Origin of the sequence: Pediococcus sp. M21F004, assembly GCF_051122535.1 — a bacterium.
GTDB lineage: Bacteria > Bacillota > Bacilli > Lactobacillales > Lactobacillaceae > Pediococcus > Pediococcus inopinatus.
Map to the genome: position 1 here is coordinate 1,553,472 of NZ_CP177314.1, position 115,343 is coordinate 1,668,814.

The following is a 115,343-nucleotide window of genomic DNA, read 5'->3' on the forward strand; positions in this document are numbered from 1 at the left end:
AGTTGATGTGGGTTTCTTACCACCCGATGCTTACGTATTGGCACACAAAGAATATAACGCAAAGGTTTTACTCCAAGCCGAACGTTACAGCTACACAGAACCGGACGACAAAGTCACCAATAAACTCGTGAAATACTACAAAGCACAAATTCTTGTTAAAAAAGGCAGTGGCATCAAATCAATTAAAGATTTGAAAGGTAAGAAGATTGCTGTTCAAGATACAACTTCTTCGGCCGGCTGGATTTATCCTGCTGTTGAACTCTATAAACATGGGATTAATGTAGAAAAAGATGGGATTAAAACTGTTGTGGTCAAGGGCCATGATCAAGGTGTTATGGCCGTTTACAATGGTACCGCAGATGCAGCCTTTGTCTTCCAAGGTGCACGAACATTAGTCCAAAATGATGCAAAAGATGTCATGAGCAAAGTTGTGCCAATTTACACAACTAAGGGAATTCCAAACGATACAATTACCACCCGTGGTGATATGAGCAAAAAATGGCAAAAGAAGATTTCAAAAGCCTTCAAGACCATTGCCAAGACCAAAAAAGGTCACGAAATTATTTCGTCCGTATATTCTCATGAAGGTTATGTAACAGCTAAAGATAGCGATTATAATGCGATCCGTACTTATGACAAAACGGCTAAAAAGTTAGATAAATAGTACGTTTAATCATGAATAAATGTTTAGGAAGAGGGGGACGCTGAGGGCGTACTCCCTTTTCTTGCAATCGGTTATGAAAGGAATCAGTGCTATGACAGAAAAACCAGTGATTGAATTTAAACAGGTTTCTAAAAAGTATCCAAACGGGACCGTTGGATTGAAGAATATTAATTTGAAGATACCCCAAGGCGAATTCCTAGTGATTGTGGGTCTTTCCGGTGCTGGAAAGAGTACTCTGATGCGAACAATTAATCGAATGCATGATATTTCCTCCGGTGACATCTTAATTGATGGAGAATCAATTGTGAATCTCAAAGGCAAAGGATTACGTCAATTACGGAGAAAAATTGGCATGATTTTTCAAAATTTTAACCTAGTGAATCGTTCAAGCGTGCAGCGCAACGTGCTTTCTGGGCGTGTAGGCTACTATTCTACCTGGAGAAGTATGCTGGGTCTGTTTTCAAAAGCTGACAAACAAAAAGCGGTGGAAGCCTTGCAGCGGGTCGGTTTAGGTGAAAAGCTTTATACAAGAGCAGATCAGCTTTCTGGTGGGCAACAACAACGAGTAGCAATCGCACGGGCCTTCATGCAGGATCCTAAAATTGTGTTGGCCGATGAGCCAATTGCATCGCTAGACCCTTTAACGACCGATTCTGTAATGAATGATTTGAAGCGGCTCAACGAAGAATTTCACATTACCGTGATTGTGAACCTGCATTCTGTTCCCCTTGCGCGAAAGTATGCGGATCGAATTATTGGTTTACGAGGCGGTGAGCTTATATACGATGAACCAATTGAAAAAGTTACTGAGGCTGATCTGGATGCAATTTATGAGCCAGCAGTAGAAACAAAAACGGTAAAATCGGCTGAAGGAACTCCTTCAGAGGTGATTTCATGAATGTTGTCCCAACGCGAACTTTCGCCCAGAAACATCATTTAAAAACGGTTGCCTGGCTCACGTTGTTTGTGCTGTTAATTATTTGGACCGCCCAAGAAACAGGCGTTGATTTTGTGATGTTTTTCGCTAATTTTGGCCAGTTTATGGTAATCCTGGAAAAGATGGCGGCACCCGCTTGGTCATACACAAACATTGTGATTCAACCAATTTTGGAAACTATTCAAATGGCCTTAATTGGGACAACGATTGGAACACTGATCGCTATTCCGTTTTCCGTTTTAGCGGCCCGAAATATCGTTAAAAATAAGTTTCTTCGGGGAATTATCAGATTTATTCTAAATCTTGTGCGGACATTACCGGACTTAATGTTAGCGGCCTTGTTTGTGGCAATTGTTGGGATTGGCCCGGTTGCTGGTATTTTTACATTATCGGTATTTTCATTTGGAATGATTTCCAAACTTTTTTATGAAGCTATTGAAACGATTGACGATGGCCCGTTGGAAGCATTACAAGCCGCCGGAGCTAACAAAACTCAGATGGTTATCTTCGCGGTTATCCCTCAAGTTTTTAACTATTTCGTGAGTTACTTTCTTTACACGTTTGAAATTAATGTGCGGGCTTCTACAGTGCTAGGGTATCTTGGTGCCGGCGGGATTGGTGAATTCTTGCAGCGCTCATTAAATCAGTTCGCGTATGATGAAACGGCCGTAATCATTTTAGCAATTTTGGTTGTGGTCCTCATTATTGATGGCATCAGTAATACATTGAGGGAGCGATTACTATGAAGAATTTGACGGCGATAAATAAGGCAACAGTTCATCGGAATCGCTATAAACTTATTTTTGTCCTAATTTTGGTGGCCATCCTTTATATTTGGAGTTTTGCTGGTATTTCGTTTAGTGGTATTCAAGATTCTGCTGGCGAAGTTACGAAATCGATTATTGGAGGCATTTTTCACCCGGACTGGGCATATACGTATGATGGTAGTGGTGAAGATTTAGTTAGTTTAATGCTCCAGACAATCGCGATGGCTTTTTTAGGAACTTTTATCTCTGCCATCTTAAGTGTGCCATTTGCTTTTTGGGCTGCTCGGACAGGTAGTTCTAAATTTCATGTGCGTTCAACGACTGGAAAATTAGTTTTGACTTTGATTCGGACATTTCCCGAAATTGTGCTCGCAATTATGTTCATAAAAGCTGTTGGGCCGGGTTCTTTTGCAGGAGTTTTGGCGGTAAGCATTCACTCGATTGGGATGTTAGGCAAGCTGTTTAGTGAATCTATTGAGAACATGGATTTTGGGCCAAGTGAAGCGTTAATGAGTAGTGGCGGAAATCGGCTTCAAACGTTGACATTTGCGACGCTGCCAACGGTGTTACCAGAATTTTTGTCATATACATTATATCGGTTTGAAATTGCTGTCCGTTCCGCTTCCATTTTAGGAATGGTCGGTGCTGGCGGAATTGGGACGCCGTTGTTATTTGCCATCCAAACTAGACATTGGTCGCGGGTTGGCATTATCCTTGTCGGGATCATTGTCACAGTTACCCTTATTGATTATATTTCAGGTTCTATTCGGAAACGGTTGGTGTAAGGCAATGAAAATAAAAATTCTGTCAACTAGTGATGTTCACGGTTATCTTTACCCGACTAATTACAGTGATCGCAAGGATCACCAAGATTATGGTTTGTTAAAGTGTGCAACCAAAATCAAACAAATTAAAGCGCAGGCCGACCCTGATGAGTGGGTTATTACGATTGAAAATGGTGATTTTATTCAGGGATCACCGTTAACTTACTATACGGCGAAGAAAAATGAAAAATGGCGGTCGATTTATATGCAGATGACCAACGCGATTGGTTATGATGCGGGAGTTTTAGGAAATCATGAGTTCAATTATGGGATGGCTTATTTAAAGCAATGCGAGGCCAAACGTTCATATCCCATTTTGGGCGCCAATTTGCATGAACAAGATGGAATCGTTGATGCACCTTACAAAATTATAGAACGCAACGGCCTTAAAGTTGGTATCATCGGGTTAACGACCCAATTCATTCCGCATTGGGAATTAGCTGAGCATATTAAAAACTGGCAATTTGAATCAGCAGTCAAGGCTGCAAAAAAATGGATTCCAATCATGCGTAAACAGGCGGATGTTGTAATTGCGGCCTATCACGGCGGCTTTGAGTGTGACTTAGCAACAGGTGAGCCAAATGAACAACTTACTGGTGAAAATGAAGGCTACCAACTATTAAAGGAGGTTTCCGGAATTGATGCTTTAGTAACAGGCCATCAGCACCGAGAAATTGCGACCATCTGTCAGGGTGTCCCAACGACCCAACCTGGAGAAAAAGGAAAATTTGTGGGTGAGATTGAGTTACAGTTGGATGCGCATCATAAAATTCAGAAGCGGCAGACCGAGTTACTTTCTGTGGCAGATGTAAAGCCAGATTCAGAACTTGTTGAGTTAACGACTAAGCTGCAAAACGAGGTTGAGGATTGGTTAGATCAACCAATGGGCCAAGTTGAAGGCAAAATGCGAGTTACAGATCCGATGGCGGCTCGCTTAAATGGCCATCCTTATCTTAGCTTTATAAACCAAGTTCAGATGGCGGCTACTGGGGCGGACCTTTCTGCGACAGCGCTGTTTAATAATGATGTTGGTGGTTATAATCCAACGGTAACGATGCGTAATATTGTGAACAGTTATGTTTATCCAAATACACTGGCGGTTTTAAAAATTACGGGTGCAGATCTCAAAGCAGCTTTAGAACGGTGCGGGAGCTTTTTTACTCGTGATGAAAAAGGCAATGTATCAGTGTCGGCCATTTTTCGCGAGCCAAAAATTCAGTACTACAATTATGATGTGTACAGTGGAATTAATTATGCGTTTGATTTAGATAAACTAGTGGGAGAACGCTTAATTGCGCTAAGTTATCATGGAAAATTAGTTGCGGACGATCAAAATTTAGAAATTGTCTTGAATCAGTATCGCGCTATCGGTGGTGGTAGTTATCCAATGTTTGGTGCCGGAAAAATCGTGCGAGAAGTTCAGATCGATATGACGGAGCTGATTAGTGACTATTTTGTCAAACATCCTGTGGTAACGGCAATTAAAGAAGAAAATATCCGGATTAAATAAAGTTGGAATGAAAACGATGGTGATCCATCGCTGATTCCAGCTTTTTTTTGTGTGCTTTTTTATCGCACAAGTGTAAAATTATTTAGTAAACGGGGGACTTAATTATGAATGGAAAATTAGTCAATTATGTCATCAATACGTTAATTGAAGAGAATTTATCAATTACGGCCGCAGAAAGCCTAACTGGAGGATTATTTCAATCAGAAATCACCACCGTTCCCGGAAGTTCAGCAGTTTTTGAAGGTGGATTTGTAACCTATTCTGATGAAGTTAAAACGCAGTTACTAAACGTGCCTCAGGAGCTGATTCAGCGTTATGGCGTGGTTAGCTATGAAGTTGCGGTGGCCATGGCCCAAGGAGCGCAAAAAAATATGCAAACAGATTTCGCAATTTCATTTACCGGAGCAGCGGGCCCTACTGGTTTGGAAGGCGAAGATGCTGGAACAGCATGGATTGGCGTAACTTATCACGGCCAAACTGAAGCGTACAAGCTGCGAAAACCAGAGCTAGAACGCAATGCATTTCGCGAGGCATGCTGCCAATTCGCCTTTCAACAGATTAGTGATCTACTGGATTAGAATGGGATCATTTTTTAAGTTTAATTAACGTCTCAAAGAATAGTTTTTGTCTGAATGCGGTTCATGATAAACTAAACAGGTTGATTAAATGGACGAGTTTAAAAAAAGATTCAAGCATGAGATGAGAAGGGAGCCATTTTTTTGAGAAGACATGTTTATCCTGCCTATCAGCAATTATATTTTGGCGCTTTTTTGGCGGCTATTGCGGGCGGTTTGGATGCTTACACATATTTGGAACATGGTGGAGTTTTTGCGGGGTTGCAAACCGGAAACTTGATCTTGCTTGGTGTTAGTCTGAGCAAAGGCCAATTTGCGAAGGTTGGTTACTATCTGATTGCGATTATTGCGTTTGGACTAGGAACTATTTTTATTCGCCACATGCAGCACTTCTTTAAACAAAACTATTTAAAACGGGCGTATTTTGTATTGATTTATGAATTCGTTTTGATGGTATTGGTAGCAATGATTAGCCAAAACGCGCCTGATGTGATTACCGTGATGTTGTTGGCAATCACTGCTGCAGCGCAATTGCAGGAGTTTCGAAAGTTACAGGATGGTCCATTTACTTCTTTGATGATGACTGGCAACATTCGGACCGCTTCTGAAAATTTATATACCGGTTTTGTGCATCATGATGTCACAGCTCAGCAAAAAGCTGCGGACACGGGTATTGTGATTGGCAGCTTTGCGGCTGGCGCTTTCCTGTCAGGAATCTTTGTTCCTTGGTTAGGAGATGCGGCAATTTTGGTTCCCGCCGTTTTAGTTTTAGGAGCGGTGTTCTATTTGGCACAACATTCTAAATCTGCACCAAAACGAACGGATGAAGCAGACGAGTTTAAAGAAACCGAACAACCAGCGCCAACTCGGACTAGTATGCACCCTCAAACGCCTGAGGATGATCCGGAGAAAAATTCTGAACCGGAGACACGCAGTCGGCGCCGTCGATATAAATCTTAATTAGTAAAAAGCCAAGCAAGCTAGAAATTTTCCAGCAGCTTGGCTTTTTTAGTTTGTTTTAATTAGTGCTAGCCACGTAGGAATCAATTTCGTTTTGGTAACTAGCTTTTTGTTTTTCACTAATCCAAGCTGTGTCAAATGAGTTTTTTGCTAGTTTGACAACTTGGGCTTGCGTTAGATTTGCGGTCTGGGCGATGGCCCAATAATTATCATTGATAAAGCCGCCAAAATAAGCGGGGTCGTCTGAATTAATGCTAATTTTTACGTTGTAATCAAGTAAAGTTTTAACCTCATGATTTTTCATATCTTGGCTTAAAAATTTATTTGAGTTTGGACAAGAGGTTAACCCAATCTTATGTGCACAAGCAAACTTGATTAAATCTGGATTTTCAACGATGTTGGTACCATGATCTAAACGCTCAACACCAATGACTTCTAAAGCTTGTTTGATATGGTCAATGGAATCGATTTGATCCACATCAGCGTGCATTGTAATGTGATAACCTGAGGAAACGGCCTTTTCGAATGGCGTTGAAAATTTTAGAGGCGGATTGTTGTGCTCATCCGAATCGAGCCCAATCCCTAATATTTTTTCATGATACGGTTCAGCAGCTAGCAATGTTTTCCGCGCAGATTCTTTGGAAAAATCACGCAGAAAACACATGACCAGTTGCGCGTCCACGCCAATTTCTTTAGCATCTTTGGCGGCCTTCGATAAACCATTGATGACTGTTTCAAAACTGATGCCACGGCTTGTATGGGCCTGGGGATCAAAAAACATTTCGACGTGGCGAACGTTGTTTTGGCGGGCCTTTTTTAGATAGGTAAATGCCAAATCATAAAAGTCGTCTTCCGTTTGAAGCACGGCCATTGCCGAATAGTAAACTGCGAGAAATGAGGCTAACGTGTCGTATTGATACGTTGCTTTCAAGTTCTCAAGGGAAGTTGTTCCAATGTCAATGTGGTTCTTTTGAGCTAATTTGAGTCTTAGCTCAGGTTCCAGCGTTCCTTCCAAGTGAACGTGCAATTCTGCTTTTGGTAAATTATCAATGAACTCCCGTGAAACTGTGGTTGCCATTTTTAAATCCTCCTAAAATTTGAACGCTGCTAAGTGACATTGAATTGTTAAGAGCATACCACAAGTTTTAGGGAATGTTGCAGATAAAATTGTTAAGATTTTTCGCTTGGTAATTTTAGGTTCTGTTGTTTTGGTGAGATTAGTGGTGGTTCTGCTTGCTTTTAGGACAGTTCCTCAACACAAGCCTGAATAAATAGGAATGCCTACAGGAGGAATCCTCCTGTTTACAGCACTCCTATTTATTCAGGCTTTAACGTTTTGATCCACTCACTATTTTAGGACAGCTCCTCAAAGCAAACCTTAAAATCTAAGTGCGCCTCTGGCAGGATTGCGATCCTACCGCCGTCACCCTTAGATTTTAAGGTTTAATCGCTTTGATCCGCTCACTGCTTTAGGACAGCTCCTCAAAACAAGCCCCCAAAAATAAGTGAACCTCCCAACGGGATGCGATCCCGCCTCCGGTCCTCTTATTTTAGTGGGCTTTAACGTTTTGATCCGCTCACTGCTTTAGGACAGCTCCTCAAAACAAGCCCCCAAAAATAAGTGAACCTCCCAGCGGGATGCGATCCCGCTTCCGATTCCCTTATTTTAGTGGGCCTTAACGTTTTGTTCCGCTCACTATATACTTCACAAATCTTCTTCCCGCCTGGGTCAATTCTCCCTGCGGATACACCAACTGCAATTTATTATAAATTGGCGTTTCGAACGAACGACTCACAAATTGCGCCGTCATAAACGGTTCCGCCGATTTTTCAAACAAGAATGTTACTCGTTCCGACTTTTCAATAATTCCCAATAGGGTTTCAATATGAGTCGTCGTGAACCGAATGTTAGGTGTAAAACCCGCCTGCTGATAGAGTTTACCAACCTGTTCATAAATGCCAGAGCCCGGATTCAGCGACACCACATCAACATCGTGCAAGTCACTCATCGAAATCCTTTTTTGTTTGGCCAGGGGATGCGTAACTGGGAGAATCACTTTGAGTTCATCCTTGTCGATATCGATAAATTGAAATTGCGATTTATTCAATAATTGGGACTGCATATTCCGGAGAACTCCAAGGTCTAACTGTTTTGTTTGCAGCATATCCAAAAGTTCATCGCCTTCAAGTTCTTCGAGGCGAATGTTAATTTGTGGATAATCAGCCATAAACCGGCTTGTTTTTTCCATTAGCCCATATTGTGACATCACGGGAACACTGCCAATGTGCAGCGTTCCTTTTTTTAGTTCGCGATATTCCGCCAGTTCATTAGTGAGCAATTGATATTGTGTCAAAATGGTTTCCGCATATCGAAAAAAGGTTTCGCCACTTTCAGTAATGACCAGGTGGCGTTTATTTTTGGTTGAAATTAGTTTGGCAGACAGTTCATTTTCCATGGCCTGAATGCGTTTAGATAGCGCAGATTGGGTCATCATGAGTTCTACCGCCGCATCTGATACATTCCGGGTTTGATATAAAACGACAAAGTCTTGCAAATCATCAATGGTCATAACAAAGCCTCATTTCTAATATTCCTGTTGGGAATAATGCTAGTCGAAACGCGATTTGTTCGCAAGGATTTGCACTCATATAATGAAATTACGGTGCGTGATCGGAAGATTTATGCATAATTATTTGAAAATTAGGAGGTCATTAATATGGCAAAAAAAGATGTTTATGATTTGCGTAAAGTTCTTGATGAGTTAAAAAAAGAACCTGGCCAATATCATGAAACGGATGTTGAAGTTGATCCCGATGCTGAATTATCAGGTGTTTATCGTTACATTGGTGCAGGTGGGACTGTACAACGTCCAACCCAAGAAGGTCCAGCGATGATGTTTAACAACGTCAAGGGTTTTCCGGATACACGGGTGTTAATGGGCTTAATGGCAAGTCGCAAACGGGTTGGAAAAATGTTTCATCATGACTATCATACTTTAGGTCAATTTTTGAACGACGCGGTTGAAAAACCGGTTGATCCAGTGATGGTTAAAGAAGAAGATGCGCCAGCTCATGACGTTGTGTATAAAGCAACCGATCCAGATTTTGATATTCGTAAATTAGTGGCTGCCCCAACAAACACACCTAAAGATGCTGGTCCATACATCACAGTTGGTGTTGTTTATGGTTCCAATCCTGACAAGACAATGAGCGACGTAACTATTCACCGAATGGTTTTAGAAGATAAGGATAAATTAGGAATTTACATCATGCCTGGTGGACGTCATATCGGCGCATTCGCTAAAGAATATGAAGAAATGAACAAACCAATGCCAATCACCATTAATATTGGTTTGGATCCTGCCATAACCATTGGGGCTACTTTTGAGCCACCGACAACGCCATTAGGCTACAACGAATTAGGTGTTGCAGGTGCCATTCGTCAAGAAGCTGTCCAATTAGTTGATGGATTGACGGTTGATGAAAAAGCTATTGCTCGTTCTGAATACACTTTGGAAGGCTACATTATGCCTAACGAACGGATTCAAGAAGATATCAATACACATACTGGCAAAGCAATGCCTGAATTTCCTGGATACGATGGTGATGCAAATCCTGCATTACAAGTTATCAAAGTTACTGCGGTAACGCATCGAAATGATCCTATTATGCAAAGTGTAATCGGACCTTCTGAGGAACATGTCAGCATGGCCGGAATCCCAACGGAAGCAAGTATCTTATCCTTAACGAACCGGGCAATCCCTGGCAAAGTTTTGAATGTGTACAATCCTCCCGCAGGTGGTGGTAAATTAATGACCATCATGCAAATTCGGAAGGAAAATGAGGCTGATGAGGGTATTCAACGTCAGGCTGCCTTACTCGCATTCTCATCATTTAAAGAATTAAAAACTGTTTTCTTAGTTGATGAAGATGTGGACATTTTTGATATGAATGATGTGGTTTGGACCATTAATACACGTTTCCAAGCTGATCAAGATATTGTGGTCTTGCCAGGAATGCGGAACCATCCATTGGATCCATCAGAACGTCCTGAATATGATCCAAAATCCATTCGGACACGAGGAATGTCATCGAAATTAATCATTGATGGCACGGTACCGTTTGATATGAAGGATCAATTTGAAAGAGCCCAATTTAAAGAAGTTAAAGATTGGAAGAAATATCTAGAATAATTGAATAGGAAAGGCGTGGACATGAAAAAAATTATCGTCGGAATCACTGGTGCGTCGGGCACTGTTTATGCGATTGATTTGTTGGAGAAGTTGCATCAAATGGATGATGTAGAAGTTCATTTGGTAATGAGTCAGTGGGCTAAAAAGAATCTGGAGTTAGAAACGGACTATTCTTTGAAGCAAATTAACGCATTAGCTGATGAGACCTATAACATTAATGATCAAGGGGCAACAATTTCAAGTGGCTCATTTTTAAATGATGGCATGGTGATTGTGCCGGCTAGTATGAAAACGGTGGCGACGATTGCGTATGGAATCGGCGATAATTTGATTACGCGCGCGGCGGATGTCACGATTAAGGAGCAACGAAAGCTAGTTATTGTGCCAAGAGAAACGCCATTGAGTGTGATTCATTTGGAAAATTTGACGAAGCTAGCAAAAATTGGGGCGCAAATTATCCCCCCGATGCCAGAGTTTTATAATCATCCCAAGACAATTGAAGATATCGTGAAGCATCAGACGATGAAGGTGTTGGATGCGTTTGGGATTCCGAATGATGTGGATGAAAGATGGAAGGAATAGTGCGCGAGTGGAGGCGTTAAGCTAGTTAAATATAACCGTGCTGGATGCGGGATCGCAATCCCGCGGGAAGCGTGGTTATATTTAACTAGCTGCCTCCACGAGCGTTCCTAAAGCTCAGCGGAAAATAACAGGCGAAGGCGTGCTGGATGCGAGTTCTTGCGGCTGAATTGTGCCACAAGAATCGACAACGTACGGAATATAAAAGATTTTCGAACCGAAAATCATTCCAATTAGTGACGTAGTGTGGGATCGCAATCCCGCGGGAGTCATAGTTATATTTGACTCACTGCCTCCACGAGCGGTCCTAAAGCTCAGCGGAAAAAAGTATTTTAAAAAAATTTGCAAATTAAATTAACCTATTCAAGGACACGCAGTCAGCTGAAAAGTTCCTGACTGTAAGTGTCCTTGTGTTTTGAAATTATTTATAAATGAATAAAAATGAGTCAAGGAGATGAGTTACAAGCATGGATGAAGAAAAGATTTCACTTAAAACAAAACTAGCGATCGTATCGGCCGGGATGATTTCCTTTATGTGAATTTTAGTTGAAGCTTCGCTTAACGTGACCATGAATACTTTAAGTAACCAATTTAGCGTGAGTGTGGGGACGGTCCAATGGATTACAACTGCCTATCTGCTGTTAGTTACCATTATGATGGCAGCAATGGCGTTTATTATGCGTCGTTTCAAGTTTCGATCGATTTTTATTTTCTCAGCCGCAGCCTTTATTGTGGGATCAATCGTGTGTGCGATTGCAGATACTTTTTGGATTTTACTAATTGGTCGGATGATTCAAGCGATTGCGACAGGATTAGCCACACCATTAATGTTTCAAATTATTAACGTTAAGATTCCTAGTCAGCACGTCGGCACCTATAATGGCGTTGCAAGTATGTTAACTTCTTTATCACCAGCTTTAGGACCGACGTATGGTGGGATCTTGAACACACTGATGAATTGGCGTTGGATTTTCTGGGTGGTTTTACCTCTAAGTGTGATTGTGCTGGTTATGGGAATGATAAATATCGACATTCCGGTCCAACATAAACCAGGTGAAAAATTGTCCTTTGATAGCATTGGCATGGTTTGGCTAAGTTTGGTGCTAATCGGGTTTGTCTGGACCTTTAATGAAGCCGGATTAGCCGGTTGGACATCTGCAGCCTTCTGGATTTCATTAGTGGTTTCAGTTCTACTTTTGGCAAGTTACGCATGGTATAACTCCAAGAGTGCAAAAGAAGTTATTGATTTTAGTTTACTTAAAAAGAAATCAGTTTTTCTCCATTTAATAAATTACTTTGTGTTAGCCTTTGTTAATATTGGTATTTCATGGTTATTGCCGATGGTTGCAGAAGTTAACTTGCATCAAACGTCCATGGTAGCTGGATTATTAGTGCTACCAGGAGCATTGATTGGGGCAATTATTTCACCAAGTACCGGGGCGATTATGGATAAAAAGGGTGCTTTTCTACCATTAATGATTGGTAACATCTGTCTCTTAGCATCCGCTGTCTTGTTCTTCTTCTTGAATAATGTCATGACTTCCATGATCTTATTAGCGTTGTTTGTCGTCCTTAGAATTGGGGTTGCCTTCAGTTTTGGAAACGTAATGGGAGCTGCTAGTCAGCAAGTTATTCCGGAAAAACGGGGCGATATTAACTCATTGTTTAATATGATGCAGCAATATGCTGGTGCGATGGGAACTGTGATTTTGGCTTCCGTCATTAGTGCATTAGAGCTACATGGTGGCTCCACTTTTTCACAAGTTCGGCAAGGTTCAAAGATTGATTACATTATTTTGAGTGTTTTAGCAATCGTGGCTTTAATTACCGTGATTATTAACAAAAGTACTCGGCGTCATGCAACACAAACTAAAGAATAATATCCATAAAGCACACGATCTTTTTAGATCGTGTGCTTTTTATTAGATATGATATTGGAATAAGCCTATAATTATTAAATTAAGGTGTACCTAAATTTAAATCAAACTTATATTTACTTTTTTTTGATTAATAGCCATCTTTTTGTAGAATTTTTAAATAGTAAGTGTTACTATCAATAAGGCGACAGAGTTTAAGAAAGCTTAAAGGAGGTTTGCTATGCAAGTCGATAAGTTAAAAGAACCATTTGCATTTCAGAGAATATTGTTGACGGTGGATGCTGATGATCCCAATTCTTCCACAAGGGCTTTCCGATATGCGGCAACAATGGCTCATGATTATCAAGTCGAGTTATGTATTGTGTCAGTACTAGAAGATGATGATGTCAGCATTTTTGATGTCATGACCCCTGGTAAAGTTGACAAAAAAGAAGATGAAGTTCGTCAGGCCGTTTCAGATTATATGGAAATTGCTGAAGAACTTGGAGTTGAACATCTTACTGGGTTGACAGTTGGCGCAAGCGATGTCGATGATGTCATCTTAGAAAAAGTAATTCCTAGATTTAAACCAGATCTAATTGTGTGTGGATCAGATACAGAAGATTCAAAACATAAAGTTCCAGGAGCAGTAGGATTAAGAATTGCAAAACGGGCACAGGTTTCCGTAATCGTAGTTCGATAATTCAGAGATTGAATTTTGAGAATGATAGAAAAGAGGAAATAGCATGGCAAAGAATAATGACCAAGACAAGATTAAGGAAGTGCCCTCAGCAACAAAAGAAAAGCATCACATTATTTCATCAACAGGTGGCGCAAATAAATCTCTAGATGAAATTAATGGTAGTGTGTCAGTTCCTCAAAACGCAGGAATTTTAAGAACATTTTTAGCTTACCTCGGACCAGGCGTACTAGTTTCCGTAGGGTATATGGATCCTGGTAATTGGATTACTTCAATTTCTGGTGGAGCTCAGTTTAAGTATCGATTACTCAGTGTTATTTTAATTTCGAGTTTAATTGCGATGTTATTACAAGCAATGGCCGCTCGATTAGGAATTGTAACTGGTCGTGATTTGGCGCAACTTACGCGTGAAAAGACTTCCAAATTTGGTGGTATCGTGTTATTTATTATTACCGAACTAGCCATTATGGCCACCGATGTTGCGGAAATTATTGGATCAGCGATTGCGTTGGAATTACTCTTTGGATTCCCACTGATTGTCGGTATTATCATTACAACGTTTGATGTTTTACTGTTAATGTTGTTAATGAAACTAGGATTTCGAAAAATTGAAGCAATTGTGGCAACCTTGGTAGCCGTCATTTTAATTGTTTTCTTGTATGAAGTTATTTTGGCACAACCAAACATGCCAGAAGTATTAAAGGGTTTTGCTCCCGGTAGAGATTTGATTCAAAATAAATCAATGTTATACATCGGATTAGGAATTGTTGGTGCCACGGTTATGCCTCATAACTTGTACCTTGGCTCATCAATTTCTCAAACGCGAGACTTTGATCGTGATGATTCTAAGAGTCTCAAGAGCGCCATTCGATACACAGTAGCTGATTCTAATATGCAGCTGACTGTCGCATTTGTTGTCAACTGTTTACTTTTGATTTTAGGTGCTGCATTATTCTTTGGAACTAATTCAGATTTGGGTCGTTTCGTTGATTTATACAACGCTTTGGGTGATTCAAAGATTGTTGGTGCAATTGCGAGCCCAGTTCTAAGTACATTGTTTGCCGTGGCTCTGTTATCATCAGGTCAAAGTTCAACAATTACCGGAACACTTTCTGGACAAATTATCATGGAAGGGTTCATTCGTTTAAGAATGCCAATGTGGGCACAACGTTTACTTACCCGACTTGTTTCTGTTTTGCCAGTTTTAGCATTTGCCATTTATTATCACGGTAATGAAGCCAAAATTGAAAACTTACTGACATTTTCACAGGTATTCTTGAGTGTCGCGTTACCATTTGCCATGATTCCACTGATTATCTTTACCAGTAGTAAGAAAATCATGGGTGAGTTTGCAAACCGTCCTTGGGTTAAGGTTTGTGCTTGGGTTGCCGCAGTCGTGCTGGTTATACTGAACATTTGGTTAATTATGACCACAGTTTCTGCGCTTTAAAACAAAAAATTTACAAAATCTGGGTTCTTTCACAAGATGGTGAAGGAATGCAGATTATTTATTTAGCATTAATGAGAGCGTTTTCTTTTACTTCAGACCCATTCATGAGATACTATCGCAGTAAGAACACAAAAATGATGATTTCTTGGAAAGAGGGATAACAATGAGTAAAACAATTAATACTAGTGTTGCGATGATGAAGGTTTTGGAAGACTGGGATGTTGAGCAGGTATATGGGATTCCTGGTGGCTCAATTAACAGTACAATGGAGGCCTTGCGACTAGAACAAGACAAGATTGATTACATTCAAGTGCGCCATGAAGAAATTGGGGCTTTTGCTGCAACGGCACATGCAAAATTGACTGGTAAACTTGGGGTTTGTTTTGGGTCAGCTGGCCCTGGGGCAACGCATTTATTTAATGGTTTGTATGATGCTCAAATGGATCACGTTCCCGTATTGGCAATTATTGGTCAGTTGGGAACATCTGATATGAATTGGGACTCTTTCCAAGAATTGAATGAGAATCCCATGTTTGCGGATGTTTCAGTATACAACCGGACCGTTATGACCGCTGCCAGTTTACCTCATGTAATTGATGAGGCAATCCGCCGTGCCTACAAGGAAAATGGGGTAGCCGTGGTAACCATTCCAAATGATCTCGGTACAAAGGAGATTCCAGATGATTTTTGGTCATCAGGTCATAGTTACGTTAAACCTTTGTTGCCAGAACCGGATGACGAAAAATTAAAAGAAGCTTTAAAGCTGATTAGTGAGGCCAATCGGCCAGTTATTTTTGCTGGAATTGGCGTTAAGGGTGCGACACCAGAACTTGTGGCGTTAGCGAAACATCTTAAATTACCAGTTGTGATGTCGGCGATTTCTAAGGGAATTATTCCCGATAGTTTTGAAGGTAATATGGGTTCGGCCTATCGGGTTTCGACGAAGCCAGGTAATGAAACGTTGGAACAAGCCGACTTAATTATGATGATTGGCGCAGATTTCCCATTTGCTCGTACTAAAGGGATGTTTAATCAAGATGCCAAGTTTATTCAAATCGATATTGATTCTTCTAAAATTGGCAAGCGGCATAACGTTGATGTGCCAATTCTAAGCGACTCCAAGAAAGCCATGAAGCAATTAGTCACACTTAGTGATGAAGTGGCTCACCGACGTTTTTACGATGCTTGTGTGGCCAATATGAAGAATTGGCGCGCTTATCTGCAGCAATTAGCTGATAAAACTTCTGATCCTTTAGAAGTAGGCGCAGTTTTCAAGCAGATTAACCGCATCGCTACTGGAAATGACGTGTTTGCCATTGATGTGGGTGATGTCACGATGAACAGTGTCCGATTTTTAAATATGAATGAAAAACAAAAATTCACCACCTCGGCGTTATTTGCCACCATGGGATATGGAATTGGCGCGGCTATTGCGGGTAAACTTACGTACCCAGATCGGCAAGTCTTTAATTTAGCTGGCGATGGTGCATTTGCGATGGTGATGCAGGATTTGTTGACCCAGGTTAAAGAAAAACTGCATATTATCAATGTTGTTTTCTCAAATGAGAGTTTTGATTTTATCAAAGATGAGCAAGAAGACGAAAAGCAGAAATACTTTGGCGTGGATTTACAAGGAGCTGATTTCGCGATGATTGCCCAAGGAATGGGGGCATTGGGGATTACTGTCCATTCTTATAAAGAGCTTGTCGAGGCCTTTGATACCGCAACTCAAGTAGAAGGACCCGTTGTGATTGATGTAAAAATTCATAATAATCGACCACTACCCGCAGAAAAATTGCAGTTAGATCCAGCTACTAATTCGTCTGAAGAAATTGCAGCATTTAAGCAACGCTATGAAGCCGAAAGTTTACAACCATTTAGTGTTTATCTGAATGAATTTGAAGTGGAATAAGATTGCACAGAAGTGAACTGTTAACCCACTTTGAATTTTGGGTTAACAGTTTTTTAGTGAAGTTATTGTAGCCTAAAAAATCTTGGAGGGAATATGATGAAAATAATCGTGATTGGCGCGACCCATGCAGGTACCTTTGCGGCCAAACAAATTTTAACAGAGCATCCTGATTACCAAGTCACAGTGTACGAACGAAATGATAACCTGTCCTTTTTATCTTGTGGAATTGCGTTGTGGGTGGGCGATCATGTTTCAGATCCTAACAAAATGTTTTATTCCTCACCAGAAGAATTGACCAAGTTAGGGGCCACAATGAAAATGCGGCATGATGTCCTTAATGTGGATCCTGAGGAAAAAATTGTTCAGGTGAAGAACTTAGTTTCTGGTGAGTTAAGTCAAGATCACTATGATAAGTTAGTGATGACGACTGGGTCAGCGCCGGTTATTCCTCCGATTAAAGGCGTAGAAAATTCGAAAGTTAAACTTTGTAAGGACTGGAATGATGCGAAAATTCTCCGTGAAGCCACGCCAAATGCAAAATCAGCTGTGATTATTGGTGCGGGTTATATTGGCGCCGAACTTGCCGAACAGTTGGCAGTCACGGGTAAAAAGGTTACGTTAATTGATGGGTTGCCAAACGTGTTGGCCAAAAATTTTGATTCTGAAATTAGTGATTGCGTTGAAAAGGATTATGAACAGCACGGTGTCAAACTTGCCATGAACGAGATGGTCGAGTCTTTTACTGGTAACGAACAGATTACTGTTACAACCAGTAAGAACAGCTATACCGCAGATCTTGCCGTTTTGTGTGCGGGCTTTCGTCCAGCAACAGATTTGTTGAAAAATAAAGTCGATATGCTCAAAAATGGGGCCATCATCACGGATGAATATATGAGTTCATCTGATCCTAATATTTTTGCTGCTGGTGATGCGGCCGTGGTTCATTATAATCCGACTGGTAAAGTTGATTATATTCCTTTGGCGACGAACGCGATTCGACAGGGAATTTTAATCGGGCATAACATTGAAGAGCCAACGATGAAATATATGGGGACTCAAGCATCATCAGCTGTAGCGTTATTTGGCAAAACACTCGCTTCTTCGGGGTTAACAGAAAGTGGGGCTAAGGCGCGTGGCCTTAAGGTGGAAACAGTTACGCTCGAAGAGAATTATCGTCCTGAATTTATGTTGAGTACGACGCCCATTTTAATGCGATTAGTCTGGAATCCAGAAAGTCGAGTTGTTTTGGGTGGGGCGTTTTACAGCACATATGATTGTGCACAGTCGGCCAATGTAATTTCACTTGCCATTCAGAAAAAAATGACTGTTGATGAACTCTCGATGGTGGATATGTTTTTCCAACCGAATTTTGATAATCCTCTAAATTATGTAAATGAATTGGCAATGGCAGCAGTGAATAAAAGTGCCAAAAAGGGTGAATAGTGTTAACTTGAAGTTGGTAAAATAAGGCTAGGTTCGCTGTTTTAAGAATCTCTTAAATAAAACTTGCTGTCCTTACCACGTTTTTTAGGAGTTGTATGATGATTATATAAGATGTAAGTTTTAGGGGAGCAAATCGCGATTAGCATGAAGCGTTAAGAAATAGGATCCTTTTTGGTATAAGAGGGTACTGATAAATAATCATGATTTATGAAAGAGGAAAAGCGATGGCAGATGTATTGATTGTAATAGATATGCAGAATGCATTAAATAAAATGGCCAACTTTAATGACGTAGTTGCCGGTATTAACGAACGAATTGCGCTTTATCGACAGGAAAAAAAGGCGATCTTTTTTGTGCAAACAACTGATAATGAAATTCCAAGTGATACAGAAGAGTTTCAGTTAGCTCCAAATTTGGATTTTGACAAGCAAAAAGATGAATTTATTGTAAAAACGACCCCGGATTCTTTTTACCACACTAATTTAGAAGCCTATTTGAAAACCTATAATACAGAAAGCTTAGAAATTTGTGGGGGACAGGCGGAGTATTGTGTTGACACCACCATTCGAGTAGCACGTCACTTGGATTATCAAGTAGAAGTTAGACGCGATTTGGTTACAACGTTTGATTCTGATCTTTTAGACGCAGCGACAATTGTGAAACATCATGAAAGTATTTGGGATGGCTCTTTTGCAAAGTTAATTTAGGCCAAAATAAAGAAACCCAGACAATTAAATTGTCTGGGTTTTTTATTTTTTAAACCAATAACCTGTATTGATCGTGTTAATCATTTTAACGAGTTGGTTTGTTTCCGTAATATCATGGACGCGCAAAACGTTGCCGCCATGCAAATACATATAAGTTTCCGCAATGAGAGTGACCGATAATCGGTCCTCTTTTTTTAGATTAAATAGTTTAGCACCAAAACCCTTGCGAGAAATGGCAATCATCGTTGGTCGATTAAATTGATTAAACTGATCAATGTTGCGCATCATGGCGTAGTCTTGATAACCATCGGCAACCTTTGCGTAGCCAATACCGGGATCCAAAGCGATTCGTTCTTGAGCAATTCCCGCATTAACTAATTGGGATAGATTTTGTTTGAAAAAGTTTTGCATTTCTTTTGTTAGATTATCATATTCGGTGTCGCGACTGCTGTGCATGGTCAAAAGTCCAATTTTGGTTGGTGCCAGCAATGCTAGTTTTCGGGGATCATCTGTAAAGGCGCGAACATCGTTAATAATGTCAACGTGGCTATTTTTCACCAAAGCCTGCATGACTACATATTTATATGTATCCACCGCTAAAGAAACTTCGGGGTAGTTTTGGTGAATCCAATCGATATAAGGCAAAATTCGGTTAAGCTCTTCTTGAGCAGAGATTTCCGTAAAACCAGGGCGGGTGGTCTGGCCGCCAAGCTCAATGACGTCCACACCAGCCGTTACCATCTCGGCAATGTGATCCTTGATGGCTTGCGGTTCGACATAAGCACCACCATCATAAAAGGAATCCGGGGTAATGTTTAAGATCCCATAAATTAATGGTGATTGAGTTAGATCACGATGAACACTGCCATAATGCCAATAAATCGCATGTTGCTGATAGATCTGCTCAAGTTGGCGACTAGCCTCATCTGCTGAAAATTGTTGCTTAAATTTCGTGATGAAAAATTGTAGGGCCGCCAGTGGTAATACCGTTTGTAAACTATTTTCTGTAGTTTGAGCAGGGGTGTCAAAGGCTGCCAATAGTTGTTGAATCGTGGCTAAATCAGGTTGATTTAAGCCTTCGAATTGTAAGGCCACTTTCCGTTGTGTGACCAACATGTTATGGACAATTTGATCTGCAAATGTCTCGGAACGACCAAACTCAGCGGTCATATCAATAATTTTCATAGTCATTATTTGCCACCTTTTCGAGAAGATTTTTCACTGCTTTGGTGCGGTGTAGATAAGGAAACTTTTCTGAATCCGTTAATTCGGCGAGCGCTCGAGATTCACCGTCAGGAATTAAAATTTTATCAAATCCGTAACCGTTTTGCCCCCGCTCCTCTTGACTAAAAGTCCCCTTAAACACGCCGAAGCCATGATAGCTGTGTTGCGGAGTTTGTAGAATCAAATCGGTGCGTAATTGAACGTTACGATTTTTTCCCGCTATCAGTTGAATTAAATAGTGGTTCTTATCAGCGTCCGTGGGGTAGGCTGTTAGCTGGCGAGAAGTTTGAACGCCAAATCTATTAGGAAAGGCGGACAAAATCATCCCCGAATCGTCACCTAGAATAAATTCTTGAGGTAACTTTTGAGAAATAAATTGGGCTTTTGTTCGCGCATTAACCACGTAATCCGTTGTTCCTTCGCTAGGAAATGACACACGTGGAATCAAGTCCTGATAGAATTTAGCTGCCACTTGAAACTGTTGTAAGCAAGCAATTAGTTCTGCTGTTTTATCAAGATTATTGGATGCAATAATCACTGGTTGGTTAAACATTTTGGTCACCTTCAAACTGTTTAATGAAATAAAACGATCCGGTAATCACAATCACATCGTCAGTAGCGGCGTGTTTCAGGGCTGTACTTAAGCTAGCATGTGCGTCAGGTTCATTAAAAAGCTGTTCTTTTGGAAAACTAAAGTGAGTTTGAATGGTTTTACTTAATTGGTCCTTATCAAGAGCACGCTGGTGTTGACTTGGGGTGTTTACATAAATTTCCTTAGCTAATGGTAAATAATTTTGTAGCATTTCAAGATAGTTTTTATCTGCCAAAAATCCCAATAAAAACGTAATTTTGTGGTTGGGAGCCAGTTTCTTTAAGGAAAGAACGAGTTGCTTTGCACCATCGGGGTTATGCGCGCCATCTAAAATGACGGTGGGATGGTGTTGAACCACTTGCATTCTGCCGGCAATTTTTAGTTGTGCCAATGCTTCGTGTATCAAGCGTTGATCCAGCTGAACGTTATTTTTTTGTAGCCAAGTTGTGGCACTCAAGACTGTGGCAAGGTTATCCAATTGAAAGCCGCCAATTAAGCCTAACTGAATGGTTTGATTGGGAATCAAGGGTCCGCTAATTTGGACGGTTGTACCCGTAAAATTATGCGCCAGTACTTTTAAGCGAATATTATTCACAAAATGAATGGGAACCTGTTGTTGGCCAGCCACATTACGTAAAACGGTTCGGGTGATTCGTTTTTGATGAGGGGCGACGATAACAGTAGAACCCGTTTTGATAATTCCTGATTTTTGAGTCGCTATTTTACGAATGGTATGGCCCAAAATGCGGGTGTGATCATAATCAATGTGGGTGATCAAAGCCAAAAGTGGGGCAGAAATCGCGTTGGTCGCATCATTTGTCCCACCTAAGCCAACTTCTAAAATCACAAAATCAACTTTAGCCTGTTGAAAAGCCACCAGGGCAATTAACGTAAACCACTCAAAGATGGAAAGTGAATTGGTTGCGAAATTGGCAGGTAATTGGTCGTTAATTAATTGATAAGCCTGAAGAAAGTCCGTATACCCAATCATTTGACCATCAATTTTTATTTGTTCGCGGTCATCTAACATGGCGGGACTAGAAAAATGGCCAATGTGATAACCATTCTTTTGCAGAACAGCCGCCAGCATGGCCCCGGTAGATCCTTTGCCGTTTGTCCCAGCAATGTGGATAATTTGGTAGGCGTGATCTGGGTGACCTAGTTTGGCTAAAATTTGCTGAAGAAGGGGAACCCGATCATCATCGGTTACCAACATTTGTTGATTCATTTTGGCGATTAACTTTTGGTAGTCTTGTTGATTAGTACTCATATTTAAGGCCTACTTTTGGCGAGTTTGTTGGAGAAATTCATTTTTCAGTTCGTGATCTTCTTTAAAAACGCCCGAGAATTTAGTGGTGTATGTGGACAAGCCTGATTTGTTGATGCCCCGCATTTCCATGCATAAATGGCGTGCAGAAATAGAGACTGCCACCCCTTTAGGTTTCAAAATTCGTTGCAGTTCATCATTAATCATTACGGTAATGTTTTCCTGGACACTAGGACGGCGCGCAACAAAGTTTACCAACCGAGGAATCTTACTTAAGCCGATAATCTTACCATCTTGGGGTACATAGGCAACATTAACAGTTCCAAAAAATGGGAGAAGATGGTGTTCACACATCGAGTAGAAAGGAATATCTTGAACCACGACCATATCAGCATTTTCATCCACATCGAAAATTTTGTAATCTGTAAAATGGGCGTTGCCTGTTTCTGAAAATATTTCTGAATAAGCAGTAGCTACACGGGCTGGGGTTTCCTGGATACTTGCTCGTTTGGGGTCATCACCAATGGCTTCAATGATATCAGTGACGGCATTTTCAATTTTAGTTTTATTTTTTTCATTCATGTTTAGTTACCTCATGTTAATTTAAAATTTCCACCCAGTTTTTATCTGAGGTGGTTTTTAGTTGTTGTTTGGTTTGGGCAATCAGTGTGTCGTCGTTTAGGACGTCTAATAAGGGGATGAGGACAAACCGCCGATTACTAATTTCTGGATGCGGGATGACAAGTTTTTTATCGTGATAGGTTTCGTGATTAAAATATAAAATATCCAAATCAATTGTGCGTGGTCCCCAATGAATAAGACGTTTCCGGCGCAAATCTTGCTCAATTTCATGGAAAACATCTAAAAGCGTGTAGGCATTCAAGGTTGTGGTGAGGCGAATGGCAATGTTTAAGAAATCATCTTGGACAACTCCGCCAACTGGTTGGGTTTGATATACAGGCGAAACTTTTTCCACGGTGATTTGCTCCTTTTGATTGAGGAGCTTAACTGCCTCGGACAAATTAGCCTGCCGATCACCCATGTTGGAACCGACACTTAAATAAACTTGGTTACTCATGATGACGGTCTCCAGAAACTTCGATTTCAATATTGTCGAAAATGCCGGCAATTGGGACGCTATATTTGCGGACTTTCAGTTTAACGGCTTGAATTGTGGGATAGTCTGCTAAGATTTTTTTCAACAGATGATTCGCGACACTTTCAATCAAATTATAGTTATTATTAAGCACAAAGTCTTCAATGGTTTGATAGACGTCGGCGTAACTGACTGTTTCTTTCAAGTCATCATGTTTAACTTTTTCCTCGATCGGATATGTGAGTTCGGCATCAATTTGCAAACGTTGACCCAGCTTTTTTTCTTCAGCAAACACGCCATTAAAAGTGTGAAAGCTCATATTATTAATTCGGATTTTACCCATCTGTCAATTCCCCCAAATTAGTCTGAAATTTTATTCTCCTTAATAGTATCATTTTTGGCTGCTAACGTCTTTTTTGAAAGATTTCTCTTTAAATAGTTATTCCCCTTTATTTAAATTTATTTTTAAATTATAATGATTAAATAAAGGTTAAATAACTAATCTTTTTCTAATCATTAGGATGACGCGTTTTAACGCGAAAGGAGGATCACGATGAAAACTGAACATTACTTTTTGGGGATTGTTGGGCAAACATTCTTTTTTGCTATTTTATTGATTTTTTTAATCTTGATAAGGAAAGTCATATTAAAATTACATTGAATTTCTTGAATGTGTGGTTGGTGCTGTCTTGGTTGTGTCAATTTTATCTTTGTCGAAAAAAATTGTGGTCGTTAAAAAATATCTCGTTTTTGCAGAAAGGAGCTAAAACTGCGCAAAACGAGCATTTAAAAAAACATAAAAATGATAAGTGGGGAGATAGTAGTTATGCAAATCAGAGGAACAGTATGACGGTTCAAAGATATGCATTGCAGGACAGTAATTTTGATTTTATGGTTAATATCTTTATTCGCATTGGGTACATATTAGTTGGTCCTGTAATTCTTTTGATTTATTTAATTCAAAACATTGTAGTAGAAATTAAACACTAGAATTTATAATCTGACATAGCGGCAGTCGTTAACAAACCCAATTAAATTAGCTTGTTTTATGGCAATGGGGACACTACAATGAAGATGCTATACAGGGTGGCTAATTTTTTTGGGGGGTATTATTTTGAACAAATTAAATAAATTATTAGCATTAGTTAGTTTAACCGCATTATTATGTTTAGGCTTTTTTACAGGCCAATCCAGTGCCAAAACGGTCTATTCATTAAATAGCGTTCGGACAAGTTACAATGCAGCAAGTAAGGTTGCTACTTTTAGTGGCAAAGTTTCATCTAAAACAGCTATTAATCGGGTGACACTCACCTACAATAACGGCAAAAAGACGTATGCAAATGTTCGTAAGGGAACTTTTAAAGTTTCAAAGAAGTTCCAAGGCTATCAAACATTTATGTTGTACGGTACCAATAAACGCAATAAAAGAGTGACAAAGGCCTATAGATTAAGTTCTGGTAAATATGCATCCCAAACACCGGTTGTGCTCAAATTAAATCATGGTGCTAAAAATGGTAACGTTGCGCTAAGTTTTCGGGCGCAAAAGAACAGCCTTGTTCACGTTTATAACGGTTCAAAAAAAGTGGTTTCCGTTAAAAGTAATGGGAAAACACAAACAGTCCAAATTAAAAATTTAAAGAATAAAACTGCTCATTTACGTTTGAACGCTAAATTAAGCAATCGCAAGACCAGCAAAGATATTTATACGCCGCGCATTAAACAAGGAGTTATCTATCAAGTTAGTTTCTAGAAGCTAACGATTAATATTTATATTTATTCCCTGTATGAATGTAAATATCGGGCATGATTTTACTGATTTGAAAAAGCTTCAAGAAAGCACATATGCTCTCTTGAAGCTTTTTTCTGTAATCAGAGTCAAAAAATTATTCAGCATCTTGCCAAACTTTTTTGGCAGTATCAATAACTAAGCTAAGTTTTGCCCATTGTTGCTCAGCTGTTAGATTATTACCTTCTTCGGTTGAGGCAAAGCCACATTGGGTGGAAAGGGCTAAATTTTCAAGTGGCACTTCTTGGGTTGCTTCATGAATGCGTGTGATTAATTGGGTTTGATCTTCTAATTCTGGGAACTTGGAAGTAACCAAACCTAAGACAATCCGTTTATTTGCATCGTGATTCCAGATTTTAGCGAGCGGTTTGAAGTCTCCGGCACGGTCGTTATCATATTCAAGGAAGAATCCATCGTAATTTAATTGGCCAAGGTAGTCGGCCACAACATCGTAACCACCTGAAAACAGAAAAGTAGAACGGAAGTTTCCGCGACAAATATGGGTGGTGACCGTTAAATCATCTGGCAAGTTTTCTAGGAGCTTGTTGATGACATAAACAGAGTCTTCAGCAAGTTTTCGGAATGGTTTTTGAGCTTCTGGATTATTTTTGGTTTCATCTAGTTGGTTAATCAAAAATGCCCAAGTGGTATCATCCAATTGAATGTAACGGCACCCTAAATCATAAAAGTGTTGAATTGTTTCATGATAAGCTTTAGCGAGATCATCTAAGTAAGCTGTGTGGGTTTCGTAGAATTCTGACGCCTTGTCACTGCGATTATCACGGAATAATAAACTTGGTGATGGGATCGTTTGTTTAGGTTGAACTCCGTCAGGCACGATTGATTGTAAATAAGTAAAAGCTTTAAAGAAGGGATGGTCAGGATTGTAGCTGATTTTGCCGGTTAAATAGGCATTATCTGTCCGTGTCTTTTTGCCATGAAATTTATAACTTTTTTGGTAGTCGTATTTGCCAACACCATTTAGGCCCCATAAAAAGTCTAAATGCCACCAAGAACGGCTGAATTCACCGTCAGTTACGGCGTGTAGGCCAAGAGAAACCTGTTTATCGACAATTTTTTTGATTTCTTGTTGTTGGACAGTTTCTAATTGGTCAGCTGAGATTTTTTCTTCAGCAAATTCTTTATGTGCTGCCTTTAATTCAGGGCTTCTAAGTAAACTACCAACTTGATCAAAACGATAGGGTGCTTTTAAATTTGTTGTCATGTGGCTATACTTCCTTTTATTTTATTTAGACACAAAAAAGCTCGTCCTCAACGATTTAACGTCAAGGGCGAGCATTCAATAAGAAATGATCACGGTACCACCTTGGTTTGAAACAAAAAAATTTGTTTCCTTAAAAAACACCTTGAACTAACGATGTTTCGACGCTGTAATGGGCGTTCCCATCTATATTTTGCCAAACGACTTAATGTAGATTATTCTCCAAGACCATGTTCGGAGTCACTCCAATGCCTCGTTTTCACTATCCGAGGCTCACTAGGAAAGGGTGGAATCTTACTCATCTCTTCACTGCTTTTTTAATTGTTATCTAATTTAGATACAGTTTAGCGCGCAAAAATAGAACTGTCAAGAAACTCCAAGGTACAATGTTGGGGTGGAAAATTAAAGGTTGACATCTATTTTTTGCGGTTCTATAATGAAAAACATTAAATACGAATGAGAAACACGTGTTGATATTTCCGTGGAAGATAAACTAGCGAATTTCTAGAAAGTGTTTGGGGCTGAAAAAACACAGTTCCTAGTTTAAAAAGACGGTGATGAGCGGAATCATTGTTCAGATGATTATGGGTGCACCCAATATCGTGCCAGTGTATTAACTATTTTGTCGACAATAGGGCGTACATGGTGAGGCGAGTTTTGTGAAAGACTCGTAAATTGAGGTGGTAACACGTGAAAACGTCCTTTGGATATATCTATATCCGAAGGGCGTTTTTTTGTATATTTAGCTTTGGGATGCAAAAAAGAGAGGAAGTTCTATAAATGGAAGAAACACATAAATTTACCTGGAAAGAATTAATCGTTGTAGCTTCAATGTTGTTTGGGATGTACTTTGGTGCCAGCAACTTAACATTTCCTGTCCAAATTGGGCAACAGTCAGGATCAGCCTTTTTTAGTTCTATTATTGGATTCATTATTACTGGAACCATTTTGCCCTTGTTAGGAGTCGCGGCAATTGCGGTAACACGGACTCATGGTGTTTATGAATTAGCACAGCCGATTGGCAAAACCTATGCAATGATCTTTACTGTCATGTTGTATATTTTCATCGGTCCAGCATTTGCAACACCACGGACTGCCACGGTTCCTTTTGAATTTGGAATTGCCACTCACGTCAGTGCAGCGAGTGCGCCAATGTGGTTATTCATTTATTCGGCTTGTTTCTTTGCTGCCGTTATTCTTCTTTCGCTCAACCGTAACAAGGTCGTTGATTATGTCGGTCGTTATTTGAACCCAGCTTTTATCACCATGGTTGTCATTTTGATTGTAATTGCTGTTTTTAGGCCCATGGGAACCACAGCTGGGCGCGCAGTGACAGGCGTTTGGCGCAATGGTTCTGTTGGCAATGGAATTATTCAAGGTTATCAAACAATGGACGCTTTAGCTTCCGTTGAATTTGGAATTGTGGTTATTACTGCCATAAAAGCGTTTGGGGTTAAAAAAGAAGGGACAGTTGCCAAATTAACTGTGAAGGCTGGAATTATTGCCGCTAGTGCAATGGCCATTATTTATGCCGGATTAGCCTATGTGGGTGCAACTAGTTTAGGGCATTTTAAAATCGCTGGTGATGGTGGCATTGCATTAGGCCAAATTACCCAGTATTTCTTTGGTAACGCTGGTGTTTATATTCTGGCAATCATGGCAACAATCACTTGTATGACAACGGCGGTTGGGGTAACAACCTCATTTGCCACAGCCTTTAGCACCATGTTTCCTCGTTTCAGTTATAGAACATATGTGGTAGTCGTTGCAGTTCTTTCATTTGGGGTGTCTAACTTTGGTTTTGAAACGATTATCAATGCGGCTGTGCCATTCCTAATGTTTATTTATCCACTTTGCATTACATTGATTCTCCTGTCTCTTGCGTCTCCATTGTTCCATCGCGCACGGATTGTCTACATTTGGACAACGGTCTTCACTTTCGTCCCTGCTGTGGTTGATGGTCTGAATGCTGCACCTGTAGTGATTGCTAAATCAGCCTTTGTCCAAAGCTTAACCGGATTTGAAAGCAAATATATGCCATTCTTTGCTCAAGGTTTTGCCTGGATCACGCCAGCAATTATCGGTTTTATCATTGGAATTGCTATTTATACGGTCAAACGTGTGCGTGCCAACGATGAGTCAGCGGTGAGTGAATCAGACTGGTCATAAAAAATAAATTATCTAACCAAAAAAGGCGTTAGTTTCTGAATCTGTAACCAAACAGATTCAGTACTAACGCTTTTAGTATAGAAAGGTATTAACTTTGTTCACTATTCAATTTGTTTATTTCAAGAATTAAATCAACTGCTTTTTCCATCGTTTGAGCGGAAACAAATTCGTAACGACTATGCATATTTTCGCCACCGGCAAAGAGGTTAGGGGTTGGAATGCCCATAAAGGAAATCTTTGAACCGTCAGTGCCACCACGAACTGGATAAATATTAGGCTTGATATCTAAGTTTTCCATGGCTTCCTGCGCGAGCTCTACAGGTGTCATATCTTTTTCAAGAATTTCACGCATATTGTAATATTGATCATGCGTTTCAATTTTAATCCGTTCTTCACCAAAATCAGCGTTGAGTTTATCAGCAATATTTTGAAGATCTTGTTTACGCTGTTCAAACACTTTTTTGTCATGATCACGAATGATGTAAACGAGTTTGGCGTGATCTGGCGTGCCACTCATCTTGAAGAGATGGAAGAAGCCTTGGCGACCATCAGTTAATTCAGGACGGTCACCAGCTGGGATGAGATTATGGTAGTCAATTCCTACTTGAAGTGCATTGACCATCACGCCTTTAGCTGTCGCTGTGTGTACTTCGTTTCCTTGAATTTCAACGGTTGTTTGGGCCGCATTAAAAGTTTCGTATTCCAATTCACCAAGTGGACCGCCATCAACAGTATAGGCATACTTCGTGTTGAAATCTTTGGCGTCAAAGTGATCGGCACCGGTTCCGGTCTCTTCATCGGGAGCAAAGCCAACCCGGATTTCACCATGCTTAACTTCAGGATGAGCCATGTAGTATTCCATAGCCGTCATGATTTCAGCGGCACCGGATTTATCATCAGCACCCAATAAGGTTGTACCATCGGTGGTAATTAGAGTTTGGCCTTTATAGTCGTGTAAGGCAGGGAAGGCCGAAGTCTTTAAAACCCATTTGCCGTCTTTGCTTAAAGGAATATCCGATTCTCCATCATAGTTCTCATGGATCTGAGGATCAATATTTTCGGCATTGAAGTCGGCTGTATCAATGTGGGCAATGTAGCCTAAGATTGGCGTTTGACCGGCATCGTTAGGTGGTAATGTTGCCACGACGTAACCACTTTGAGGCTGGGTGTGCACATCTTTTAAACCAAGATCGGTTAATTCTTGTGCCAAAGTCTTTAAAAAGGCTACCTCTTTAGGATCGGTCGGAATTGTTTCGGATTCTGGGTTGGAGCGCGTGTTAGTTTTTACATATTTTAAAAATCTAGGTAACAAAGTTTCATATTTTGCCAAATGAATCACTCCTCATATTTTGTCGTTAATTGTATTTTAGCTTACTTAAGAAAGAAGAGGAAGCAGTTGAACCTCAAATTAAAAAGTTCTGAACCAGTCAGAACTTTTTATGTGAACCTATTTAAGAGCTTTTTTTGCTAACATTAGCGCGCCAGTAATTCCGGCATCGTCACCAAGTTCAACGTGGACAATGTAATTAGAAATTTCTGGAGTGTCAACATAATCTGCTAATTGTTTCACAAACGATGCTTGAATCTGGGGGAATAATTGTTCTTGTTTCATCACGCCACCGCCAAAGATAATCACGTCTGGACGTAAAATCAAAGTGGCGTTGACACAAGCTTGCGCAATGTAATTAGCTTCGATTTCCCAGAACTCATCACTAGGATCTAGTTCAAAGCCCTTTTTACCAAAACGTTTTTCGATTGCGGGTCCCGCGGCCAAGCCTTCAAAACAGTCACCGTGATATGGGCAGACACCTTCAAAATCGTGATCACGAGGATCGTGTCTTAACAAAATATGACCCATTTCTGGATGGCTAAATCCTTGAAGAAATTTGCCGTCTTGAATGTAGCTCGCACCAACGCCAGTTCCAACTGTCCAATATAAAATATTTTGTTTCCCGCGACCTGCGCCAGCTTGGTATTCACCATAGGCTGCGACATTGACATCAGTTGTAAAGTAAAATGGAATATCAAAATGCGTCTTCATTGCACCAAGAAAATCATAATTTTTCCAAGCCAGCTTTGGGGTGTTGGTGATAAAACCAAAATCGGCAGCATCTTCATTTAAAGAAACGGGGCCAAATGAGCCAATACCAACCGCATCAACTGGATGTTGGTCAAAATAAGCGAAGACCTGCGCCATAGTTTCATCTGGAGTTGTGGTCGGAAATTGGGTCCGATCCTCTACATTAAAATCACCATCACTTACTGCACATACAAACTTAGTTCCACCAGCTTCAATTGCACCTAATTTCATAAAAATTCTCCTCCTATGTAAATCATTATTATTTGTTTTTTGTAATCGCTAACAAGATGATTATAGCATAAGCGCGTAACAAAAAACCGAGCATCCGGGAGACGTTTATTTTAAAAACTTGATCTCAGTCAATTTAATTAGGTGAGTAGGTCGATACAATATAAACATATTAAGAAATTAGGAGGAACAAAAAATGTCAGAAACCCCAGAAGAATTATTTGCAGCAGAACAAAAACAGTCAGATATTGATCATCACGTCCCAACCGCAGGTGCCATGGTGAATCATATTGTTTCAAACTTTACGGTACTAGACGCTAAGCTACATCAAACAGCATGGTATGTGAAGGGCTTAAGCACCCCAGCCATTCGACAAGCCTATCAAACATTGATTGCAGAAAACCGACGTCATTATGATGAGGTTGGTGAACTATTACTAGATGAAAATGAAAAACCATCTTCAACAACCGCAGAATATAGTGAATATTCTATGATTGGTGAAAATGGCAAAAATAAATATTTTTCTGCTGAAGAAATGGTAAGCGAAAACGTTCAAGACTTTGTCACGCAAAATTTGTTTGTTGATCGCGCTATTAAACTAGCAGAAAATGAAAATCGTCCCGCATTACGTAATTATATGGAACAATTACGTGGGGACGATAATCGGTCAATTCGGTTGCTTCAAGCCATGGTCGGCAATGCTGCTGGCGATGGACTAGAAGAAGACGATGATGACGACGAAGATTAGAAAAGGTTAATTAGTCTAACAAAACTAGTGAATCCTTATCCAACAATTTAATTTGTTTTTGAGGACCTTGTGCAATCCAGCCTCTATTCTCGAAATCGGTTAGTTTTCGACTAACTGTTTCGGGAGTAGTGCCGAGATAAATGGCAAGGTCCTTTTTTTTGATAGGTAATTTAAACGTATCTTGTTCTAAGCTAGCTCCTGTTTCAACTAGGTAACTGCCAATGCGCGCTTCAACACTTTCTGTTGTGGCCTCGGTAGTCCTTTTTTCGAGCGATGAGATGCGCTGGCCGAATTCGTTAATCAAATTCATACTGATGCTTGGTGATTGGGATAGTAATTTTTGAAAGTTTTTCCGACTGATTTGGCAAACTGCGGTTGGAATTAAAGCAACTGCAGATGAAGTGCGGGTTTTGTCTTGGAAAAGGGCTCCTTCACCATCAAAATCACCAGTTTGTAATAGGTAGAGAAGTTGTTCACGTCCGTTGGCAGCAACTTTAGAAACCTTAACTTGACCGTTCGCGACGATCATTAAGGTATCTAAATCATCGCCGTCAAGAAAGAGGGATTCGCCGGCTGCGTAATGTTTATGATTGATGATTGCTTCGATTTTTGCGACATCTTCATCTGGTAAGTGATCAAAGAGGGGAACTAATTTGATACAATCGTGTTCAGATTTTTGCATGATGTGACCTCGTTCATAGATTTAAGTACCTAAAGAATAGCATGAAAGTGCAGACTAGTGAAATGAAACGTTTACTTGAGTTAAAATTGCCCGAATAGCCCGAATGGCTTGCTTTCATAGGCTGTTTTGTGATACATTTTAGGAATTGTGAATTAACTTGAAAAAGAAATAAAGTGAGGAAAATAAATGATAACAGTTACCGATATGAGTATGCAATTTTCAGATCGCAAGCTCTATGAAAATGTTAATTTGAAGTTTACACCTGGAAATTGCTACGGCATTATTGGTGCTAACGGGGCCGGAAAATCAACCTTCTTAAAAATATTAGAAGGTAAATTACAGCCAACGTCAGGTCATATTTCTATTTCTGACAACGAACGGATGTCCAGTTTGGAACAGGATCATTATGCATTCGAGACAGAAAAAGTGCTGGATACTGTCATTATGGGCCATAAAAAGCTCTACAAAATTATGCAGGAAAAAGATGCTTTGTACGCAAAAGCTGATTTCACTGATGCGGACGGAATCCGGGCCGGTGAACTTGAAGGTGAATTTGCTGAAATGGATGGCTGGAATGCCGAATCTGATGCAGCTCAATTACTGCAACAACTCGGCATTGACGAAACCATGCAGAACCAGAAAATGAGCGAGTTAACCGAAAGTGAAAAAGTGAAAGTCCTTTTGGGCCAGGCATTATTCGGTGAACCTGATATTTTGGTTTTGGATGAACCTACCAATGGTTTGGACGCCCAATCGATTACTTGGTTGGAAAACTTCTTGGGTGATTTCCAAAATACTGTTATTGTCGTGTCTCATGACCGTCATTTCTTAAATGAAGTTTGTACCATGATGTGTGATGTGGATTTCGGTAAGATCAAATTATATGTAGGAAATTATGACTTTTGGATGGAATCCAGCCAATTGGCAGCTAAGTTAACAGAAAATGCAAATGCCAAAAAAGAAGAAAAAATGAAGGAGTTACAAGAATTCGTGGCGCGTTTCAGTGCCAATGCCTCGAAATCAAAACAAGCTACTTCACGAAAGAAGCAATTGGAGAAAATCACGTTGGACGACATCCAGCCATCTACGCGTAAATATCCATTTATCAGTTTCACGCCAGAACGTGAATTGGGAAATGACTTGCTTCGTGTGGACAAGCTTTCAAAGTCAATTGATGGTGTGAAGATTTTAGATAATATTACTTTCACTGTAAAACCTGGCGAAAAAGCTGCTTTGTTAAGTCGTAATGATGTTGCGACAACCACTTTGCTACAAATTATTGCAGGTGAAATGGAACCAGATACTGGAACGGTAACTTGGGGACAGACAGCTTCTAGAAGTTATTTACCCCGAGACATTAATGCCTATTTTGAAGACGAAAGTTTAGATATCATCGAGTGGTTACGTCAGTTTGCCTCTAAAGAAGAGAGTGATAACACATTCTTACGTGGCTTCTTAGGCAAGATGTTGTTCTCCGGTGAAGATGTCAACAAATCGATTACAAAGCTCTCTGGTGGTGAAAAAGTTCGTTGTATGTTGTCCAAGATGATGTTAAGTAAATCTAACGTTCTCTTAATGGATGATCCAACTAATCATCTAGATTTGGAATCAATTACCTCGTTAAATGACGGGTTGATTAATTTTACAGGTTCCATCATTTTAACTTCTCATGATCGTCAGGTTATTCAAACAATTGCTGACCACATTATCGAAATTTCCGATAAAGGGGCTGTCGATCGTTCTGAGACAAGTTATGAAGAATTTATGGACCATAAGGATATTCAAAAACAGGTCGAAGCATTATACGCTGACTAATTTAATAGTTTTCTAAGAGCTAGAAACTGAAAAAGAATGAAAATCCTGCTAAGATGTGCTTGTATGAATATTTGATGTCATTAGAAAGGGAAGTCTTTAGAATGAACGTTGAAGTTAAACGAGATGGGTTAATCTTACGGGGGTTATTAGAAACACCAGATACTGATGAATACGATATCGCAATTCTGATGCATGGTTTTACTGGTAACTTAGGTTATCAAAAGACCGATTTGTTGGAACAAGTCGCAAAAAAATTGCATGAGCAAGGAATTGCCACCATTCGTTTTGATTTTAATGGGCACGGCAAGAGCGATGGTCAATTTCAAGATATGACAGTTTTAAATGAAATTGCTGATGGAAGTGCCATTTTAACTTTTACCAGGAATTTACCGCACGTTCGAAAGATCTATTTAATTGGTCATTCACAGGGTGGCGTGGTTGCCAGCATGCTGGCAGGTTATTATCCGGAATATATTTCTAAACTTGCGCTACTGGCACCTGCAGCGACTCTAAAAGAAGATGCTCAAAAAGGTGATTTACAAGGAACAGCGTATAATCCAAACCAAATTCCAGATACATTACCAATTAAAAAGGGCTTAATGGTGGGCGGATTTTATCTGAGAACGGCCCAAACGTTACCAATTTATGAAGTTGCAAAGCAGTATACTGGACCGGTTTGTTTAATTCATGGGGACGCAGATACTGTGGTGAATAAAAAAGCTTCGGAGCGGTATCACCAGGTTTATCAAAATAGTGAACTGCATATTGTTGAAGGTGGCTCACATCGATTTGAGTATAAAGCTCGTAAGCAAGCCTTACAGGCAGTGACTGATTTCTTTAAAAATTCTAATTAGAAAAAAGGAATTCCAACTTGGAATTCCTTTTTTTGTTAAAAAACTTATATTTAAACTACATCTAAAGGCACATATTTATTCTGGAGATTGTAAAAATCGTAGGTTGCTAAATTAGCAATATCCGTTTCACCATTAAACATCGCCGTATAACTGCCGGCAAGCATTAAATTGATGGCTTGTTTCTCATTTTTATCGAAACGAACCAAGATGACCGGTTTGTGTTGCCCATGAGCATAGCCACATTACCAAATGGTGCCAGAATCGGGAACATGTTTATCTTCCTCTAATTCATAATCTAAAATAGCGACCACGAGATCAGCTTGATCAATTTGGCGAATATCGGCGTTGAAAGTGGCAATTTGCCATTCAAAGGAACCTACCTCTGCGGCAGTATATTCATCCTTACCAGGAAGAAATATTGCTTCTGAGTTGATTGTTTGATTGTTTTCAAGCAGGCTTTTAACTGTATTTACACGGTAATTTTGGCCTTCACTAAAAAATGGTCCAGCTAGGTATACGGATTTGGGTTGCATTGAAGTTCTCCTTTAGTTTGTTTATTTATTGCGAACAGTGAAACGTGCTTGGTGGATACTTGGTTTTTCGAGCTCATCTAAAATTGCGGCTGCCATTGTGCCAGAGGAAACTTCTGATTTATTATTTTCATCAAACAATAGTTCATCAGATCCGCGTACATAAGCAGTCTTGGGTCCATCTACAAAATTTGCAGAAGGGGAAACACCTACCCAGTTGACATTGGTAACGGTGCGTAAAAAGTTGAGCTCATGTAATTGAGATTGGGGAGTATCAATCCAGCCTTCAGAGTTAGGCATCTTTTGTAATTGATCGACCAATAAACCGTCCTTTGTTTGGAGACTGCCACCACCAAGAATAAAGACTAAGCGTGGGGAATCAGTTTCGCGAAAGAGTTGAATGAGCTGGGCGGCCAAATCAATATGCCGATAAGCAAGGTGCTTTCCTACTGGCACACTAAAAGCGTTAACGATCACATCTAGTCCGGCGAAATCTTGTTTGGTAAGATCGAAGGCGTTTTTTTCAATAACTGTGACGGTATCGGCAAACATTTTTTTAGCTTTGTCAGCATTTCGTACGAGCACAGTAACTTGATGGCCTCGATTTAAGGCTTCCTGTGTAATCTTTGACCCGGCTTTTCCTGTGGCACCAATAATTCCAATTTTCATATTAAAAACGTCCCTTCAATAGTTGGTAAAATTTTGTTGAACATCTATAATTAAAATTATAAAGCAAATCATAACCGAATGTTAGTAAATAGTTTATAAAAATTTGATCGGATTTAGATTGAAATACATAGGAGAAAGTTCATGAAAGCAATCATTGGCGTTGATATTGGGACAACAAGCACAAAAACAATTTTATTTGATCTGCAGGGCAATGTCTTGGCTAGTCAAAATATTGGTTATCCGTTACATCAGGATCAACCAGGAATGGCAGAAGAAGACCCTGAACAGATTTTTTCGGCTGTTATTCAAGGAATTCACGATGTCTTGAAATCAACCAAAACAGAAAAATTTGTGCTAGTTGGTGTTTCCTTATCGGCTGCTATGCACAGTCTGATTTTAATGGATCAGAACAACCGGCCTTTAACGCGGGTGATGACCTGGGCAGATAATCGGTCAGAAAAAGCCAGTGCGGCATTGCAAGAGAATGGTGTGGCGAAATCATTGTATATGAAAACAGGAACGCCAAATCATCCGATGACCCCCTTAACTAAAATTATGTGGTTTCGTCAGGAACAACCAAATTTATTTGCGAAAGCAGCAAAGTTTATTGGTATTAAAGATTACGTGTTGTTCAAGTTATTTGGTCGTTACGTGATGGACTATGGACTGGCTTCGGCGACGGGATTACTTAATTTACATACGCTAGATTGGGATCCACAGGCGTTAGAAACTGCCGGAATTTCTAAAGAACAATTGCCTAGGCTGGTGGATACTGAAACACAGCTCACAGGTTTAAGCGAATTGAACGCCCAACGGATGGGGCTAAAAGCAGATGTACCATTCATCATCGGGAGCAGTGATGGGGCTTTAGCTAATTTAGGGGTTGATGCGATTTCTTCGGGTAAATTAGCCGTAAGTATTGGAACCAGCGGTGCGGTCCGGATGGTAGTTGATCATCCAGTGTTTGATCCACAAGGAAAATTATTTTGTTATGTGTTAGGAAAAGGGCGTTGGTTAGTTGGCGGACCGGTAAACAATGGTGGCATTATTTTACGTTGGGTTCGAGACCAATGGTTTTCTAAAGCTGAGAAACCTACCTATCCAGAGTTAATGCAGTTGGCAGCTCAATCAGTCCCAGCGGCACATGGGCTGATTTTCTTGCCATACTTGGGCGGTGAACGGGCCCCAATTTGGGACGCGAATGCTCGTGGGACGTTTTTTGGATTGACGCGTCAGCACACGCAAGCAGATATGATTCGGGCCGTCCTCGAAGGGATCGTCTTGAATTTGTATGAAGTGGCTCAAAGAATCAAGCAAGTTGCCGGGCCGATTACGAGTATTCAAGCAACCGGTGGCTTTTCGCAAGCCGATCTGTGGCTTCAAATCTTAACGGACTGTTTTGACCAGCCGGTAACGGTTTTAGATAATCATGAAGGCTCAGCCCTGGGTGCCGCCGTAATGGGGATGCATAGTCTGGGATTAGTATCTGATTTGACGGAAGTGCATCAGTTATTATCAAGTGCGAAACAATGGCTCCCAGATCAAACGCGCGCCAAACGGTATCAAGAATTTATGAAAATTTGGTCGGAAACGAGTCGCTTGGGTGAACCAGAATACGCTAAGATTGCAGCGTTTCAACAAAAGTATTTAGACTAGAGTATCAGGATTGCAAACGGTTCCCTATTAGTTCATACTAGCATTAAGTTACTAGTATTTATTATAAAAGGAGTGTGGTCGTAATGGGAAAGAAGCATGAATTTAAAAAAGAGTACTGGCCAATTGTTGTATTAGGAGGATTTATTCAATTATTTGCATTCATAGATATTCTAAAAAGCCATGAATTCAAACGAGGAAATAAATTGATCTGGAGTGCGTTGGTATTTGTATTACCACCGTTTGGCGCGTTGTCTTATTATGGTTTTGGTAAAGTTAAAACGGATTAATAATAGTTAATAAAAAATAATAAGCAGTAGTTAGTTTGATCGCGAGATTGCGGTTAAACTAACTACTGCTTTTTTAGTTTAGAGAAAATTAACATATGATGTTTTTTTGAATTCAAGCTGGAAGCAGTGGATTGGCGGGCTTTTTTAATAGAATTGAACTAATGAATAAGATTAGAGGTTCGCAAAGTATTCGAATTTGATTCAAAAATACGCTAAATCCTCAAGCAATCCTCAATTATTCTACCCCGTTAGTTCATATGCGTGGATTACAATTCTTTACAACGTTATTAGTAAGTGATGTGGATTTAGGTCAAGAATCTGGACACATTTTATGTATAATTTAAGCGACTAATTTTTCCTTTTCATTTGGAGTTAAATAATCAATGCTACTGTGAATTCGAGCACTGTTATAAAAGCTCTCAATGTAGCTGAATATTGCAGCATTTGCTTCTTCAAAATCCTGATAATGGTGTTGGTAAACCTCTTCTTTTTTCAAACTGGCGTGAAATGATTCCAAACATGAATTGTCATAGGGACAGCCACGCTTGCTATAAGAATGGCGAATATGGTGTTGCGCTAAGATCTGTTCAAAGCCAGCACTGCGGTACTGGCTACCCAGATCGGTATGCACAATTAAGTTATTAGTCGTCTTTCTAGTTTCAAAGGCTTGTTGAAAAGTGCTGATCACAAGATCAGCAGTCATATGACGGCTGATTTTATGGGCAATGATTTTACGTGAATATAAATCCTGAATGCTTGATAAATAACACCAGCCATTGGCTTTGGTGTGAATATAAGTTATGTCTGCACACCACTTTTGATTTGGACTGGTTGTACGAAAATCTTGCGCGAGTATATTTGAATAATCAGTCGCATCAATATCATTAGTTTGTTGATAATGCCACTTCTTGCGCGTGATTGATTTTAACCCCATTTGGCGCATTAATCGTTGAACTAGCTTAATACTGACAGTCTTACCTTCTTTTTGTAACGCTTTTAGAATTTTAGGTGCCCCGTAGATACGTCTAGAATTAAAGTAAATGCGTTTAATCGACTGGCTAAGTGTCTTACGACGCTTGGCTTGTGGCGATACATGATTCTGCTGATGTTCATAGTAAGTTGAGCGTGGAACTGAGAGTACTTTACAGGTTTCTTTGATACTATGGTGCTTCAAATTAATATCAACGGCTGTCTGCCAGTCATCTGGGTTTACTTTTTGGCGAATATGGTTAAGGCTTTTTTTAAGATGTCATTCTCACTTTCTAGCTGTTTCAAACGTTTTTGCAACGCTAAAACATCTGATTTGGAAATTCCACTTCCTTTGTCTTCTTTATATAGATTAATCCATTTGTAAATAGTTACATTTGATACACCATATTCGTCTGTAAGATCAGCTACCGGGGCGCCATCCTGGTACAGCTTGACAATCATTTTTCTAAAATCTACTGAGTACTTTTTCTTGGTCATAAAAACACAATCCTTCCTATTATGGAATTATACTAAATCGTGTCCATGATTTCATACTACCTTCAATGCGTATCAATATAACAATTTTCAGTTAGCAAGACTGAGCATTTAACTGTTAGCATCCTAAGAACCACTTAAAAGCATGACTTGACTAGTTCTTATTTTACTTACCATTACGAAATCCTGAAATTGGAGTGATTTAAAACGACTTTGCAAATTGCGATTGTTCTGGTAACGCTAGTCGTTACTTTTGTGCTAATGGCCATGGAAGTGACCACTCCGAATGCCGTCATCTTGTGTGCACTTGCTTTTCTCATGTTGATTGGTATTTTGTCTCCGGCGGACGCTTTAGAAGGTTTTGCTAATGATGGACTGGCCACAATTGCCTTAATGTATATTATCGCCTACTCAATTGCGAAAAGTAACGTAATTACAAGATTTTTTGATCGGGTGTTGGGAAATGGCAAATCTGAAAAACGTTCCTTATTACGGTTACTGACTACGGTGAGTCTATTTTCACCCTTTATGAATAATACGCCAATTGTATCGACTTTAACGCCCATGGTTCAAAAATGGTGTAAAAAAAAGAACTTATCGATCTCCAAATTTTTAATTCCGTTGTCTTATGTGACGATTCTCAGCGGTCTTATCACAGTGATCGGAACATCCACTAACCTGGTTGCTCAAGGGCTCCTTTCAAAATATCATTTACAACAATTTGGATTTTTTGACTTTGCGGTGATTGGGATTCCGATTACCATCGTTGGTATTTTATATTTAGTAACTTTTGGTTATCGTATGTTACCAAATTACAAAAATAACAATGTGGACAGTGTCATAGAATCACCAAATGAGTACTTAATTGAAATGTCGGTTAGTGATGACTTTCCTTATATAAACCAAACAATTAGCGCTGCCGGGCTTCGTAACTTGGACCACGTCTTTCTAGCCGCAATTAATCGTGAAGGGCAGCCCCTTGTGCCAGTTAATGAGGATATGACGCTTAAACGGGCTGACAAACTTTATTTTACTGGGTCAGTGAACGAGGTGAACGACTTACTACAGATTCCGGGATTGCTTCCAAGTACCGGACATATCGATATGGAAGACGTCACAAATGAACATGCCCACATTGTGGAGCTGTCCATTCCAGATAGCTCGGCCTTGATTAATCAAACGGTTAAATCAGCTAATTTTCGTGATGTTTATGGTGGCGTCATTATGGCGATCCATCGAGATTCTGCAAAATTAAGCGGCCAAATTGGCAAAATTAATTTAAAAGCTGGTGATGACTTAGTCGCAATTACGACCAACGAACCGGAACAATTGGACACGATGAAAGATTTACACGTTTTTAATGAGCAATTAACAAAAGTTAACAAGAAGGGCTATAAAGATTTCTTGCCCGTATTGCTGCTTGTTGCTGCCATTGCAGTGTCAACAATGGGCATTGTAGACCTCTTCGTTGCCTTATCGGTTGTCTGTGTGATCTTATTTTTTACAAAATGTATCAATATTAAGGATGTTACCCGGGCAGTTGATATGAATGTGCTGTTGTTGGTGGCCAGCAGTTATGGATTGGGACTGGCAATGTCGAATGTGGGAGCCGATAAGTTTATTGCTAAATCTCTCACAAATATTACTGGCTCGGCTAATCCAATTATTTATATGTTTTTATTATATTTTATAACTAATTTTTTAACAGCCATTTTATCCAACGCGGCATCCTTATCAATCATGTTTCCGATTATTGTTTCAGCAGCTAAGTACATGAATCTACCGGTGATGATGTTAGCTATGTTAATTACCATTGCTGCAACGGCGGATTTTTCCACGCCAATTGGGTATCAGACAAACCTAATTATATACGGACCGGGGCATTACAAGTTTACGGATTACTTTAAAGTAGGGGTGCCACTAAATCTGATTTGTATGGTGATTTGTGTTTTTGTCACATATTATGTGTACGTTATTTTTTAGAGAATTGATGACCTAAAAAAATAAAAATAGATAGGAAGATGCAAATGGCTATTCGAATTTTACAGAAATTATTCCCGGGATTACGAACCAAACGCGCTGTTTTAGTTTTAGGAAGTGGGCGCTCAGGAACGTCAGTTTTGACAAAATGCATTAATTTCATGGGTATCTCGCTTGGAACTGATAATCTGTTGGCACCAAGCAAACGAATTAATCCCAAAGGTTATTTTGAAAATAAAGATGTTATTAAAATTCATAAATTGTTGGGCAGCAAGATTCGCTACCGTCCAGCCTTTAAAGGGTACTATGACAGTTCCAAAATAAAAAAGGATCGCACCGATCTGACTAAGTACCTTTCCGATAAGTTTCAAAAAGAAGAATATTTGGTCATTAAAGACCCTCGGATGAACGATTATATCGAGTTGTGGCAACATGTTTTAGATGATATTTCTGTTGAGTCGGCCGAGATTATTTTGATTCGTAATCCGCTTGATGTGGTAGCTTCCAATTCAAGGGCTTGGCACCGAGATAAGATTTTAGCCTTACGTCAGTGGCAAGTTCGAACTTTACTTTCATTGCGCGATACAAAAGGATATCCCCGGATTGTAGTTAGTTACGAAGATCTCTTTCACAAGACGTTACCCACTTTACATCGCCTTGCAGATCAGCTGACATTGCCGTGGCCAAAAGATGAACAGGTTTTACAAGATAAAATTGATGGATTTATTGATCCCAATCTGCAAAAAAGTGACAGTGGCGAAAGTATGGAAGATTTTAAAGCTGAAAAAAATTTGGAAGATGATGTAAAAGAACTGTATTTATTAGGCGTTCAGGCGGCCAATGATGATGAGTTTCTAGCATCGGATAAATTTGATAAGCAGATTAATGAGTTAATAGATCGTTACGTCGAAAAGTATGGGTCTTTATATCGTGATTTTAATGTAAAAATTGACAGCAAAACAACGTATGTTTATGGATCTAATGCCGATCAAATTAAACAAGTGAATACGCTGTTGAGTAAGCATGGCGTTCAGATGGATGATAAGAATTCGGGACGCATTCATAAATTACAAAAAGCGGTTAGTGATCGAGTAGCTGCGCAACCGGAAGCTATTGCGACTTATGACAAAAGTATGGCGTATCTTGAGGCTAAAGAAGACTTAAATAATTATATTCGTAAATCTGCCAAATATAAGCCTGTTTGGGGAATTGGGGATGCGTTAACCAGTGAAATCGTTGAAATGTTGATGACCATTAATGAAGAAATGGCGTTGGACACGCGCAACATTTTGATAGTTGACGATCAAGCGATGGTCAAAGATAGTACAAACAAAGCAGATCTGCTGAAAAGATATAACCGTGTTTTAAATCGAATCAGTGACCATCCCCATTTAGTAGTTTTAGCATCATCTTTAACTAAACCAGAAATAGCCCAGCAGATTATTGATTTTGTTGATGCTGATAATGAATCTGAACAACTTGCTGGTTATCAGCATGAAACTACTGAAGAAGTGACTGAATTGCGCAAAATTGGCACAGTATAAACGATCAGTTTAGTAAAAAGAGAAATGGAGAATAATATGGATAAAATATATGGAATCACCCCACATGGTGGGAAACTAGTTAACTTGAAGGATTTGTCAGAAAAAACTGCTGTTACAGCAGAAAAGCTTCCTAAACTAACAATCAACAATTGGAACATTTCTGATTTAGAATTGCTGGCAATTGGCGGGTTTAGTCCCTTAACTGGCTTTATGTCCGAGGCTGAATATAAATCAGTTGTTAAAACGATGCATTTGCCTAGTGGTGTGGTCTGGAGCATTCCGATTACGTTGCCAGTTTCTGAAGAAAGAGCTTTGCTGATCGATGTTGGCGAAAAAATTGCTTTGGTTGATGCTGACGGGACTGTCTATGGCACGATGACCGTGACTGATAAATTCAAACCAGATAAATTATTAGAAGCGGCCAAAGTTTATGGGACTACTGAAGCAGCTCATCCGGGGGTCAAAAAAATGTATGACACGGGGGCTGTGTACCTAGGCGGACCTGTTAAATTATTGAAAATGCCAGATCATGGTGAGTTCAATGATTTCTATATGGAACCAATCGATACTCGTAAAATGTTTCATGATTTGGGTTGGAAAACAATTGTTGGTTTTCAAACCCGAAATCCCATTCATCGGGCGCATGAATATATTCAAAAAACGGCGCTTGAAAGTGTCGATGGTTTATTATTAAATCCACTGGTTGGTGAAACCAAAGCAGATGATATTCCTGCGGATGTGCGAATGAAGAGTTATCAAGAAATTCTGCGTTACTATTATCCAAAGGATCGGGTTCGGTTAGTAATTTATCCAGCTGCAATGCGCTATGCCGGACCACGTGAGGCAATCTTACATGCCATTGTCCGTAAAAATTATGGCTGTACTCATTTCATTGTGGGTCGTGACCATGCCGGTGTTGGTGATTACTATGGCACCTATGAAGCACAAGAATTAATTTCTTCAGTTGAAAGTGAAATGGGCATGCAGTTCTTCAAGTTTGAAAATTCTTTCTATTGTAAAAAATGTGGGTCAATGGCCACGGCCAAAACTTGTCCTCATAGTGAAGAGGATCATATTTCTTTAAGTGGAACGAAAGTCCGTGGCATGTTAAGGGATGGCATTGTTCCGCCAAAGGAAGTTTCTCGTCCGGAAGTGGCGCGAGTCTTGATTGAAGGTATGAGAAAGTAGGGGGTCTGGATGGAAAAATCAGAAAATATTACTTGGCAAGCAACAAAAGTTGATAAGCAACAACGACAAACGCGGTTTGGACATAAAAGTGCTGTGCTTTGGTTTACAGGCTTGTCTGGTTCTGGAAAATCAACCATTGCAGTTGAACTTGAAAAACAGCTTTTCGAACGCAATATTAATAGCTATGTTTTAGATGGTGATAACGTTCGTTTTGGGCTTAATCGTAATCTCGGCTTTTCTGCCGAAGATCGCACTGAAAATATTCGGCGAATCGGTGAGGTTTCCAAACTCTTTGTTGACGCAGGCACAATTACATTGACGGCATTTATTTCTCCGTATCGGGCAGACCGTGATCATGTTCGAGAGATTTTAGGGGATGAGGAGTTTATTGAAGTTTTTGTTGATACACCCATTGAGGTTTGTGAGGATCGTGATGTGAAACATCTTTATGAAAAGGCGCGTCGTGGCGAAATTAAGGGCTTTACGGGAATTGACGCTCCCTATGAGACGCCAAACAACCCTGAAATAACTATTGATACCTCCACACAGTCACTGGAGGCTTCTGTTCAACAAATTATTGATTATCTAACCAGTCATGGCTACATCTGCACTGCTGGTTAAAAATTAAGGAGATGAATTAGGCAAATGCTTTCGAAAATTATGGCATTAATTAAGGCGCATCAGCGAATTTATATATATCGTCATGTCAATCCAGATCCCGATGCGATTGGAACGCAAGCTGGATTGGTGAGAATGTTGCGGCTTTCGTTTCCAGAAAAGCAAATTTTTTCGGTTGGTTCGCCCAGTTCATCTCTGGCATGGATAAGCGAAGAAATGAGCGTAACCAACTTGCCTACGGTGAACGATTTAGTAATCGTGGTGGATTGTGCGAATCAGGCGCGGATTAATGGGCCATTGCCAGTTGCACCAACTATTAAGATTGATCATCACCCGAACCTGGATCCTTATGGCAAAGAAGTTAACTGGGTCGAAGACGATGTTTCTAGTTGTGCGGAACTGATTTATAAGTGATATCAAACGGATAGCTCCGAACTTGTTTTTGATTTACAAGTCGCTAATGATTTATATGCAGGAATTGTTGGTGATACAGTAGATTTTTCTACGGCTGACACAACGAGTGAAACATTCACGACGGCGGCTGCTTTACGGCGGTTGGGCGTAGATGTAGCTACTATTAGTCATCAAGTGACGGCTATTAATTTGCGGACGAGCCGCTTGTTTGGATTTGTGCTGAACAATCTTGAAGTAGATCAAAATGGACTGGCATGTATAATCATTCCCCAAGGGGTTTTGAAAAGTTATGCGATAGCCTGGGGTGAAGAGGATGCAGTTGTTTCTTTACCGGGCAAGCTTGAAGAGGTTGAAATGTGGTTGATGTTTATCGAAAGTCCGGAGGGTAATTATCGGGTTCACATTCGATCTAAAAAAATTCCGATTGATGGCATTGCCCGTCAGTTTAACGGTGGTGGCCATCCATTGGCGAGTGGCACATACGTTGATAGCTTAGAAGAAATCGAAGCGTTGATTCAAGCAACGTATCAAACCCTTGTTGGTAAACCAATTAGTGAACTTAATAAGTAGTGGAGTTTCCGAACATTTTTAAGGAGATTTGTTCGGAATTTTTACTTATCAAATTGTAGTGGAGGAATGATAAAAAATGCACAAAAAAATAAAATGGCTCATCGCAATTATTGTGGTTGCTTTGGTAGCCGGATCAGCTTATTTTTATGAAACTTCGAAAACGAGTTCTACTAGTAAAGTCACTACCAGTAAGGTTCGTTCAGCTAGTGCTGTAAAAAAAGATATCAATTCTCGTTTAGTATATGGCGAAATTAACGCTCAAAAAAGTACGACGAAGAGTCTGAAAAACAAGGCTAGCAGTGGTAAATACACAATTAACAATATCTACACTAAACTGAATCCTTACGGAGTTTCACCGTTAACTGCAATGGCCATTTTTAAAACAGATAAAGCGGCCAAGGTTAGTTATACAGTGGTGGGGAAGACAGCCAAAACGTCGATCACCAACTCAGTTTCAAAATATAGTAAGTCACACTCGCTACAAATACTAGGGTTATATGCCGATTACAATAATACCGTGAAAATCAAAGTTACTTATAAAAATGGCCAGTCGGTTACAAAGACAATTCATATAAAAACGGCAAAAGTTCCAAGCTCCTTATCTTCAATTAAGATTAAGGTAACCAAAGCGAATAAGAAGAAAATGGAAACCGGTAAGGGAAATGCTAAATTGACCTTCATGGTCCGGACAACGATTTCAGGTAGTAGGGAAGCAAAAAACTTCTCCTTTGGAATTGATGCCGATGGCGCGATTCGTTGGTATACCACCCGGCCAACGTCACATATTTTCAAACAACTTAGTAACGGCAATTTGTTGATTTGGACCAAATCAAAAGCTTCAAATTCCTATTTCAATGAGTTGGTTGAGATGAATTATGAAGGAAAAATTACGCGAACCTACCGTCTTAATCATAAAGCGTTAGGCAAAGCTAAAGGCTCTAAAAAGCAAAATCATAACCAGATTCACCATGATGTCACAGAGTTGCCTAATCAAGATTTGATTGCAACCGTTTCTGATGGTGGGCGGACTTACGTGGAAGATACCATGATCGTGATTTCGCATAAGACAGGTAAAATTACGAAAGTTATCAATATGAAGAATATTTTGCCAAGTAAATTTTATCAGAAATATACCGCAACAAAATCGAATAAGTATATGGGTAAACGCGATTGGTTCCACGAAAACTCGGTGTATTACGATAAAACGGATGACAGTCTGATAATTTCTAGTCGAAATCAAAATCTGGTCATGAAAATTGATTACAAGACCCAGAAAATTAAATGGATTCTCTCTGGGAAGAAACGTTCAGCCTGGCCGAAGAGTTATCGTAAGTACTTGTTGAAAGCTTCTGGTAAGATTTCTTGGCCCGGTGGACAACATGCGGCGATTGTAAATCCAAGTACACTTGGAAATAAAAATTCTCTGAATGTCTTGATATTTAATAATAATGTGGCTGTAGGTGATACAAAAAAATCACTTAAGAATTCATCTGGAAAGTACTCTGAAGGGGTTGAGTACAAGATTAATGAAAAGACGATGACCATCAAGCAAGTTGATAGTTTCGGGAAATCACTTGGCAGCAAGAATTTTGCCAATATCATCGGATCTAATCGCTACTTAAATGCGACGAATCGTTTAATCGATTTTGGGTGGTTGGATAACGGCGATGCGGCCAATGTCATTGAGTACGACAGTAAGACGAATAAACAGATCTTTAATGTCAAATTAACGAACCTTGGCAGTGGTGGCTATGTTTATCGAGCAGAGCGGTTCTCGTTGTTCCCGACTAAACATAGTTATGGATCAAATGAATAACCATAGGATATAAACGACGCTTCATGATGACAACTCCAGTCATCATGGAGCGTCGTTTTTAGATAACAAAAAAAGTGACGAGACAACTTACTAGATAATTTCCTAGCAGGTATCTCGTCGTTCTTTTTAGCTATTTAAAGCAGTTATTTCAATTTACCCCATTGAGGAATTGTCTTTCCGTCTGGTGTAACATCGTCAGGGGTTTGCTGATTGTTTTGATCATCTGGATCTTTGAAACCATTAATGAGATTATCAACAAAACGTTTGCTGGCATGTCCATCAGGTTGATCAAAGAAGTAATCAACGAATGAGTCTAACTTCTGTTTATCAATAGATTCGTGTTGAATTTGTGCAATTAACTCGTCGGTAGTTTCAGCTAATGAACCTGGAATGAAGTCCAAGTAATCAAAGTAAAAGCTGCGTTTTTGCATGTAGTCTGTTAAGTCTGGTGCGAAGAAAATCATCGGACGTTTTAACAGCGCATATTCAAAACAAACGGAGGAATAATCGGTAATTAGTTCGTCAGCAACCATCAGTAAATCATTTATTTCACGAAAGTCGGAAACATCGTGGAAAAAATCAGCGTATTTGTATGGAATATTTGGTTGATTTTGAACAAAGGGATGAATCTTTAACAAAAAAACGTAGTCTTTATGGAGCGTTTTGTAGAGTTTATTAAAGTTAATATCTTCAAACGGATAATAGGCTGATTGTTGGCCATTACCTCGAAAAGTGGGGGCAAACAAAATAACTTTTTTGCCCTTAATATAAGGTAATTCTTCTTGTAATTTTTGGCGGATTTTAGTCTGATACTCTTGGTCAAAAAAGACGTCTGTTCTTGGAATTCCGGTGGTAACAATGTTTTTTTCTGGAATTCCAAAGCCTTCTGCATATTTGTCGGCTACGTGCTTTGAAGAAACGAGTGCTTTGGTGTAGTTGCGATGGTTTAAAGAGTCTAATTTAGGCCCGCCGGGCATGCCAACCCGACTGTAGCCAAAGGTCTTAAACGCGCCTACAGCATGCCAAACCTGAATTAGATCAGCGTTATGGCGAATGGTAAGCGGGTAAATCGTGGGGTAAAAGTCATCTAGTAGGATATAGCGGCTGGTCGCAAACGCTTTTGCGAGTGTGAAAACTTCCCGCCAAGATTTTTTGGCCTTGATACTGGGTTTTAAATAAAATGAAATCTTGAATTTAGTGTCTCGTTTTAGAAGCTCTTGATAAATAAACTCGAAGTTTCCAGAAATGCTCGTACGACTGTCAGATACAAATGAGATTTTGTGCTGATTTACGGGCAGGATATGATACCAACGATAGGCAATTTTCAACACACGACGCTTTAGCCCGCGCATCAAGGGCCGTTCTAAAACAAAATCAGTATTCAATTCGTTTTCAAGTGGGTTGATTTCACTGAGAATATTGGAACTAACTTCCAATGAGTTAGCCGCAAAATTATACTTAAAGATTAACCGGTATTGAGAATTCTTCTTTGCAGAATAACTTGTCATGTTGGTGATGTAGCTTAAATCATGATCGCAATCCAAAATCTTACCCACGGATGTTCGTTGAATTAACCAGCCATCGGAAAGATATTGTTTTAATTGAATTTGAATCTTATATTGACCAGGTTCGAGCGGCTTTCCCTTATTAATCACAGCGAAGTTAGCCACTCCTGAGTATCCCGCTACTGGAAAGCGCGCGTCGTCACTGGATTGATTTACGAGGGGAATTTCGATATCATCAACCCCGTCTTTAGAAAGAACCAGACTTTTGATGATTTTTTCTTCATCTTTTTCTGGAAACTTTTCGAAAAACGCCGTTCCGGAAATTGTAAAATAAGCACCATTAAAATCAATGGTGTTCACGCGGCGCTTAATCAGCGAATTGACACCTTCAACCAAGTGGGGCGCATCATAATTTGGTTTCACCTCTTCTTGTAGAATTGCGTTTGTTTGGGTTGGTCGAAATATTCGGCGTAATTTATTTTTAATTCTTCTTAGTAGTTGTCTCATAATTTCTGCTCACCGTACCTATTTATTGAGGTTAAGAATTGATAGACGCGGTCACTGTTGCGACCATCTTGTTTTGGAAAATTTTTTTGTTTTAATTGGCGAACGTAATCGAGATTAATTTTTGGAAGCTTATTATTAATAAAGTCGATCATAGCTGGGGCTGTTTGAAAATTGGGCGCATTCAAATATTGAAGATAATCAACATAAAATCCCTGTTGTTTCGCATAGTCTTGATAGTCGGGAGTAAATAATAAGATGGGACGCTCAAAGTAACTAAAGTTAAGCAAGAGGGACGAGTAGTCGGTGATAAAAGCATCCACCGTTTGCATCAGCCTTTTTACTAATGCCGGATCTTGGAATAGATGAATATTTTTGGGTAAATCTTGAATGTTTTTCTTCATATTAACATAGGGATGAATTGAAATGTAAATTTCCCAGTTATCATTTAATGTGGGCGCGGCACTAATCAAGGCATCTACAGCAGTTCGTACCTGGTTAGCATCATCTGTCCGATAGGTGGGTGAATATAATAAGCGTTTTTTGTGGTTTGGCGCTAAGCTAGTTGTCGTTTTAGCGAGTGTATCTAGCATGGGAGACCCAAGGGGTAAAGCTTGGCTCTTTTTAATGTCAAAAGCATCCACATATGCTTGGCGATCCTCTTGTGTATTCACAACGACCCAATCGTAATTTGTGTGGGGCTTGATGACACTATCACTGGCGTTGGGGAGACTCAGGCCAATCTTCTTTAAAGTCCCAATTGCATGCCATAGCTGAATGACCACATTTTGTTTATGTTTATTGAGAGAGTAAAGTGGGAAAAAGTAATCGTCAATTATGAATAAATGGGAAGTTGCAATGTAATAGACGGCGGTCAATGAGACCCAGAAAAATTGGAGTCGACTTTTACTAGAGCGATCATAATGAAAACAAAAGATTTTTAGTTCGTAATCACCTTTTTTTTCAAAAGTTTCATATAGTTGTTTAAGGTTGTCGACTAACTGGGTATTTCGAATGGTCGCAAAGGTCACTCGTTTGGGACGAGGATGAAAAATATAATAACAAAATTGATAGTTAGTGTTGTACAAGAATTTTAATAACGTCAGTTTTATTCGCTTTAAACTTCCCATCGCATCACAGCCTTTCCCCAGGAACTAGCACTTTCTTTTTCAAAAAAATTGATGGTTTCTTTAATTGAACTTACCTTTTGAGTGACACCAATTAAGTTGCACAAACGATCACGAGTCTGATTGTCGTTTGATAAAATATCAATTGCAGACTGAAAATCAGTACGACTACTACGGCTTGATCCTCGTAAAGTTAACCCTCGTTCCAGGACCATACGGGTATTGATTTCAATTGGATTTTCAGAAACGCCCAGTAACATAATGGTTCCCATTGGATGAATGTGATTGATGATTTGATCAATGGCAATCTGACTACCTGAACCACCAGTGCATTCTAAGGCGTGGCTCACTTTTAATTCTGGAGGGACGTCACCTACTAAATAAGTATTATCGGCAAAAGAGAAATAATCTAATTTGTATTGATGACGACCAAAAATAACCAGTTTGCTTTGTGGGAAAAATGATTTTACTAGTGAGGCGACGATATAACCTAAGTTACCATCTCCCCAAACACCAATAATCCCTTCATCTGCATCTATGGTCTCTTTTAAATTTGTGAGGGCCTGAACGCCGACAGAAATCATTTCGGTAAAGGCAGCCATATTGGGTTCAAAACTTTTTGGAATCTTAACGGCCCGATCTCGACGCAAAAATACATATTCCTGCATAAAACCATCATAGCCACTAGAACGAAAATGATTATTGGAAAGATAGTTTTCTTTAATAACAGTACTTTTTTGCGAAGGGGTATTAGGAATCATAGCCACCGTTTCGCCAACAGAAAACTTATTTTGAGGATCATAAACAACCTGACCAATCGCCTCGTGAATTAGAGCCATTGGTAATTTTTTATTAAGGACCGCTTGGGAACGGCTACCGGTAAAATAACGTTGATCAGCCTGACAGATTGATAAATGGGTTGGCCGAACAATAATTTCATCTGAAGATAAGTTTTCATCAATGGTTTGTGCTTCAAATTGACGTGCACTCACTAATCTATAAACTTGATTTAGCATTAAATAATCACCCGCTTTTCTACAATTGCTTGAGCTATTTTTAAATCATATGGCGTGGTGATTTTGATGTTGGATACCTCGCCACGAACCATGTGAACTTCTTCTCCAGCTAGAAGACAAATTTTGCATGAATCAGATAAAACTGCCTTTTGAGCATTTGTTAACTGATTAAATGCTTTTTTTAAGCATTTAATATTAAAACTTTGTGGTGTCTGGCCTTGATACATATATTCACGAATGGGAATTTCTGAAGCTTGGTCCTTCTCCCCACGAACGATGGTATCAATTGCTGGTACAACCGTATCAACAGCCGCGTGATGCATGACTGCATTGATGTTATCGTCAATAATCCGTTTGGTAATAAAAGGACGGACTGCATCATGGGTGACGACCGCATCGTCATCATTTAACCCAAAAGTTTTTTCAATATAAGCGATGCCGTTCATTAGGGTGTCATTTCGTTCGGCACCACCTGTGATAACAACCACTCGAGAATCTGTGACGTATTTGTGAATTAAATCTTCTGTATGTGTTACCCAATCAGCTGGGCACACCACAATAATGGCTTTAAAGCGTTCTTCTAAAACAAATTTTTCAATTGTTTGAATTAAAATTGGTTCTTTTCCAAGAGGTAGGAACTGTTTTAGCATAGGCGTATTTCCCATGCGGGTGCCTTTACCTCCGGCTAATATTTGTGCGTAAATCATAATTATCAAACTCCATTTCCTCTTAAATGATATTCATATACTAGAGGACAAATATGAAGATACTGTTATGGATTCGGAAATTTTCCTAGATTAAACGGTAGCTTTTTTGCACGAGATGCTAAGGAAAGGTTATGGCCACAGAACTGTTTACTAAGAGCACATAATCTTTTTAAGCAGAAATTAGGTGATGAATTTCTTTTTGAAATTATTGAAAACGGTTTCCATATCGCTTATGATTAGGGTATCTTGATGTTGAAGGAGATCATAAAAATATGACTTTAAAAATGGCCATTATTGGTTTTGGTAAAAGCGCCAATCGGTATCACTTACCCTATTTAAGCCAGCGAAAAAATATTCAGGTTAAATATATCTACAATCGTCGGCGTCATCCGGAACGAGAGACTGCCTATCAAAATATGGGAATTAAATTTACAACGGATTTAGACGAGGTTTTAAAAGATGATGAGATTCAGTTAATTACGATATGTACACCTGCTGATACCCATTTTGATTTTGCCAAACAAGTTTTGAAAAGTGGCAAAAATGTGCTTGTTGAAAAGCCATTTTGTAAGACAGTTGCGGAAACAAAACAATTGCTGGGCTTAGCTAAAGAAAGAGACTTAATTGCGATGCCTTATCAAAATCGGCGGTTTGACAGTGATTATTTAACTTTAAAAAAGGTTTTAGACCGCGGCTATGTTGGCGAGCCACTTGAAATTGAATCTCATATGGATAAATATCGTCCAGATGATCAGGTTCATATTGGAGACAAAATCAATGGGACTTTTTATGGGCTAGGAATTCATATGCTAGATCAGATGTTGGCATTGTTTGGGAAGCCGGAATCTGTGGCATATGATATTCGCACGATTCAAAACGAGGCAAGTACACTTGATGATTATTATCAAATGGATCTTCACTACGGTAAGTTAAAGGTCACCGTCAAGACGAACCCATTAGTGGCTGAACCATATCCTCGATTTATTTTGCATGGCACAACCGGTTCTTATTTAAAATATGATATTGACCAACAGGAAAATGACTTGAAGCAAGGTATTATGCCTGATGCGCCAGATTTTGGCGAAGATACTCCTGATAAATTCGGACATGTGAAATATCATAATAAAAATGGTGACTGGATTGAAAAACAGATCCCAACTGTTCAAGGGGATTATGGGCGGATTTACGATACTTTGTATGACAGTATTATGAATGGCAAACCTAAACTGGTTAGTGACGAAGAGACCTTAATGGATATTGAAATTCTTGAACAAGGGATTAAACAACCTAGTCCAAGTGTTGTTAAGTTTTAAAAATTAAATGGAATTCCGAGTGGTGTTTAAGCACTCTGGGATTCTTTTTTTGTTATATCACTTGAGCGCATCATGTATCTTGTGACCACAAACTGATGCCGCCGGTTGTAATGACCAAAAACAGCAATGTGCATATTCTTACTGGCCAGTGCTAAAAAATTTAAGGCATGCTGGTGAATTAAACAATTAACCTTGGCACCTTGTTGACTAGTTAATTCAAAACGAATTAGTGGCGCTAAATTTAGGACTTTAATTTGTGAAGTGATGGTTCCTACAAAATTACTCATGACTAAAACTTCCTTTCTCTAAAATTATTATACGAACGTACGTTCTATAAGTAAAGCAATTTATTTAATCTGATAGGCATTATTCTTTACTTAATAACTTATTGTTACCATAATTAAAAGAAAAGGGTGATGATAATGGAACTGCAAGCCGAGATCATAAAAAATCGTAAACGTTTGAAGTTAACTCAGGCCGAACTAGCGAAGCGCATAGACGTTAGTGAAGAAAAAATCAACCAGTGGGAACAAGGGGGACAGCCGCCAACAATTGAGAATCTAATTGACCTTAGTAATTTATTTGAAATTAGTTTGGACCAATTAGTTCGTGGAAAAGATCAGTTAGAGTTTGAAGAATTAGCGGCAAGACCGCCAATGTCTGTTTGGGATTTTTTGGCCCGTTATTGGTGGTTACTTTTTGCGGTTGGTGGATTTTTATTTTGGGCTTTTAGCCGATTTTCTTAATGTTTTTAAAATAAACCTTAATTAATCAGTCATAACGGTCTGATTAGTTAAGGTTTATTGATTGTTGGCCTCCTTTCCATTAAAATTGGGGATATAGGAAAAGTGGGGAGAAACTTATGATAAATACAATCTTATTATTAATTGTTGTCGGATTGGCAGCCGGTATTTTTGGTGCAATCTTTGGCATTGGTGGAGGAATGATTGTCACACCGATCTTGACGCTGGCAATGGGGTTAGATATAAAATATGCAATTGGAGCCAGCATTATTTCCGTGATTGCGACTAGTTCCGGTGCGACGGTGGCTTATTTAAAAGACGATATGCTTAATTTGCGTGTGGCAATGTTTCTAGAAATTGCTACCACGATCGGGGCAATTGTTGGGGCTATCTTGACCGGTGTCCTGTCGTCTCAAGTATTGTACATATTATTTGGGTTGTTACTTTTATTTTCATCCTGGAATATGGTTCGCAAGATGCGGGCTGGAAAAGAAGTCAGTGAAGACATCCAAGCGGATTCTCTTTCTACAAAACTAAAATTAAATGGGACCTATTATGATAATGCGGTAGATAAACAAATTGACTACCAAGTTTCTAATGTTCCCGGTGGATTTACAATGATGCTCGGTGCCGGTTTAGCAAGTGGATTACTTGGGATCGGTAGTGGTGCTTTCAAAGTAATTGCGATGGATACAATTATGAAGATGCCATTGAAACCATCAAGTGCAACTAGTAATTTAATGATGGGAGTTACCGCGGCGGCTAGTGCAACAGTTTACTTCTTCAATGGCTCGATTAAACCAGAGATTGCGGCGCCATTGGCCATTGGAATCTTGATTGGTGCTGCAATTGGCTCCAAAATCATGAAACATCTGCGGGCTCGCGTTTTACGGATGATCTTCATTCCAATTTTATTCTATATTGGATTACAGATGTTCCTTAAAGGATTTGGGGTGACCATCTAATGGCACAAAATAAAAAAGAAAATTTAGCAGAAAACACGAAAAAAATTGAGGAAATGAACCAGATTGAATTGGTTATTGGCCAAGTTTTACGGGTCGGGGTTGTCATTTCTGCGATTGTTATCCTGATTGGCATTTTGTTGCTAGTATTTACAGGTAAAACGGGGTACGCCGCGAATGTCTATCCAATTACAGTAAAGGCGATCTTGACCGGAATCGTGGCACTAAAGCCTTTTGCTATCCTTATGTTAGGGCTATTTTTGCTAATTTTAACACCGGTTTTACGAGTGGTGGTTTCCATTTATGCATTTGCGAAAGAAAAAGACCAACTCTATGTATGGATTACGACATTCGTTCTGGTTATTTTGATCGTAGGAATGGTAATTGGGTACTTTGGCAAATAAGATTTATACGCGTGGTATAATTAAGTTCCTTGGCAGGGGCACAACAAAACATGTGGACAAGTTGTCGGAAAGTATTCGATGACTTGTTTTTATTTTTAATATAAGTGAGAAATTACGGCCAAACCAAAATAGGCGGTAATATCTAAGGATTGGTCTATAATGAACGAGGATTATACATGAAAAGGGATGAAAGTATGTCAGAGTATCAATTTTTAAATAGCTATACTTTTGCAAACGGGGCGACCGTTAAAAATCGCATTGTCATGCCACCAATGACTGAGAAAAGCGCTTTTGAAAATGGCGTTGTGTCTAATGATGAGATTGAATATTATCGAAAACGTGCGGGTGGTGTCGGCATCCAGATTACCGGATGTGCTAATGTTTCTGATTTAGGTAAAGGGTTTGAAGGCGAACTCTCTGTTACAAAAGATCGTGATATTCCTCAACTTTCTCGATTGGCAACAGCCATGAAGAGTCAGGGTGCTAAAGCGATTCTCCAGATTTTCGATGCTGGTCGAATGACCAACACTGCCGTTTTACGAGGAGAACAACCGGTAAGTGCCAGTGCGGTAAAAGCAGCCAGATCGAATTCGGAAACACCGCGTAAATTAAGTGAGCATGAAGTTGAAAAAATCATTAAAGACTTTGGATCTGCAACCAAACGCGCAATCCAAGCTGGTTTTGATGGAGTTGAAATTCACGGCGCAAACACCTATTTAATTCAGCAGTTCTTTTCCCCAGATTCTAACCGGCGGCGTGATCAATGGGGCGGTTCTCTAGAACAACGGATGAATTTTCCGGTTGCTGTGGTTGCAGAGGTTCGTCGAGTTGTGGCGAAATATGCTTCTGCTCCGTTTATCGTTGGCTATCGAATTTCACCAGAAGAAATTGAAAATCCAGGAATTCGGCTTGACGATACAATGACTTTAATTCCGCGTTTAATTGATACGGGAATTGATTATTTACACATTTCCTTAAATAAGGTTTGGCAGTCTTCTTTGAATGATTCGACAGATAACCAGCCAGTTATTGAAAAAATTCAAAAAGTAGTTGATCACAAAGTGCCCATGATCGTGGTTGGGCAAATAATCAAACCAGCTGATGCGGAAAAAGTGATGGATGCTGGATTTGAATTTGCCGCAATGGGCCAAGAATTAATTCGGGAGCCAAACTGGGTTCAAAAAGTTGTGGCCGGAGACGAAAAATCAATCCGTTATGAATTATCACCAAGCGACTTAGACGAATTGAGTATTCCAACACCGTTATGGGATTTCTTAAACGAAGCGTTTAAAAATACGATTCATATTACAACTAAATAAAATTGAAAAACACTAACTAACAGACTTTCCTGTTAATTAGTGTTTTTTAGTTTTGCGAAAGTCTTTTTCTGAGCTCCGGTTGACTCGCATAAATATATAAGCCGTGCACACCGCGTTTTAACAGCACATTCAAAGTGTTCATAATTAGTTTGATTTTGATTTCCTGTAATTCTTTTGGGTCGGTTAAATCGGCCCGTCTTTTAAAGATTTCACTGTCAGTTACTTTATCCAGATTGACCGTTACGCGATCGGTGCTAGCCACATATTCAATTGGGGGACCCAAAATGACGCCGACATAATTCAAATCAAAACCTTGAACGGTATAAATTGAGCCGACTTCGTTGATCGTTTCGGGTTTTTCGGCCCAAGACTGACTGGAGTAGTTGTACTGATCCCAAGGCAACTTAAAATTGCCTTCCACAATATAATGCTTGCCGCCATCTAGCTTTGAAGGGTACCCAGTTGTGGAAACAATCCGCGACAAACCAACCCTTTTATTTTGATTTTTAATTAATTGATACATCTCTTCGGCATCATCCATAATTCGAAAATCAAATTGTCCGGTTTGGAGAGGAATTGAGCCGGTTTTGCCGTGTGTAAAGTCATCAATCCAATCCACTAACTTGGGATCGGCTTGCATTCGGAATTGATTATGAAGAACGTAGCTGTCATGAGGATAAGGTTGCACTAGTTTGGCTAAGCGTTCACGGGTCCAAAAGCTCTTTGTTTTGAGTACTTGATTGTCGTCAAAAACTAAAATGACAATTTTACTGTTGTGAATAATTTCCGTCAGTTGATTTTGTTGATCAAAATTATTATAGCGATCCGGTCGGGACAGTAACAAATGGGCTTCATCAATCACGGCAATGTCGTACAGGACGTGATCCTTGTGGCGGCGGTTAATGAAGGTCGTGGGGCGATCAAAATCTTTTTTAAACAGATGCGGTTGTTCGCCGGCAATCTCTTGATAAACTTTCAAGAGCTCGGGATGATTAACCAAAAAGATGTTTTTAGTTCCGTATATATCACTTTCGGGATCACTGCGAGCGGCGGTTTGCAGGGTATTGAAAATCTGACTTAAAACGACACTTTTGCCAGTTCCAGCCTCTCCGTAAATTGTAAAAACGGCATGCTTAGAATGGTTAAGATGTTGCTTGATAAATTCAAGAATTTTATTTTTGAGTTTTAATTGCTCAGCAGATAACGGTTTAAATGGTGATAGTTTATAACGCGCATCGTTGACATTAGTTTCAGACATGGTGGATCCTTCTCTCTTGAAAAGCTACTTTCATATTAGGACAAAGTAGGGTGATTTTGCAATTTCTATTAAACGTGCATGTTATGCGGTGGTATACTTTAGGGCATAGAGAATAGGAGAAGTACATAAATGATTAAAATTGTTGAATTAGACGAAACAAATATGGATGACTGGGATCTTTCCAACACGCCATTTGAATTGACAGGACGCATAAATCCGACCCTAAAAAACGGCGAATGGACAATCAGTGAAACGCCTTTTGAAACTGCAAAAATAACTAAATTTCCGGCAGAAAAGCCAGATGCATCGTATCTAACAGATCCCCAGAAGCAACTTTATTTTGCTTATTTAGACGGTGAAAACGTGGGCCAAATTCGGATGTTTCGGAATTGGAATAAATTTTGTTATATCGAAAACATTGCCATTAAAGAAGGCTATCGTCATGAAGGCATTGGCCAGCAACTATTTTCAGCCGCAGAAAAATGGGCCCGTGACAACGGCTATATCGGGCTGCAATTGGAAGCACAAGATGATAATTTGAATGCTTGCCAGTTTTACCAAAAGCGAGGCCTGCAATTAGGTGGTGCTGATACTTTGTTCTATACGGCCAATCCAAATATCAGTGTGGCATTACAATGGTACAAGATATTCTGAAATTAATATCTTGAAAATGGTCCGGTAGTTAACGGCAAGGCGCCATTATGACTGAACAACTAAATTCAATAGACCTGTTAGAACGAAAAATCACAGATTGTGGGGCAGAAGTTTTGGCTGAAGTGGATGCAACTATTGCGAATATGACTAATTAAAAACATCGTCCAGAGATTATTCTGGGCGATGTTTTATTTTAGATTTAAACTTTTAATTTTACGTACTGTGTTTTGTAGAACCATATCATTAGGATTTAACCCTAACTCACCATTTGGGACTGGATATCCCAGCTTGCTGTAATAACTTTTCCAGAATGGCAAGATATCTGTATGAGTTGGATCCATAAAATTCATTGGAACCAGCCTAAATATTTGGGTGTGTTTAAATGCTTCAAACACAAAATCTGCACAGTAATACCCAGGTGCACCAGGAATATAGCTCGAATTATAAGTCTGGTCTAGAAGCTGGTTTGCTTGGTTAATAATTAACGAAGAATCAATTTCTTTGGTGGATCGGTATAAATCGATTTGGGCCCAATCACGTGTTTTAAAGTGAGCATAGGATTCTCGGATACTGCCAGTATCAGGAAGGGTATGAAGCACAAAAATTTCATTAGTTGCAGTCACTTCAATTAAAGCAACATGATCATAAACAGACGCTTTTGAAGTAGTGGTACTTTCCACAATGGCTTCTAAGAAATCGTCTGGCACACTCTGTAGAAATAAGAGATCGGCATTTTTAAACACAGGTAGGTCTCCTTATTGATATTTCAGTGATTCACAACTATTCGTTATGATCTTCACCCGGTGCGGTATCTACCAAGCTATCCAATGTTTCCATATCAGTATCTGGAATTACGAAATCTAGTTCCTTATTTTCATTAATGTGCGCAGGATTAACAGCTTTAGGTAACGGCAAAATGTCATGCTGGATACAATATTGAATCGCCAGCTGAGCGACAGTCACCCCGTTTTGCTTGGCAATGTCAGACACTGTGTCGTTATTCAGCAAATAACCCGTGGCAAGAGGCGAGAAAGCCTCGACTAACATGCCGCTTTCTTTCGCAAATTTCACGTTTTGTGGTTCAGTATACCCAATATAATACTGAAGCTGATTCACCATTGGTTCTACTTTACAATTTTCAAGAATGTTTTTTTGATCCTGCACATTAAAATTAGAAATTCCAATGGCTTTTGCGCGACCAGATTGATAGATTTTTTCCATGGCCCGCCAAACTTCGACGTTTTCCTTGGAATAATCTGCGCCCATTTCTTCCCATGGCCATGGCGCATGAATTAAGTAAAGATCCACGTAGTCTAGGCCAAGATTTTGCATAGTTTCTTCAAAAAACTTTAAACTATCGTCGTAACTTTTGCTTTTTGCAGGTAATTTTGTGGTGACAAAGATTTGATCACGAGGAATTCCGGAATCACGAATGGCCTTCCCCACACTCTTTTCGTTTTGATATTGCCAAGCAGTATCAATATGACGGTAACCGGCCTTCAAGGCATTAGCTACAGCATTGTAAGCAACCTCGCCATCAGGAACTTGCCAGGTACCGAAGCCGACCTTAGGGATTTTAACGCCATTTCTGAGTTTAAACGTATCAGTTAAAGCAGTCATTAAATATCGCTCCATTTCATTTTTAAATTAAGTTAACGATACCACGAAAGTTAAAAAAGAAAATTAGAATTTAATCGAAAAACAGCTTCATACCCAAAATTGGATACGAAGCTGTTTTGACTATTTAGTTTTTAACACGTCTTCGGAAAAAGTATTTTCGTAATTCTTCAATCAGGACGAGTGGAATTGGAATACAGATTAATAATAACCAATCAGTTCCGCCAATGGCCGCTGTATTGAATAAACCTTGTAGGAATGGTACATAAATGAGAAGGGCCAATAAAACTATTTCAAAGATAATCCCACCCCAAATTCGACGGTTACTGAAAATGCCAATGCTAAAGACGGAAGAAAGCTTGGTTCGGCAGTTGATGGCCGCCGCAATTTGGCAGAAGACAATGGCTGCGAGCGTCATGGTAGTTGCTTCTTGATAAACGTGACCACTAGCTGCAAGGGCGACGTTTGGCCAGCCATTGAGCTTGTTTACAAAGAAGTAAGCCAACGTTGAAATTATCGATGCGACTAACCCATACCACGCAAAGGCTTTTAAAATAATGCCACGAGTTAATAAATGAGCTGTTCGTGCGCGGGGTGGTTGTTTCATAATGCCAGGTTCACTTTTTTCAGCACCCAAACCTAATGCAGGAAGCATATCGGTACCTAAATCAACAGTCAAAATTTGCATAACTGTCAAAGGTAAAGGAACTAATCCACGAGTAAATAGGAAAATAATTGAGGGCGCAGCTTCAGGCATATTACTGTTTAGAATGTACAGCAAGAACTTCTGCAAATTACTGTAAACAGTTCGGCCTTCTTCAATGGCTGCGACAATCGATGCAAAGTTATCATCAGTTAAAATCATATCCGCAGCATCTTTAGCAACGTCAGTTCCGGTAACCCCCATAGCAACTCCGATATCAGCTTTCTTAAGGGCAGGGGCATCATTGACACCATCCCCAGTTGAAGCCACAATTTCGCCGAGACTTTGTAATGTGGAAACAATCCGATATTTTTGTTCTGGGGCTACTCGGGCAAAAATCACTTCACCCTTCAAAGCTTCTTTTAGCTCATCTTTGTACATGGCAGCTAATTCATCACCAGTGATGACGCGTGCTTTATCGCTCGCAATCCCGATTTTAACGGCAATACTTTTAGCGGTTAAAGCACTATCACCAGTAACCATGATGATCCGAATACTAGCATCATGACACTTACGAACGGCTTCAAAAATTTCTGGACGGGGTGGATCTTCCATGATAGTTAGACCAACAAACGTCAAATGTTGTTCCGCATTTTCAATGGTCCAATCTTTTGGATCTTCAGGTAAGTCGGCGTCATCACTGGCATCTCGATAAGCAATTGCCAAAGAACGTAAACCTTCAGCCGCGTATTTTTTATCTGCATCGTTAATTTGTTTACGATCCGCATCGGTGATTGGACGAGGTTTCCCATTATCTAGGATTGTGTCACTAATTGGTAAAATGCCATCTAAGGAGCCTTTGACACAAATTGTATTTTTCCCATCAACCTGATGGAAAGTAGACATTCGTTTTCGATCCGAATCAAACGGTAATTCACCAATTCGGGGAACTTTTTTGGCCTCTTCTTCAACGTTTAATCCCGCTTTTTCTGCCAAGATAATCAGGGCAGCTTCGGTTGGTGTCCCAATAATTTTCGGATTATCGCCCGCTTTTTCAGGTGCGACAACTTTAGTATCGTTGTTCAACGCGGAAACCCGTAATAACATCTGTAAATCAGGCTGCGTAGCAACATCAACATCCTGGTTATCTAATTGGATGTGGCCGTTGTTCACATATCCTTCACCGCTGACGGCATATTCGTGACTGGCTAACCAGAGGTGATCAATGGTCATTTGGTTTTGGGTTAAGGTTCCCGTTTTATCGGAACAGATTACGGTGGTCTCACCTAGCGTTTCGACACTGTTTAAATCTTTTACTAAGGCATGTTTCTTAGCCATTCTCGTCACACCTTGTGCTAAAGACAAGGTGACCGTTGGCAGTAAGCCTTCGGGAATAAATGCTACAATCATTCCTAAAGCAAAAATAAATGATTTAGCAACCGGGTAATGGACAAAAAAGATTGCTGCAATGAAAAAAATAGTTCCGATCAAGATCGCAATTAATGATAACTGTTTAGTTAAATGATTGAGTTCTAGTTCGAGGGGACTAGAATGATGTTTTTGACTTTGAGTGAGTTTGGCAATTTTACCAAACTCAGAATGCATTCCAGTTGCCACAGCTACGGCAGTCGCAGTTCCACTACCAGCAACGGTACCTGCAAATACCAAGTTGGATTCAGAAAAACGGCCAACCCCATGAGAATAGGCAGCCTGTTTGCCGACAAGAACGGATTCACCAGTCAAGGCTGATTCATCGACCTGCAGTGAAGTAGATTTGATAATGCGGGCATCTGCTGAAATACTGTTACCAGCCTGAATGATGAAGATATCACCCGGAACAAGATCTTCTGAGTTAATTTGTTGGGCCTTACCATCTCGTAAAACCTGAGCGTAAGTTGGTAACATTTTCAGGAGGGAATCTGTTGCTTTTTGAGCTTGATGTTCCTGCCAAAAACTAAAAACACCGTTAATGATATTGACGGCCCAAATCGCAATTCCTAATTCGGTCATATTGGCAAAAATGGCAATGAATCCACTGATCCAAAGTAAAATGGCCATCAAACTTGTGAAGTTCTTCAGAAATGATTTGAGCTGTGATTGTTTTTGACTACGTTGGATTGTGTTAGGTCCAAATTTTTTCAATGAACCGGCGGCTTGTTCAGAAGTTAAACCAGTTTCTTTAGTGTCAAAATATTTATAGACATCACTGATATGCATAGATGCGTATCTTGTTGTGCTATTTTGATTTACCTTATCCAAAGTTCTGACCTCTTTCTGTACAATTTAAAAAGCTATATGCCTTACAACAGAACAGTATAACGCCAATTACTAAAAAGGGTATACTATTTATCAAAAAGATTATCTATGTGTGATAAGCGCAAAAATAATTGATTACTGAGGAGCTACATTCACTTCTGGTTGTGGCTTTTTTGTAGGGCTTCGGAGAATATATTGTTGAATTAAATTAACAATTTCTCGATTCTGCGGCAGGTCATGATGTGTGGTGTCCTCACCGGTGACCGTGATTTGTGTGTAGCTTTTGGCCTGATCTTGATAAATATATTTACCGGCCTCCACACTCGCGAATGGTACCGTACCATCGTTGTTATAGTTTTCGGTTCCAGCAACTGAATACATCACCAGATTAGTTGGAATTTTTGATTTGTCGCGAATTAAATCACTCAGCATCTGGGTGCGTTTATCAATATTTGTTTCCGAAAAGTTAAAAGGAGAAGCAATCGTCATTAGGGTGTTGATCCGTAATTTTTGCCGGTTAAAATATTTTTCGAGATACCGGGTAAGGACTAAACCTCCATTAGAATGGCCAATAGCCGAGAAATTATTGAAGTGATAACGGGCTGTCAAAATTACCATGGCATGTTGGAACCACTTAGTTTGTTTTTTGATATTTGAATAGCCATCTTTATTATTGGCAAATGCGATCACAATGTAGGGATGGTTTTTTCCTGCCCGAAAGCTACCACTGTAGGTCAGATGGTTATCTGCATGGACGGTCACTTTTAACAGGCTACTGGCACTGGCAGTATTGTGATTTAATTCGTTTACCATTGCGTCAAACCGCTCCTGAGTTGCACTGCTCCCGGGAACCAAAATGATGGGAGATACACGTGAATTGTTTGCAGGGATGGCATTACGCATATTTTGTTGGGTCCATTTGAGGCCCAATATGGCGATTAACAGAAACAAAAAAACGAAAAACAGCCCTTTTGTCCATTTAACCATGATTGACATCTCCTTGCTCGTTTATTGCTCGATTTATTAGGTTTATGAAAGGATAATAAATGGCACTAGAAATGGCGAGACAGGCTAGGCTAAGTAAAAGCGCTCGCCAGTCGCCGTTTGTTCCTAAAAACGCGCGTAGGATGCCTGGAGTGGCATGTGGGATGATGTAGGTGGCTGGGGGAACAAGTTTGGTCATAATAAAAAGGTAGCCAAGCATCATACTGATTAAAGGGGCAAGCAAAAATGGAATCAGAAGGATCGGATTAAATAAAACCGGAATGCCAAACAGTAAAGTGCCACCTTGATCAAACAAAGTTTGGCCTAGTGAAAGACGGGCAGCAAATTGCATGCGTTTATTTTTAATTTTAAATAATAGCGTGGCGTTCAGGGCCAGAAGCATTCCGTTCCCACCAAGCATGCCATACGAATTATAAAGAGAATGAAAGGTGATCGGGTAAGGAATTTTCCAGAGGTTATGATGGGCGATAACATAGGCCAAATTAGCTCCTTGATCTGGAAATTGATTTGCAATTGTATTTGTGAAATCACTAATGATACCAAAAAAGTGAGCACAGTTTCTGAGCGTGACAGCTAGTAATATTTTAAGGAAAGAGGGATGCGCCCCAATATTTAAAAGCGTAGAAATTTGTTGGTAGAAAAAGGATGCGTAATACTGTGTTTGATGGACTGTGAGGCTTAGGCCCCCAATAAGCAAAATAAAAATAAACAGCGTCAATATGGTAGGCCAATTATTTCCAAAGCCCGTGTGTGAATGGGCTTGCAGTTTGGTAAAGCAAAAACCAATAATCAAACCCACAATAATCGGGAGGAGAAGGTTGCCAGAGCTTTCAGAGATTTGCAGCAAATTTAGACTAGGAGAGGTCTCCGCAATCAACAAAAAGTAGATGGTTAAACTTGTAAGTCCAGCCAAATATCTGGTTGTGGGCCGCGTTGAGCTGGAAACGAAATGATCAGCTACTAAAAAAGCGATTGAAAGTGCAATTGATAAAAAGATGAGCATTGTTGTTATTTTTAGGGTGATTCCAAGAGGCTTAAATGCAGGTAGATTAGAACGAAGATCAAAAATAGCCTCGAAAATCCCATTTTCATGAAATGCCGTTTCGTAAATAATATGTAAGGCAATTCCAATAAACTCAAATGGTAATAAGATTCGAAGCGTACTGATGATAGCTTGATAAAATTGTTGTTTAGATAATTTTTGCGTAAAACGAATTAATTGATTCCCCATAGTCGTAATCTCCCCCGTGAATGTGCCTTGATTATACAACATTAATCAAGGAAAAATAAAAGCTCTAACAAATTGGTCCAAAGGTGATCAATTTGTTAGAGCTTTTTGAATTTAAGGTTAACTTAGTTCTGGACTAGTTTGTTCTCGAGGTCGTTCGCGTAGATAGCTTGCTAAGGCAATTTCTACACGTTTTTGTTTACGCACAATTTCTGGTGTGACATGCGGCATAAACAAAACGGTCTTTTTCTTGGCCTGAATGACTTTTTGATCTTGACGAATCATTTGCCAAATAGAAATCAATAAAAACGCACAGACGATAATCAACGGGAAGCCTGCAATCGAACTAATCGCTTGAACCGTTTTAAAACCACCGACAAAGACAATCCCGAATGAAAAGATAATAAAGACAATTACCCAGATCAAACGGTTGAACTGACTAGGCTGTTCGCCAGGTGCCAAATGCCGACTCGTAAACGAAGAGACAATGAATGCTGACGACGAAATTGTGGTGGCCAAAAAGATAAAGCAAGAAATGCTGTAAATAATTAGCATTAACATTTTGAGAGGCAAAGTACTGAGAATCGCAGCGATTGCAGCTGCTTGACCTTGGGTATTTAAAATGTGAATTAAATCGATGACACCGGTTTGCTGTAAGTAAAGGGAGTAACCGCCAAGAATAGCATAGAAACTCATGCATCCAAGGGCACCGTACCCTAACATGCCAACGACAACCTGGCGAATGGTACGACCACGTGAAATCCGGGCGATAAATAATCCCATAACGGGCATGTAAGATAGCCACCAGCCCCAATAGAAGATTGTTTCATTTTTCACAATATCAGTAGTACCAGTGGTGGTAGTACCTGTACTCATGGTAATGAATTTGGTGACCATTAAACGCAAACTGTTACCTTCATCACGGAAGATCGTTAAAGTTGGGCCGATAAATAACACGATAAGAAGAAATCCAATCGCGGTCCAAATATGAGCGGCACTTAATCGATCAATTCCACCCTTAATTCCGTGAAAGACGGTGACTGCAAAAATGATGAATAAGATCAAAAACATAAATAGTTTTAAGAATAAGGTGTCAGGAACACCAGTGATTTGATTGATGATTTTTGACAGAACAGGGATTTCCATCCCAACAGAAGAACCAATCCCACCCATGATTCCAAATACAACTAAGAAATCAATGATTTGGCGAATGATTTTCTTGTAACGTTCTGGGCCCTTCAAAAAGGAAATGGCAGAACTGATACGCATAACACGGACATTACGGACATACATCACATATGCAATGGCGACAGTTGCCGAAGCAAACATCATCCAAGCCATTGGCCCCCAGTTAAACTGGCCAAGCATATGGGCATTGCTGTAAGCAGCAGCAGAATATGGTTTAGCACCAAAGATGGGACTTTGAACATAACGGAGTGGGTCAACCATACTGAGCATGAGAATGCTGGCATCAATGGCAGTGGCAAAGACCATGCTCCCCCATTGAAAACTGCTGTATTCGGGTTTGTCGTTGGCGTGACCGAGTTTAATTTTTCCAAAGTGGCTAAAAGCCAAAAACATGAAGAAAACGAAGTTAATGATGTAAATGCCGAGGTAGGCCCAACTCATGTGAGCGGTGATACCATTCATTAAGTTGCTAAGGGCAACTCGTAAATGAGATCCGCCAAGAATGAGTCCAAGCGAAACGAGGGCGAAGAGACTAACGGTGGGAATAAAAACGGTTTTATCTATATTACTGTGGTGTAAAATAATAATCCTCCTAATAAATAAGTGTTGGGGGAGCAATTAAATCTTGTGAGCTAATCACGCAACGGGAAGGATATCCTGCGTTAGACGCGATCAGTTTTCATAAGCCATGCTTCCAAAAAAAGGTTTTAATAAGAATAAGGAAATGTGTGAAGAATTCAATCTTAGAACAAACAAAAAAACAACATACAATTATCCATCGAGGATATCTGCACAGTGTTTTGGGCTTTACAAATATTAATGAATTCGCTCTTTTTTCATTGATTGAATTTAATTTTTAATAACGTCTCCATTTGCATCAAGATGATGAATGATGCGAGCAGGGTTACCCACGACGACAACATCGTCTGGGATAGATTTGGTGACAACGGATCCAGCACCAACAACCACCCGATCACCAATGGTTACGCCAGGCAAGACAGTCACTCGGCCGCCCATCCAGACGCTATCACCAATCGTAATTGGTGCGCCCATCTCAACATCTGCGTTGCGCCGTTTTGCATCTAGTGGATGAACTGGCGTATATAAGCCAACATTGGGCCCAAAGTAGCAATAACTGCCAATCGTGATCGGGCAAGTGTCTAACATCGTGATGTCATAATTACCATAGAAGTGGTCGCCGATATGAATGTTGAATCCATAATCGAATTTAAAATCACTTTCCACGAAGAAATTGTCACCGGTGGTTGCAAGAAGTTTCTGAAAACGATGATTTCTGTTTTCATTGTCAGTAATCTGGTTAATCTCTTGAAGTTCTTGCCGAATTAGCTTGCGACGGGCAATTAACTCAGGATCGAACTCTTTGTAGGATTCACCAGCGGTCATTTTTTCTCTTTCAGTTTTCATATTCTAACCATACCACGTTTACAAAGATTTGTTAAAAGCGCGTAAAGGACACAATGATTCGAAACGCTGCCTGCAAGGCTTTTTGTCCCATTTCTTTGGCTTCTAAATTCCAAGACTGACTAGCGATCTGAAAATTTTTGGTAACCTGTTGCCAATGCTTAATTAAATCATTAACCGTGATTGCTTGTGTGTCATTTAGACTTTTCCAGAAGATTTCGACAAATTGATTTACATCTTCGGGCTTTTGATTGTGTAGCCAAGTGCGCAAATCAGTATTTAAAAAAGAGTTCATTACTGAAGCTGTCCCCAACACCAACGGGGCATCATCTTGAAGACGCCAGCTATATAAATCGTGTTGCCAAATTCCACTGGCTGAGCTAAATACAATTTTAGGCAAACTAGGGTAAGAAGAACCAATGCCAAAAAATGGAAGTTGCGGAAGATAGGTATGAAAGTCGATGGCTAATGAATCCGCAATTTTAGGGGCTGATGAAAATTGTGGGCCATCGAAATTCACAACTTGCTGGATATGAGATTGAATTTCTTTGGCCGCCATTATTGCCGCCCAAATTGCCATTGTTCCGCCTTTGGAGAAGCCGATCAGTTGAAGGGCATCATTGGAACTGCCAAGCACCTGGTCTAAATAAGTTAGTGAGAAAGTTTGCCAGGATTTTTCTTCGAAATCGTAAGTGATTTTTAAATCTGACTTCCAACCTAAAGACGTGCCATCAGCACCGCGATAACTAATCACTTTTTGGTGAGGCTCCGTCTGGACTAAAAGAGCTGCACATTGGGTTCTTAAATCATTTTCATGAAGATCCCTGAATCCTGAAAGCATGACATTTTGGTAGCGGAAAGAAGTGGCCAACTTTTTGATTAAAACACGATCGTTGGGCAGCAATAAATATTTTGAAACAGTTGATAAACTTTTTTCTATTAATCTCATCGCTGTTGGCAAAGAGATTTGATTGGTTAGATCTTCAGAAACAATGCCCGCTAAAGGCAAAAAGGGTAATCGAGCAAAGATCATTTGATCCGCAATATTTAATTTAGAAGTTATTGGTCGGTTGTAATTATCTAAATAATCTAATATTTCAGGCATTTTTAATTTCTCCGTCACTAATCATTTAATCTAATAGTCAACTTAAAAAATACCATCGAAACGTAAGCGAGTCAATTTTGCATTTTTAAAAAGAAATAGTATTATAAAAGTGGCTTTGTTAGCACCATTCTAAATGAGAGGGAGCTTTTATATGATGGTAAACGGCAAAAAAAGAGCAAGATCGTATTCATTAACACAGAAAATTAACGTCATGCGAGCCAGTGTTATGGGGGCCAATGATGGGATTTTATCTGTTGCTGGGATTGTCATTGGAGTGGCTGGTGCTACAACAAATAGTTTTTCGATTTTTATTTCAGGAATTGCAGGGATGATCGCTGGCACCGTGTCAATGGCGATGGGTGAATATGTTTCTGTGAATACCCAGCGAGATTCTCAGCAGCATACGGTTCAATTAGAGAAAGAAGCGCTAGAAAAGCATCGAGCAGAGGAATTTGCGTTTGTAAAACAAAAAATTATGAATGCAAACGTATCCGAGACCTTAGCACAAAAAGCCACAGAAGAGATGATGGAAAAAGATAGTTTGACCACGGTTGTCCGGGAAAAATACGGCATCGATATCCATAATTATACTAATCCATACTATGCAGCGTTAGCTTCGATGATCGCTTTTCCGACAGGTTCATTACTTCCTTTACTGGCGATCACATTTATCCCGACCGATTATAAAATCATACTGACTGTGTGTGCAGTTGTAATTGCACTTGCCATAACAGGTTATCTTGCGGCAATGCTTGGAAAAGCGATTCGTTACAAGAGTGTGATACGAAATGTTATTTCCGGATTAATCACAATGATTGTGACTTATCTGATTGGTAGTTTATTTGCGTGACGGGGGGATAAACAATGAAAAAACGAAAAAATATGGATAACTGGTTAAACACCCTACGTGCGGGAGTTCTTGGGGCAAATGATGGAATTTTAACTGTTGTAGGCGTCTTGTTTAGTGTGGCTGCTGCAACAACAAATTCATTCACAATTTTTATAGCGGGTTTGTCAGATTTATTGGCGTGCGCTTTTTCCATGTCCGCGGGGGAATATGCATCAGTCAGTTCGCAAAGAGATACTGAAAAATCGGTAGTTGGACAAGAGCGCTTAATTTTGGAAACGCAACCTGAGGACGAAAAGGATCGCGTCGCAAGATTTTATGAGGTGAAGGGGGTTCATGTGGATACTGCCAAAGCAATTGCGGATGAGTTATTGACAAAAAAAGATCAGGCACTATCTACAGTGGTAAGTATTAAATATAATCTGGATCTCGATAACTATTTGAATCCATGGCAAGCTGCCGTCGCCTCACTAATTTCAGCGGCATCTGGTGGTATCTTTCCTTTAGTTGCAATGACATTTGCCCCAGCAGGCTATCAGTTAGCTGCGACGATCATCGCAGTTTTGTTAGCAGTATCTTTAACAGGATATTTAAGTGCAAGGCTAGGAAATGGTATTCCAAAGAAGGCCATGATCCGAAATATTATTGTTGGGATTATCACGATGTTCATTCATTACTACGTGGGTAAACTTTTTTGATAATGAAGCAGGTTGGAAGGGATAACGATCGTTTAACGATTGCTATCTTTTTTATTATATAACCGTTTATTTATTTTAGGGAATCCTAAAAAATATATTTACAATACCTGCTATTGATCTATAATGAACTTGAAAAGGGGGAATTTTTGATGTTAGAAAATATGGGGAATGGAAAAAAACACGGGTTATTGTTTTATGCGAATGGACCCAGTTTGGAGGAGATAAATAGTACGGTACCAGTTCCTAAAGATGGTGGATTTTTTAAGAAGTTAATGGCTTTCTCGGGTCCGGGTGCTTTGGTAGCAGTTGGGTATATGGATCCCGGTAATTGGGTTACATCAATTGGTGGGGGTGCGCAGTTTGGATACTTGCTCATGTCTGTGATCTTGCTTTCAAGTTTAATCGCGATGTTATTACAATATATGGCGTCTAAACTGGGAATTGTGACACAGATGGATTTGGCACAAGCCACACGAGCGCATACTGGAAAAGTTCTGGGAATCATTTTGTGGTTGACTACTGAGGCCGCAATCTGTGCGACAGATATTGCTGAAGTTATTGGCGGTGCGATTGCGTTAGAATTACTTTTTAAAATTCCACTAGTTATTGGAGTTGGTCTGACCGTTTTCGATGTTTTGTTATTATTGCTCTTAACAAAATTAGGATTTCGAAAAATTGAAGCCATTGTGGTGACTTTGATTGTTGTCATTCTGGCGGTGTTTGCGTATGAAGTCGGTGTGTCTAATCCAAACTGGGCAGCAATGTTTGGTGGATTTATACCGAAAGCACAAATTATTCATCCAGGTGAATTAACAATGGCGCTTGGGATTGTCGGTGCCACGGTTATGCCACATAACTTATATTTACATTCTTCAATTTCGCAGACTCGTAAAATTGATCATAATGACGAGGATGCCGTTGCGGAAGCTGTTAAATTTTCTACATGGGACTCAAATATTCAGTTAACAGGGGCTTTTGTAATTAATTGTTTGCTTTTGGTTTTAGGTGCAGCCTTATTTTTTGGTCATGGTGAAGGACTTGGAACATTCACTTCTTTGTATAATGCACTTCAAGATAATCAGTTAGCAGGGGCAGTGGCAAGTCCGGTCCTTAGCATCTTATTTGCGGTTGCTCTTTTAGCTTCTGGACAAAACTCAACCATTACGGGGACGTTAACTGGTCAAATTGTTATGGAAGGTTTCATTCATATGAAGATGCCTTTATGGGCACGCCGGTTGATTACACGATTAATTTCTGTCATTCCAGTCTTAATTTGCACGATTCTGTATGGCGGGAAAGAAAGTGCCCTCGACAGTTTATTGGTCAACTCACAGGTATTTTTGTCTGTTGCGTTACCGATCTCAATGATTCCATTAACAATTTTCACTTCTTCAAAAAAGATTATGGGTAACCGGTTCGTTAATAAGATGTGGATTACTGTCCTTGCATGGTTGTGTACAATTGTTTTAACGATTTTAAACATTCAAATTGTTTGGCAGTCTCTGTCATCACTTTAAAATTGGGGGGATTTTATGAATCCGAGAGAATTTAAAAAGATTTTAGTTGGTGTGGACGATTCGGAAGACGCACAATTAGCTTTCCGATATGCAATGAATCGGGCTAAAAATGATCATGCAAGTTTGGCAATTGTTTCTGTCCTGGAGCCCGCGGATATGAATGTATACGAGGCTCTAAGCAAGGAATATGTAGATCTTCAGCGAAAAAGAATAAAGCAACACCTTGCAAAATATAAAAAAGTTGCCGAAAGATTTGGTATAAAAGAGGTCACAAGTTTTGTAGCGGATGGCAACCCGGGGAAAGTTATCGTGGAACGCGTGATCCCAGATGTTGACCCTGATTTATTGGTAATTGGCGCACAAGCCAAGTCTGGAATTGAAAAGCATTTTGGCAGTCAGGCCGCTTATATGGCTAAATATTCGCCAGTTTCAGTTTTAGTTGTTCGATGAAATCTGAATTAGAAATAAAGGGGTCTCTGTCAAATCGTATTGGTGGAGATTTTGAACGGCACATTCACTTCGGTGAATGTGCTTTTTGTTTACTCATGAATTAAACTAATCCGGATAAAGAAGTTGTCAATATTTCGAAAACCAAAACAGTTACGCTTTAATGCCTTGATTTTACGATTAAGTCCTTCAATTGGACCGTTGGAAAATTGATAACGACAACTGTTTAGAAGGGCTGAACCATTTTTGATAAACGTGTTGATCGTTATGTCCATTTGATTACTAGTGGGTTGGTAGTTAGTAAGTAAGGATTGGAACGCATTAGCATCCTTTTGGTGTATGGCACTTAAGATACCTTGATAGGTTTGATACACAGATCTAAATCTGGGAAAAGCGTCTAGAGCTAAATCAATGGCGTTTTGTTGCGTCATATACTCGTTAATTCCGCGTAAATAAACAGCCTTAGAATCATTAACTTTTATTTCATCAAGATGAAATAAACGCCATTGAGATTTTAAAATATGATAAATTCGTGAATGCTTATCTTGGATAGTACGAATGGTCTGCGTGCGTTCATTATCTAAGGCACGCCCAGCCAGTTGAATAATATGGAAACGATCGATAATCGTGGCCGCATTGGGAAATAAGTGATGAATGAAGCTGCCATATTCAGCATTCATGTCAATCGTCACTGATTGAACTTGGGCACGTTCTTGAACCGAAAAACGAGCTTCAAAGTAGTCAATGATATCTTTACTTAGCCGATCTTTTAAAGTAACAATTCGGCGATGACTAACGGCATCGCAACAACTAAAGGACATCCAGTGATTACAGGAACGAAATTCATCAAAGCAAAGATTCTCTGGGAGATGTTTAACACGATAGGCTAAGTGAATATTGGCATTTAGGATTCGTTGAACACTGCTTGGCGAAATTCCACAAAGTTTAGTAATTTCTTTACTCGTCAACATATCGCGTGCCAAAACGATCACTTGATGTTTGATATTATGTGTGAAAGTTTCGTTACGATTAACCAACTTAGTTTTAGCATCACAGGTTTTTGAACAATCTTTACATTGGTATCTTTGACGTTTTAAATGCATTTCGTAACGACCACCGGATAAGGTTCCTAAACGCAGGTGACTCATGTGAGTTCCGTTTTTAATTAAGCTTTTATGGCCACAATGTGGGCACTTTAAAAGTTGATAAGACAAAGTTGCATGGACGACATGAATACGTTGGTTTGTGGAACACCGTTCTTTAGAAATACCAGTGACAATTAAGTTTGGGTCTGTTATTTCGAATAAGCATAAGATAGAATTAGTTAGGGACATCTGAATTTCCTCTTTTCGATTTGTTTTGGCGATTAAATCGTAGCACAAAGAGGACAGATGTCCTTTTTTATTTTTCTGATTTTCAAAACAGACAAAAAACCGGTATTAGTTATTCACCAATACCAGAAAGTGTAGACCCAAATAAAGTTCATTCACGCCGAATGAACTTTATTTTTTTGTATTTGAGAATTTGGATAAAAATGCTTGCTTCTTGCAAGAAAAGTGAGTAAACTAAATTCAACTACTTACGAAAAGTAAGCACACGAATCCAGATTAACTACTAAAGGGAGAACAAACATGACAAAAATGAAAGCAGGACAAGCCTTAGCGAAAGTATTAGAAAGCTGGCAAGTAGACCATATCTACGGAATTACAGCTGATTCTATCAATAATACTGTGGATGGTTTGTACCAAGAAAAAGATAAAATTAAATATATTCAGGTTCGCCATGAAGAGGTGGGGGCCTTGGCAGCTTCTGCAGATGCAAAACTAACTGGCAAAATTGGAGTTAGTTTTGGTTCAGCTGGACCCGGAGCCACTCATTTATTTAATGGCTTATATGATGCGAAAATGGATCATGCGCCAGTCTTGGCAATTGTGGGTCAGTCAGCAACAGGCGTCATGAATACCTCATTTTTCCAAGAGATGAATCAAGATTCAATGTTTGTGGATGTCTCAGTTTTTCATGAACAAGTGGTCAGCGCCCAACAAATTCCTTATGTGGTTGATCAAGCAATTCGGGCAGCGTACGCTCATAAAGGCCCAGCAGTTGTAATTATTCCAGATGACTTATCTGGCCAAGATATCGACTTTGCTGAATTCAAAACGGCCCCAATTTACAAAGAACAAATGCAAACTAAATTTGACGAAGCAACGATTGATAAAGTTGTCGCAGCTATTCAAAACGCGAAACATCCGATTATGTGGGCCGGAGTTGGTCTGAAAGGGGCAACAAAAGAATTAGTTGCAGTTTCTGAAAAATACAGTTTGCCAGTCTTGTCAACGGTGCCGGCAACCGGTGTAATGCCAACTGATCATCCTAACTTTATGGGCTCTCGTGGACGTTTAGGGACTAAACCTGGATTTGAAACTTCTCAGATGGCAGATTTAGTTATCTCAGTCGGAACTAACTATCCATTCTTACGTTTCTTACCAGATGGCGTGAAAGTGATTCAAGTAAACAACAATGCGGCAGATATCGGTAAGCAGCGTGATGTAGATTTAGCAATTTTAGGCGATGGAAAAGGTTTCTTAGAAGAATTACTTAATCGCAAGGTGACTATTGCACCAACTAAATTCTTGAAGGCCGCTCGTTTGGATAAACAAAACTGGGACAAGTGGTTGGATACGTTGGCAGATGACGATTCTGAAGGGTTGCCTGCAGAAGCTGTCATGAGAACCATCAAACAACATGCTGATGATAATGCTATTTTTGGAGCGGACGTTGGTAATAATACTGAATGGGCCGTTCGTCAACTCCCATTAAATAAGAATCAGAAATTTACGCTATCTTCGTGGTTTGCCACCATGGGTTACGGATTGCCATCTGGATTAGCCGGTAAATTAAGTTTTCCAGATCGTCAAGTGTTCACAATTTCTGGTGATGGTGGCTACGCGATGGTCATGCAAGATTTGTTGACCGAAGTGAAATACCAAGTACCCGTAGTGAATGTTGTTTTGGAAAATAAAGTCTTTGGATTTATTCAGCATGAAAAACTTGCAGCTAAACAAGCACCATACGGTATCGATTTGTTGGGTGCTAACTGGGCCGGCATTGCTGAAAATATGGGTGCCATTGGCTTTACAGTGACTGATCAGAAATCATTGAGCGAAACGTTCAATAAGATTGATGAATTGCAAAAAAACGGTAATACGAAGCCAATTGTTGTGGATGCCAAAATTAAAAATGTGGATCCGGTTGACACTTCGTTTATGCCATTAGATCCAGATCAGTTTGATCAAGCAACGATTGATGGATTTAAGAAAACTTATAATATATTTGGACAACCTGCTTTGTCTGAAATTTTGAAAGATATGTAGAAATATGCAAAAGACTCCAAAGAAAATTATTTTCTTTGGAGTCTTTTTCTGAAGTTTTACAAAAGAAAGAGGATACCTTTAAGAAGACTCAAGCAAAATGGTATAATTCTAAGCAAAGGAACATCAATGTTAATAAAGAGGTAATTTAATTATGAAACTAATTTCTTGGAACGTAAATGGCATTCGGGCCGCTGTGACCCATGATTTTATGACATCATTCAAGGCACTTGATGCTGATATTTTTTGTATTCAAGAAACAAAAATGCAAGAGGGTCAACTGGAGTTAGATTTGCCGGGCTATTATCAATACTGGAACTATGCGGATCGCAAGGGTTATTCAGGGACCGCTATTTTTACCAAAACAAAACCACTTAGTGTGAAATACGGTATGGATGTTGATGTGCATGACCACGAAGGCCGTTTAATTACCTTAGAATATCCAGATTTTTATATGATCACTAGCTATACACCAAATTCACAAACAAAATTAAAACGGTTGGATTATCGAATGACTTGGGATGATGCCTTTCGATTGTACGTTGAAAAGCTTGCCCAAACTAAGTCCGTCATTTTTTGTGGGGATTTAAATGTCGCTCATAAACCGATTGATATTAAAAATGATAAAACAAATCATCATAATGCTGGTTTTACAGATGAGGAACGCGAAAAATTTACCCGGTTATTAAATGCCGGATTCACGGACACATTTCGTTACTTCTATCCTGACAAGGCTGATATTTATTCGTGGTGGAGTTACCGATTCCATGCCCGTGATAATAATGCCGGATGGCGGATTGATTATTTCGTGGCTTCAAACGATTTACAAACCAAGTTACAGGATGCCAAGATTCATAACGAAATTTTTGGATCTGATCACTGTCCGGTTGAACTCGACATTGCATTACCATAGTTGGAGGAAATAAAATGGCTTTACCAAAACTGATTACGGATTACTCTGAACAAGAGGCAAGTGACGCCGCTCAACAGCTACGAGAAACTTTAAATCGATGGAGTTCAGATTATTACACAAAAGATAATCCTGAAGTTGAAGATCACGTTTATGACGAAAAATACCGTGACTTACAGGATCTAGAAGCAGCCTTTCCTTCTATCGTGACGCCGGATTCGATCACTCAACGAGTTGGTGGCGAAGTGCTTAGTGGGTTTACCAAGGTCCGACATGATATTCCTATGTTATCAATGGGGGATGTTTTTTCTAAAGAGGAACTTGTTGAGTTTGATAATCGAATCCAAAAAAACGTTGGGTATGCGGTCCCTTACAACGTGGAATTGAAAATTGATGGGTTGGCAATCTCGTTAGTTTATGAAAATGGCCAATTAATTCAAGGCTCTACGCGTGGTGACGGAACGATTGGTGAAGATATTACAAAAAATTTGAAAACAATCACTTCAATTCCACAAACACTTACCAAGCCAGTATCGATTGAGGTTCGTGGTGAATGTTACATGCCAAAGCAGGCCTTCGCAGATTTAAATAAGCAGCAAGAGGAACGTGGTGAAGCTGTTTTTGCGAACCCACGAAATGCAGCCGCCGGTAGTTTAAGACAGTTAGATACGAAGGTAACCAAAGCACGTAATTTGGATACTTTCATATATACGATCAGTACCTTTGATAATTTGCAGGTGACAACGCAGCATGATGCTATCAATGTTTTAGCAGAACTTGGATTTAATACAAATCCAACTCAGCGCGTTTGTCAGAATCTTGATGAAGTTTGGCAATTTATTGATGACTATCAGGATCAACGTGATCAATTAGCTTACGGAATTGATGGAATTGTGCTGAAAGTGAACGATTTGGATTTACAAACTCAGCTGGGACATACTGTTAAAGTACCTCGTTGGGAAATTGCGTATAAGTTTCCACCTGAAGAGGCTTTAACTGTCATTCGTCAGATTGAGTGGACTGTAGGCAGAACTGGTGTTGTGACGCCCACTGCCATCATGGACCCTGTCCAATTAGCCGGATCCACAGTGGCTCGGGCAACGCTTAATAATGTTGACCAGATTGCTGCTAAGGGTGTGCGGATTGGTGACACAGTCAAGTTACATAAAGCCGGAGATATTATTCCAGAAATTACAGAAGTGATTTTGGACAAACGAACGGCTGATAGTCAGCCATTACAGATTCCAACGAAATGCCCTTCTTGTGAGCGTGATTTGGTTCATTTAGATGGTGAAGTGGCATTACGCTGCATTAACCCAGATTGTCCAGCGCAGATGGTGGCTCGGTTAGAACACTTTGGGTCCCGAAATGCGATGAACATTAATGGCTTAGGGCCGCGTTTGATTCAAGTCTTTTTTGATCATAAGTTGGTACGCAGTTTTGCTGATTTGTATTCATTAGACCCTGATGAATTGGCAAAGTTAGATAATTTCAAAGAAAAACGAATTAACAGTTTATTAGAAGCAATTTCTAATAGTCGTCAAAATTCATTAGAGCGACTAGTGAACGGCATTGGGATTCCTGGAGTTGGGACCAAAATGGCACGAATCCTGGCCGAGTATTTTTTAACCATGGACAAATTGGCACAAGCTTCAGAAGAAGAGCTTACTGAAATTAATGCGGTTGGCGGTATTTTAGCTGCTAATATTGTGACTTTTTTCCAAAGTGATGCTGCCCAGAAAACTATTGAAGATTTGGCTGCTGCTGGTGTGAACATGACGTATGATGGGCCAGTTGCTACTCAGGTTGAGGATAATTACTTTAACGGTAAAAAAATTGTTCTGACTGGAAAATTAGAGCATTATACTCGTGAAGAATTGAAAGAGAAGTTGGAAAACCTCGGCGCCAATGTCACGGGGTCTGTATCCAAAAAAACGGATCTCCTAATTGCCGGCACGGATGCCGGTAGTAAATTGGACAAAGCCCAGACACTTGGAATTGATGTGTTGAGCGAGGGTGAATTGGAAGATAAGTTTTAATTATTGAAATCTAAAGGAATATGTAATTTACCGGGCGTTTATTGACGTGTTAAAAGTAAACGACTATACTATCAAAATGTGAATTATCAAATGTCTAATATTACGAGGGGTTAAGGAAATGCATACAATGTTTCAAATAATCTCCGAACAATTCAAGAATTTTAAAATTATTCGAAGAATGGCAAAGTTTGGCGATAGAGCCACTTACCAAAGTCATTATTTAGGATTAGCTTGGGAAGTTTTGAACCCACTTATTCAGATAGGTATTTATTATTTGGTGTTTGGAGTTGCCTTAAAGCGCGGTGACCCAATGCCAGGTGTGCCTTATTTACCTTGGATGGTTGTTGGAATTACCCCTTGGTTATTTATGAATAGAAGTGTACTGGACGCTTCTAAAAGTGTGTACCAAGAAGTTGGATTAGCTTCAAAAATGAAGTTTCCAGTTAGTATTTTGCCCTCTATAAGAATCATCGGCAATTTAACCAGTTTCTGGACGATGCTTGGGTTCTCGGTTTTTTTGATGCTTGTTAATCATATTTTTCCAACGATCTCGTGGATTCAATTTATTTATTACTTTATTTGTATGATGGCACTTTTGTATGCACTCGGTATTTTTAACTCAACCGTATCAGTGCTTATTCGAGACTGGCAAATTACGCTACAATCTATTTTGAGAATGCTATTTTATATGAGTGGTGTCTTATTCAATTTCGCTACATCAAATTTTCCAACGCTCTTAATTCGAATTCTAGAACTAAATCCATTTTATTATGTGATTAATGGAATGCGAGAATCCCTGTTGAATAAGGGGTGGGTTTGGCAAGAACCAAATCTCACCATCTCAATTGTTTTTTGGATGTTCGTCTTTATTGTAATGATGGTTGGAACATTCTTGCATAACAAATTCCGTGCTAATTTCGTTGATTTGATTTAGAAAATGGAGAGAATGTAATTATGGCCGAAGAATACAAGATCAAATTAAAAAATGTAACAAAAGAATATGATCTATATAGAACTAAAAGTGAAAAGCTAAAGTCTTTTTTTAATCTTTCAAAAAGTGATAGTGTGCCACATTTTTGGTCATTAAAAGGGATCAGTTTAACCATTCATAAAGGTGAATCAGTCGGTATCATCGGTGTGAATGGTTCAGGCAAATCGACGATGTCAAATATCATCTCAGGGGTAATTCCTCAAACCACTGGGTTTGTAGATGTTCGTGGGGATACTTCAATAGTAGCTATCAGTGCAGGATTAAAAAGAAGTTTGACTGGTCTTGAAAACATTCGTTTAAAAGGCCTTATGCAGGGCTTAACTTTTAAGGAAATAGATGCCGTTCGTGATGATATTATTGAGTTTGCAGACATTGGTGATTTTATTGATCAACCTGTAAAGGACTATTCATCAGGTATGCGGTCTCGCTTGGGATTTGCCATTGCAGTGCATATTAATCCGGATATTTTGATTATTGATGAAGCATTGTCAGTTGGCGATGATACTTTTTATCAAAAATGTTTAGATAAAATCAATCAGTTTAAAACAGAAGGTAAAACAATTCTCTTTGTGAGCCACTCCTTAAAACAAGTTGAAATGTTATGCGATCGTACCGCGTGGATTCATTTTGGTGAGCTACGCATGATGGGTGATACCGAAGAAGTTGTAAATGCCTACAGAAAATTTTCGGCTGATTTTAAGAAAAAGACCAAAAAAGGCCGATCCGATTATCAGAAAGCTCAAAAACAATTGCAATTAAAGTTTGATATTAATGCCTATGAACAGCAAGTTGCTAAAGAGACCGTGGAAAAAGAGGGCTTAGAGGAGCATGAGGCTAAAAAGGCGACCCACAAGTTGTTCTACAGCGAAGTCTTGCCAAGTAAAATGACAGCTGCTAGTAAGTGGATTATTTTTGCAGCTCTTGTAGTCATGGTTTTCTTTGCGTTTGTAACGGTTTCTGGACACTCAGTAACCAAGAGTATCAGTGATCCCACTGTGTTGTTACATCCGGTATATCCTAAGACAACTGGGACTGGGCAGCAGTTTAAATAAAACTTCAAATGAAAACGTACCTGATTATTTTTTGTTTCACAAATCCTCAGTTATTTGCAGAGGATTTTTTTGTGTGGAAAAAATGTGGCTCTTTGTCAAATCCTGTTGATAGATGAATTTGGGACACTGTTAGAAGTTATGCAACTTCTAACAGTGTCTTTTTGTTTGGTTTGGTTCTCATTTGTTGTAATTTAACTCTTGAAACTAAGTGGTGATAATTTCGGAAACCGAAGGCAGTTCTTTGAATTTGCTTAATCATTCTATTGATCCCTTCAATTGGACCATTAGAATACTTTGATTCACTGGCATTGAGGACTATTTCAAGATTCTTTTTAAATGTGGTTAAAACATCTTTCATTTGCGAGCTAAGCTTATCGTTGTTATATAAATATTGAACAAGACCATCTTTGTCGTGATTTTTAAGACATATCATAATGCCTTGCATGGCGTTATAAGTATTTAACAGTCTTTCATCAACATCTAGACCTAACTGAACTCTTTCGAGTTGAGTTACTTGTTTCCTAAGGTGTCGATCGAAAAATGTTTTTTTAATCTCAAGCTCATCGAAGTGTTTTAAATAAAGTTTCCAGGAGAATTTAAGCATCCGATATTCCTTGGATTGTTTCTTGTATTCTTTCATAATTTGAACGCGACTTTGGTTAAAAGATCTAGTCATCATCGCAACAATATGAAAACGATCGACAATTATTTTGGCATTTGGAAATACCAATCTGGCGATATCTTGATAGTAACTATTAAGGTCCAGAGAAACTGTCTTTACTTGCTTTCTAGCGGTGCTGTCAAACTTATTAAAGTAATCAATAATAGTTTGTTTAAAGCGATCCGGTAGGATCTGTTGAATTTCATGATCACCATCACCGTTAATACAAAGAAAGTGGAAATCGCCGCCAACACCACGAAATTCATCCATAGATAAGTGCTCAGGTAAAGAATGATAATTTCTCCGAAATAGATCATCATAGTTGTCTAAATAGCGACAAACGGTACTGGGAGAAACACTATTGTCTAAAGCAATACTAGTCTGAGTACGATCATCCTGAAGATGCATGAATATTTTTTGTCTGGTAGCTTTGGAAATATTACAATACTTATTGACGAGGTCTGTTGTTGCCATTACCGAGTTTCCACAATTTTTACAGATTAATCGTTCTTTATGAAGTTCAAGATAGACGGGCTCACTAGCGTTGGCCGACGGATATGAAACGCGTGACACATAGTGTCCGTTATGACTAAAGTTTTCAAAACCACATTGAGGACACCTTGTATAAGTGGCTTTTACATTGGCAACATAGACTTTAGCAGGTTTTGATTTTATGAATTGATGCTTATAACTGAAAAAATAACATTTGGGTCTTTAATACTGAGTGAAAATTTTATATTATTATCTATAGGGTTCATGGTTTCTCACATCCTTTGATGATGCTGTAGTGGGTGGATTTTTTTGTGTGTGGGGACCTGTGGGCCTCTTTTTTTTTCAAAAAAATCCTGTTAATAGATTACCACATTGGTAGTTCATCAACAGGAAAAAGTATAGAGCCAAAAATGTTTACTATTCCGTAATAGTTAAGCTGTGATACAATATTTAGTATGATTGTTTTTTAGGGGGATAAATATGACTATTAGTTGGTTGAGGAATCATAAAAAACAAGTTCTATTAATTGCAACGAGTGCTTTATTCATTTTTTACGCGGGTCTTCTTTTTTATAAGCTTGCATCTGTTCCAAATTTATTTATAGATGAAGCAAATTATGCTAATGAAGTTATTAGCTTCGAACATTTTGGAACTGACATGCATGGCTTAAGGTATCCAATATATTTTTCTTCAGCATGGGGTCAAGGACAATCGATTTTATATAGTTTGATTGCACGGCCGATCATTAAATTCTTCGGTTTTAGCTTTTTGACATTTCGTTTTCCAATGGTTTTTTTGTCTTTGTTATTAATTGGATTAATTTGTGGATACGTTTTATTCATAAGCAAGAATTATTTAGCAACATTTTTAATGATGGTTATTTTTGTGACCTCTCCCGGTTGGTTTGTGATGTCAAGATGGGTACTGGATGCAAATATTGCACCTGTAGTTTTGGGACTAGGCCTAGTATCGTTATTATTTTCTTTTAGTACAAGAAAACGAATGAGTAGTTTGTTCTCTTTTTTTATTTCTGCACTGCTAGTAGGCTTATCAGCATATGGATATATCGCCACATGGCTATATTTACCGATTTTTCTGGTGGTATTAGTGAGTTATTTATACAGAAGGTCACTACTGACGTTCACTTCAATTTGCCAATATTTTGCTATTCTTTTTGTCTTGGTTTTGCCTCTGATTTATTTTGCATTCAGTATATTTATTAAACATATTACTCAGCCGGTGAAGTTTCTTTGGTTTGATATTCCACCCCTTCCTCAGAGTCGAACTTCATCGCTAATCGATTTCTCGGGGAATTTATTACACACAATGGTCCGCAACTTTTTGACTGGTTGTCAGATGTTTTATCAAGGAAGTGATGGACTTAGTCGAAACGGAACAGCACCTTTTGGAATGATTTTTCCATGGCTCTTGGTTATATTTACTACAATTGCATTCCTTGCGAATAAACGTCTATTACCAGAAAAACTGATGCTTTTAAAAAATGTTTGTGTAATTGCTTTAGTGACTTTTATTCCAGTTGCCCTGATTACAACGCCTAACTATACTCACTGGAATTTAGTGGCTGTGCCTTTGATTATTTTATGTGGATTGGGAACGTATGTTGTAGTGAAAAACTTACCAGGATATGTTTGGTTAGTTTTATTGCTTTTAACAGTATTACTGCCAATGACTAATTTTGTTCATCAATATTTTCAACCGAATTCCTCTTATCGAACAGGCAACATTAGACAGTTCTCAATGCAAAATACTAAAAAAATCAATCAATTCATGGAAAATAAAATAAAAAGTCGGTTGTTTACGGATCCCGTTTCTAGAAACTTTGCCTACTTTAGGGTTTACCAAAAACCAATAAATCATAAACAATATTTAAATTTACAGGAGAAGAAGCCGGAATTTTCAGACAGAATGGGTCCTATAAAAAGATATGGATATCTCAGAAATATAACAGAACTTAATTCTGAATATCGCGCTAAATATGATTATATTCTGACCATAAGTAAAGAAGACGCAATGCGTATTGAAAAACGATATGGCATACGTTTAAAACCTGTAAAAAATTTCCATGATGGTAAGTTAACTTATGTTCTAAATAAATTATCGGATAAATAATATTGATAATGGTAAATAAAGAGGAACAGCCTATCATGACTGTTCCTCTTTATTAGTAAGATTAGTACTTTTTAGAATCTTTAAAGGGTACAAATACTAAGTTATGTGCATCGGGTAACATATGCATACGTTCCATATAGATCTTATGCTGAAATCGCGTTTGATTAGGGGAAGTATCCCACGTATATTGTTGAAATGGCAGTCTAGAGACATGGACTGTTTTATGTCCATCATGCAGTTGCTGATTGATACTAGCGTTACGTGCGTGATTGACATACCCGTTTGCTGACATAACGCCAAGCAAAAAAATCATTGAAAAACTACCAAATACTGTCAACACTAGTTTGGATATGTTTATGTTATGAACCTCTTTCTCTGAGGTAAATACGTAATTTACAAGTTCAAGTGTTGCCAGTATCATAAAACAAATAGTTGCGAAGGCACACCGTGGACCGTAAGGAGTTATGACTGCAAAGGGAGCAGATAAGACTAAAGCTGAAAGAATGTAGAAAAATAGTTTCCATCGAATTAAATCACTACTTATGAAAATTAGTGATAGACAAAGTGATACAACAAAAATGATACTAAGAATTGCCAGAATGTTTGATACTTTCATAGGATCAAAATTGGTCGAAGGAAGTAAATTACGAATAAACGCGGAAAAGAATGAATAGCCAAATAGAATAAAAGTTAATAAGGCTTTATAAATAATGCCAAATAAATTGGATCGTTTTTTCCAAAGGCAAACAATCAGACAAACACTGATGATGAGCAAAATAATGCCATTTTCTTGGAAGACATATTTATACATAGCAGTTGTATATATCTGAGAAACCTTCATCCACATTCCGGAACCAAACGACACGTGTCTAAAGTTATTATTTCCTGAAAGTGCAGAGATATAAATTGGATTGCTGAACATGATAACGGCACCTAAAATGGTACCTAGAGTATAAGCCAAGGCTCCTGATAATTTGGATTTGTTTTTCTTGAAAAAATAAATTAATGTGCCAATTGCTAGTAACACAGAATAGATCGTTACATTTTCGATGATTAAACTTGCGATTAGTCCTGTTAAGAATAAACTAACTAAGCTAATAGTACTGGTCTTCTCAGAAGTTGTTTTGCGTGTGATTATCCAATAAATGAAGAAAAAAATCGGAAGCATTCCAAAAATATAATTAATAAAGCCTGCGAACCAGCCAAAAGTTTGTGAATATACTTGAGTGGAGATTGTTAAGTAAAGTCCAGTGGTAAACAGGTACTGGCAGAATTTACTTGGTTGCTTGTTAAAAATAATTTTAGTGGTTAATTCAATCAAAGTAGTACTAAAAGTGGCGTATAAAAGTACACGAATTAAAAAGGAACGTGTAATGATTATTTCTAACACATTGCTAACTAGTCGTCCGTTATAACCAATGAAACCAGTTGCAAGCCGGCGTAAGCCAATGGCAGAGGACCACGTCCAATCGTCACCACTTAGAGGAGTTACTGCCGCTAAAAGTAGAAAGAAAATAAATAGTAATGTTATGATGTAACCTGTGTGATGTTTTTGAAATTTTGAATTAATACTGACTTCTGACATGATTTATTCATCCTCCCCACAAATTTGCAGATAAATATTTACTAAATAAGTAAAGCACAATATAATTATAGTTGTTATTTCTTAAAAAGAGGTAAGCATATTAAAGTATAACAAAGAATGTCTGAAATATAAAAAAATTCTAAGCCTTAAAAAATGGGAGAACTACCTATGAGAATTATCAGTTCATTAATGGATCAATTAAAAGACTTTATTAGAAGATTACGAACGTTTATTATTAGGAACATCATGAAAATTAATTTTAGGCCATATTTCAAACCGACAATTGTTTTTGAAAGTTTTGGTGGACGACAGGTTAGTGATTCACCTTATGCAATTTATGAGCAATTGAAAGATAATCCAAAAGTGAACTGTATTTGGTCCATAAAACTAGATCAAAAACATTATTGTGAGCAACATCATATTCCGTATGCCATTAGACGGAGTCTAAAATGGGTCCTGGCCATGGAAAAAGCACGTGCTTGGGTTATTAATACACGGGTTCCTAAATGGATTAGAAAACCTGAATTCACATACTATGTACAGACCTGGCATGGAACACCTTTAAAAAAATTGGGTTTGGACATTAAAAATGTGACAATGCCCAATACTACAACTGAAAAGTATCATCAAAATTTTGTGTTAGAAACTCATAGATGGGATGCACTTGTCTCGGCAAATGACTATTCAAACAAAATTTTTAAGAGTGCGTTCAACTATCAACAAAAATTTTTAGAAGTGGGATATCCTCGCAATGATAAACTAATTAATTCAAATGCAGATGATATTATGAAGTTAAAGATGAAATTAGGTATTCCTTTAGAAAAAAAAGTAGTCATGTACGCACCTACATACCGCGACAATTCGTTTGCTGAGAAAGGCAAGTATTTGTTTCAAATGCCGTTTTCAATTGATAAATTGTTGGAGAAGATTGGTGAAGATACAGTTTTAATTTTGCGGATGCATTATTTAATTGTGGGTCAACTTGATTTGAGTAAATATAATGACAAGGTTTTGGATTTTTCGCAATATCATGATATTTCTGATTTATATTTAGTTTCCGATTTATTAATTACAGATTATTCTTCAGTATTCTTTGATTATGCATATTTAAAACGGCCAATTATTTTTTTCCCTTATGATTACAATGAGTATAAAGATGAATTACGCGGTTTCTATTTAAATTATGAAAAAGATCTTCCTGGAGAAATTGCTTGGAATGAGGATCAACTGCTAGCATTGACTAAAAAAGAATTATGGCAGAAAAAAATTACATCTAACAAATTGGAAGAGTTTTACCAGAAATTTTGCAGCCTGCATTCTGGTAAAAGCGCAGAGTACGTAGCAAAAGATATTCTAAAAGTAATTTCTTAACAAATATAACCTTAATTATGACGTATACTTAGATTAATATGGAAGAGTTGCATAAAAATAAAGTTAGTCTATGTTCATAGGGGGAAAAACTTTGACCACTACTAATTATGATATTTCGCTTGTTCAAACAGATGATAAATTAAAAATATCAATCTTTACTTCAAAAATGAAAATAACTAAGTTATATGTTTCTGCTGTTTATTCTGAAGATATGGTTCAGACTTTGAGCCCAATTCATGAGAATGAATTTTGTATTGATCTCAAGCAATTAATTACAGAACTTAATCAAAAAAATATTAAAAGCAATAAGTTGAATATTCAGGTGTTTGATGAATTCGTGCCAGATGACATGTCTGCTGGGGAAGAAGACAACGATGAAGGAATTTTACCTGGAGCTGTTCAGAATGAGGATTTTAAACTTGAGCCCAAATCATTTAATTTAAAAAAACAACAACTTGAAATTAAAAATTTTCATACTTTTATTGCAGGTGATAATACCCTAACGCCGTACATTACGAAAAATGGCTTTCTTGCGCTAACTTTTAATACCGATTTGCCTGCAAGCACTTATGTTCGTCAAGAAACCATTAGTCAGTTCAAGATTAGTGATCAGTCCATTGATATTAGTGGGACATTGACGACAAATTATTTGAAAACAAAAAAAATTTTTATTGATTTTTATTTAAGGAGTTCCTTGAACATTGTTCGCTTACCTGGGAAGTTGGAATATAGGAATTCTAGTGTTGATTTAAGCAGGCATCGCTATAATTTCTCATTCCATATTGTTAGTGATGAATTAAAAAAAGTGGTTAAGAATATTGATTATATACGAGATGTTATAGATTTTGATATTTCTTTAGAAGTTGAAGGGTATAACGAAACTTTAAAGCATCGTTTGGGTAGACCGCGAGCAAGAGTTAGACAAGGATTAGAAGGAAACATGATTCTAAAGGATTCCCAGCTCAATGTGGAATTGACGCCGTATTTTACACTTAAGGGAAATAATTTAGCTATGTACTGCAATGTCTTTGATGATGATGCTCTTGAAACTTATCAAAATGTCCTGCATCATGAAGTGACCAAGGAAGAGAATGTTTGGTTGATTGGTGAAAAAAGTAATAAAGCGCAGGACAATGGACTTTTCTTTTTTAAATATCTAAGAGAAAATCATCCTGAAATCAACGCTTACTACGTAATTGATAGCACATCTTTAGATCGAGACAACTTCGATTCAATGGATCATGTTGTGACGTTTAATTCGGCGGAACATTTTAGAGTGGCTTATTTGGCTCAGGTGATTTGTGGGACGCATGATTATAAACTTTTATTACCGACAGTCAATCATGATTTTTTGAAATTGATTAAAGCCAAGATCGTTTTTTTGCAACACGGTGTTTTAGGCACTAAAAACCTTATCGATATCAATGGAAGAATGTTTGATACGTTTTATGCTGATGTTTTTGTAACTAGTTCAGAAAGAGAGAAAAATATTGTAACGAATGATCTGAAGTATCCAGAAGATAGTGTTATTGTTTCGGGGCTACCAAGATTCGATCGGCTGTTTGAAACGGGTAACAAAGTAAAAAGACAAATTCTAATCATTCCAACATGGAGAGATTGGTTACGTGATGATGATATTTTTAAAGAGAGTAACTATTTGTATGTGTATAATAGTTTGATTAATCGACCAGTCTTTCGTGAGTTAGCAGATAAGGGATATGAAATTCTGTTTTGCTTACATCCGAATGCTCAGCAATTCCTTCATTATTTTAGTATTCCTGATTATGTCACACCAATTAGCCAAGGCGAAGCAATGGTGCAAGATCTGATTAAAGAATCTGCTGTCATGATTACTGATTATTCCAGTGTGGGACTTGATTTCTCATTTCTCGATAAAGCTGTTATTTATTATCAGTTTGATCAAGTTCGTTTTCTTGGAAAAAAGGGTTCTCATTTGAATCTAGAAAGAGATTTACCAGGGGATGTTGCCTACAGTGAGGATCAAGTTATTGAAAGCCTCAGGACAGCTGAAAAACGTGATTTCAAAATTTCACCGAATAACAAGATTAAGTCTGGTAAGTTTTTGTTCAAAAAAGATCAGAATAATTCTGAACGAGTATTTATAGGAATTCAAAAATCAAAAAAAGAAAGCACCTTTGAAAAAATAAAATATGGCTTTATCTTTAATAAAGCTTTCGTAAGGTTCCGAAAGTCAAAATATTATTTTCCAATTATGAGGCGTATCTATGGCTTTATGAGAGTTTTCTTTACAGCAAGACCAAGGCAGATTGTTTTTGAAAGTGGTATTGGAAAACAATATTCAGATAGTCCAAAACAAATTTATCAACAGATGCTGACTGATCCAACTTTTAAGGATTATAATTTTATCTGGATTTATAATGGTTATGATATTGAAAAAGATAAGCGCTTGAAGATTGTAAAACGTTTTAGTTGGGAATATTTTTACTATCTAGCAACATCCAAATATTGGGTAAACAATCAAAATTTTCCACACTATATTCATAAACCAAGGCACACAACTTTTTTGCAAACTTGGCATGGTACACCATTAAAAAAAATGATGAATGATGTAGATGATTTTGCAGATAAAGATGATGGCTATGTACCAATGATGAATAAAGTAAATTCGCAGTGGGATTACTTGGTTTCACCGAGCCGTTATGCGACAGAAAAATTTCAATCAGCATTTCATCCTAAGGCAGAAATCTTAGAAGTGGGATATCCAAGAAACGATGTCTTCTTTATGAGTAGCACGAAGAAGAATGAGGTCTTAAGACAATTACGTAACATGTGGGGAATTAATAATAAAAAGGTGATTTTGTATGCGCCAACCTTTAGAGATAACGAAAAAACAAGTACTGGGAAGCAAGACTTTAAGCTGAATTTAAACATTGAAGAAATGTTCAATGCGCTGCATGAAGATTACGTTGTTTTGTTTAGGCAGCATGCTATTGTTAAAACAAAGCTGTATATTCCGGATTATTTTAAAAACTTTTTTATTGACGTTTCCACCTTTTCGGATGTACAACAGTTGTATTTGCTCGCTGATATTTGTATTACGGATTATTCTTCAGTTATGTTTGATTATGCAATTACGAAGAAACCACTGTTATTCTATGTATATGATTACGAGGATTATAAAGATAATTTACGAGGCTTCTATATTGATTTTGAGGCGGAAGCACCCGGTCCGTTATTATACAATACAAAGCAATTAATTGAGGCTGTTCAAAACATAGAGGAAGTTAAACGCATATCTAATACTAAATATGAGCAATTCTATCAAAAGTATGGATATATTGAAAATGGAACATCTACCAAAAAAGTTATTGATGCAGTTTGGAAAGATATTAAATAACACGATATAAGCACACTTATGGTTGGGTGAATAGTCATCGATTTTTTGTGTCGATGAGCTTGAAATCCAACTTTTTTAGAATATGTGTGGCAAATAGAATCTATTGGGAATAAATGGAGTTGTAAAGAATAATGATTTTTTCAAAAATAACAAAAAAGAATTTAGTACTTGGTTTAATTTCAATCTTTTTTTTAGTAGTTTCTGTAATGAGTAAGCTTTTGCTGAACGTTAACATGTCTTCGGCTAATGATATGCTAAAGGAAGTTTTGAAATTTGGAAGTTTGTTCGGCAATGTTGGAGTTATTGGAATCGTTTGTGTACTTGGTGCATCAATTGAATATAGGAAAGCTTCTATAAAAGGTGTGTTGAAATTGCTGATAGAAATACTGGCTTATACAATACCAACTGCTGCGCTAATTTTTGCGTTAAGTGTTCAAAGCATTCAGAAGTCGGCGCTTATAAGAAGTTTTTTCCCTTTTGCAACAAAGAATTACTGGATTGTTGCGGTTATTCTTTTTGGAAGTATATTGCTGGTTGGTGCACATCAGCTTAACGGTAAAATAAATCAAAGAATAGTCATTTGGATCTTTAGCACCCTTGGAATAATAGCCGTTTTATTTTCTGCCTTTCTTGCTAGTAGAAATCTAATTTTGATGATTATTTGGAGTTTCTTGATATTCTTGGGTTCAAGTTATATTGCAAATGAAAATTATAAATCTTCTAAATCATATGTTTTGTTACCACTATTTATTATTGTTTTAGCCATCACACTGATAATGACATGGAAACATCCTGATAACCAGGGCCTTCATGCTGCTTTAATCGCAATAACTGTTGCAACTTTGTTGAGTTATCAATTGTTACCAGATATGGCTAAACCATTAAAAGATTTAAACGGACTAATATTTACGAGAATACTTTTAGGACTTAGTTTAATTTTTTTAAATCCGTTAATTCTTGGAATACTAACTAAATATACGTTACTACAAGTATCTAATTTAACCACAATCTATTCTCTACTAGAATTTTATTTAATTACTTTAATTGTCATTTTAGTAATAGTAGTGGTTGAATCCCTTGGTGTTGCGAAAGAATATCTGGGTATTAAAAATATGCAAATTACATTACCCATTGCAATTTGTGTAATAGCTATCAGTTACCTAATTTATAACGGATCTCAGTTTTTAGATTCTGGATTAGTGGCCTTACAGAATAGCCAAGGAAATTCTCTGTATTTAGAATTGTTAAATTTGATTATTATTGCTTTGCTTTACCTTTTTGTTCAAGGAATATTTAATCGCTTTTGGTATTCAAATTTTCTTTTTATTATGCTAATGATGATTCTTAGTTATGCAAACTATGCTAAATTAATAGCACGTGATGAGCCGATCATCCGGCCAGATTTTGGAATGATTAAGTCCTTGCCAGACATTGTTCAGATGGTTAACTTAGAAGTGGTTTATGGCCTCATTGCCGCACTTATTGTAGTTATAATTTTGTCTGTTGTGTTGCAACATTTTGTGTTAAAGGGGCCAATGTTTCATTGGCCAGTAAGGATAGGGGTTCTTTTACTATCTACGCTCTTGTTGTTTGCTTTTGCTCAAACAGAGAATAAAATGAATTTGATTTCTTGGGAAGACAAAAAAGTAACGAATAGTAGCCCTTTAATGTCAGCATTGAGTAATGCAGGATTTAGTGCGCACCCGGGTGCCTTAGAAATGTCCACTAAAAAATATGGGCCCGCCATTACATTTATGAGTACAGTTATTATTAAAACAATGAATGAACCAAGTGGATATTCTCAAGCTAGTGTGAATGAAGTTGTAAAAAAATACAAAAAAGTGGCTCGGAAAATTAATCAAAACAGAGTCAACAAATCATTAAAAAAACAGACTGTTATCTACGTTTTGAGTGAAAGCTATGCAGATCCAAGAATGATGCCAACTGTTAAATTATCTAAAAACCCAATTCCTTATGAACAATCTGTGGAAAAAGAAAATACCTCAGGGTTAATGGATAGTCCTAGTTATGGTGGAGGGACGGCTAATATTGAATTTGAAGCGTTAACTGGCCTTTCGATGAACAATTTTGATCCTTCCATGGTGACACCTTACGTGTTTCTGGTTCCAAAGGTTGATAATCTGCCTGTAATAACAGATTATTTTAAAACTAAAACAGCTATTCATCCGTATTCAGGAGTGACTTATAATAGGACAAATGTTTTTAAAAAATTTGGATTCCAACGTTTCTATAGTTTTACAGGAAACAAATTAACCTATACCGGTAAGTTGGGAAAGTCGCCATATGTATCTGATGATTCTGCCTACCGGCAATTGCTCAAGCAAATTAACGCGACAAGCAAAGGCCAATTTATTCAGTTAGCAACTATGCAGAATCACATGCCGTTCCATTTAGGAACATATAATAAAAATGATTTTAAAGCAACCGGTAATTTGACTAAATCTAGTTTGGAGGCAATTGAATCCTATTCTCAAGGATTGAATTATACGGATAATGATTTAAAAATGTTAATTAATAAAGTTTCAAAAATGAAAAAACATGTCACAATTGTTTGGTACGGGGATCATTTACCAGGGCTATATGAAGGACCACTTGTTAATGGAAAGAATTTAGCTAAATATGATAATAAGTTACATCAAACTAATTATTTTATTTATAGTAATTTTAAACACCAGAAGTTAAACCATACAAAAGTGGTCTCACCTAATATGTTTACACCAATGATGTTTAAACAGACGAATACAAAAGTAACACCATATATAGCTTTGCTAACGAAAATAAATGATAACGTTCCAGCTGCGGAACGAGATAAGTACATGGCAGAAAATGGAGAATATATTTCTTATAAAAAGCTTTCTAAAGAAGCAAAAATTACTTTAAAAGATTATAAACTAATTCAGTATGATATTACTGCGGGAAAGCAATATTCATTGAAGAATAAAGGGTTTATAAAATAGAAAAGTTTAGGAAGTCAAATCTTGTGTAATAACGGTTTTAGTCCTTTAGTTGGGGGATTAAAACCGTTTTGTGTATGTTCATTACTATAGTCGAGTCGGCTTGCATTTCTTCAGATGTATTTTAACGCCTGAATAACTCACATAGTGTGGGCATGTTATGGATTTGATGTAACAGAAAAGTAATGAAACTAAATAAAGTAAGTGGGGTCAATTTGTTTTATAATAGTAGAATACGTGTCAGCGTATAGATGGTTTATACTAAGAGTTTGAGAGGTGTAATGCATGGACCTTATTTTATTTGTCATTGGTATTTTATTTTTATTCAGTTTAAAAGTACGAGCAAGTAACTTACAAGAAGATTATTTAAGTCGAAAGTGCTCCTATCCTAGTATTTGGTACATAAATTTCTGAACAGTTGTGCCATAATTAATAAAACAAGATAGGAGCATTCCAATGAAACGATATCAAGATGATTTTAAAGCCAGCATTGTGAAGATGCATCGTGAAGAGAAAAGATCTATTCGCTCGCTTTCCGAGGAATACGGTGTTTCTCCAGCCGCAATTCATAACTGGGTTAAAGGCGCTAAATCAGTTGAGCTAGAAGACGGTACTGAAGTAACGTCCAAAGAATTCAAACAACTTCAAAGGGAAAATCAGCGATTAAAGGAGGAACTTGAAATTTTAAAAGCTGCGGCGGTGTTACTGGGAAAGCATTAGGACGAATTAATTGCCTTGTCTTCATAGAAGATCAGTTATTGCGACACCGCTTATCAATTATTCTTTCGGCACTGAAATTACCGCGCAGCACCTATTACCATTGGAAAAGATATCAACCTAGTCAACACGAACGTGTTGATAAGCAGCTCAAAGAAAAAATTAAATTGATTTGGGAAAATAATTATCGTGCCTATGGTTATCCACGAATAACGATGGTGCTTCGCAAGTCAGGCATCTGTGTTGGGTCAAAACGAATTTTACGATTAATGAGGGAAATGGAGATTCACTCTTTAATGAATCGGCGATTTAAAAAACCTGGCACTCATGTGGATCATTCACAACGCCCCAATTTAATCAAGCACCAGCCCAATGCAAGGATATGGCGTGCTGACATTACTTATTTGGAATTATGCCCAGGAACCTGGGTTTATCTCAGTTCTATTTACGAACCAAAGGTTCATCAAGTTCTTGCTTTCAAGATTGGTCGTCAGATGGAGGCGACGTTAGTTGTAGAAACGATTAATCAGGCGCTTGAATGTCATCAAAAGCCACAATATTTTCACTCTGACATGGGTTCACAGTACACCAGCAACGAAGTTGAAACTTTACTTGAACGGCATCAGATTAGCCACTCATACTCAAAACAAGGTTATCCTTATGATAATGGGCCAATTGAAGCTTTTCACTCATTGTTGAAGAGAGAGTTTGCCTTTCAAACAACTTTTTCCAATTTTGAGGACTTGGTAATCCGAACCTCAAATTACATCAGTTGGTTTAATTCCGACAGAATTAGAACGAGTGTTTAGAAAAAGATGTGCCATTTATTGACATAGGAGCAATTTAGCGCTAAGCGGGAATTTGAAGGTTTACAGTTTACTAGCGATGGTAGTTCTTATCTGTTAAGCAATAAGGGATCAGAAATTCTAAAAGGTAGCACAAAGTCATTCTAGCAAGTAAGATTACTGGTCTTTTTTAGAAAAATAGTGTAACATAATATTTGAAAATTAAATAAGGTTCGTCTTCAGGGGCAGGGTGAAATTCCCGACCGGTGGTTATACAGTCCACGACCCATCATTGCGATGGTTGAATCGGTGAAATGCCGATACCGATAGTTAAAGTCTAGATAAAGAAGATTGGGTTATTTGTGTACTTTAAATTCAATTGGTCTTTTATGCTCTGATTCTGCATAAAAGGCTATTTTTATGGATACAAATAGCCACCCGGGATGAGTCCTTCAAGGAGGATGCTTCACATGGGCAACAAAAAGGTTACACGGTTGGTAGTTATCGCAATGATGGCTGCAATTTCTTATGTTTTATTATTGTTCAGTTTTCCCATTTTACCAGGGTTCACTTTTTTAAAGATTGATTTCGCGAATGTTCCGATTTTGATCACAATGTTGATTTATGGACCTGGACCTGGAATTGCCGCAACAGCGGTAGCGGGACTACTGGATGTTGTAACGAAGGACAGTAGTTTAGTCGGGATTATTGGAATCGTTGCAAATTTCATGGCGACAATGTGCTTCGCGTTACCGATCTATTACGCAGTGCATAAACACATGGCCGAAGGAATACGCAAACAGATTCGCTACGTCATTAGAGGAATTATATTGGGCACCATTTTGATGGCGGTCTTTATGAGCCTGGCTAATTTATTTGTTCTATTGCCACTTTATTTCAAACTAGTAAGCTTCCAAATTAATTTGTCGACCCTTAAGATGGTGTTATATGGTGTACTACCATTTAATTTGATTAAGGGCGCAATTGTTGGAGTTGTGACTGGTATTATTTATGGCCGAATGGTTCCTTGGTTACAAAGCCGTTTCCAAACTGCTAAACATTAAAACTAAAAAATGACTGTTTACATTGGAGTATCCCAATTCAATGTAAACAGTCATTTTTTATTAGTTTAAGATAATTAACTCTTGGGTAATTTTAGAAAGGCGTTGGTACCCAGTTTCTGTGACCAGGACATCGTCTTCAATTCGGACGCCACCAAGATCTTTCACATAAATTCCGGGTTCAACCGTCAAAATTTCGTTTTGTGAAACAGCGTATTCGGACATAGCGCCATAACTTTCGGGATATTCATGAATATCCAGGCCGATGCCATGTCCCATACCATGGTTGAATTCCTTACCATACCCTTTAGACGTGATAAAATCACGACCAATTTTATCTAAAGCTTTACCGGAAACACCGGGTTTTACGGCATCCATCGTTTTTTGTTGGGCTGCTTTTACGATGTTATAAATTTCTTTTAGCTTGGGATCAGGTTCACCCAAGGCAATGGTTCGAGTAATATCAGAAGTATAGCCATCTACATAATAGCCAAAATCGATGGTGATCATTTCACCAGCTTTGATGATTTTAGACGTGGCGGCTCCGTGGGGCATTGCCGCCCGAACCCCACTAGCCACGATTGTTTCAAACGAAGCACCAGTTGAGCCGTGAGCCTTCATCCAGTTATCTAAGATGTTTGAAACCTGAATTTCAGTTAAACCAGGTTTAATTTGGGTTAATAAGTAGTTAAATCCTTGATCAGAAAGTTCAATTGCTTTGATATTTGCAGCAATTTCTTCAGACCCTTTGACCGCTCTGAGTTGGTTGACGACCCCAGCAGTGGCCTTTAGACTTAGATTGGGCAGCTGAGTTAGCTTAGCAAAGTCTTGGTAAACAATTGTGTCTTCAAATCCAAGAACCTTTACAGAATTTTCTTTTACCTGATTGGTAATAACTTCCATATAATTACGGGTGATCATTAATTTAATGCCAACTTCGAGGCGCTCATGGAGATCCTCTTCGTATCGAGCGTCGGTAATCAAGGTAGCATCAGTGGGGGTAATAAATAAGCGACCATCACCTTGTTGACCATCAAAACCAGTTAAATATAAAAGATTGAATTCATTTTCAATTAATAGGGCATCTACTTTCAGATGACCTAATTTTGTTTGCAGATTTTTAATCCGATTAGTATACATAAGAGCCTCTTTCTGAAAAATGTTATAAACCTAGTTTAACCTAAATCTAATGAAAAACAACCTAATATTGGCGTTCTAGTCTCCTGTGGATTCTCCTGTAATTGACTTCTCATCTTTCGCAAGGTATAGTTTTGATAAATTAGGGGGTAATATTATGACATTAGAAGAAAAACTGTTGCTTAACAATTATTTAGAAACTGACCGTTTAATTTTACGACCGGTAACTGTAAAAGATGCTAAAGATATCTATGAATACGGCAGCGATCCGGAAACGGTAAAATATGTATTTAATATTTATAAAAGCTTAGAAGAAGCGCAAGGGCGCATTTTAGATTATTTTGTGAAAGATCCACTAGGCAAATTCGGGATTGAATTAAAAAGCAGTCATAAAGTAATCGGTACGATTGATTTTCGGCTGGATGCGCCGGATTTAAAAGCAGAGATTGGTATGCAATTGGCCGAAATTACTGGGGTAATGGATATGTCCCTGAGGCTGCAATACGGCTTTTACAGTTAGGATTTGAGGAGTTAGGTTTAAAACGCATTAATGCATTACACTGTTCGGAAAATTTGAAGTCTGGTCGAGTTATGCAGAAAATTGGGATGCAAAAAGAAGGAGTTTTGCATAATAACAGCCAACTGAAGGGTCGAACAGTAGACGATGTAATTTATGCAATTACTGATGAGCAATGGCAAAAAAATAATTTGTAATAAGGTGAGCATTTTAATTGTAACCGGTTGCATACCGTGCTATTATAATAGTTGAGGAAGGGGTAATACCCCAACCAGAAAGTTCTTCTCAGTTTGATGCTAGCTGGTTAAATTTGAACCAATCTAGTAAACGAATATTTAAAAACATCATCTACAGACGTGATGTCAAAGCAAAGTCTGAGATTGTGGCAGAGATAGACAGTTAGCGACAGGAACAAGAATTTTGTTGGAGGAATTTCAACATCGACAAGATAAACTGTTTAAACGATCGAAAAGTTCGCTGAAGCTCGAATAAGTGTGGAATCAGCGGGAGACCGCTTGAATCGCACCAGTAGATATAAAATAGATAAGTCGAGTGGGTTAGAGCAAAGATCGATAAAGATAATTAGTAAGACTAGGAGATTCGGTGTGTGATGCGTGATCTGTGAAGTTTTACGAAAGAAAAATAGATAGTTGTGAAGGTGTAAGGTTATTTCAAAGCAAAAACAATTAAGTGGTTGGGGTACTTCCTCATAGGGGAATCCAAGAAATGAGAAGATCTTGGATTCTTTTTTTATACATAAATTTAAAAAATCTTGAAAAGAAAAGAGCATGCCAAAGTTGAGAAAAAGCTCAAATAAGGCATGCTTATTTTGATATAATCAGACTAAGAATAACAAAATAAAAACGATGGTAGCGGGTAACAATTGGAGACTAAAAATTTTCTTTGTAGCAGTTAAACCGCCGTAAGTGCCGACAATCATCACGAAAAACATTAAAAGACGCAAAATGGTTATCAAAGTTGGACCACTAAAAAAGAATAATGTGCTAATGATCAGTAAGCCAAGGGCACCATTGTAAATACCCTGATTACCTAAAGCCACTTGGGCACTAGGTTGTTTAACAAAGCTGGGTGACAGGTCAAAAGCCTTGGCTTGCGTGTTAGGACCCGCAAACATTTCTAAAAGCATAATAAGTAAGTGTTCAATTCCAATTAATGCGGCTAAAAAAATCACAAATGTCGTCATATTAAATAAACCTCCATTGTTGAATAACTAGTTCTATTGTAGGGTATTCTCATCATTAGTGCTAGCTTATTGACTTTTAACTATAAATTTAAATTTATAAAAAAACATCCCCATTAAAAAATTGAGAATGCTTAAATATAATTTATTTAGAACGCGGAATCGTTTGTCATCTTCTAAGTAGGTTTTAGCAACAGCAGGGGCTTCAATTGACCCAAAAGGCATTTGAGCACGCAAAACCCAATTTGTTGGGATATCAAAGGCAATACGCACTTCACCATCAATGAGTGGATTGTAATGCTGTAAACTAGCTCCAATTTTATTTTCTGATAAGGCAGTCCAAACGTTTTGTTGCGCACCACCAAGGCCTTGTTCTGCCCACGCCTCAAAGTTTGTTGCATATAAAGGAACCTGTTTTTCGTAATCAGCAACCACACTTTGATCTGTGAAGTAGAGGATAGTCCCGAAACCAGCTTTGAAACTATCCACTTTTTGTTTTGTGCCAGCGTAGATTTCTTCAGTGGGCACTTCTGATTTTAAGCGATTGGCCACGATGTCCCAAAGTTGATCGTGTTTTTTACCGTACAAAATAACTGCACGAAGAGTTTGATTGTTAAACGCAGTTGGTGACTCACGAATAGCCGATTTAATTAAGTGATTAATGTCAGTTTCAGGTAAGGTCACATTTTTGCCGAGATTATAAATTGTACGTCGTTGCTTTAAAGCATCTAAAAAATTTGTATTCATTTTTCTTCTTCCTCTCAATCAAATTACAGTGATTATCCTACCAACATACAAAGGGTAAGTAAAGGAATATATGTAAGGAAAATATGCTAATTTAACTACTTTTTCAATATTTTCACTTTACTAACGATGGTGTGGAAATTGATTTGATAAACACGGAATAGTGTGTTAGTATTTCCACTGAAAACGATAATTTCGTTTATCAATATTTACAACAGTAGTGGCAAATGAACGACTGCAAAAGTAAAATGGGGGGAATTAAGATATGTTAGATAAAAAAAGATTGATTGTCATAGTTTTAGTGGTAACAATTTCATTATTCATGAGTTTTGGTAGCGTAACACATGCAGCTACAACGAATGCAGACAATGTGAGAGAGGAAAGTATTGATAGTTCAGAACGAGGAGCCACAATGAAAGACCCGAGTTTTGACACAAAAATAACAGTAGCTAAAACGTCTTCTGCAACCACGAGTAGTTGGTCTGATTCGGAAAGTATCGATAGTTCAGAACAAGGTGGTACAATGAAGGATCCGACTTTTGACACAAAAGTAACACTAGACAAAACACCTGCTCAAAGCTCGAATAATTCATCTTTAGATTCTTCTGAAAATGATTCGATAGAGGAAAGCCTGGAAAAAGGCGCAACCATGAAAGATCCAACTTCGAATATAAAAATAACAGTGGAGAAGGCGCCTTCTACAAATTCGAATAATAAAAACAATGCACAAACATACAGTAAAGCAGATAAAACCAAGACTGTTACAAATGCTAATGCTACAAGCAAAACAAGTGTTGACACTAAAAATGCGATAAAAGGCGCTTCTAATAAGTACCCCACCAGTAAATCTAGAGTTTTACCACAAACGTCTGAAAAAAATGGCAGTTCGATATCAGTAGTTGTGGGTGCATTATTATTTTTTACAGTTATTTTTTTGATTTTTGATTACAAATTGGTAAATAAGTTTAAAATGTAAATTCAAAAAAATTTAAAAAGTGAAAAAATTTGCGATATTCCTCTACACTTATCAAATAACTATGTTAGTTTATTTGATAAGTGTAGAGGATTTTTTCTTAATTTTAGTCTTATGACGCAGATAAATGGCTATTTAAGTTTTAAACGAAATTCAAGTAGTTTATCTGCAAGTGATGTGCGTACTGAAACTTTCCAAACGTCTAATGCTCAAGGAAAGGCAATTGCAACCCGAGAGTTCGAGGGATTAACGTTTGACGGAACAGGACCGGCTACCTACTGACAAATAAAGGTGTCGAAATAATGAAAGCTACAAGTTCAGATTTCTAGGTTACAGTTTATACATTTGAACTAATTTCTGCTCAAAAGTTCTTCGTCTTGTCTTGTTTCCAATTTTTGAGCTATAATGCAGGTTATAATATGCAGAAACGGGGTTGGCACAATGATATCGGTATTTGATGTAGTACGAATTAGTCGGATTGATCACGCAATGGTGAACAGCCATCAGTTAGTCATTACCGATATAAATGGGAAGCCAAATGGTTTGCTGACAGATTTATTAAGAGATGTAATTGAAAAAATGAACATTTTTATGACTGTTTCACTGAATACAACGGTGGATGATGTACTGGTGGCTTTGAGCAAAAATACGCCACTTCCCGAAGATGCGTTAGTGGAGTATGAAAAAATTCTTACAGAAAACGTCACGCATCTTAACGTGGCTACACGTAAAAAGGTTATTGAATTAGTTCTGGATCGTTAAAGTGGATTTCGTTTGTCAAATGAATTGGCAAATGAAGTCTTTTTATTTTGCTAATATTTGTTTGTTATTATACACATCATTAGCTTTATGAAAGAAAATTTGCGATAATAAAGTTAATAAGTAAACCACAAGAAAGATAGGTGATGTGTTGAGCAAACGTAAATATCATTGGCTCATACAAATGGGTTTAATTCTGGTCGCGTTGGAGATCATTGCCGTCGCGATTAACATGTTTTACGCACCACATAACGTGGCATCCGGTGGAACGACCGGAATTGCCATTTTGTTGCACGAAAGTTTTGGACTTAATATGTCGATCGTCGTTTTAGTATTGAACGTGGCAATGTTGATCCTTTCTTATTTCACGTTGGATAAAGCAACTACAGCCCGGATTACATTTGGTAGTCTGTTACTTCCGGTGTGCTTAGCGATAACACCACAAATTAAGCTGGTAAATGATCGTTTGTTAGCGGTCATTGTGGGCGGAGCCATTTTTGCAGCAGGAGTTGCACTTCTTTATCGTATAGATGCGTCTAGTGGAGGAACCACTGTACCGCCATTAATCTTTAAAAAATATTTCAACCTAAAACCGGCTGTTGGATTGCTGGCAGTGGACGGGATTGTCTGTTTTTTCAATATTTTTGTTTCCGGATTTGAAGCGTTCTTTCTTGCCATCTTTTCATCAATTTTAACCATGGTGATCATGAATTACATTGAAACCGGCCTGGATCGCAAAAAAGTCATTTATATTATGAGTGACGGGAATCTAGATGAGGTTCAACATAGTTTGGTCACCTTGATGGAAAAGGGCCTCACTGTTTTTGATGTCAGAGGTGGCTACAGTGGTGATAAGAAGCAAATGTTGATGATTGTGGTGGAAAATTCAGAGTATCAACATATTTTGAATCAAATTCATATATTGGCACCGGATGCTTTTGCACTTGTCTATAATATTGCCGAAGTTCATGGTGGAAATATGTAAAAGGGTTTTCATTTATTCTACAATAGCTGTAATATTGAATTATTAATTGTAGAGAAGTGAGGATTGAATATGACAGAATTTTACATCGTCCGCCATGGCGAAACACGTGGCAATACAATGGGTTTTAAACAGGGACAAGTGGATGCGGAACCTTCGCAGTTGGACGAAAATGGTATTAAACAAGCTCAAGTCCTGCATGATCATTTTGATATTAGTTTTGCGGACCGTTTGATTGTGAGTCCGCTGACCCGTGCCAAAGATACAGCTAACATTCTGAATACAGGACATGATTTGCCAGTCGAAGTTGATGACCGGTTACTTGAAATCTCATATGGTGATTGGGATGGTCAATATGATGCAGACCTTAAAGCCAAGTATCTGAAATACTTTATTCCCGGAAGTAACGCAGTTTATCCAGAATACTATGAGGCGGCGCATGGTGAGAAATTTACAGACGTTGAAGAACGGGTTGCTGAATTTACTAACGACATGCAGAAAAAGTATCCAAATCAGAAAATGATTATTGTTACTCATGGATTTACGACGCGTAGTTTTGCCCAAAATGCAGTAAAGGCAACAGATCCGTTGGCTTTTAAAGAGCCCCAAAACTGTAGTGTGACTAAGATCAGTGTTAGCCCGGAAAATCAACAAGCCTTGTATTATTACGGACAGGTATTCAAATAAAACAACTAAATAAATTTAATGTTTAATATTTTTCAGAACAGATCGACAAGCAAAAAAAGTTAAATATAAGTATCTTGCAGGTGGCATTTTTTCGACCTTCAAAATAGATATATATTTAGCTTTTCTCAACTTATTTTACTCACTATATAGGAGGATCTTATGAAAAAAACAACTTTATTGCTGCTTCTTTCTTCTCTATTTCTTTTCTTAGGTGGCTGTTCCAATAATACTAACAATGAACAACAATCGGACAATTCATCAAGCAGTTCCGTTTCAAGTTCGACTAAAGAAAATTCTGCATCAAGTCAATCCAGTTCATCGAGAACATTAAATAGCGATGATGAAATGTCATTATTGGATAGTAGTTGGAAATTTGATAAATTTACGGTTCATCAAGTTGAGGCAGAATTAGACGATGGTCAACTCGAAGTTAAGGTTTCCTGGGAGCCTAAATCGGAAAAGAAAGCCCCGTTTGCTAACTTTGCCCAGGTTAAGGTTACTCAGGCTGGCACAACATTAAATTCTGTTGAGCGCGATGATGATATTGATGAAGGTGAACAAGTTCGTGATCTGGATCTAACTTATGATTATAAAAACCGAACCGATCAGATTAAGATTCAAATTACAGAATCGGACGGTAAATCACGGACAGTTAGGGTTAATTTACAATGAATTGTCAAACAGCCTGGACCAGTGTTAGTCACTGATTCAGGCTTGTTTATTTTTGTTTCACTCACTCTTCTTAAGGACAGCTCAACAAGTCAAAAAGGAAATCACAAGCACGTCTCCCGCGGGATTGCGATCCCGCATCCGTCGCCCTTGTGCTTTTCTTTTTAACCGACTTGTTTCACTCACTCTTTAGGACAGCTCAACAAACCAAAAAGCTAAATATAACTATCCTCCCAGCCAGAAATTCTTCTGGCATCCAGAACAGTTATATTTAGCTTTTTTTCAGTTTGTTTCACTCACTCTTTAGGACAGCTCAACAAACCAAAAAGCTAAATATAACTATCCTTCCAGCCAGAAATTCTTCTGGCATCCAGAACAGTTATATTTAGCCTTTTTTCAGTTTGTTTCACTCACTCTTCTTAGGACAGTTCGACAAGTCAAAAAGAAAATCACAAGCACGTCTCCCGCGGGATTGCGATCCCGCATCCGTCGCCCTTGTGCTTTTCTTTTTTACCGACCTGTCTCACTCATTCATCTTAGGACAGCTCAACAAGTCAAAAAGGAAATCACAAGCACGTCTCCCGCGGGATTACGATCCCGCATCCGTCGTCCTTGTGATTTCCTTCTTCTCAACTTGTCTCACTCACTATAACTCAGCATCTGGTTTGCAATCATATCTGCCATTCGCAAACGGACATCATTGACACTTGGAATTGGGCTACCATTTGTCAGCCAGTGGCGACCTTCCGTTGAAATTCCCCAGATGTAAACATTGGGGACCGGATTACCATCGTTATCAATCATTTCGGCAGTTTCAGTGGTCACGTCCATTGAACCTAATTGTTTGGTACTGCCATCTTTGAAGTGGAGTTCGTACGGACGAGCCATTCCCGTTTCTAACAAATCTTGAATTAATGGATTTGTACTGATTCGGATATCCACAGAGGCTAATCTTGCTTCAATAACGCCATCTACTTCTATTTTACGATCGGAAAACTGTTTTGAATAAGCTAGAAAATGTTGTTGGTTAGTTTCGACCGTCAATTTTGGTCCAAGGATTTCAACTACACCCGCTTTAATTAATGCCAAAAGTTGTTCCAATCTTAAAATTGGTGGACCAACCGCCAGAAAGCTATTTAAACTATTAAAACCGCCTAAAATGTACTTTGCATAGTCGTCATCAGAAATTAGTTTGTAGGTGATGACCTTACGAATATTTGTCCGCAATTCGCGCAGAGTTTCCATTGCACTTGAGAAGGGACTCATCTTGTTGCCACGTTTGGCCTCGGCGATATCTTTTTCTAGGTACTGAATCATAACTTTTTGTAAATCATCGGCAGTTTTTGCATTGCCTTCTGGATGGGCCAGATTTTCCAAGTTAAACCGGTCTTCTTGAGAGATTCCGTAATCGTCCAAAACTTGTTGTGAAAGAGGATCTTTTTGGAGGGCCTGTTCAAATTCATGGGCACTCACGCCGGTGTATTTTTGAGCGACCAGCTTTGTGTAATAAGTACAAATTACATCCGAGTAGATTAAATCCAAAAACTTCTGACCGCTCATTTGTTCTTGTTTATCAATCATGTGCGCCACAATTTGGTTTGATAAGAAGTAAAGGGGACGAGTTTCTCCGATTGATTTTTGATCGAATCCACGGGCATGATAAGGAAATCCCCGTCCGGATCCGGCATAAATATTGGGTTCAGTGCCAGATGGTTTGTAAATAAGTGAGTCATCATCTAAACGTTGAAAACTACCGCCGCGATGAGCTGTTAACATGATCATCGCGTCCATGAAATTCAAGCCCAAACCGCGTAGCAAAACGTTTGATTTGGCAGGAATCTTATCGAAATTCTGTTCCGCTGCATAGCCACTGCGTAAGTAAGTGAGATTATTTTCGCTCGCAAACTGGGCCAGCTCTTTTTCGGAATCGCTGGCTTGTGCTAAACCTTCTCCCAAGGCCATTGAGATGCCGTCAAAAGTTTCGGCAGTGTCATCGAAGTTCACCTTGTAGGTATGGCCAGTTAGCCGCTGAATTCCGGTTACGCGTTCCAGATGAAAGGTGACCGTGACTGAATCAGGAAGATCTTTAAGTAGTTGTTGGTAGTACCATTCTTGATAGATGCCAAACAATCCCCGACTGGCATAACTATTGGTAGTCAGATGGCTGATTTCGTTTAGAAATGCTTTTTCATTTTGGTAATGATGTTCAAGAATAAACTGGTTACCAGATCGTTGCGACCATTCAAATAAGGTTGGTCCTGGTAAAACGGGGCCTTCCATTTCGATCGTATGGTCGGTAAAAAGCGTAATTTTGGCCGCGAGTGAATTCATTATAAGTTCCTGTGGTTGATCTGGTTGCCAAACGCGTCCTGCGATTCCCGCTGGATCAAAAAGATGAATATCTAAATTTTTAACGGGCATCCGTCGATTCCAGGCTAGTAACCGTTCTAAAGCCATTAAGTTGCGTGGGCCAGCTCCAATTAAAGCGAGTTTCATAATAAATCACCTGTATTCTGTATTTTGGGTTCTGTCTGTTCATATCGTATCACAAAAGAAACTAAATTGACTAAATAAACATGTAGATGAAAGGGAATAAACCTCAGAAAAATAAGTCTTGAATTAACATTTGACAGCGCTTTCTAAAAACAGTTAAACTGATACTAAGTATTAAATTACTATCAAAGAGAAAAGAGGAAAAGTAATGACAGAAAAATTTCCGAAGAATTTCTTGTGGGGTGGCGCAACCGCAGCCAACCAAATTGAAGGTGCCTGGGATGTTGATGGCAAAGGAGTTAGTGTCCAAGATCTATTAACAGGTGGCACTCTAGAAAAGCCACGGCACTTTACTGCAAAGGTGGAAGAGGGAGCTTATTATCCTTCCCACACGGCAAGTGACTTTTATCATCATTATAAAGAAGACATTAAATTACTCGCTGACATGGGGTATAAAGTTTACCGGTTATCAATTAACTGGACCCGAATTTTTCCTAATGGGGATGACGAGAAGCCCAATCAAGCTGGAATTGATTTTTACCATAAAGTTTTTCAAGAATGTCATAAATATGGAATTGAACCGTTAGTTACCATTTCGCATTACGAAGTCCCTTATCATTTGACTGAAGCATACGGCGGCTTTTTAAATCGTAAAGTCATTGATTTCTTTGAAAATTATTGTCGAGTCCTTTTTGAATCTTATAAAGATGAAGTTCATCTTTGGTTGACGTTTAACGAAATTAATACCGCATTAATGTTTGGCGGTGGTTATATTCAGGCTGGTGTGCCAGTCAAGGACGGCGATTCAATTTTTGCGCCCGTCTCTCATGATAAGGTTCAAAATGCATACCAAGCTGTCCACAACCAACTGGTGGCGAGTGCAAAAGCCGTCCAATTGGCTCATGAAATTAATCCGGAAAATAAAGTGGGTTGTATGATTGCTGGTTCAGAAGTTTATCCGCTGACGGCAGATCCAAAAGATGTTTTAATGGCTCAACAGCAAATGGAAATGAACAATTTCTACTGTGGCGATGTGCACGTACGGGGGGCCTACCCAGCATTTGCCAAGAAGTATTGGCGTGAACATGATATTAAGTCAGATATGGATCCAAGTGATGCAGAAACTTTAAAGAACGGGACGGTTGATTTTTACAGTTTCAGTTATTACTCATCAGGGGCTGTGACAATTCATCCTGAAAAACAAGAAAAAGTTAATGGTAATATGTCATCTGGAACTAAAAATCCTTACTTGAAATATAGTGATTGGGGCTGGAGTATGGACCCTGAAGGTTTGCGGATTTACTTGAATCAAGTTTATCAACGCTACCAATTGCCATTGATGATTGTTGAAAATGGGTTGGGTGCTTACGATAAAGTTGAAAAAGATGGTTCGATTAATGATGATTATCGAATTGACTATTTGCGAGGTCATGTAGTTGCGATGAAAGAAGCAATCGATGACGGCGTAGATTTAATTGGTTACACACCATGGGGATGTATTGATTTGGCCTCGGCAAGTACCGGGCAAATGTCGAAACGCTACGGCTTTATTTACGTTAATCGGCATGATGATCAAACAGGTGATTACGCACGAACACCAAAGAAGAGTTTCTATTGGTATAAAAAAGTTATCGAAAGTAATGGTGAAGATTTAGATTAGTTATCAAAAAGTTTGCTTGAAATTAGGTTTTTGCTTGACTTACAATAAGTAATTGGATATTCTAAGTATTGAATTAACAAACAGAAGAAAGGAAGATAATTATGATGAAGACAGAAATGCAAACTAAATGTTGTATGCCATGTTGCCAAGAAAACAACATGATTATTTGCGTAGCTGCAAACCGTAATTATCTTTCGCTAACATTTGCCTAGAAATACTCGAAATAGGTTAAAAATGTGAACCGACTAATTGCATATGCAGTTAGTCGGTTTTTTGTTTGTTATAGAAAATAACTTTATAAGGAAGTGATGCCGAATGTCACCAGGCTGTCCGTGTTTAAATAAAAAAACAAAGTTAGATGAAATTCGCGTCACTAATTCCAACACATAGAAAATTTAAAATCAGGGGAGACTTATTATAATGAAGAAAAGATGGATAATTCCAACCACATTAGCTGCCGGACTTGTATTGGTGCTTGCTGGCTGTGGCAATCAGAGTTCTGATAACTCGGGTTCCGGATCCTTGGCATCAGATCAAGTACTTAACTTATCGGCGGACGCACCGCTAGATACAATCGATATTGCGAAAGCTACCGGATACGGTCAAACGGGAAACGTGTTTGAAAGCTTGTATCGCTTAGGTAAGAACGGAACACCTATTGCCGGTTTAGCGTCTTCCGGAAAAGTTTCGAAAGATGGTAAAACTTGGACTTTCAAGATTCGAAAAAATGCGAAATTTAGTAATGGTCAAAAAATAACGGCTAAAGATTTTGTTTATTCGTGGCAACGAACACTAAATCCAAATACAAAATCGCAATATGCATACTTATTCTCCGGAATTCAAAATGCTGACAAAATTAACTCAGGGAAATTAAGCCCTTCTAAATTAGGAGTTTCAGCACCAGATAGTCAAACTTTTGTGGTTCATTTGGATGAACCAATTGCTTATTTCAAAGCATTGATGACTTATCCACTATTCTCACCAGTTAGCAAAAAAGTTGTTGATAAGTATGGTAGCAAATATGCCACAACTTCTAAATATATGGTTTATACCGGTCCGTTTAAGATGACTGGATGGTCGGGAACTAACGATCATTGGTCATTTGTGAAAAATAATCAGTATTGGGACAAGAGCAAAGTTAAGTTGAGTAAGATTAATTATTCAGTTAATGAAAATCCTTCAACGGTTGTAAGTTTATATCAATCGAAAAAGTTAGATATGGCACAGCTTTCAAGTGCTCAGATTAAGAATTTTAAGAGTAATTCTGATTATCAAACAGTGCCATATAGTATTACGCGTTTCTTAGCGTTCAATTTCAAGTCTTCAAATGCGAAAGTCCGCAAGGCAATGAATAATAAACATATTCGTCAGGCTATTTCTTTGGCGGTCGATCGCAAGCAATTAATTAATAAGGTTATCGGTGATGCTTCAACGACACCAAAGGGTTTTGTACCTACAGATTTAGGGAAAGATCCTAAGACTGGCAAAGATTTCGCTGATGAAGCTTACGTAAAAGACACTGTTAACTATAATAGTGCTGAAGCTAAGAAACTCTGGAAACAGGGGATGAAGGAAATTGGTGAAAAAACGTTAGATGCCACGTTGATGTCGACAAATGATGCTGACGATAAAAACATTTCAGAATATTTCCAAGTTCAATTACAAAAAGAATTATCAGGCATGAAAGTTAATTTGGAAAACATTCCATCAAAGGTTGCATATTCACGAGCAGACAAAGGAGACTTTGATATTTATGTTTCCGGATGGGGAGCCGATTTCACAGACCCAATTTCTCATTTGCAAGTATTGCAATCAAATAGTGGTTACAATTACGGAAAATGGAGTAATAGCGAGTACGATCAGTTAGTTAAAAACGCCCAGAATAAAGATGCTAATGATAAGAACAAGCGTTGGGAAGATATGATTAAGGCGGACCAGTTGGTCGTAAAGCAGGCAGCAATTGCACCTCTCTATCAAACCAATTATTCCTTCTTGGTAAATCCAAAGTTGAAGGGCGTGATCCACAATACGGCTGGAACACAATGGAATTATAAGACGGCTTATATAGAAAAGTAGTGAACGAAAAAAGTGAACGGAACAAGTCGTTAAGAGGAAAAAAATAAGTAGGGCGGAGGCGGGATCGCATCCCGCAGGTAGCCCTACTTATTTTTTTGCCTCTGACTTGTGGAGTTGTCCTGCTGCCTGGCAGAAAAAAGAGTAGAAACTGTTAAGAACATCAAAAAAAGTGGAGGCCTAACTCATGAAACCCAGAATCGGTATTGTTGGTAATATGTTTACCGGAGATTCAACAGTTTTTTATCACAACCACGCAACATACACGTTTCAAGGAAATATTGATGCCATCACTAAAGCTGGGGGATTACCGGTGGTTATTCCGATTCAGTCGGTAGAAACGGCGAAAGATTATTTTGAAAACATTGATGGGTTATTTTTACCTGGTGGTCAGGATGTGACACCCACCTTGTACGGAGAAGAACCCGATCCATTATTAAAAACAACCTCTTTAAAACGAGACGAGTTTGAATTGGCGTTATTTAAGCTTGCGTGGGATAGTCACAAACCAATCCTAGGAATCTGTCGTGGGATGCAACTTATCAACGTTGCCCTCGGTGGGACACTCTATCAAGATCAATCGCTGCTAACCCGATCGGTGATAGTCGAGCATGATCAAGCACCAGAAAAGTTGGGTAATGTTGCTACGCACGAGGTTTCCGTCAAACCTGAGTTACAAGATATTTTAGGAAAGCATCTTCTTGTGAATTCCTTGCACCATCAAATGGTCCATACTCTAGCAAGTGCGTTAAAACCGTTGGCGCTTGCGGAAGATGGCGTGGTGGAGGCTGTGGCACCAAGTGATCCTGGCCGACCGCTTTTGGGGATTCAATGGCATCCAGAAATGATGTTGGATAAGCCAGAAATGGTTGCCATTTTTCAAAAATATATGACTTTCTTTTAAATGTCTAACTGAGCATAGTACTTGTGGGATGTAGGTTGATAGCGAATTCGTTTCACAAAATATGATGTTTCAGATTCAATACTTTGTCACTTTTTAACTAAAAATAATGTAATTGCCTGAATATCAGGTGTTTGAAGCATTTTAATCAAAAAATTAGAAATATTACGTAAACTAGTTCAAGGCCTTATCTATTAGGCTTTGGACTATTTTTTTGAATAAATAACCAGTGTCAAATAAATTTACCGTCTTTTGACCTGAGCTTAAACAAATATTAAAGTTTTACTTTGGTAAGTAAGTTAACTGCGCGAAATAAAACAGGAGATGGTAAAGACATGATTTTTAAGAACTGGAATCCGCGAACCAAGCGATGGAGTTTTTTGATCTTGGCACTATTAATTCCAATCTTATTGACTGGTGTGATTTTTAGATATATCAATACTTCGCAAGAAGAACACACCACTAATACGAACGTGGCGGTAGTGAATAATGACAAATCGGCTGAATTTCAGGATACAAAGGTTGATGCCGGTAAACAAGTGATTCAAAATTTGAGCCATAATACACAAGTTAAATGGCATTTTGTTTCTGCTAAAAAAGCAAAAGCGGAAATGAAGAATGGTAGTTATCTGATGACGATTACGATTCCAAAAGATTTTTCCAAAAATATTACAACTGCTTTAGATGAAAATCCTAAGTCTAGTAATTTAAAGATTAAGTTGTCGAAACATAATAGTTATGTTTCAGAAGTTATTAACGAACAGGTAGCTTCTTCGGTCAAAACGGAAGTTGTTTCAAGTATTCAGAAGTCTTATGATAAGACACTTCTAAGTTCAATTAATCAGCTAGGATCCGGAATTAAAAGTGGCTCTGGGGGAGTTAAAAAGTTAAAAAACGGAATTGTTCAACTTAAAGATGGTAATGCCAAAGTTGATCGTAACTTGCATGTGTTAGCCACAAGCATGGTCACGTTTGAAGATGGTACCAAACAGTTGAGCGATGGAATTAATACTTATGCAACTGGTGTGGATACATTGGCTTCTGGAAACAAAACGTTGGCAATGGGCTTGAGTGAAATGAAGTCAAAAACAGCGCCACTCGCTTCAGGTGTGCAGCAGTTAATCACAGGAAGCAAAACGCTCAATAACGGCGTGCATAGTTATACAGCCGGCGTTTCTAAAACTCAGGCTGGTGCTAGTCAACTCAGTACAGGGTTGGCACAGCTTTCGAGTAAAACTGCTACCTTACCACTTGGGGTCACCCAATTATTTGACGGTTCTACCAAAGTGACTAATGGGTTAAAGACCTTATCCGGTAAAACTGGGGCATTGGCTACTGGTGTTGATCAATTAAGCACCGGATCGAGTAATTTATCTGCTGGAATCAATAAATATACAACTGGGGTAACCACCTTGAATGGCGGATTAAGCACTTTAAATGGTAGCTCTAGTGAGTTAAATAATGGTTCGACAAACTTATTGTCAAGTGCCACTGACCTTTCTCAAGGGGTATCGCAATTAAATACAGCAGCAAATGAGGCTAATACTAAGATTGCAGATATGCAACAATTGTTAGCAACTGATACAGCTGCAATGGAAACCTTGAAGGATGCACCGGCAACAATTCAGAGTGCTCAAGAATTACAAACAAAACTGCAAGCTTTGGCACCAGTATTAAAGCAGTTGTCAGGTTTAAGTGATGTTTTAACTGAATTAAGTGATGCAAAAAGTAGTTTAGCAGATATAAATACCTCGTTTGCTAGTCTTGATAGTGCAACAACTGCATTGACTGACGCGGCAACGAAAGCTCAAACTTCAGCAACTCAAAGTCAAAAGGTTGCTACATTATTAAGTGATATTGATTCCTCAAATTTGAGCACGGCCGATCAGGCTAAATTAACGGAAGCTAAGAGTCAGGCTTCAGGTAGTGCCACAAATGCAGCAGCTTCCGCAAAAGAAGTAACTGCAACAGGAACGAGTTTAAAGGCATTAAGTGGTGCCAAGGATAAGATTAATAGTTTGGCGACTACTTTGGATAAAGTTAACGTCGACAGCAACACGACAGAGGCTCTTTCCAGTTTAAGCAGCGTTGTGAGCCAGGCTAACGAATTATTGTCTTCACCATTAATGAGTGATAGTACAGTTCAAACGTTACAATCACTTGAGAAACAATTACCAACACTGAGCGCTAACTTGGATGATTTCAAGGAACTCACTGCTGGAATTGCACAACTAAATGATCAAGTGAACGGCGAAAATTCCTTAGTTGCGGGTGTAACAACTTATACAACGGGCGTATCAAAGTACACAGCAGGTGTTGGTTCAGTCAGTGATGGGGCTTCTGAATTAGCTGCAAGCAACGATAGCCTGACGTCAGGTGCTTCTCAAGTTCAAACAGGATTAAGTAGTTTGAATAGTCAGGTGCCAAGTTTAACATCAGGTGTTACACAATTAACGAGTGGCTCTGGACAAGTGACAACCGGGTTATCAAGCTTGAATAGTCAAGTTCCTAGTTTGGTTAGCGGTGTTAGTCAACTTAAATCCGGTTCTAGTCAATTGACGAGTGGGCTGACGACTTTGAATTCAAATTCTTCTAAATTGAATTCTGGTTCACAACAATTAAGTACTGGTCTTCAAACCTTGAATGGCCAAGTACCAACCCTAATTAGCGGTGTTAACCAATTATCGACAGGTGCTAATAAATTGGTAGCAGGTGGCACAAAGCTTACCAATGCTAGTTCTCAACTGACTAGTGGTGCTGACCAATTGGAATCCGGCGCTAAACAAGGTAAATCTGGCACTGATCAATTGGCAGCCGGATCTGACCAAGTTCAAGATGGTCTGAAAACTGCTAGTTCAGGAATTAGTTTGTTAAATTCTAAGTTGGCAGATGGTGCCGACCAAGTTAAAAACGTTAATGCAGATCCCCAAAATGTTAATCATTTTGTGAATCCAGTAAGTCAAAACGAAACTTTGGAATCTGTAGGTTCTGTCAAAAATATCTTCGCACCATTGGTAATTGCGATGGTTCTGTTTATCGCAGCTATCTTAAATCAGTTGGGTCAATATGCTCGTCGGAAAGGGCATCGTCACAGTGGCTTTGGACTTTCGAATAATATGCTTCTCCTATTGACCTTGTTACAAGTTGTCGGAGTGTTAGCATTTGTCGGAATTGATGGTATTTCAGTTGTCCATCCAATCGGGTTAGTGGTAGCTGCCGCAATTACGGCCGTCAGTTTCACAACTCTGTGTGTCTTCATTGATTTATTATTCGGTGCTCCTGGGATCTTATTCTCATTAGTATTGATGTTAGTTCAATTGGCAGGTGTTCTTCTACCAACTTCAATGTTGACCACACTTTACCATGCAATTTCAGAGTTGTTACCAGCAACCCATGCAATGAGCGCATTTAATTACGCAATTAATGGAGTCGGTAATGGCATGGTCCTTCAAAGTGTCATTGTTCTGTTATATCCAATTGTGATTGGCGGAATTTATTATTTTGTCACACATAGGCAAAAATTCGGTTTGAAAAATGTTAAAGATTAATTTCAGATAATTAATTTATTTTAAAAGTAAGTCGGAATTTTCCGGCTTATTTTTTTGTAAAAAGTGAACTAAATTGCATATTTTGGATTTGAATAAGTGGAAATATAAATTGGAAAAGCAAAAATTTAAATGGGGCATTGAGGGGAACCGTTTTCTTATGATATAATGCATTGTTTGTTTCATTAAAAAAGAGGGGGAGTTGAAGAGATGTACCAAGTTGTTTTATTTGATGTCGATAATACCTTGCTGAGAACAGATTTGGCTGTCTGGGCCACGGTAAAACCAATTTTTGAGCGTTTGGCGATTCCGGTGACAGAAGAGAAAACTCGTAAATTAATGGGCTTATCAGCAGTAGAGATTTTTAAAACCTTAGGCTCCCCTGATCCAGAACAGACGGTCCGTGATTATGGCGAGGAATT

At 38.6% G+C, this 115,343-nt stretch carries 98 protein-coding genes, 3 pseudogenes and 1 riboswitch (2 of these 102 cut by a window edge); of the genes and pseudogenes, 63 read left to right on the top strand and 38 right to left on the bottom strand.

Features of this window, described 5'->3' with window-relative positions; all coding sequences use genetic code 11:
- The 7 genes from ACLHK8_RS07850 to ACLHK8_RS07880 form a co-directional block, all read left to right on the top strand.
- Positions 1 to 664 carry the 3' portion of a phosphate/phosphite/phosphonate ABC transporter substrate-binding protein gene (locus tag ACLHK8_RS07850; protein ID WP_057772623.1) on the top strand. It extends 272 nt beyond the left edge of the window, so only the last 664 of its 936 coding nucleotides appear in the window; the start codon falls outside the window, past its left edge; it ends in the stop codon at positions 662 to 664.
- A 91-nt stretch (positions 665 to 755) separates the two neighbouring features.
- On the top strand, positions 756 to 1,562 hold the full coding sequence (gene phnC, locus ACLHK8_RS07855) for a phosphonate ABC transporter ATP-binding protein (RefSeq protein ID WP_057772739.1): 807 nt from the start codon (positions 756 to 758) through the stop codon (positions 1,560 to 1,562).
- Positions 1,559 to 2,347 (top strand): phosphonate ABC transporter, permease protein PhnE, encoded by a 789-nt coding sequence (phnE, locus tag ACLHK8_RS07860; protein ID WP_057772625.1) that lies wholly within the window; start codon positions 1,559 to 1,561, stop codon positions 2,345 to 2,347. Before phnC ends, phnE (ACLHK8_RS07860) begins: the two co-directional genes overlap by 4 nt.
- Positions 2,344 to 3,153, top strand: a complete 810-nt coding sequence (phnE, locus tag ACLHK8_RS07865) for a phosphonate ABC transporter, permease protein PhnE (RefSeq protein ID WP_057772627.1) — start codon at positions 2,344 to 2,346, stop codon at positions 3,151 to 3,153. Before phnE (ACLHK8_RS07860) ends, phnE (ACLHK8_RS07865) begins: the two co-directional genes overlap by 4 nt.
- Positions 3,154 to 3,157: 4 nt before the next feature.
- The gene (locus ACLHK8_RS07870; protein ID WP_057772629.1) at positions 3,158 to 4,702 is read left to right on the top strand and encodes a bifunctional metallophosphatase/5'-nucleotidase; all 1,545 of its coding nucleotides are present in this window, start codon (positions 3,158 to 3,160) and stop codon (positions 4,700 to 4,702) included.
- Between the two features lie 104 nt (positions 4,703 to 4,806).
- The gene (locus ACLHK8_RS07875) at positions 4,807 to 5,280 is read left to right on the top strand and encodes a CinA family protein (protein WP_057772631.1); all 474 of its coding nucleotides are present in this window, start codon (positions 4,807 to 4,809) and stop codon (positions 5,278 to 5,280) included.
- A gap of 141 nt (positions 5,281 to 5,421) precedes the next feature.
- Complete coding sequence (locus tag ACLHK8_RS07880) at positions 5,422 to 6,237, top strand: YoaK family protein (protein ID WP_082623236.1); 816 nt, start codon at positions 5,422 to 5,424, stop codon at positions 6,235 to 6,237.
- A 58-nt stretch (positions 6,238 to 6,295) separates the two neighbouring features.
- On the opposite strand, the gene add is transcribed toward ACLHK8_RS07880, so the two are convergent.
- Both add and ACLHK8_RS07890 read right to left on the bottom strand, forming a co-directional pair.
- Entirely contained in the window at positions 6,296 to 7,315 is a 1,020-nt protein-coding gene (gene add, locus ACLHK8_RS07885; protein WP_063698566.1) for an adenosine deaminase, read from the bottom strand.
- Between the two features lie 598 nt (positions 7,316 to 7,913).
- A complete protein-coding gene (locus ACLHK8_RS07890; protein ID WP_063698564.1) occupies positions 7,914 to 8,807 on the bottom strand; it encodes a LysR family transcriptional regulator in 894 nt (297 codons plus the stop codon).
- Between the two features lie 147 nt (positions 8,808 to 8,954).
- Between ACLHK8_RS07890 and ACLHK8_RS07895 the strand changes: the two genes are divergently transcribed.
- The 8 genes from ACLHK8_RS07895 (at position 8,955) to ACLHK8_RS07930 (ending at position 19,077) form a co-directional block, all read left to right on the top strand.
- Positions 8,955 to 10,430, top strand: coding sequence for a UbiD family decarboxylase (locus ACLHK8_RS07895; RefSeq protein ID WP_057772638.1), 1,476 nt, complete (start codon positions 8,955 to 8,957; stop codon positions 10,428 to 10,430).
- 21 nt (positions 10,431 to 10,451) lie between these two features.
- Positions 10,452 to 11,012 carry a UbiX family flavin prenyltransferase gene (locus ACLHK8_RS07900; RefSeq protein WP_057772639.1) on the top strand — a complete coding sequence of 187 codons (561 nt, stop codon included), beginning with the start codon at positions 10,452 to 10,454 and terminating at the stop codon, positions 11,010 to 11,012.
- 536 nt (positions 11,013 to 11,548) lie between these two features.
- Entirely contained in the window at positions 11,549 to 12,889 is a 1,341-nt protein-coding gene (locus ACLHK8_RS07905) for an MFS transporter (protein ID WP_323709144.1), read from the top strand.
- 217 nt (positions 12,890 to 13,106) lie between these two features.
- The gene (locus ACLHK8_RS07910) at positions 13,107 to 13,568 is read left to right on the top strand and encodes a universal stress protein (protein ID WP_057772644.1); all 462 of its coding nucleotides are present in this window, start codon (positions 13,107 to 13,109) and stop codon (positions 13,566 to 13,568) included.
- A gap of 43 nt (positions 13,569 to 13,611) precedes the next feature.
- Entirely contained in the window at positions 13,612 to 15,015 is a 1,404-nt protein-coding gene (locus tag ACLHK8_RS07915) for an Nramp family divalent metal transporter (RefSeq protein WP_323707536.1), read from the top strand.
- 163 nt (positions 15,016 to 15,178) lie between these two features.
- Positions 15,179 to 16,927 (top strand): pyruvate oxidase, encoded by a 1,749-nt coding sequence (gene spxB, locus ACLHK8_RS07920; RefSeq protein ID WP_434520283.1) that lies wholly within the window; start codon positions 15,179 to 15,181, stop codon positions 16,925 to 16,927.
- Positions 16,928 to 17,023: 96 nt separating this feature from the next.
- Entirely contained in the window at positions 17,024 to 18,370 is a 1,347-nt protein-coding gene (locus ACLHK8_RS07925; protein WP_063698557.1) for an FAD-dependent oxidoreductase, read from the top strand.
- A 224-nt stretch (positions 18,371 to 18,594) separates the two neighbouring features.
- On the top strand, positions 18,595 to 19,077 hold the full coding sequence (locus ACLHK8_RS07930; protein ID WP_057772651.1) for an isochorismatase family protein: 483 nt from the start codon (positions 18,595 to 18,597) through the stop codon (positions 19,075 to 19,077).
- 42 nt (positions 19,078 to 19,119) lie between these two features.
- Here the strand turns inward: ACLHK8_RS07930 and folP are convergent, their stop codons facing one another.
- Genes folP through folB form a run of 6 tightly spaced genes read right to left on the bottom strand, consistent with a single transcriptional unit; the run spans position 19,120 to position 23,599 of the window.
- The gene (gene folP, locus ACLHK8_RS07935; protein WP_057772741.1) at positions 19,120 to 20,262 is read right to left on the bottom strand and encodes a dihydropteroate synthase; all 1,143 of its coding nucleotides are present in this window, start codon (positions 20,260 to 20,262) and stop codon (positions 19,120 to 19,122) included.
- Positions 20,249 to 20,854: a non-canonical purine NTP pyrophosphatase gene (locus tag ACLHK8_RS07940; RefSeq protein WP_434520284.1), complete on the bottom strand. Its 606-nt coding sequence runs from the start codon at positions 20,852 to 20,854 to the stop codon at positions 20,249 to 20,251. The genes folP and ACLHK8_RS07940 overlap by 14 nt, the downstream gene beginning before the upstream one ends.
- Entirely contained in the window at positions 20,847 to 22,163 is a 1,317-nt protein-coding gene (locus tag ACLHK8_RS07945) for a bifunctional folylpolyglutamate synthase/dihydrofolate synthase (RefSeq protein ID WP_434520285.1), read from the bottom strand. Before ACLHK8_RS07945 ends, ACLHK8_RS07940 begins: the two co-directional genes overlap by 8 nt.
- A gap of 9 nt (positions 22,164 to 22,172) precedes the next feature.
- Positions 22,173 to 22,742 (bottom strand): GTP cyclohydrolase I FolE, encoded by a 570-nt coding sequence (gene folE / locus ACLHK8_RS07950; RefSeq protein ID WP_057772657.1) that lies wholly within the window; start codon positions 22,740 to 22,742, stop codon positions 22,173 to 22,175.
- A 16-nt stretch (positions 22,743 to 22,758) separates the two neighbouring features.
- A complete protein-coding gene (gene folK, locus ACLHK8_RS07955; protein WP_057772659.1) occupies positions 22,759 to 23,238 on the bottom strand; it encodes a 2-amino-4-hydroxy-6-hydroxymethyldihydropteridine diphosphokinase in 480 nt (159 codons plus the stop codon).
- Entirely contained in the window at positions 23,231 to 23,599 is a 369-nt protein-coding gene (folB, locus tag ACLHK8_RS07960; RefSeq protein ID WP_082623238.1) for a dihydroneopterin aldolase, read from the bottom strand. Before folB ends, folK begins: the two co-directional genes overlap by 8 nt.
- Before the next feature lie 503 nt (positions 23,600 to 24,102).
- Between folB and ACLHK8_RS07965 the strand changes: the two genes are divergently transcribed.
- Both ACLHK8_RS07965 and ACLHK8_RS07970 read left to right on the top strand, forming a co-directional pair.
- Complete coding sequence (locus tag ACLHK8_RS07965) at positions 24,103 to 24,246, top strand: hypothetical protein (protein WP_156406506.1); 144 nt, start codon at positions 24,103 to 24,105, stop codon at positions 24,244 to 24,246.
- A 124-nt stretch (positions 24,247 to 24,370) separates the two neighbouring features.
- On the top strand, positions 24,371 to 25,006 hold the full coding sequence (locus tag ACLHK8_RS07970) for a hypothetical protein (RefSeq protein WP_156486356.1): 636 nt from the start codon (positions 24,371 to 24,373) through the stop codon (positions 25,004 to 25,006).
- A 133-nt stretch (positions 25,007 to 25,139) separates the two neighbouring features.
- Here ACLHK8_RS07970 and ACLHK8_RS07975 read toward each other — a convergent pair whose 3' ends face one another.
- Positions 25,140 to 26,267: a vitamin B12 independent methionine synthase gene (locus tag ACLHK8_RS07975; protein WP_057772665.1), complete on the bottom strand. Its 1,128-nt coding sequence runs from the start codon at positions 26,265 to 26,267 to the stop codon at positions 25,140 to 25,142.
- Between the two features lie 777 nt (positions 26,268 to 27,044).
- Here ACLHK8_RS07975 and brnQ point away from each other — a divergent pair.
- A complete protein-coding gene (brnQ, locus tag ACLHK8_RS07980) occupies positions 27,045 to 28,433 on the top strand; it encodes a branched-chain amino acid transport system II carrier protein (protein WP_057772667.1) in 1,389 nt (462 codons plus the stop codon).
- Between the two features lie 88 nt (positions 28,434 to 28,521).
- On the opposite strand, the gene pepT is transcribed toward brnQ, so the two are convergent.
- The gene (gene pepT / locus ACLHK8_RS07985) at positions 28,522 to 29,763 is read right to left on the bottom strand and encodes a peptidase T (protein WP_057772669.1); all 1,242 of its coding nucleotides are present in this window, start codon (positions 29,761 to 29,763) and stop codon (positions 28,522 to 28,524) included.
- A 117-nt stretch (positions 29,764 to 29,880) separates the two neighbouring features.
- Positions 29,881 to 30,744: an ROK family protein gene (locus ACLHK8_RS07990; protein ID WP_320531986.1), complete on the bottom strand. Its 864-nt coding sequence runs from the start codon at positions 30,742 to 30,744 to the stop codon at positions 29,881 to 29,883.
- Between the two features lie 193 nt (positions 30,745 to 30,937).
- Between ACLHK8_RS07990 and ACLHK8_RS07995 the strand changes: the two genes are divergently transcribed.
- On the top strand, positions 30,938 to 31,489 hold the full coding sequence (locus tag ACLHK8_RS07995; protein ID WP_057772673.1) for a ferritin-like domain-containing protein: 552 nt from the start codon (positions 30,938 to 30,940) through the stop codon (positions 31,487 to 31,489).
- Between the two features lie 10 nt (positions 31,490 to 31,499).
- Here the strand turns inward: ACLHK8_RS07995 and ACLHK8_RS08000 are convergent, their stop codons facing one another.
- A complete protein-coding gene (locus ACLHK8_RS08000; protein ID WP_057772675.1) occupies positions 31,500 to 32,171 on the bottom strand; it encodes a Crp/Fnr family transcriptional regulator in 672 nt (223 codons plus the stop codon).
- A gap of 186 nt (positions 32,172 to 32,357) precedes the next feature.
- Here ACLHK8_RS08000 and ACLHK8_RS08005 point away from each other — a divergent pair, with 186 nt between their 5' ends.
- Positions 32,358 to 33,986 carry an ABC-F family ATP-binding cassette domain-containing protein gene (locus tag ACLHK8_RS08005; protein ID WP_057772677.1) on the top strand — a complete coding sequence of 543 codons (1,629 nt, stop codon included), beginning with the start codon at positions 32,358 to 32,360 and terminating at the stop codon, positions 33,984 to 33,986.
- A 101-nt stretch (positions 33,987 to 34,087) separates the two neighbouring features.
- On the top strand, positions 34,088 to 34,840 hold the full coding sequence (locus ACLHK8_RS08010) for an alpha/beta hydrolase (protein ID WP_063698549.1): 753 nt from the start codon (positions 34,088 to 34,090) through the stop codon (positions 34,838 to 34,840).
- Positions 34,841 to 34,890: 50 nt separating this feature from the next.
- Here ACLHK8_RS08010 and ACLHK8_RS08015 read toward each other — a convergent pair whose 3' ends face one another.
- Genes ACLHK8_RS08015 through ACLHK8_RS08025 form a run of 3 tightly spaced genes read right to left on the bottom strand, consistent with a single transcriptional unit; the run spans position 34,891 to position 36,039 of the window.
- A complete protein-coding gene (locus tag ACLHK8_RS08015; RefSeq protein ID WP_434520286.1) occupies positions 34,891 to 35,046 on the bottom strand; it encodes a hypothetical protein in 156 nt (51 codons plus the stop codon).
- 36 nt (positions 35,047 to 35,082) lie between these two features.
- Positions 35,083 to 35,373, bottom strand: a complete 291-nt coding sequence (locus ACLHK8_RS08020) for a nucleoside 2-deoxyribosyltransferase (protein WP_434520287.1) — start codon at positions 35,371 to 35,373, stop codon at positions 35,083 to 35,085.
- A 21-nt stretch (positions 35,374 to 35,394) separates the two neighbouring features.
- Positions 35,395 to 36,039, bottom strand: a complete 645-nt coding sequence (locus tag ACLHK8_RS08025; protein ID WP_057772682.1) for an NAD(P)-dependent oxidoreductase — start codon at positions 36,037 to 36,039, stop codon at positions 35,395 to 35,397.
- A 141-nt stretch (positions 36,040 to 36,180) separates the two neighbouring features.
- Here ACLHK8_RS08025 and ACLHK8_RS08030 point away from each other — a divergent pair, with 141 nt between their 5' ends.
- Both ACLHK8_RS08030 and ACLHK8_RS08035 read left to right on the top strand, forming a co-directional pair.
- Positions 36,181 to 37,695 (top strand): gluconokinase, encoded by a 1,515-nt coding sequence (locus ACLHK8_RS08030; RefSeq protein ID WP_434520288.1) that lies wholly within the window; start codon positions 36,181 to 36,183, stop codon positions 37,693 to 37,695.
- Between the two features lie 83 nt (positions 37,696 to 37,778).
- Positions 37,779 to 37,982: a PLD nuclease N-terminal domain-containing protein gene (locus ACLHK8_RS08035; protein WP_057772685.1), complete on the top strand. Its 204-nt coding sequence runs from the start codon at positions 37,779 to 37,781 to the stop codon at positions 37,980 to 37,982.
- A gap of 340 nt (positions 37,983 to 38,322) precedes the next feature.
- Here ACLHK8_RS08035 and ACLHK8_RS08040 read toward each other — a convergent pair whose 3' ends face one another.
- Positions 38,323 to 39,207: an IS3 family transposase gene (locus ACLHK8_RS08040; RefSeq protein ID WP_320532096.1), complete on the bottom strand. Its 885-nt coding sequence runs from the start codon at positions 39,205 to 39,207 to the stop codon at positions 38,323 to 38,325.
- On the bottom strand, positions 39,192 to 39,449 hold the full coding sequence (locus tag ACLHK8_RS08045) for a transposase (protein WP_017866964.1): 258 nt from the start codon (positions 39,447 to 39,449) through the stop codon (positions 39,192 to 39,194). The genes ACLHK8_RS08040 and ACLHK8_RS08045 overlap by 16 nt, the downstream gene beginning before the upstream one ends.
- Positions 39,450 to 39,659: 210 nt before the next feature.
- Here ACLHK8_RS08045 and ACLHK8_RS08050 point away from each other — a divergent pair, with 210 nt between their 5' ends.
- From ACLHK8_RS08050 to ACLHK8_RS08080, 7 genes are all read left to right on the top strand, one after another.
- A complete protein-coding gene (locus ACLHK8_RS08050; protein ID WP_231908621.1) occupies positions 39,660 to 41,429 on the top strand; it encodes an SLC13 family permease in 1,770 nt (589 codons plus the stop codon).
- A gap of 44 nt (positions 41,430 to 41,473) precedes the next feature.
- The gene (locus ACLHK8_RS08055) at positions 41,474 to 42,970 is read left to right on the top strand and encodes a sulfotransferase family protein (protein ID WP_063698497.1); all 1,497 of its coding nucleotides are present in this window, start codon (positions 41,474 to 41,476) and stop codon (positions 42,968 to 42,970) included.
- A gap of 36 nt (positions 42,971 to 43,006) precedes the next feature.
- A complete protein-coding gene (sat, locus tag ACLHK8_RS08060) occupies positions 43,007 to 44,158 on the top strand; it encodes a sulfate adenylyltransferase (RefSeq protein ID WP_434520289.1) in 1,152 nt (383 codons plus the stop codon).
- A gap of 9 nt (positions 44,159 to 44,167) precedes the next feature.
- Positions 44,168 to 44,779, top strand: a complete 612-nt coding sequence (gene cysC, locus ACLHK8_RS08065) for an adenylyl-sulfate kinase (protein WP_057772687.1) — start codon at positions 44,168 to 44,170, stop codon at positions 44,777 to 44,779.
- Between the two features lie 24 nt (positions 44,780 to 44,803).
- On the top strand, positions 44,804 to 45,190 hold the full coding sequence (locus ACLHK8_RS08070; RefSeq protein WP_434520290.1) for a DHH family phosphoesterase: 387 nt from the start codon (positions 44,804 to 44,806) through the stop codon (positions 45,188 to 45,190).
- Between the two features lie 141 nt (positions 45,191 to 45,331).
- Positions 45,332 to 45,760 (top strand): DHH family phosphoesterase, encoded by a 429-nt coding sequence (locus ACLHK8_RS08075; RefSeq protein WP_434520291.1) that lies wholly within the window; start codon positions 45,332 to 45,334, stop codon positions 45,758 to 45,760.
- 76 nt (positions 45,761 to 45,836) lie between these two features.
- The gene (locus tag ACLHK8_RS08080; RefSeq protein ID WP_434520292.1) at positions 45,837 to 47,576 is read left to right on the top strand and encodes an aryl-sulfate sulfotransferase; all 1,740 of its coding nucleotides are present in this window, start codon (positions 45,837 to 45,839) and stop codon (positions 47,574 to 47,576) included.
- Between the two features lie 143 nt (positions 47,577 to 47,719).
- Here ACLHK8_RS08080 and ACLHK8_RS08085 read toward each other — a convergent pair whose 3' ends face one another.
- From ACLHK8_RS08085 to ACLHK8_RS08100, 4 genes are read right to left on the bottom strand one after another with little or no spacing between them, the layout of a single operon-like run.
- Positions 47,720 to 49,588, bottom strand: a complete 1,869-nt coding sequence (locus ACLHK8_RS08085; protein ID WP_082623239.1) for a CDP-glycerol glycerophosphotransferase family protein — start codon at positions 49,586 to 49,588, stop codon at positions 47,720 to 47,722.
- Positions 49,585 to 50,715, bottom strand: a complete 1,131-nt coding sequence (locus ACLHK8_RS08090) for a CDP-glycerol glycerophosphotransferase family protein (RefSeq protein ID WP_063698493.1) — start codon at positions 50,713 to 50,715, stop codon at positions 49,585 to 49,587. Before ACLHK8_RS08090 ends, ACLHK8_RS08085 begins: the two co-directional genes overlap by 4 nt.
- Positions 50,703 to 51,728, bottom strand: coding sequence for a ribitol-5-phosphate dehydrogenase (locus ACLHK8_RS08095; protein WP_057772694.1), 1,026 nt, complete (start codon positions 51,726 to 51,728; stop codon positions 50,703 to 50,705). The genes ACLHK8_RS08090 and ACLHK8_RS08095 overlap by 13 nt, the downstream gene beginning before the upstream one ends.
- Complete coding sequence (locus tag ACLHK8_RS08100; RefSeq protein ID WP_063698491.1) at positions 51,728 to 52,435, bottom strand: IspD/TarI family cytidylyltransferase; 708 nt, start codon at positions 52,433 to 52,435, stop codon at positions 51,728 to 51,730. The genes ACLHK8_RS08095 and ACLHK8_RS08100 overlap by 1 nt, the downstream gene beginning before the upstream one ends.
- 272 nt (positions 52,436 to 52,707) lie before the next feature.
- On the opposite strand from ACLHK8_RS08100, the gene ACLHK8_RS08105 reads away from it, so the two are divergent.
- Entirely contained in the window at positions 52,708 to 53,748 is a 1,041-nt protein-coding gene (locus tag ACLHK8_RS08105) for an oxidoreductase (protein WP_057772698.1), read from the top strand.
- Positions 53,749 to 53,774: 26 nt separating this feature from the next.
- Here ACLHK8_RS08105 and ACLHK8_RS08110 read toward each other — a convergent pair whose 3' ends face one another.
- Positions 53,775 to 54,035 carry a hypothetical protein gene (locus ACLHK8_RS08110; RefSeq protein ID WP_057772700.1) on the bottom strand — a complete coding sequence of 87 codons (261 nt, stop codon included), beginning with the start codon at positions 54,033 to 54,035 and terminating at the stop codon, positions 53,775 to 53,777.
- A 135-nt stretch (positions 54,036 to 54,170) separates the two neighbouring features.
- On the opposite strand from ACLHK8_RS08110, the gene ACLHK8_RS08115 reads away from it, so the two are divergent.
- The 4 genes from ACLHK8_RS08115 (at position 54,171) to ACLHK8_RS08130 (ending at position 57,176) form a co-directional block, all read left to right on the top strand.
- Entirely contained in the window at positions 54,171 to 54,494 is a 324-nt protein-coding gene (locus ACLHK8_RS08115) for a helix-turn-helix domain-containing protein (RefSeq protein ID WP_057772702.1), read from the top strand.
- A 116-nt stretch (positions 54,495 to 54,610) separates the two neighbouring features.
- On the top strand, positions 54,611 to 55,456 hold the full coding sequence (locus ACLHK8_RS08120) for a sulfite exporter TauE/SafE family protein (protein ID WP_057772704.1): 846 nt from the start codon (positions 54,611 to 54,613) through the stop codon (positions 55,454 to 55,456).
- Entirely contained in the window at positions 55,456 to 55,857 is a 402-nt protein-coding gene (locus ACLHK8_RS08125; RefSeq protein WP_057772706.1) for a DUF1634 domain-containing protein, read from the top strand. Before ACLHK8_RS08120 ends, ACLHK8_RS08125 begins: the two co-directional genes overlap by 1 nt.
- Positions 55,858 to 56,051: 194 nt before the next feature.
- A complete protein-coding gene (locus tag ACLHK8_RS08130; protein ID WP_063698501.1) occupies positions 56,052 to 57,176 on the top strand; it encodes an NADH-dependent flavin oxidoreductase in 1,125 nt (374 codons plus the stop codon).
- Between the two features lie 46 nt (positions 57,177 to 57,222).
- Here the strand turns inward: ACLHK8_RS08130 and ACLHK8_RS08135 are convergent, their stop codons facing one another.
- The gene (locus ACLHK8_RS08135) at positions 57,223 to 58,434 is read right to left on the bottom strand and encodes a DUF2075 domain-containing protein (protein WP_063698489.1); all 1,212 of its coding nucleotides are present in this window, start codon (positions 58,432 to 58,434) and stop codon (positions 57,223 to 57,225) included.
- Positions 58,435 to 58,563: 129 nt separating this feature from the next.
- Between ACLHK8_RS08135 and ACLHK8_RS08140 the strand changes: the two genes are divergently transcribed.
- A complete protein-coding gene (locus tag ACLHK8_RS08140; protein ID WP_057772710.1) occupies positions 58,564 to 59,088 on the top strand; it encodes a GNAT family N-acetyltransferase in 525 nt (174 codons plus the stop codon).
- Between the two features lie 188 nt (positions 59,089 to 59,276).
- On the opposite strand, the gene ACLHK8_RS08145 is transcribed toward ACLHK8_RS08140, so the two are convergent.
- The 8 genes from ACLHK8_RS08145 to ACLHK8_RS08180 all read right to left on the bottom strand — a co-directional run bounded on the left by ACLHK8_RS08145 (position 59,277) and on the right by ACLHK8_RS08180 (position 69,552).
- On the bottom strand, positions 59,277 to 59,831 hold the full coding sequence (locus ACLHK8_RS08145) for a YiiX/YebB-like N1pC/P60 family cysteine hydrolase (RefSeq protein WP_063698487.1): 555 nt from the start codon (positions 59,829 to 59,831) through the stop codon (positions 59,277 to 59,279).
- Positions 59,832 to 59,868: 37 nt separating this feature from the next.
- A complete protein-coding gene (locus ACLHK8_RS08150; RefSeq protein WP_057772714.1) occupies positions 59,869 to 60,708 on the bottom strand; it encodes an aldo/keto reductase in 840 nt (279 codons plus the stop codon).
- A gap of 124 nt (positions 60,709 to 60,832) precedes the next feature.
- Positions 60,833 to 63,565 carry a cation-translocating P-type ATPase gene (locus ACLHK8_RS08155; RefSeq protein ID WP_434520493.1) on the bottom strand — a complete coding sequence of 911 codons (2,733 nt, stop codon included), beginning with the start codon at positions 63,563 to 63,565 and terminating at the stop codon, positions 60,833 to 60,835.
- A 174-nt stretch (positions 63,566 to 63,739) separates the two neighbouring features.
- On the bottom strand, positions 63,740 to 64,591 hold the full coding sequence (locus ACLHK8_RS08160; protein ID WP_434520293.1) for an alpha/beta hydrolase: 852 nt from the start codon (positions 64,589 to 64,591) through the stop codon (positions 63,740 to 63,742).
- Positions 64,584 to 65,840, bottom strand: coding sequence for a PTS transporter subunit EIIC (locus ACLHK8_RS08165; RefSeq protein ID WP_057772718.1), 1,257 nt, complete (start codon positions 65,838 to 65,840; stop codon positions 64,584 to 64,586). The genes ACLHK8_RS08160 and ACLHK8_RS08165 overlap by 8 nt, the downstream gene beginning before the upstream one ends.
- 117 nt (positions 65,841 to 65,957) lie before the next feature.
- Complete coding sequence (locus ACLHK8_RS08170; protein ID WP_082623241.1) at positions 65,958 to 67,571, bottom strand: BCCT family transporter; 1,614 nt, start codon at positions 67,569 to 67,571, stop codon at positions 65,958 to 65,960.
- Positions 67,572 to 67,874: 303 nt separating this feature from the next.
- Complete coding sequence (locus ACLHK8_RS08175; protein ID WP_057772720.1) at positions 67,875 to 68,450, bottom strand: sugar O-acetyltransferase; 576 nt, start codon at positions 68,448 to 68,450, stop codon at positions 67,875 to 67,877.
- Between the two features lie 31 nt (positions 68,451 to 68,481).
- Positions 68,482 to 69,552: an Mbeg1-like protein gene (locus ACLHK8_RS08180; protein WP_057772722.1), complete on the bottom strand. Its 1,071-nt coding sequence runs from the start codon at positions 69,550 to 69,552 to the stop codon at positions 68,482 to 68,484.
- A gap of 154 nt (positions 69,553 to 69,706) precedes the next feature.
- Here ACLHK8_RS08180 and ACLHK8_RS08185 point away from each other — a divergent pair, with 154 nt between their 5' ends.
- The 4 genes from ACLHK8_RS08185 to ACLHK8_RS08200 all read left to right on the top strand — a co-directional run bounded on the left by ACLHK8_RS08185 (position 69,707) and on the right by ACLHK8_RS08200 (position 73,064).
- Positions 69,707 to 70,402 (top strand): VIT1/CCC1 transporter family protein, encoded by a 696-nt coding sequence (locus ACLHK8_RS08185; protein WP_082854889.1) that lies wholly within the window; start codon positions 69,707 to 69,709, stop codon positions 70,400 to 70,402.
- Positions 70,403 to 70,416: 14 nt separating this feature from the next.
- Positions 70,417 to 71,097: a VIT1/CCC1 transporter family protein gene (locus ACLHK8_RS08190; protein ID WP_057772726.1), complete on the top strand. Its 681-nt coding sequence runs from the start codon at positions 70,417 to 70,419 to the stop codon at positions 71,095 to 71,097.
- 161 nt (positions 71,098 to 71,258) lie between these two features.
- On the top strand, positions 71,259 to 72,614 hold the full coding sequence (locus tag ACLHK8_RS08195; RefSeq protein WP_057772754.1) for an Nramp family divalent metal transporter: 1,356 nt from the start codon (positions 71,259 to 71,261) through the stop codon (positions 72,612 to 72,614).
- Between the two features lie 15 nt (positions 72,615 to 72,629).
- Entirely contained in the window at positions 72,630 to 73,064 is a 435-nt protein-coding gene (locus tag ACLHK8_RS08200) for a universal stress protein (protein WP_057772728.1), read from the top strand.
- 89 nt (positions 73,065 to 73,153) lie between these two features.
- On the opposite strand, the gene ACLHK8_RS08205 is transcribed toward ACLHK8_RS08200, so the two are convergent.
- Positions 73,154 to 74,443 carry an ISL3 family transposase gene (locus ACLHK8_RS08205; RefSeq protein ID WP_320531988.1) on the bottom strand — a complete coding sequence of 430 codons (1,290 nt, stop codon included), beginning with the start codon at positions 74,441 to 74,443 and terminating at the stop codon, positions 73,154 to 73,156.
- 249 nt (positions 74,444 to 74,692) lie between these two features.
- On the opposite strand from ACLHK8_RS08205, the gene ACLHK8_RS08210 reads away from it, so the two are divergent.
- From ACLHK8_RS08210 to ACLHK8_RS08230, 5 genes are all read left to right on the top strand, one after another.
- On the top strand, positions 74,693 to 76,435 hold the full coding sequence (locus ACLHK8_RS08210) for a thiamine pyrophosphate-dependent enzyme (protein ID WP_063698481.1): 1,743 nt from the start codon (positions 74,693 to 74,695) through the stop codon (positions 76,433 to 76,435).
- A gap of 151 nt (positions 76,436 to 76,586) precedes the next feature.
- On the top strand, positions 76,587 to 77,345 hold the full coding sequence (locus tag ACLHK8_RS08215; RefSeq protein WP_063698479.1) for an exodeoxyribonuclease III: 759 nt from the start codon (positions 76,587 to 76,589) through the stop codon (positions 77,343 to 77,345).
- A gap of 14 nt (positions 77,346 to 77,359) precedes the next feature.
- Positions 77,360 to 79,381 (top strand): NAD-dependent DNA ligase LigA, encoded by a 2,022-nt coding sequence (gene ligA / locus ACLHK8_RS08220; protein ID WP_063698476.1) that lies wholly within the window; start codon positions 77,360 to 77,362, stop codon positions 79,379 to 79,381.
- Positions 79,382 to 79,499: 118 nt separating this feature from the next.
- Positions 79,500 to 80,315 carry an ABC transporter permease gene (locus tag ACLHK8_RS08225; protein WP_063698474.1) on the top strand — a complete coding sequence of 272 codons (816 nt, stop codon included), beginning with the start codon at positions 79,500 to 79,502 and terminating at the stop codon, positions 80,313 to 80,315.
- A gap of 20 nt (positions 80,316 to 80,335) precedes the next feature.
- Positions 80,336 to 81,424, top strand: a complete 1,089-nt coding sequence (locus tag ACLHK8_RS08230; protein WP_063698472.1) for an ABC transporter ATP-binding protein — start codon at positions 80,336 to 80,338, stop codon at positions 81,422 to 81,424.
- Positions 81,425 to 81,560: 136 nt separating this feature from the next.
- On the opposite strand, the pseudogene ACLHK8_RS08235 reads toward ACLHK8_RS08230, so the two are convergent.
- Positions 81,561 to 82,843 (bottom strand): annotated as a pseudogene (locus ACLHK8_RS08235) (ISL3 family transposase).
- Between the two features lie 214 nt (positions 82,844 to 83,057).
- Here ACLHK8_RS08235 and ACLHK8_RS08240 point away from each other — a divergent pair.
- Positions 83,058 to 84,707, top strand: a complete 1,650-nt coding sequence (locus ACLHK8_RS08240) for a hypothetical protein (RefSeq protein WP_434520294.1) — start codon at positions 83,058 to 83,060, stop codon at positions 84,705 to 84,707.
- A 61-nt stretch (positions 84,708 to 84,768) separates the two neighbouring features.
- Here the strand turns inward: ACLHK8_RS08240 and ACLHK8_RS08245 are convergent, their stop codons facing one another.
- Complete coding sequence (locus ACLHK8_RS08245) at positions 84,769 to 86,292, bottom strand: DUF6056 family protein (protein WP_063698062.1); 1,524 nt, start codon at positions 86,290 to 86,292, stop codon at positions 84,769 to 84,771.
- Positions 86,293 to 86,460: 168 nt separating this feature from the next.
- Between ACLHK8_RS08245 and ACLHK8_RS08250 the strand changes: the two genes are divergently transcribed.
- The 5 genes from ACLHK8_RS08250 to ACLHK8_RS08270 all read left to right on the top strand — a co-directional run bounded on the left by ACLHK8_RS08250 (position 86,461) and on the right by ACLHK8_RS08270 (position 96,583).
- Entirely contained in the window at positions 86,461 to 87,663 is a 1,203-nt protein-coding gene (locus ACLHK8_RS08250) for a CDP-glycerol glycerophosphotransferase family protein (RefSeq protein ID WP_434520295.1), read from the top strand.
- A gap of 91 nt (positions 87,664 to 87,754) precedes the next feature.
- Positions 87,755 to 91,042 carry a CDP-glycerol glycerophosphotransferase family protein gene (locus tag ACLHK8_RS08255; protein ID WP_063698060.1) on the top strand — a complete coding sequence of 1,096 codons (3,288 nt, stop codon included), beginning with the start codon at positions 87,755 to 87,757 and terminating at the stop codon, positions 91,040 to 91,042.
- Between the two features lie 131 nt (positions 91,043 to 91,173).
- The gene (locus ACLHK8_RS08260) at positions 91,174 to 94,020 is read left to right on the top strand and encodes an LTA synthase family protein (protein ID WP_434520296.1); all 2,847 of its coding nucleotides are present in this window, start codon (positions 91,174 to 91,176) and stop codon (positions 94,018 to 94,020) included.
- A gap of 453 nt (positions 94,021 to 94,473) precedes the next feature.
- Positions 94,474 to 95,543 (top strand): IS3-like element IS1163 family transposase gene (locus ACLHK8_RS08265; protein ID WP_156486344.1). Its coding sequence is split into 2 segments (ribosomal slippage): positions 94,474 to 94,702 and positions 94,702 to 95,543, totalling 1,071 coding nucleotides; the frame shifts between segments, so codons are not numbered across the junction.
- Positions 95,544 to 95,750: 207 nt separating this feature from the next.
- Positions 95,751 to 95,875: riboswitch (FMN riboswitch) on the top strand.
- Positions 95,876 to 95,989: 114 nt separating this feature from the next.
- Positions 95,990 to 96,583, top strand: coding sequence for an ECF transporter S component (locus ACLHK8_RS08270; protein ID WP_063698053.1), 594 nt, complete (start codon positions 95,990 to 95,992; stop codon positions 96,581 to 96,583).
- 60 nt (positions 96,584 to 96,643) lie between these two features.
- Here ACLHK8_RS08270 and ACLHK8_RS08275 read toward each other — a convergent pair whose 3' ends face one another.
- The gene (locus tag ACLHK8_RS08275; RefSeq protein WP_063698051.1) at positions 96,644 to 97,720 is read right to left on the bottom strand and encodes an aminopeptidase P family protein; all 1,077 of its coding nucleotides are present in this window, start codon (positions 97,718 to 97,720) and stop codon (positions 96,644 to 96,646) included.
- Positions 97,721 to 97,874: 154 nt separating this feature from the next.
- Here ACLHK8_RS08275 and ACLHK8_RS08280 point away from each other — a divergent pair.
- A pseudogene (locus ACLHK8_RS08280) lies at positions 97,875 to 98,269 on the top strand (GNAT family N-acetyltransferase); the annotation flags it as partial.
- A 39-nt stretch (positions 98,270 to 98,308) separates the two neighbouring features.
- Positions 98,309 to 98,431, top strand: a complete 123-nt coding sequence (locus ACLHK8_RS08285; RefSeq protein ID WP_320532116.1) for a GNAT family protein — start codon at positions 98,309 to 98,311, stop codon at positions 98,429 to 98,431.
- 641 nt (positions 98,432 to 99,072) lie between these two features.
- Here the strand turns inward: ACLHK8_RS08285 and ACLHK8_RS08290 are convergent.
- Both ACLHK8_RS08290 and ACLHK8_RS08295 read right to left on the bottom strand, forming a co-directional pair.
- Entirely contained in the window at positions 99,073 to 99,438 is a 366-nt protein-coding gene (locus tag ACLHK8_RS08290; protein WP_063698049.1) for a DUF1304 domain-containing protein, read from the bottom strand.
- 147 nt (positions 99,439 to 99,585) lie between these two features.
- Positions 99,586 to 100,182, bottom strand: a pseudogene (locus ACLHK8_RS08295) (nitroreductase family protein); the annotation flags it as partial.
- 262 nt (positions 100,183 to 100,444) lie between these two features.
- On the opposite strand from ACLHK8_RS08295, the gene ACLHK8_RS08300 reads away from it, so the two are divergent.
- From ACLHK8_RS08300 to ACLHK8_RS08320, 5 genes are all read left to right on the top strand, one after another.
- Positions 100,445 to 101,155 (top strand): hypothetical protein, encoded by a 711-nt coding sequence (locus ACLHK8_RS08300; RefSeq protein ID WP_063698044.1) that lies wholly within the window; start codon positions 100,445 to 100,447, stop codon positions 101,153 to 101,155.
- Between the two features lie 438 nt (positions 101,156 to 101,593).
- Positions 101,594 to 101,914: a hypothetical protein gene (locus ACLHK8_RS08305; protein WP_057774811.1), complete on the top strand. Its 321-nt coding sequence runs from the start codon at positions 101,594 to 101,596 to the stop codon at positions 101,912 to 101,914.
- A 148-nt stretch (positions 101,915 to 102,062) separates the two neighbouring features.
- Positions 102,063 to 102,896, top strand: coding sequence for a YitT family protein (locus ACLHK8_RS08310; RefSeq protein ID WP_063698066.1), 834 nt, complete (start codon positions 102,063 to 102,065; stop codon positions 102,894 to 102,896).
- Between the two features lie 69 nt (positions 102,897 to 102,965).
- Entirely contained in the window at positions 102,966 to 103,580 is a 615-nt protein-coding gene (locus ACLHK8_RS08315; RefSeq protein WP_063698042.1) for a histidine phosphatase family protein, read from the top strand.
- Positions 103,581 to 103,739: 159 nt separating this feature from the next.
- On the top strand, positions 103,740 to 104,252 hold the full coding sequence (locus tag ACLHK8_RS08320) for a hypothetical protein (RefSeq protein WP_057774817.1): 513 nt from the start codon (positions 103,740 to 103,742) through the stop codon (positions 104,250 to 104,252).
- A gap of 636 nt (positions 104,253 to 104,888) precedes the next feature.
- Here the strand turns inward: ACLHK8_RS08320 and ACLHK8_RS08325 are convergent.
- A complete protein-coding gene (locus tag ACLHK8_RS08325) occupies positions 104,889 to 106,745 on the bottom strand; it encodes an FAD/NAD(P)-binding protein (protein WP_063698039.1) in 1,857 nt (618 codons plus the stop codon).
- 205 nt (positions 106,746 to 106,950) lie between these two features.
- Between ACLHK8_RS08325 and ACLHK8_RS08330 the strand changes: the two genes are divergently transcribed.
- From ACLHK8_RS08330 to ACLHK8_RS08350, 5 genes are all read left to right on the top strand, one after another.
- The gene (locus ACLHK8_RS08330) at positions 106,951 to 108,402 is read left to right on the top strand and encodes a glycoside hydrolase family 1 protein (protein ID WP_063698037.1); all 1,452 of its coding nucleotides are present in this window, start codon (positions 106,951 to 106,953) and stop codon (positions 108,400 to 108,402) included.
- Between the two features lie 420 nt (positions 108,403 to 108,822).
- A complete protein-coding gene (locus tag ACLHK8_RS08335; RefSeq protein ID WP_063698035.1) occupies positions 108,823 to 110,478 on the top strand; it encodes a peptide ABC transporter substrate-binding protein in 1,656 nt (551 codons plus the stop codon).
- Positions 110,479 to 110,662: 184 nt separating this feature from the next.
- Positions 110,663 to 111,379 carry a gamma-glutamyl-gamma-aminobutyrate hydrolase family protein gene (locus ACLHK8_RS08340; protein ID WP_434520297.1) on the top strand — a complete coding sequence of 239 codons (717 nt, stop codon included), beginning with the start codon at positions 110,663 to 110,665 and terminating at the stop codon, positions 111,377 to 111,379.
- A 332-nt stretch (positions 111,380 to 111,711) separates the two neighbouring features.
- Complete coding sequence (locus ACLHK8_RS08345) at positions 111,712 to 114,924, top strand: YhgE/Pip domain-containing protein (RefSeq protein WP_063698030.1); 3,213 nt, start codon at positions 111,712 to 111,714, stop codon at positions 114,922 to 114,924.
- A 207-nt stretch (positions 114,925 to 115,131) separates the two neighbouring features.
- A protein-coding gene (locus tag ACLHK8_RS08350) for an HAD family hydrolase (protein ID WP_063698028.1) crosses the window boundary here: on the top strand, positions 115,132 to 115,343 show its 5' portion. Its footprint extends 418 nt past the window's final position; only the first 212 of its 630 coding nucleotides appear in the window; the start codon lies at positions 115,132 to 115,134; the stop codon falls past the right edge of the window.

What these genes read in the sequence shown, in the direction of transcription:
- ACLHK8_RS07975 (WP_057772665.1), bottom strand. Translation starts at nt 26,267, where the DNA reads ATGACAACAAATTTAAAAGCACCCTATCGTTTTGATCAAGTTGGTAGT.
- ACLHK8_RS07895 (WP_057772638.1), top strand. Translation starts at nt 8,955, where the DNA reads ATGGCAAAAAAAGATGTTTATGATTTGCGTAAAGTTCTTGATGAGTTA.
- ligA (WP_063698476.1), top strand. Translation starts at nt 77,360, where the DNA reads ATGGCTTTACCAAAACTGATTACGGATTACTCTGAACAAGAGGCAAGT.
- ACLHK8_RS08115 (WP_057772702.1), top strand. Translation starts at nt 54,171, where the DNA reads ATGGAACTGCAAGCCGAGATCATAAAAAATCGTAAACGTTTGAAGTTA.
- phnE (WP_057772625.1), top strand. Translation starts at nt 1,559, where the DNA reads ATGAATGTTGTCCCAACGCGAACTTTCGCCCAGAAACATCATTTAAAA.
- ACLHK8_RS08250 (WP_434520295.1), top strand. Translation starts at nt 86,461, where the DNA reads ATGAGAATTATCAGTTCATTAATGGATCAATTAAAAGACTTTATTAGA.
- ACLHK8_RS07995 (WP_057772673.1), top strand. Translation starts at nt 30,938, where the DNA reads ATGTCAGAAACCCCAGAAGAATTATTTGCAGCAGAACAAAAACAGTCA.
- ACLHK8_RS07925 (WP_063698557.1), top strand. Translation starts at nt 17,024, where the DNA reads ATGAAAATAATCGTGATTGGCGCGACCCATGCAGGTACCTTTGCGGCC.
- ACLHK8_RS08315 (WP_063698042.1), top strand. Translation starts at nt 102,966, where the DNA reads ATGACAGAATTTTACATCGTCCGCCATGGCGAAACACGTGGCAATACA.
- ACLHK8_RS08090 (WP_063698493.1), bottom strand. Translation starts at nt 50,715, where the DNA reads ATGGGAAGTTTAAAGCGAATAAAACTGACGTTATTAAAATTCTTGTAC.
- ACLHK8_RS08105 (WP_057772698.1), top strand. Translation starts at nt 52,708, where the DNA reads ATGACTTTAAAAATGGCCATTATTGGTTTTGGTAAAAGCGCCAATCGG.
- ACLHK8_RS08150 (WP_057772714.1), bottom strand. Translation starts at nt 60,708, where the DNA reads ATGACTGCTTTAACTGATACGTTTAAACTCAGAAATGGCGTTAAAATC.
- folE (WP_057772657.1), bottom strand. Translation starts at nt 22,742, where the DNA reads ATGAATGAAAAAAATAAAACTAAAATTGAAAATGCCGTCACTGATATC.
- ACLHK8_RS08290 (WP_063698049.1), bottom strand. Translation starts at nt 99,438, where the DNA reads ATGACGACATTTGTGATTTTTTTAGCCGCATTAATTGGAATTGAACAC.
- ACLHK8_RS08070 (WP_434520290.1), top strand. Translation starts at nt 44,804, where the DNA reads ATGCTTTCGAAAATTATGGCATTAATTAAGGCGCATCAGCGAATTTAT.
- cysC (WP_057772687.1), top strand. Translation starts at nt 44,168, where the DNA reads ATGGAAAAATCAGAAAATATTACTTGGCAAGCAACAAAAGTTGATAAG.
- spxB (WP_434520283.1), top strand. Translation starts at nt 15,179, where the DNA reads ATGAGTAAAACAATTAATACTAGTGTTGCGATGATGAAGGTTTTGGAA.
- ACLHK8_RS08200 (WP_057772728.1), top strand. Translation starts at nt 72,630, where the DNA reads ATGAATCCGAGAGAATTTAAAAAGATTTTAGTTGGTGTGGACGATTCG.
- ACLHK8_RS08245 (WP_063698062.1), bottom strand. Translation starts at nt 86,292, where the DNA reads ATGTCAGAAGTCAGTATTAATTCAAAATTTCAAAAACATCACACAGGT.
- ACLHK8_RS07930 (WP_057772651.1), top strand. Translation starts at nt 18,595, where the DNA reads ATGGCAGATGTATTGATTGTAATAGATATGCAGAATGCATTAAATAAA.
- ACLHK8_RS08160 (WP_434520293.1), bottom strand. Translation starts at nt 64,591, where the DNA reads ATGGTTAAATGGACAAAAGGGCTGTTTTTCGTTTTTTTGTTTCTGTTA.
- phnC (WP_057772739.1), top strand. Translation starts at nt 756, where the DNA reads ATGACAGAAAAACCAGTGATTGAATTTAAACAGGTTTCTAAAAAGTAT.
- sat (WP_434520289.1), top strand. Translation starts at nt 43,007, where the DNA reads ATGGATAAAATATATGGAATCACCCCACATGGTGGGAAACTAGTTAAC.
- ACLHK8_RS08025 (WP_057772682.1), bottom strand. Translation starts at nt 36,039, where the DNA reads ATGAAAATTGGAATTATTGGTGCCACAGGAAAAGCCGGGTCAAAGATT.
- ACLHK8_RS07915 (WP_323707536.1), top strand. Translation starts at nt 13,612, where the DNA reads ATGGCAAAGAATAATGACCAAGACAAGATTAAGGAAGTGCCCTCAGCA.
- ACLHK8_RS08230 (WP_063698472.1), top strand. Translation starts at nt 80,336, where the DNA reads ATGGCCGAAGAATACAAGATCAAATTAAAAAATGTAACAAAAGAATAT.
- ACLHK8_RS08080 (WP_434520292.1), top strand. Translation starts at nt 45,837, where the DNA reads ATGCACAAAAAAATAAAATGGCTCATCGCAATTATTGTGGTTGCTTTG.
- ACLHK8_RS07990 (WP_320531986.1), bottom strand. Translation starts at nt 30,744, where the DNA reads ATGAAATTAGGTGCAATTGAAGCTGGTGGAACTAAGTTTGTATGTGCA.
- ACLHK8_RS08095 (WP_057772694.1), bottom strand. Translation starts at nt 51,728, where the DNA reads ATGCTAAATCAAGTTTATAGATTAGTGAGTGCACGTCAATTTGAAGCA.
- ACLHK8_RS08125 (WP_057772706.1), top strand. Translation starts at nt 55,456, where the DNA reads ATGGCACAAAATAAAAAAGAAAATTTAGCAGAAAACACGAAAAAAATT.
- ACLHK8_RS07890 (WP_063698564.1), bottom strand. Translation starts at nt 8,807, where the DNA reads ATGACCATTGATGATTTGCAAGACTTTGTCGTTTTATATCAAACCCGG.
- ACLHK8_RS08165 (WP_057772718.1), bottom strand. Translation starts at nt 65,840, where the DNA reads ATGGGGAATCAATTAATTCGTTTTACGCAAAAATTATCTAAACAACAA.
- ACLHK8_RS08010 (WP_063698549.1), top strand. Translation starts at nt 34,088, where the DNA reads ATGAACGTTGAAGTTAAACGAGATGGGTTAATCTTACGGGGGTTATTA.
- ACLHK8_RS08135 (WP_063698489.1), bottom strand. Translation starts at nt 58,434, where the DNA reads ATGTCTGAAACTAATGTCAACGATGCGCGTTATAAACTATCACCATTT.
- ACLHK8_RS08285 (WP_320532116.1), top strand. Translation starts at nt 98,309, where the DNA reads ATGCAGAAAATTGGGATGCAAAAAGAAGGAGTTTTGCATAATAACAGC.
- ACLHK8_RS08225 (WP_063698474.1), top strand. Translation starts at nt 79,500, where the DNA reads ATGCATACAATGTTTCAAATAATCTCCGAACAATTCAAGAATTTTAAA.
- ACLHK8_RS07945 (WP_434520285.1), bottom strand. Translation starts at nt 22,163, where the DNA reads ATGAGTACTAATCAACAAGACTACCAAAAGTTAATCGCCAAAATGAAT.
- ACLHK8_RS08130 (WP_063698501.1), top strand. Translation starts at nt 56,052, where the DNA reads ATGTCAGAGTATCAATTTTTAAATAGCTATACTTTTGCAAACGGGGCG.
- ACLHK8_RS08275 (WP_063698051.1), bottom strand. Translation starts at nt 97,720, where the DNA reads ATGTATACTAATCGGATTAAAAATCTGCAAACAAAATTAGGTCATCTG.
- ACLHK8_RS08195 (WP_057772754.1), top strand. Translation starts at nt 71,259, where the DNA reads ATGGGGAATGGAAAAAAACACGGGTTATTGTTTTATGCGAATGGACCC.
- ACLHK8_RS07900 (WP_057772639.1), top strand. Translation starts at nt 10,452, where the DNA reads ATGAAAAAAATTATCGTCGGAATCACTGGTGCGTCGGGCACTGTTTAT.
- phnE (WP_057772627.1), top strand. Translation starts at nt 2,344, where the DNA reads ATGAAGAATTTGACGGCGATAAATAAGGCAACAGTTCATCGGAATCGC.
- ACLHK8_RS08325 (WP_063698039.1), bottom strand. Translation starts at nt 106,745, where the DNA reads ATGAAACTCGCTTTAATTGGAGCTGGCCCACGCAACTTAATGGCTTTA.
- ACLHK8_RS08000 (WP_057772675.1), bottom strand. Translation starts at nt 32,171, where the DNA reads ATGCAAAAATCTGAACACGATTGTATCAAATTAGTTCCCCTCTTTGAT.
- ACLHK8_RS08215 (WP_063698479.1), top strand. Translation starts at nt 76,587, where the DNA reads ATGAAACTAATTTCTTGGAACGTAAATGGCATTCGGGCCGCTGTGACC.
- ACLHK8_RS08345 (WP_063698030.1), top strand. Translation starts at nt 111,712, where the DNA reads ATGATTTTTAAGAACTGGAATCCGCGAACCAAGCGATGGAGTTTTTTG.
- ACLHK8_RS07940 (WP_434520284.1), bottom strand. Translation starts at nt 20,854, where the DNA reads ATGTTTAACCAACCAGTGATTATTGCATCCAATAATCTTGATAAAACA.
- ACLHK8_RS07870 (WP_057772629.1), top strand. Translation starts at nt 3,158, where the DNA reads ATGAAAATAAAAATTCTGTCAACTAGTGATGTTCACGGTTATCTTTAC.
- ACLHK8_RS08140 (WP_057772710.1), top strand. Translation starts at nt 58,564, where the DNA reads ATGATTAAAATTGTTGAATTAGACGAAACAAATATGGATGACTGGGAT.
- ACLHK8_RS08055 (WP_063698497.1), top strand. Translation starts at nt 41,474, where the DNA reads ATGGCTATTCGAATTTTACAGAAATTATTCCCGGGATTACGAACCAAA.
- folK (WP_057772659.1), bottom strand. Translation starts at nt 23,238, where the DNA reads ATGAGTAACCAAGTTTATTTAAGTGTCGGTTCCAACATGGGTGATCGG.
- ACLHK8_RS08185 (WP_082854889.1), top strand. Translation starts at nt 69,707, where the DNA reads ATGGTAAACGGCAAAAAAAGAGCAAGATCGTATTCATTAACACAGAAA.
- ACLHK8_RS08270 (WP_063698053.1), top strand. Translation starts at nt 95,990, where the DNA reads ATGGGCAACAAAAAGGTTACACGGTTGGTAGTTATCGCAATGATGGCT.
- ACLHK8_RS08240 (WP_434520294.1), top strand. Translation starts at nt 83,058, where the DNA reads ATGACTATTAGTTGGTTGAGGAATCATAAAAAACAAGTTCTATTAATT.
- ACLHK8_RS07965 (WP_156406506.1), top strand. Translation starts at nt 24,103, where the DNA reads ATGACGGTTCAAAGATATGCATTGCAGGACAGTAATTTTGATTTTATG.
- ACLHK8_RS08320 (WP_057774817.1), top strand. Translation starts at nt 103,740, where the DNA reads ATGAAAAAAACAACTTTATTGCTGCTTCTTTCTTCTCTATTTCTTTTC.
- ACLHK8_RS08340 (WP_434520297.1), top strand. Translation starts at nt 110,663, where the DNA reads ATGAAACCCAGAATCGGTATTGTTGGTAATATGTTTACCGGAGATTCA.
- ACLHK8_RS08120 (WP_057772704.1), top strand. Translation starts at nt 54,611, where the DNA reads ATGATAAATACAATCTTATTATTAATTGTTGTCGGATTGGCAGCCGGT.
- ACLHK8_RS07910 (WP_057772644.1), top strand. Translation starts at nt 13,107, where the DNA reads ATGCAAGTCGATAAGTTAAAAGAACCATTTGCATTTCAGAGAATATTG.
- add (WP_063698566.1), bottom strand. Translation starts at nt 7,315, where the DNA reads ATGGCAACCACAGTTTCACGGGAGTTCATTGATAATTTACCAAAAGCA.
- ACLHK8_RS08260 (WP_434520296.1), top strand. Translation starts at nt 91,174, where the DNA reads ATGATTTTTTCAAAAATAACAAAAAAGAATTTAGTACTTGGTTTAATT.
- ACLHK8_RS08045 (WP_017866964.1), bottom strand. Translation starts at nt 39,449, where the DNA reads ATGACCAAGAAAAAGTACTCAGTAGATTTTAGAAAAATGATTGTCAAG.
- ACLHK8_RS08335 (WP_063698035.1), top strand. Translation starts at nt 108,823, where the DNA reads ATGAAGAAAAGATGGATAATTCCAACCACATTAGCTGCCGGACTTGTA.
- ACLHK8_RS08180 (WP_057772722.1), bottom strand. Translation starts at nt 69,552, where the DNA reads ATGCCTGAAATATTAGATTATTTAGATAATTACAACCGACCAATAACT.
- ACLHK8_RS08300 (WP_063698044.1), top strand. Translation starts at nt 100,445, where the DNA reads ATGTTAGATAAAAAAAGATTGATTGTCATAGTTTTAGTGGTAACAATT.
- ACLHK8_RS08005 (WP_057772677.1), top strand. Translation starts at nt 32,358, where the DNA reads ATGATAACAGTTACCGATATGAGTATGCAATTTTCAGATCGCAAGCTC.
- ACLHK8_RS08155 (WP_434520493.1), bottom strand. Translation starts at nt 63,565, where the DNA reads ATGCATATCAGTGATGTCTATAAATATTTTGACACTAAAGAAACTGGT.
- ACLHK8_RS08035 (WP_057772685.1), top strand. Translation starts at nt 37,779, where the DNA reads ATGGGAAAGAAGCATGAATTTAAAAAAGAGTACTGGCCAATTGTTGTA.
- ACLHK8_RS08175 (WP_057772720.1), bottom strand. Translation starts at nt 68,450, where the DNA reads ATGAAAACTGAAAGAGAAAAAATGACCGCTGGTGAATCCTACAAAGAG.
- ACLHK8_RS08020 (WP_434520287.1), bottom strand. Translation starts at nt 35,373, where the DNA reads ATGCAACCCAAATCCGTATACCTAGCTGGACCATTTTTTAGTGAAGGC.
- ACLHK8_RS08305 (WP_057774811.1), top strand. Translation starts at nt 101,594, where the DNA reads ATGATATCGGTATTTGATGTAGTACGAATTAGTCGGATTGATCACGCA.
- folP (WP_057772741.1), bottom strand. Translation starts at nt 20,262, where the DNA reads ATGAAAATTATTGATATGACCGCTGAGTTTGGTCGTTCCGAGACATTT.
- ACLHK8_RS08085 (WP_082623239.1), bottom strand. Translation starts at nt 49,588, where the DNA reads ATGAGACAACTACTAAGAAGAATTAAAAATAAATTACGCCGAATATTT.
- ACLHK8_RS08100 (WP_063698491.1), bottom strand. Translation starts at nt 52,435, where the DNA reads ATGATTTACGCACAAATATTAGCCGGAGGTAAAGGCACCCGCATGGGA.
- ACLHK8_RS08190 (WP_057772726.1), top strand. Translation starts at nt 70,417, where the DNA reads ATGAAAAAACGAAAAAATATGGATAACTGGTTAAACACCCTACGTGCG.
- ACLHK8_RS08030 (WP_434520288.1), top strand. Translation starts at nt 36,181, where the DNA reads ATGAAAGCAATCATTGGCGTTGATATTGGGACAACAAGCACAAAAACA.
- folB (WP_082623238.1), bottom strand. Translation starts at nt 23,599, where the DNA reads ATGGGTAAAATCCGAATTAATAATATGAGCTTTCACACTTTTAATGGC.
- ACLHK8_RS08330 (WP_063698037.1), top strand. Translation starts at nt 106,951, where the DNA reads ATGACAGAAAAATTTCCGAAGAATTTCTTGTGGGGTGGCGCAACCGCA.
- ACLHK8_RS08210 (WP_063698481.1), top strand. Translation starts at nt 74,693, where the DNA reads ATGACAAAAATGAAAGCAGGACAAGCCTTAGCGAAAGTATTAGAAAGC.
- ACLHK8_RS08110 (WP_057772700.1), bottom strand. Translation starts at nt 54,035, where the DNA reads ATGAGTAATTTTGTAGGAACCATCACTTCACAAATTAAAGTCCTAAAT.
- brnQ (WP_057772667.1), top strand. Translation starts at nt 27,045, where the DNA reads ATGGAAGAAACACATAAATTTACCTGGAAAGAATTAATCGTTGTAGCT.
- ACLHK8_RS07875 (WP_057772631.1), top strand. Translation starts at nt 4,807, where the DNA reads ATGAATGGAAAATTAGTCAATTATGTCATCAATACGTTAATTGAAGAG.